Below are 114,178 nucleotides of genomic sequence, written 5' to 3' on the forward strand. Positions count from 1 at the left end.
GCTTGTTACCAACTCCCCGACATCGGGCTCCACAACGGTTACTCCAGCCCTCTGCAACAACTCATCAACCTTACGGTAAATAACGAACAACTCTTCATACTTAACGGTACCCAAGCCATTGAGAATCGGTGCCACCCGAGCCCCTTTGATATCAATACCCTCAGGAACTTCTGCCAGCAGCCGAGTGACGAGCACCTCTGCCAACCCGTCTGCCGTAGGTATATCAGTCTCACTAATCCCAGGCTCCCCATGAATCCCCAGCCCGATAGCCATCCTGCCTTCGGGCACATGAAAGAGCGAATCGGCTGCCCCTGGTAACGTGCATCCCTCAAACGCCACCCCAAAAGAGCGCGTGCAGCGATTTGCTTCCTTTGCTACTTGAACCACGTCTCCCAGTGATAGCCCATTTTCTGCGGCAGCGGCAGCGGCCTTGAAAACGGTTAGATCGCCGGCGATGCCACGGCGCTTATCAAATTCCTCTAATGGCGCACTGGCAACATCATCGGTAACTAATACAATTTCACAGGGAATACCTTCAGCGATTAGTCGCTCACGCGCCTCACCAAAATGCAGCACATCACCCGCATAATTACCAAAGGAAAGCAGTACCCCTGCGCCGTTATTGGCCGCCTTCGCCACGGAATAAACCTGCTGGGACGAAGGCGAGCAAAACAGGTTGCCCATGACGGCTCCATGAGCCAAGCCTTGCCCAACCAATCCCGCAAACGTTGGGTAATGGCCACTCCCTCCGCCAATTACAACCGCAACCGTACCTGGCTTGCTGCGTGTGCTGCGTATTACGCCGCCCGGCACGGCCATCAGCTTATCGCGATTAGCAGCTACCAATCCTAAACGGGCCTCTTCAGGAAAATTACTCGGGTCATTAAATAGGCGTGTCATTGTTATATCCTCCAAAGCGAGGACAAACTGCGTTATCACAGCTTGCATTGTTATTAATGTGTGGTTATTGATCAGCGTCGACGAATACCAGCGACTGATGCTTACTAAGTATTCTGTCGAGATTCATACTCTGCAATCCTTGCTATTTTCAGCTCGGAGGGCCCACCAGAAAAAGCACTGCCTAGAAAGGTTGATACAATTGACTTAGCCAACTCTGGCCCGACCACCCTGGCCCCTAGCGTGACAATCTGCGCGTTATTACTAGTGCGCGCCTTTGCTGCTGAGTAAGTATCGTGCGCCTGCGCGGCCCGTATACCAGGTACTTTATTGGCGGAGATGGCCACTCCTATACCCGTCCCACACACCAATACCGCACGATCAAAATGCCCATCCTTAATGGCCGTAGCAACCTCAAAGGCAACATCGGGATACAGCACTGGCTCGGCATTAAAAGTGCCAAAATCTTCGACCTCATAGCCTAGCTCACGGATATAGCTAATGAGAATCTCTTTCAGGTCGTAAGCGGCCTCATCACCGCCAATCGCGACTTTGAGAGAAGGCGTCGCACTAGGCATTTATGATCTCCCTTTCCAGATAATAGATACACGAGCGACTCATACGATGAATATCAAGGCACAGCTACAAGTCGCCTGCTGACGACATTCAATTTATCACCAATCGTTCATTTGTAAATGATACGCTCATAAGATCACTCCACCACTTTTTATTTAAAGGCAGGCAAATAAAACAAAAAAAGACGTAAATAGCTAAATTTTAATGGAAAAATATCCGAAAACTTTAATAAACAAACAACTCTATACTTTTGTAGCATGCCGTAAAATCTCAAAAACCGCCCACATAATTTGACCATATTGCCTAAAATAGGCAATCATTTGATCACTTAACGTTCATTTTATAGGAGGCAGGCAATGTCGCTTCTGGATGGATTACGCGAACACTCACTGGTGGTGGCCGACACGGGCGACTTGGATGCCATAAAGCGCTATCAACCACAGGACGCTACCACTAACCCCTCTTTGATTCTCAAGGCTTTCGAGCTGCCTCGTTATCAAGAGATGATCGATAGAGTGCTCGCTGAATCACGTCGTGATGAGAACGACCCGAGCCGGATCATTGACCAGCTTTCAGTGGCGATCGGCGGGCAAATTGCCGACGTGATACCTGGACGAATATCAACAGAAGTCTCCGCACACCTCTCTTTTGATACCCAAGCAAGCATCCGCAAGGCCTACGAACTGATTGAGCGCTACGAAAAGCTGGGGATTAACCGCAACCGCGTGCTGATCAAGCTTGCGTCTACTTGGGAAGGGATCCGTGCGGCTGAGCAACTAGAGCGCGAGGGGATCAACTGCAACTTGACGCTCTTGTTCAGCGATGCTCAGGCGCAGGCCTGCTTTGATGCAGGGGTGTATCTGATCTCGCCCTTCGTTGGCCGCGTTAGCGATTGGTACCAAAAGTCGACAGGTAAACAGTTCACGCCAGAAGACGATCCTGGCGTGCTATTCGTAAAAGGGATTTGCGAGAGGGCTGCCGCGGGTAGTTACGACACTGTCGTTATGGGGGCAAGTTTTCGTACCACCGATCAGGTCTTGGCCCTGGCGGGCTGCCACCGCCTGACCATCTCTCCCGCACTGCTAGAGCAGCTTGATAGCATGGAGGGTGATGTCGCCTCCAAAATCCAGCAGCAGCCAGTCACTCATGAAGCATTCCCCCCGCTTTCGGAAGCTGGTTTTCGTTGGCAGCACAACCAAGATGCCATGGCCAATGAGATGTTGGCTGACGGGACCCGACGCTTCGCCAGCGACCAACAAACATTAGAGTCGCTGATTACTCAACGCTTGACTGCTCGCGCCTAACGACACGCTACTCAATATAACAACTAAGGTATTACTAATATGAATAACCGTTTTGAGCTGGCTAACGCCATTCGCGCCCTTTCCATGGATGCTGTTCAGAAGGCCAAATCAGGCCATCCTGGCGCCCCCATGGGGATGGCGGATATTGCCGAGGTGCTATGGAATGATCACCTCAAGCACAACCCCGACGACCCCAAATGGGCCGATCGCGATCGGTTCGTGCTGTCGAATGGGCACGGCTCCATGCTGCTCTACTCGCTGCTGCACCTGACCGGCTATGAACTAAGCCTGGAACAGTTGCAAAATTTTCGCCAGTTGCACTCGCCCACCGCCGGCCACCCAGAATATGGCTATGCGCCGGGTATTGAAACCACCACGGGTCCGCTGGGCCAAGGGTTCGCTAACGCCGTGGGGTTCGCGATCGCTGAGAGAACCTTGGCGGCCCAGTTTAACCGTCCCGGCCATACCATCGTGGATCACCATACGTGGTGTTTCCTGGGGGATGGCTGTTTGATGGAGGGCATCTCCCACGAAGCGGCGTCACTCGCGGGTACCCAACAGCTGGGCAAGTTGATCGCGCTGTACGATGACAACGGCATCTCTATCGATGGCGAAGTGGAAGGCTGGTTTACTGACGACACCGCCAAGCGCTTCGAAGCCTATGGCTGGCACGTAGTGCCAAAGGTTGATGGCCATAACCCCGAAGAGATTCAGGCCGCCATTGAGCTGGCCAAGAGCCACGCTGATAAGCCCAGTTTACTTATCTGTAAGACCGTGATTGGGTTTGGCGCACCCAACAAGCAAGGCAAAGAGGAAGCGCACGGGGCGCCGCTGGGTGAGGACGAAGTGGCCGCCGCACGTAAGCAGCTTGACTGGCCCCACGCGCCGTTCCACGTACCTGAGCCGATTTATTCTGCCTGGGACGCCCGCAAGGCCGGCAATGCCCGCCAGCAGGAGTGGGAAGCCCGCTTTGCCCGCTATGCTGATGCCTTCCCTACGGAAGCGCGGGAATTCACTCGCCGTATGAAGGCGCAGTTACCTGCCGAACTACCCACCGAAGCCTTAATTGAACAGGCCCAGGAGAAAGGCGATAGCATTGCGTCGCGCAAGGCCTCGTTTGAGGTACTGAATGTGATTGGTCCGCAAATGCCTGAACTGTTGGGGGGTAGTGCCGACCTGGCCCCGTCGAACCTGACGTTCTGGAAAGGCGCCAAAGCCATTACGCCCGAAGACGCCGATGGCAACTACCTGCACTACGGCGTACGCGAGTTCGGCATGGGCGCGATCATGAACGGCATCGGCCTGCACGGTGGGTTTGTGCCTTACGGGGCCACCTTCCTGATTTTCATGGAGTACATGCGTAATGCTGTACGCATGGCATCGCTGATGGGGCAGCAGGCGATTTACGTCTTCACCCATGATTCCATCGGCCTTGGCGAGGATGGCCCGACCCACCAACCGATCGAGCAACTCACCAGCCTGCGCACCACGCCTAATCTGAATACATGGCGGCCCTGCGATGCCGTGGAAACGGCCGCGTCCTGGGATGCCGCGATCAAACGTCATTCCGGCCCCACGGCGTTGGTACTTTCGCGCCAGACGCTGCCGCACCAGCCGCGTACCAAAACGCAGTTGGCGGCGATTCAGTGCGGCGGCTACGTACTCAAGGATAGTGAGGCAACGCCCGAGCTGATCCTGATTGCCACTGGATCAGAAGTCTCGCTGGCGATGGACGCCGCGGCCGAGCTCGAACAGCAAGGCAAAGCCGTCCGCGTGGTTTCTATGCCATCGGCCTACCGCTTTAATGGGCAAGATGCGGCGTATCGCGAAAGCGTGTTGCCAAGCACTGTCACCAAGCGTATCGCCATTGAAGCAGGCCATGCCGACTACTGGTACAAATACGTGGGGCTTGAGGGCCGCGTGATCGGCATGACGACGTTTGGCGAGTCAGCCCCGGCGGGCGACCTGTTCAAGCATTTTGGGTTTACCGTCGAGAACGTTGTCAAACAGGCTAATGAGCTACTCGGATAAGCCTTAAAAGCATTACAACAGATCAACCTGGCTCCTTGCGTTGCTATAAAACAAAAGGAGCCTATTGACGGGGTCAGTAAGGCTGAGGAATTTCTCCATCATCGTCGTCGTCATCGCGCATGCGCGCCTGGCGCTCGGCCTCTTCCTCTTTAGCGTCGTCGATCACTTCCATGAGTTCATCGACGTCGGCAATGTGGGTATCAAAGTCGAAGTGGCCGGTCAGTTGGCTGTCAGGGTGTAGTTCGCCGGATTCGTACAGCGCCCACATTTCCTTGCCGTACTGGGTGTCGAGAAGCGCTGGCGCGTACTTGCCAAAATAGTCGCGCATGTTATCGACATCGCGGTAAAGCATTGCCGCGGCGCTGTTGTTGCCGGCAGCGTCAACGGCCTGGGGTAAATCGATAATCACCGGGCCGGAGGCATCGACCAGCACGTTAAATTCCGACAAGTCACCGTGAATCAAACCCGCGCACAGCATACGTACCACGTCTTGGATGACTTTCGCGTAGTAGGCTTCAGCCTGCTCCGGCGTCAAGGTGACTTCGTCCAGGCGTGGGGCTACGTTTCCATCGGCGTCGGTGATCATTTCCATCAGCAGTACGCCATCGACAAAGCCGTGAGGCTCGGGTACCCGCACCCCTGCTGAGGCCAGCCGGTAGAGCGCATCGACTTCCGCATTTAGCCACGCCTGCTCCTGCTCTTTTTGACCATAGCGGGTCTTCTTGGCCATCGCTCTGGCGCGGCGAGTATTACGCTCTTTGCGCCCTTCCTGGTATTGCACCGCTTGTTTAAAGCTGCGCTGCTTGGCTTCTTTAAAGACTTTGGCGCAGCGTTCTTCATCACCGCAGCGCACCACGTAGACCTGGGCTTCCTTACCGCTCATCAATTGCATTAGCACTTCGTCGATCATGCCATCATCGACCAAGGGCTGTAATCGTTTAGGGATTTTCATGGGTCGCTGCGTTGGCTCCTTTTTAATTCACGCTTAATAGCGAATGCGACGAACGCGAAAGGCTCGCCCTTTTAATTTATCACGCTCGAGCTTTGCCTGTGCGTGCTGAACCCTATCGCTTGCCACCGCCACGTAGGCGCTGCGGGCAAGCACTTTTATCTTGCCCACCTGATCCCCGCGCAAGCCACCTTCGCTGGTCAGTGCGCCCAGAATATCGCCCGGCCGTAACTTGTCTTTCTTGCCACCTGCCAGCTGCAGGGTGGCCATGGGCGGCTCAAACGGTGTGGTATTGGATGCCTTGGGCAGTGGCTCAGTAGCCAGCGATGCCCCCAACACGTCGGCTAAACGTTCCAGGCGATAGGCTTCCTGGGGCGTCACCAGGGTGCAGGCAATGCCGCTCGCCCCAGCTCGCCCGGTGCGGCCAACACGGTGAACGTGAACATCCAGCTCACGGGCAATTTGGTAGTTGAAGACGGCATCCAACTGGGCAATATCCAGCCCCCGGGCCGCTACGTCAGTGGCCACTAAAATAGACGCGCTTTGGTTGGCAAACAGCACCAGAATGCGGTCGCGGTCTTTCTGCTCTAAACCGCCGTGGAGCGCCACGGCGCTAAAGCCGGCGTCGACCAGTTGGTCCGCCACCGCCTGGGTTTCCCGCTTGGTATTGCAAAACACCACGCTGGTGGTTGGCCGGTTTACTAACAGCAACTGTTGAAGTGCGGCAAAACGGGCGGCTTCGTTGGCAACCGTATAAAAATGCTGGTCGATGGTGGTGGCATCGTGGGTTTCGGCCACTTTGACCGTCACCGGGTCGTGCATCACACCGCGCGTCATCGCCGCCAGGCCGCCCGACGCCTGCTCATCGGGGAAGGTTGCGCTAAAAAGCAGCGTTTGGCGGTCGGCCGGGGTGTCGGCAATAATGGCGTCAATGGTGTCCTGAAAGCCCATATCCAGCATACGGTCGGCTTCATCCAGCACCAGGGTAGCCAGAGAACCCAGCGTCAGCGAGCCTTTGCGCAGATGCTCTTCAATGCGTCCCGGCGTGCCCACTACAAGATGCGCGCCGTGATCCAATGATGAAAGCTGTGGACCCAGCGGTGCGCCACCGCATAACGTGAGGATTTTTACGTTTGGCATCCCCCGGGCCAAGCGGCGTAACTCCTCAGCCACTTGGTCGGCCAACTCCCGCGTGGGGCACAGCACCAGCCCCTGAACCGCATAGGCGTCAACGCGCAATCCGGCCAGCAACGCCAGACCAAAGGCGGCTGTTTTACCCGAACCGGTTTTGGCTTGGGCCATCACATCACGGCCTGCCAACATGGGTGGGAGGCTTTGCGCCTGAACCGGCGTCATGTGGTGATAACCAAGGGAGTCGAGATTACTGGCAAGTGCGCTCGGCAACGCCAGTGAAGCAAAAGAAGTGTCTGACACAGAAAATTCCTGAAGGGGCGAAAATACTCAGCTAAGCATGAGCGGCCTTAATAACTCGCACCATACCAGAAAGCACCCCATCACGCGCTGTTGTCAAACCGCAATAGGTGCTAGTTGCGCCTGGCTAAGTGACAGCAGATCTTGGGGCGATAGTTCAATTTCAAGACCTCGCCGACCTGCGCTGACATACAGCGTAGCAAAGCCTTCGGCAGAGGCATCCAGAAAAGTGGCTAAACGCTTTTTTTGGCCCAGCGGGCTGACTCCGCCCAGTACATATCCCGTGGCACGCTCCACCTCGTCAGGATCAGCCATGGCAGCTTTTTTAGCCCCCGCCGCCTTGGCGATCTTTTTTAAGTTTAGCTGCCCTGTAACCGGCACAATGCCTACCGCCAGTTGCTTGCCATCTAACGTCACGACTAGGGTTTTAAATACTTGCGCGGCGGCAACACCCAGCTTTTCAGCCGCCTCCAGACCGTAGGACTCGGCCGATGTATCGTGTTGATATTCATGGACCTGAAACCCAATGCCTGCATGTTTTGCACTATTAATCGCTGGTGTCATGGAGCAGTCTCTGGGTAAAGCCGATCAAGTGGAAAGCCATTGGCTGGCTGCTAAGCTTAATAGCGCGATAGACCAAAGGAAGTCAACCGACAGGAGTCATATATGCCAGCCAAGTCAAAAGCACAGCAAAAAGCCGCCGGTGCCGCACTCTCCGCCAAACGCGGTGAAACCAAGCCCAGCGAACTCGTCGGCGCCTCCAAGGATATGTACGACTCCATGGACGAGGACGAGCTGGAGGAGATGGCCGGCACAACGCGTAAGGGCAAGCCGTCAAAGAAAGACAGTTAATCACTCTTATCAAACAACAGCGCCAGCATATCGAAGCTGGCGTTGTTGGGTATTGCCTAGCGAGCGGCTACCGTTGGCAAGGCACTACCTTACACAGGGTATCTTTTGCCCAAATCGTTTGGCCATCAAAGGTACTCGCGCAGCGTTGAAATAGATTTAGTGGAAAAAATCACCAAAGCCTTCCACGCTATTAAAAAGCGCTAAATAAGGAGGTACCAGGACACGCCATCTTAACGACACAGGCAAGTGTCATTAGGGCGTAAGACGCACCTGCCAGTGTCGATGTTGCCGTCAACCACGGAGTGAATGCCACGATGGTACGACTCGATAAGAAAGCAACCAGGCTTTACGTGCTGGACACCAATGTCCTGATTCATGACCCCGCCGCGCTCTACCACTTTGATGAGCACGATGTCGTTATCCCCATGACCGTACTGGAGGAGCTGGACAAGCACAAAAACGGTATTCGCGAAATCGCCCGCACGGCCCGCCAGATCAGCCGTACACTCTCGGATTTAACCAGCCAGGTAACGTTCGACGAAATTCAGCAAGGCATCCCGATCCCGCGCATTACCGGAGAATCCGGCCGCCTACACTTTCTTTGCTATAACGACCTTCAGTCCTTTAGCTCTCTGGAAGACAGCCCTGACAACCGCATTCTGGCGGAAACCTGCCGACTTCGCGACGAACGTCCCGATGCGTCGGTCATTCTGATTACCAAAGATATCAACCTGCGCGTAAAGGCGGCGGCGCTAAAGGTTCCCGTCGAGGATTACCTGAATGACCGGGCGTTTGACGATAGCGACGCCATGATTGAAGGCGCCCAAGTCTACACCTCGGCAGGCCAACACGGCGCTTCGCTTTGGGAAGCACTGAATGTGGACGTGACCGTCGAGCGAATCGACCATCACACTTTTTATCAACTGAGTGGCGACATGCCGCGGCACTGGCATGTGGGCATGCTGGTATCGGATAGCGAAAACGGCGCCGAGTTTGAGGCCATTATCCGCGAACTCTCGCCGTCATCGGCACGCCTACAGCTGCTGACTAACTATCGCCACCATGCGGGTGTCTGGGGGGTTCATGCCCACGACAGCCGGCAAAACTTCACCCTTAACCTACTGATGGATCCAGAGATAGACCTCGTCACCATCGCGGGTAACGCGGGAACCGGCAAAACCTTTATGACGCTGGCTGCCGCTTTTCAGCAAACCCTCGACCAAAAGCAGTTCGAACGTATTGTGTTCACCCGCGCGCCTATTCCCATGGGCGAAGATATCGGCTTTCTACCCGGCACCGAGGAGGAAAAAATGTCGCCGTGGATGGGCGCTTTCCACGACAACATGGACAACCTGCTGCGCAATGAAGAAGGCGAGTCCACCTGGGATAACGGCGCCACACGGCAGCTGATTGGTTCGCGGGTACAGATCCGCGCGCCCAGCTTCATGCGCGGGCGCACCCTCAACGATACCTTCCTGATCATTGACGAGGCACAGAACTTCACCCCCAAACAGCTTAAATCCCTGGTCACCCGGGCCGGGCGTAATACCAAGATCGTCTGCCTGGGCAACGTCGGACAAATCGACACGCCCTACCTGACCGCCAACACCTGCGGCATGGCCGCTGTGGTGGAGAAGTTCCGCGACTGGCCACATGCTGGGCATATCACGCTGAAAAGCGTCGAGCGTTCGCGTCTGGCATTGGCCGCCGAAGAGCTTCTTTAACCCCCTCACTTCCAGCCTGCCTCCCGCCCAACGGCGGGGGCAGCCCTTTAGTCACGGCGAGGCTCGTCTGACGGGGGCAAGGTATCATCCTGCTCGTGCCAGGGATGCTGACGGCCCAGGGTGTCGGCGGCATAGGCTTCGCGCTGACCCAACGGGCGGTCCTCTCCCACCGTAGTGTCTTGGCGCGTCTGTCGCTCCAGTTCGCAGTTAATCTCTGCGCCCAGCAACACCACAAACGCCGACAGCAAAAACCAAAACATTAACACCACCACGGCGCCTAAGGAGCCGTACAGCTCGCTAAAGTTGGAAAAATAGCGTACGTATAGTGATAACCCACCCGAGCCCAGTAACCAAAAAAGCGTGGCTACCATCGTACCGACGCTTAGCCACTCCCATTTGGCCGAGCGCCGATAGGGAGCAAAGCGGTAAAGCAGCGCTATCACAGCACTCATCATCACCAACAGCGCAGGCCAGCGCATAAAATCGATCACCCGATCAAAGGGCGAAACGACAGCCAATGCATCCACCAGCATCGGCACTAGTGCAATAAACCCCAGGCTTAGCAGGGTCATGATGATCAGGCCAAGGGTCATCGTCGTGACGAGCACGGCTAACTGCCAAACGTTGCGCCGCTCACGCTCGCCGTAAACCACGTTGAGCCCCACAATCAGGCCACTGACGCCTTTGGAGGCAATAAACATGGCCACTAGCAAACCCACTAAGGCGCCGATTTCATTGCTGGAATCAACGCTATCCACCACGTCCTGAGCCTGCTCGTCGATGAGCTTGGCGGCTTCAGGTGGCATCAATCGGATAAGGCTATAGAGCTGCTGACTGGCTTCGTAGGGATCAAAAAATAGTCCCCAAATGGAGATCACCGCCGCAATGGTAGGAAACAACGCCAGCAAGGCATAGAAGGCAACACCTGCCGCCAATAACATAATACGGTCACGGCGGGCCGACCGCACAACGCGCCAGACAATATCGTGCCATCCCGTTTTGGGGATTTCATGGGGGAGCTCGGCTTGGCGGCCACGTGTGAGTTTACTCATCGTACTGTCCTTGCAGTCGTATCATCGAGCGCCCTCCCACATTAGTAACGCCGCAAGTAATACGGCAAGCACCATCATCAAACCACTGGCATGGTGACGCATCCAATGCTCCGCGCCCGACAGGCGCGTCAGATGATCCATGAAAGCACTCTCGGTTCTTTGCGAAGCTACCACGCTCGACGCCTTCAACTCGCCACACCAGCGGCTAAAGCGGCGTATGGGTAACAACGCCTTGCCGATGACACCGGCGTATAGCCACCACAGGTCACCCGCGGGCGGTACTTTACTTTTACGCTGTCGCAACAATATCCACCCAATGGCTGTTAACGCAACGCCCACGGGTAGCGGCCACATAATACCCAGCCACTTTTTAATGGGCGGGATGCCAACGCTATCAGCAGGAAGCGGCAGCCACAGGGGCGTGGTTAATGCGAACGCGATACCCAATAACCAAGCCCCCCACTGCCAGCGATTGCTTCCCCCTGACTCACGCTGCTGCCACTGTCGCCAAAGTGCAACGCTGACCAGCGCGGCAGTCCCAACGGCAGCCCAGCCGAGAAGCTTGATCAGCGTTCCATGATGCATCTCGTCAAGCGGGCTTTTGACTCCCCACTTGCTTATCAGCCCCGCCGCGATGGCACCTGTAAGTGATACCCCTGGCAGTGCCAGCAGCATCCAAACGAGCGGCAGCGGCCAACGTGGCAGATGTTCACTAATACTAGTGCCCATAAACAACGTGCCTTTGGCAAGCGCATGGTGGGCGGCAAACAGCACCACCCCTGGCCACAACAGTGACCAAACGTCCGGGGCAGCCAACCCCATGGCCACCAGCGCCGTTAGCATGCCCATTTGACTGATGCTGGAATAGGCCAATACCGCTTTGGGGTGGCGCTGGAATACGCCGTAGAGCGCTGCTAAATAGGCGGCTGCAAGTCCTGCGGCCAACATTATATGTCCAAATTGGGTGAGAGCTGCTGGCATCTGTTGGTCGCCTAATGGCAGTACACTTATCCACCCAAGCAAGCCCGCTTTTATCATTGCGCCGCTCAGTACTGCGCTTGCAGGGGCAGGGGCCACCGGATGCGCTAGCGGCAACCACACATGCAGGCCAATAACGCCCGCCTTTACGCCAAACCCCAGCCATAGCACCGCAGCCATCCAGGCGCCCTGTTCAGCCGCCAAAATCCCATCGCGCACGCCTTGCAGAGTGAGCGTTTCCGCTTCGCCCGCGGCCCATAGAAAACCGCCTATCACCAGCCCTTCCCCGATGATCGCTAAAATGAGGTACACCCGGGCCCCCAGACGAGCCTGCTCGGTGCCGCTGTGCACCACTAAGGCGTAAGCAGCAAATGTCATCAGCGCAAAGCCTAGATAAAAACTGGCGATATCCTGTGCCACGATCAGAATCACATTGCCGAGTAGGGTCAACGGCCACAGCAGCGATAAACGTACCAACCGGTAGCGAGCAGATTGATCACCGCTTTGAGCGCGCGCCTGCTCAGCGGCGAAATACCCTCTGGCATGCACGGCTGCCAAACTCCATAGCAGGGCAGTGAAGGCCAGCCACGGACGGGTAAGTGAGTTCAACTCCCATTGTCCCCCCAACATCCAGACATCAACACTCCATTGGGCCTCTCCAGCGAAGGCTAACAACACCGCTGGCCAGGCAGCGCTCAGCCACAGCAGCGGAAAGTAGCGCCGTGTCACAGCGGGTGTCCGGTAAACCTGCCAAACCACCGCCCCAGCCACACCCAGCGGCCAGAGCATGGTCAGCGCCAACAGCAGCGTCATCATGGCAGATACTCCCCGTTGGCGACGCGGGTCGCCCAGTCCAACGGGCTAAACGGCATGCCTGCCAACAACCCTGCCCCCAGGCTCGCCAGGGCGGTAAACACCATGGGCCAAAGCAGCCATGCATTGGTTTCAAAACGCCCTAAGTGCTGCTCATCCGGCCAGTGACCTTTGCCATGCGCCGGGCCTAAACGGAACCAAAGGCGGTGCAAAATCGGCAAAAAATACATCGCGTTGAGCGTACTGCTCGCTACCAGAACGGCGACCACCCAGTACATTTCAGCCTGGATGGCGCCGACCCCGAGATACCACTTGGTAATAAACCCCGCCACCGGTGGCAACCCGATCATGCCCAGCGCCCCAACGGTAAACGCAAGACTGGTGAGCGGCATGCGCCGCCCTGCCCCGTCCAAGTCGTCAATGCGATGGATGCCCAGTTCTTCGGCATAATTACCCGCGCAAAAGAACAGCGTCACTTTCATTAAGCCTTGGTGCAGTAAATGCGCCAACGCGCCAATCGTGCCAAAGGGGCCTAATAAACCCGCACCTAGAATCACGTAAGAGACTTGGCTGATCGTGGAAAAGGCTAGCCGCGGTTTCAACTCGTCCTGAGCAAGCGCTCTTAGCGAGCCATAAATAATCGTAATCGACGCGGCGATCACCAGGGCCGTGTTGACGCCTAGCTCAATACTGAGCTCAATGCCGAAAAGGTCGTAAATCACTCGCAATATGCCGAAAGCACCTGCTTTTACGACCGCCACCGCATGCAGCAGCGCGCTGACCGGCGCGGGGGCAACCATCGCTCTTGGCAACCAGCTGTGGAGGGGCACCATTGCGGCTTTCACCGCAAGCCCTCCCACCAGCAGGGCATAAATCAAGATGAGCAGGCCCCGGTGATCGGTCAGGTAATCGCCCAGGCCCTCCTCCGACGAGAAGGATTGTTCACCGGTAAGGGTATACAGCAGAACAGTGCCCAACAGCAGCACGGCGCCAGCGCTTAGCGTATAGCGTAAATAAACACGCCCCGCATTCAGAGCTTGCTCGGTTCCCCGATGCACCACCAGCGGGTAGGTGGAGAGCGTCAGCATTTCGTAGAAAACTAGAAAGGTAAACAGGTTGTCCGCTAGGGCGATGCCTGTCGTACTCGCCACACACAGGCTGAAAAAGCCGAAAAAACGCTTCCGGTTGGCCGAACCTTCTAGATAACCTATCGCGTAAATGGTGGTGCAAAGCCAGAGCAGCGACGACAGCCCGGCAAACATCACCCCGAGCGCATCCGCACGCAGCACGAAATCAATATTGCCGACGACTTGAAAGCTAAAGCTATCTTCGTATCCCGTCGCCACGCGCCCGACCATCAGGCTCACCAAAATAAGTTTCGTGACCGCCGCCGCTAAATTAATCGTCGTACGCAGTCGCCGCGCCTCTTCTGGCAGCGCAAAAATCGTAGCCGTTACCAGTAGCGAGGTGGCCAAAGCAGTGACCGGTAGCCATACCGCATTCATACGCCACCCCCATGCAACAGCGTTAAGGGGAAGTGCGCCAGTAAACCAAGCGCAAACGCAGTGAAAGCAAGCGTCAGCGCGATAAGATCCATCCCCGGTGCCAGTGGCTGGTAACGGTGGCGCGGTGCCGTTTCATCAAACGAGTAGCGAAACATGCGAAACACATAGGCCGCGGTCAGTAGCGAGCCGGTTAACAACGCGCCAATCGCCCACCACTGCTGGGTCCTGACCATCGCCTCAAGCAACAGCCACTTGGCGGTGAAGCCTGAGCTTGGCGGCAGCCCCATCAACGTCACGGCAGCAATACCAAACACTAACAGAGAAAGCGGCAACCGACGGCTGGTACCCGCCAAGCCTTTAAGCGTGCTCTCCCCCGTAGCCAGCATCAGGTTACCAGCGGCCATAAACATCGCTGCTTTGGCAAAGGCGTGGCCCATTAGCTGCAACCAAAAGCCCTCCCAGGCTAACGCGCGGGGTAATGGTGCGATGTCCGGCCCCAACAGCAATGGGAAAATCACCATCAGGTACCCCAACTGTGCCACGGTTGAGGACGCCACTAGGGTTTTCAACGAATCAGTGCGCCACGCCAGTACGCCTCCCCAGACAATCGCCAGCATGCCCAGCCACGCGATGACATGCGGGGCAAAGAACGTGTCTGGCAGCAGAATGCTCCACAGCTGGAGTAGAATAAACAGCGAGGCCTTGATCACCAGAGCGGCGTGCAGAGCGCTTACCGGTGTCCAAGCAGTGCTGTGCACTGGAGAGAGCCACCCATGAAGCGGGAACAGGGCGGCTTTCAAGGCTAAGCCTGCCCCCATCAGCGCGGCGGCGATCCATGCCACGGGTCCTGGCTCGATTACTTCTGCCAGCCCCTGAAGATCCAACCGCTCCCACTCCCCCAACACCAACGCCACACCCAGTAGATAAGCAAGCGACCCCACCAGCGCCAGTAGCAAGTAGCGCATGCCTGCAAGTAGCGCCGCCGCCTTTCCCGACAGCATCAGCATGCCTACTGCGGCCAACCCCATTACCTCCAACGCCACGTAGAGCGTCAGCAAGTCGGTGGCCAGCCAGATCAATGTGAGCGCGCTTAAGAGCACCCCCATCAATGGCCATAGCCAGCGCGACAGCGGCTCAGGATCGCCTAGTCGTAGCATCCCAGGGGTGTAGAGTGCCGCAGCACAACCAATCCACTGGGTAGTTAATAGCAACAAAACGCTGAGTCCGCTCAAGCGCAGTGAAAGGCTGATACCAGCCAATTCCCACTGCCATCGCAGCACCCCCGACTGCTCAAAAGCGAATAATAGCCCCAGCCCCGACGCCAAAACGGACAGACAAGCCAGTGCGACAGGCCATGCCCGTTTAGGCGGCAATAGCGCTGCCATCAACCCCAGCAGCAACGGAGAAGCAAGCGCTACGCCCAACGCCCAGTGGGTGGCAACCAGTGGCGCAAAGGTGCTTTCCAGCAGGCCAAAACGCCACATCATGTTGCCCTCTCCTTGGAATCGCCGTCGCCTCCCAAGCTATCGGCGCCCTGCAAATGCATCAGTTGTCGAATGAGTAGTGCCCCCAGCATCGAGCCCAGCCAAGCGACACATAGCCCCACGCCAATCAATACCTGGGCAGCCGCCGAGGTGCCCGCGAGACCGGCCAACAGTATAAATACCCCCGAGCCGAGGATATTAAACGCCAATAAGCGCCGCACCAGATGGCGATGTAGCGCAAATGCGCTTAACGCGCCGGCGGCCATCATAACCCCGGCCAGCAACAGTGGCTGCTCGGCAGGGGAATACGCCATATCGGGGATCACATAGCGAATCGCGCCACCGACCATCACCAACCAGCCAAGCGCTAATAACGCCCGCGCTATGGTCCGCGGCCAGGCGTCGCTGAAGGTATCGTATTTAAGCGGGGAAGAAGCACCACGAGCCACTCTGCCAAGCGCATAAAAAAAGCACAGCCCCGTCAGCAAGGCGCCCAACAACAGCTCAGCCACAGCCAACCAGGGGGCACCCAGGCGCCACCATGAAAGCGTCATCGCCAGCGCAAAACCCACAAAGCAGCAGCAGGCACGTACAAGGTGGCGATCATATAAGCAAGCCAGCGCAGCGACGGTTAAGCAGAGCGCCAGTACGCCATCAAGGGGGTCAAAGGAAGTTATCATTCGTTTTCGCTACATCCTTGCATCGGGCACGAATAGACACTCACTGTGCATCCCTTTTGAGCCGTTGTCGACGCAGCATTTAGCTAAGCCGTTGGGTAAGCCACTTACTGATATCGCTTACCTGCTGCGGGCAAAGCGAGTGAGCCATGGGATACTGACGGTAATTCACCGCATAGCCCATCCCGGTCAAGCGCTCAGCTCCACTTTTTCCCAAGCTCTCCGGCACGATGGGGTCAAAGCTGCCGTGCTGGACCTCAATGGGAATTTGCCGGTTAGCCTCTGCCAGAGCAATGCTGTCGGCGGTCGCAAAATAACTCGACATGGCCAGCAGCCCACCGAGCGGCTGCGGGAAGGAAAGCGCTGCGTGATAGGCCACTGCTCCACCCTGGGAAAAACCTGCCACGATAATACGCTGGCTATCGATACCCTGGTCAATTTGCTCCTGGATGAGCGCTTGAATACGTTTAGCGGCTACTTTCAATTGTACTTCATCGACCCGACGACCCAGGTCCATCGCCAAAATATCGTACCACGCGGGCATCACCATACCGCCGTTAATGGTCACCGCAAGTCGGGGCGCGTGGGGCATAATAAAGCGCACCTTGGCGCTGGCGGGCAAGCCCAGCGCAGGGACCAGTGGTTCAAAATCGTGGCCGTCTGCACCTAGGCCATGCAGTATGAATACACACGCATCGGCGGGCTTGCCGCTCTTCGGCTCGATGATAAGTTCGCCAGGCGCTGTCATGGTCATTCATTCCTTGCTTTAAAAACGCCACCCTAGCGCAAAGCAACGCTCGGGGCGAGTAATGTGGCTGGTTTTCATACACATACAAAAAACCCCGCACATGGCGGGGTTTTGTGCGCGCTAACATTAATCGTTAGCGGCAAACATCAATATTCTAACTTATAGAACTTTGATGTTAGAAGCCTGAAGGCCTTTTTTACCCTGAGTGACGTCGAAGGAAACCTTCTGGCCGTCTTGCAGAGTTTTAAAACCGTCAGCCTGAATTTCGGAGAAGTGAGCGAACAGATCGTCGCCGTTGTCGTCCGGAGAAATAAAGCCGAAGCCTTTAGTGTCGTTAAACCACTTAACGGTACCAGTTGCCATGATCGAAATCCTCGATTAAGCGTATTTAGAGCCGGGTAATACCCGAGTTGCAGTGGGTAGAACAAGAAACTTTCACCAGACTCAACGCTTGCGGCGCTTCGATACTGCTGACAACGTTCGACTTGCTAACCTACTGCCGAGAAGGATGCGCCTTGTTTCAGCGCACGTCAACACTATCGCGTAAAAAAATGTCAGTACGATGACCGTTCCGATAATATCCAATCCGCCGCTTTTTCGGCGATCATCAGCGTGGGTGAATTGGTGTTACCGCTAGTGATTGTCGGCATCACGCTAGCATCCGCGACGCGCAACCCACTGATACCGCGTACGCGCAATTGGCTATCGACGACGGCCATGGAGTCGTCTTCCCGGCCCATCCGCGCGGTGCCGACAGGATGAAAAATCGTCGTGCCAATATCCCCCGCCAGGCGTGCCAGTTCGTCATCGCTCTGATACTCAAGGCCGGGCTTCACCTCCTCAGGTTGATACTTGGCAAACGCCGGCTGCTCGGCGATTTTACGCGTCACCCGCAATGAATCGGCGGCCACCTTGCGATCCTCCGGCGTGCTCAAATAGTTAGGTGATATTGCCGGCGCCTGGCGCGGGTCGCGGCTTTTCAAGCGCACTGTGCCTCGGCTTGTCGGGTTTAAATTACACACGCTCGCGGTGATCGCCGGGTACGGGTGGAGCGGTTGGCCAAAGGCTTCCAAACTTAATGGCTGAACGTGATACTCAATATTGGGGTGGCTATAGTCATCCGAACTGCGCGTAAAGGCACCCAACTGCGAGGGTGCCATACTCATCGGCCCGGTGCGTTTAGTGAGATATTCCCAGCCGATGCCCGCCTTGCCCCACAGCGTACTGGCCATGGCGTTAAGGGTTTTGGCCTTCGACACTCGGTACACCGAGCGAATTTGCAGATGATCCTGTAGATTTTCGCCGACGCCCGGAAGATCGTGAACCACCTTGATATCATGCTCGCGCAGCAGGTCAGCGGGCCCCACCCCCGACAGCTGCAGCAGATGTGGCGAGCCAATCGCCCCAGCGCACAGCACGACTTCCCGGCTGGCGTTAACCTGAACGGTTTTTGCGTCACGTACCACCTCTATCCCGCTACACTGCGTTGCCCCTTCATTATGCTCAAAGCACAGTCGGTTCACCTGGGTAGAGTGCCAAAGCGTCAAATTACCCCGCTTGAGCGCGGGGCGTAAAAACGCTTTAGCCGTGTTCCATCTCCAGCCCGCGCGCTGATTGACCTCGAAATACGCCACCCCCTCATTGGACCCGCGGTTAAAATCATCGGTGCGCGGGACACCCGCCTCAACCGCCGCCTCGGCAAAATCGTCCAACACCTGCCACTTGAGACGCTGTTTTTCGACCCGCCATTCGCCACCGTGGCCGTGAAAATCACGATGCGTCGCGTCGCCATCGCCGCCGTCGTCCAGCCGGTAATGGTCTTCATGCTTGATAAAATCGGGCAGGCAGTTCTCCCAGCGCCAAGCGTCATCGCCGGTCACCTCGGCCCAGTGATCGTAATCTCGTGCCTGACCACGCATGTAAATCATGCCGTTGATACTCGAACAGCCACCCAGCGTTTTGCCACGTGGATAAATCAGCGAGCGGCCGTTGAGCCCCTTATCCGGTTCGGTGCGGAACATCCAATCGGTGCGTGGATTATTAATGCAGTACAGATAGCCCACCGGAATATGAATCCAGTGATAGTTATCGCGCCCGCCCGCCTCGATCAGCAATACCCGATGGTTCGGGTTGGCGCTCAAGCGGTTGGCCAGCAGGCACCCGGCGGTGCCTGCGCCGACCACGATGTAGTCAAACTGATGAGAGATATCGGACATGGGCTGACTCCCGGCGCAAGAGCGCTTTACTTAGCCGTGGGCATGACAAAGTCCGCCCCGCCATCGATCGAGTCGGACCAGCGCTGCATGATCGACTTCTGCTTGGTGTAGAAACGCACGCCTTCTTCACCATAGGCATGGGTATCGCCAAACAGCGAGCGCTTCCAGCCGCCGAAGCCGTGCCACGCCATGGGCACCGGGATGGGCACATTGATGCCGACCATGCCCACCTGAATGCGGCGGCCAAATTCACGTGCCACGCTGCCGCTTTCGGTAAAGCAGCTGACGCCGTTGCCGAATTCATGATCGTTGATCAGTTGAATCGCCGTGGCGGCATCGGGCACCCGTACGCAGACCAGTACCGGGCCGAAAATCTCTTCTTTATAGATGGTCATGTCAGGGGTGACGTGATCGAACAGCGTGCCGCCCATCCAGAAGCCATCAGCGCAGCCATCGCCGGTCTGGCCTGCGTCAAACTCGCGCCCGTCGACCAGCAGCTCGGCGCCTTCCGCTACGCCCTTGTCGATGTAGCCGGTAATCCGCTGGTGCGCTTCGCGGGTCACGATCGGGCCCATCTCGGCGTCCAGCTGCATGCCATTTTTCACTTTGAGCGCTTGGGCACGCTCCTTGAGAGCGGGGACGACCTTGTCGGCGACGTCACCGACCAGTACCGCCACACTGATCGCCATGCAGCGCTCCCCTGCCGAGCCGTACGCCGCGCCGATCAGCGCGTCCACGGCTTTATCCAGGTGCGCGTCGGGCATCACCACCATGTGGTTTTTCGCCCCGCCGAGCGCCTGGACGCGCTTGCCGTGGCGGGCACCACGCTCGTAAATCAGGTTGGCGATGGGCGTGGAGCCGACAAACGACAGGGCCTTGACGTCAGGGTGATCCAGCAGAAACTCGACCGCGTCCTTACCGCCCTGCACCACGTTGAACACGCCGTCGGGCAAGCCGGCCTGCTTGAGCAGATCGGCGATCAGCAGCGAGGCGCTGGGGTCCAGCGGGCTGGGCTTGAGGATAAAGGTATTCCCTGTGGCGATGGCGACCGGGAACATCCACATAGGCACCATGACCGGGAAGTTGAACGGCGTGATGCCCGCCACCACGCCCAGCGGCTGGCGCACCGTCCAGTTATCGATCCCGGTGCTGACCTGCTCGGTGTAATCGCCTTTCATCAGCTGCGGAATACCGCAGGCAAACTCGACGATATCGATGCCGCGGGCGACTTCCCCCTGGGCATCGGTAAATACCTTGCCGTGCTCTTTGGTAATCGCCTCGGCGAGGGCGTCCTTATTGGCATTCAGCAGTTCAAGGAACTTGAACATCACCCGTGCCCGGCGAATCGGCGGCGTGTCGGCCCAGGCAGGAAAAGCGGCCTGGGCAGCGGCCACGGCCGAATTGACCTCGCGCTCGCCGGCAAGCGACACGTGCCCGGTCACCCGCCCCGTGGCCGGGTTAAAAACGTCCTGGGCAGCCCCGGTACCTTCGCTTGGCTGGCCGTTGATGAAGTGGTGGATGGCGGTCGTCGTTGTCGCGGTGGTCATGGAAGCAACCTTTATAAGTATCATGAGGGTCTAACGAGGGATACGACCACATTACGCGGCTTTGCGGGACAATCAATTGAGTAATTTTTAACCACGATATAAGCTCAGCTAATAACAACACGCTCTGAGAAGACGCTTATGCAGGAATACGCCTCGTTACGCGCCTTTGTGGCCGTTGCCCGAACCGGCAGCGTGTCACGCGCCGCCGAACAACTGCACCTGACCCAGCCCGCGGTTAGCCTAAAGTTGAAGCAGCTTCAGGCCAGCTTGGGGCTGACGCTGTTCAGCCGACGCCCTCAGGGCCTTAGCCTGACCGCCGACGGCCTTGCCCTCTTGCCCGCTGCCGAAAAGGCCCTGGCCAGCGCAAGCGCCTTTGAGCAAACTGCCAGCGCGCTACACAGCACACTGCGCGGCAAACTAACCATCGGCACCATTGTCGACCCTGAGTTTATTCGGCTGGGGGCGTTTCTGAGCCGCCTGATGTTGCGCGCTCCGCAGTTGGAAACCGAACTGCACCACGGCATGAGCGGCCGGGTGCTCGCGCGCATCGAGCAGGGCGAGTTGGACGTTGGCTTTTATCTCGCCCCGCCCGGGGAAGGCACGGGCCATCCGGCGCTTGCCTGGCGTGAGCTGACCCAGTTTGATTATCACGTGATTGCCCCCGCCGGCTGGGAGGCACGGCTGGCAGATACCCGTTGGGCGTCACTGGCACGCCTGCCGTGGATTGTTACCCCGCCCGACTCGGCCCACCACCGGCTGCTGCAACACCGTTTGGCCGACTGCGGCGTCACCCCAAATCGCGTCGCCCAGGTCGACCAGGAAGCCTGCATGCTCGACCTGGTTCGTGCGGGCGTTGGGCTGAGCCTGGCCCGCGACGCCCTGGCCATGGCCGAACGCCAGGAAAGCGGCCTGGCCGTGGCGGACCAGGTTCGCCTACCCTGCGCTTTGGGCCTGATTTGGCGACACGACCGTGCCGCTGAACCACCGATTGCCGCTGCGTTAAAAACCCTGGATGACGTCTGGCCACCACGCCATAGCTAAGATTTAATCACTGGAAACCACGGCTGTAAGGAAAGTAACCCCAAAGCAACTTAACGACTAGAGTTTCATTAGCTGCTTACTTAGCTTCCTTGGAGTCTGTCTCATGTTGCAATGCTTACCTCTACGCCCGTTAACCCTATGTGTCGTGACGGCCACTATGGGCATCACCAGCACTTCGCTGCAGGCCGAGACGCCCGCTGAAGCGGTCTTTGCCGGCGGCTGCTTCTGGTGCATGGAGCCACCCTACGACCGCCAGCCCGGCGTAACAGCAACCATTTCCGGCTATACCGGTGGCGAGCTGGAAGACCCTACTTACGACGACGTCAGCAGCGGCGATACCGACCATATTGAAGTGGTCAAGGTAGAATACGACGCCGACCAGATCAGCTACGAACAACTACTCGAGATTTACTGGCGTAATATCGACCCGTTCGCGGTCGGTCGCCAGTTCTGCGACGAGGGCGACCAATACCGCGCTGCGATTTTTTATCAGAATGACGAACAGCGCGAGCTGGCTGAAGCCTCCAAAGCCGAGATGGAGGAGCGCTTCGATCAAGAGATAACCACCGAGATACTGCCCGCTGACACCTTTTGGGAAGCCGAGGAATACCATCAGAATTACTACCAGAAAAACCCCGTGCGCTATAAGTTCTATCGTTTCAGTTGCGGACGCGACGACCGCCTGGAAGCGGTATGGGGTGACGAGGCAGGTGGGCCGACTTTTGACTAGTCACAGCACGCCTCAGCCATAGCGAGCGCCTATTAGGCAGCATCGATAATTTTCTACTACAGTGACTGGGCAGCATCAGTAGACCAGTCGTCTAAAATGGCACAACGTTAGGATGCGTTGAACTTTAGTCTATTGATTTAAATAGCATTAATTTAAAAAGCGTTGATCTAAAGATAGGAGATCTTATGAGCAACAGCATCACCACCGTTAACCCTACCACCGGCGAAACGCTACAAACCTACACGCTGATGGATGCCAGCCAAGCGAAGCAGGTGGTTGAGGCAAGTCACCAAGCCTTTCTCGACTGGCGGCTCAAGCCACTTGAGCACCGCGCTAAAATGGTGAAAGCCATCGGTGAGGCGCTTAAAGCGCACAAAGACGAGCTGGCCGATTTGATGGTCAAAGAAATGGGCAAGCTACCCGAACAGGCGCACGAGGAGGTGGACCTATGCGTTGGTATCTGCGATTACACCGCAGAGCGCGGCCCCGAGGTACTCGCCGATGAAACGCGCAACCCCAGCAACGGTGAACGCGGTATTGTGACCTATTCGCCAATGGGGGTTATCTACGGCATTCAGCCCTGGAACTTCCCCGCCTATCAAGTAGTGCGCTATTCAATTGCCAATATTATGGCGGGCAACGCCGTGCTGCTAAAGCACGCTGAATGTGTCACCGGCAGCGGCCTGCTGCTGGAGAAAATCTACCGCGAGGCGGGCCTGCCGGAAAACGTCTTCCGCACCCTGGTGATTTCCCACGACGTATCCGATGAGGTGATTGCTCACCCAGCCGTGCGCGGCGTGACGCTCACCGGCAGTGACGGCGCCGGGCGTAAAGTCGCTGGCAAAGCGGCCGAACACCTGAAGAAAACGGTGCTCGAACTAGGCTCTAACGACGCCTATCTGGTATTGGACGATGCCGACCTCGACGTGGCCGTCGAGACATGTGTGCAGGGGCGCGTCTACAACGGCGGGCAAACCTGCGTGGCGGCAAAGCGCTTCGTCGTCACTGAAAAAAACTATGCGGCGTTCAAAGAACGCTATGTCGAGCGCATGAAGGCCCTCAAAGCAGGCGACCCGACCCAAGAAGGCAGCGACCTTGGCCCGATGGCACGCGTTGACCTGCGTGACGACCTTCACGAGCAAGTCGAAGAGAGCGTACGTAAAGGGGCCAAAATCCTCTGCGGTGGCGAAAAACCATCGGGCAAGGGCGCGTTCTATCCGGTCACCGTGCTGGATAACGTCACCCCCGGCCAGCCCGCCTACGACGACGAATTATTCGGCCCAGTGGCCGCATTGATTCGCGCCAAGGACGATGACGACGCCATGCGCATCGCCAACGACAGTCGTTACGGCCTGGGTGGCGGCATTATCTCCAAGGACGTGAAGCGCGCCACAGAGCTTGCCAGCAAGTACTTTGATACCGGCATGGTGTTTATCAACGGCTTTGGCGTTGCCACGCCGGAAATGCCCTTTGGCGGCGTCAAGGATTCCGGCTATGGGCGCGAACACGGCGGCTTCGGTATGCGTGAATTCGTCAACGCCAAATCGGTGGTTGTCGTACAAGAGTAAAGTGCGTCAAGCGGTAAACGACGTTGTAACCACAAGCGCCGCAGGCTCAACACCTGCGGCGCTTTTTGCTGTTGCCATAACGCCTATTCAGCGATTACGCGGCTGATAGCGACGCCAAATAAATAAGCCAAAAGCGACCACAACCCAAGTAACGCCCGCAGCCAGTACGTCATCCAAGACGACTCCCAAGCCGCCATCCACCAACTCGGCCAAGTGAATCGGCGGTGGCTTAAGGCTATCGAAGAACCGATAAACGGCAAATGCTAACGCCATCACCAGCGGCTGGCGAGCCGCATGGAGGCCCAGTACGGCTAACGGAAACGCCGCATACTCGTCCGCCACGATGCTGCCGTGGTCGGTGTCGATAAAATGCAGCGACGCCAAATCACAAACCGGCACCGCCAGTACCAATAGCGCGAAGATAAACGCGGCCTGCTGACCTACCGGCCGCCCTAACAGCCACCAGGCCAAAGGAATGCCCAGCAACGAACCAAAGGTGCCTGGGGCTACCGGTAACTGCCCCAGCCCCAGCCCGGTAGCAACCCATAAATTAAGCGTATCGAGCATTAACCCGCCTGCTGCGCTTGGTGTTCAAGCTCGCGAGCCATGTCCGGCGATAACGCCAGGGCGTTTGCCAACTGGTCGAGCCAGGCACGCTCCATGGGGTTTTGCTCATCGGTGACGGCGACGCTGATTAAATACATTTCCCTTGCCGCTTGAGGCGAGTCTGCTTCACGGGCCAGGGCTTTAGCGTCTAACGGCGCTTTTAGCTGTTGCTCAATCCAGTTATGCATTTCCTGATCAGCACCAAGCGCGTCGATCTGGTCGGTGATCAACGCCTGCTCCTGCTCGTCGATATGCCCATCGGCACGAGCGGCCATGATCATCGCCTGCAATAATTCCAGGCTACGCCGCTCCTGGTACTCGCCATTGAGCACCTCAACACGCTCGCCTTCGGCGCTGGTTTGCTCGCTTGACGAATTTTTATTCGCCTGAGCGTTTTGCCAGGCTTTCCACGCTAATACCCCCACCCCGGCAATCGCGCCGTACTTAAGCGCGCTACCCCCAAGCTTTCGGCCGCGCTTGGAGCCCACCAGCATGCCCATGGCGCCGCCGCCCAGCAGGCTTTTCAAATCCACACCGCCAGAGCCACCGCTTCTGGCGTTTTGGCTACCGCCGCCGAACTGCTTGGAAAGACCATCGAGCATGCCTTTCACATCGACACCGCTGCCTTTTTGACTTCCACCTGCCTGTTGCATGAGCTGCTGCAGAATCTTGCTTGCGTTCATAGGTATGCTCCTAGGGGTATCAACGTGTGAACAACAGCTATTAAAGAGGCTATTCCAGCATTGCGCTAGACCCCGCCTTGAAGGGCGACGGTACTTCCATGACGGCTCGCGCGCACATCCACACGGACCGGCATTTGCTCTTTCAGTTCGCTAACGTGGGAAATAATCCCAATCATGCGCCCGCCCATTTGCAGCTCGCTGAGCATGGTAATCGCTTGGTCCAATGCATCCTGATCGAGACTGCCAAACCCCTCGTCGATAAATAACGTATCCAACTGAATACCGCCAGCATAAGCCTGCACCACGTCGGAAAGCCCCAACGCTAGTGCGAGCGCCGCCATAAAGGATTCACCGCCCGATAAAGTGGCCACTGACCGGTTCTTGCCGGTGTAGGTATCGGCCACATCCAGTTCCAGCCCCGAGGCGCGATTGCCTTTGGAGGGATCCTCCCGGCGGACCAACTGATAGCGCCCTCGGCTCATGCGTACCAGACGTTCGGAGGCTTGAATCAAGACATCGTCCAGCAGCACGCCGAGCACGAACCGCTGCAGACTAATGCGCTGCCCGGTACGCCCGTTGGCCACCTCACTTAACGTTCCCCATATACGATACTGCGCCTCAAGCGATGCTTGGGCGGCGTGGGCAGCATCAAGTTTTTCACGCGTGGCATTAAGCTGCGCCACCCGGGCGGCCAGCTGCTGATAGGCCTGCTCGCGGGCTTGCTCCTGGGCCTTTGCCTCGGCGACTTGCTCGGCCAGGCCGAGCAGGTCCGGCGGCGTTTGTCCCTCAAGGTGAGCTTGAACCGCCTCCAACTGACCTTCCAGCTTAGCCAGTTCACGTTGAAAATGGGTCACCGCGTTGCTCAACCGCTGGAAATCGGCCTCGCTCAGCCGTGCCCTATTAAACGCCTCCTCATCGTCAAAGACGCTATCGGCCAGGGCGCGCTGCCAGGCCTTCAGTGCCTCGTCCAGAGCGCTATCGGCGCTGGCCTGACGCTTGCGAACATCGTTCAGCGTTGTTTCGGCGCGGGCCAGCGCCGTCTGTGCATGCTGGGCGCGTTCCTGGGCGGTTTGCCAGGCGGTTTCGGCGGCCTGAATATCGGCGTTGAGTTGAATCTGGTCGGCTTTCAGTGCCTCAAGGGAGGCATGCTCGCCCAGCTCGCCACGCAGCCGCTGACAATGCGCCGTCTTGTCGGCGAGTTGCTGGCTAAGCTGGGCGTGGTGCTGCTCGGCTGTCACTATGCCCTGGCGGGCCTTATCCAATGCAGCACGGGCCTGTTTAACCTCGGCCTGGGTGACGGGCGCTTGCTCGACCACGGCAGGGGCCGGGTGGTCACGGCTGCCGCATACCGGGCAAGGCACCTGGGCTTCCAAGCGCTGGGCGAGCAAAGCCGCCTGGCCTTGGTGCCAACGCCTCTCCTGTTCGGTGGCATGCTGTTCTGCCACCTCGACGCTTGGCCGCTGTCGATTGATCTCGGCGGCGGCTCCCTCGACCTGCTCGGCAAGCCGCTCGCGCTGAGTTTCAAGCGCGGCCAGCTCTTGGCACTTCTCAACCGCGTGATTCAGCCGGAACGCCCGCTCGCGCCATGTTGGCAGTTGCTCAAATTGCGGTTTGGCGTTCTCCAGAGCCCGCTGGGCGTCGGCCTGTGCGGCTTGCTGCTGGACCATGGCGGCCTCAGCCTGGGCGAGCTCTTCCCGGGTAGCGCGGTCCGTTTGCTGGGCCGTTTGCAAGCGATGGTAGTCTGTTGCCAACGCCTGAGTTTTTCCGTGGGCGGCCAGGCGGGCCTGGGCGTCTTCGATGTCGTCCTGCTGGCTTAAAAGCGCCTTCTTGGCCGAGCTGAGCGCTGCCTGCTGTTCGAACCGCGCCTGCAACTCCTTACCCTTGCGCTCAGCGTGTTCAGCGGCCTCCCGGCGCGCTTTGGCGTCAGCGTAGTCGCGCTGGGCAGCAGCGCTTTGTGGCTCAAGGGCGCTGCGTTCTTCGTCCAACGCGGCTTCATTTTCCACCTCGCTGGCCTGCAAAATACCCTGCACCCGTTGGCGATGGTTATTAACGTCGCGCTCGATCTGATTGGCCTGGGTGCGCAGGCGCTCTTCAATGCGCTGGAATATCTGTGTCTGAAATAGCTGGGAAAAAATCACTTCGCGGTCTTTCGACCCGGCCAGCAGCAGCTCGCGGAACTTGCCCTGGGGCAACACCATTACCTGACGAAACTGGTTGGCGTCGAGGCCTATCAGGCCCTGAATCTGGGTGTTGGCATCGTTGACGCTTTTGGCCACCAGGCACTCGCCTTGCTCGCCGTCGGCGGTCAGCCGCCATAGCTGGGCTTCGGCGTTTTGCGCGGTGGTGCCTTCACCGCGTGCCTTGGGGCGCTCCTGCTGAGGCACACGGCGTACCCGGAAGGCCTCATCGCGCAGGCGAAAATCCAGCGTTACCTCGGTGAGCAACGCTGCCGCTGCCTGGTCGCAGCGCATTTGGCTTGCCTCGCGCTCAGCGCCGGTCGTCTGGCCATAAAGGGCAAAGCACAGCGCATCTAAAATCGAGCTTTTACCTGCGCCGGTGGGGCCGTTAATCAAGAACAGCGGGCTTTGCCCCAGCGCCGCGAAGTCGACGGTTTCGCGCCCGGCAAAGGGGCCAAAGGCCTGCATGGTTAAGCATAGCGGCGTCATTCTTGAGCCTCCTGGTCGCGGCTTAGCTCGCCAATCAGTTGGCTTATTGCCTCGGCTTGCTCGTCGGTCATGGGCTCGCCACTGGTCTGGGTAAAAAAGTCGCTGAACATATCCAGTGCGCTGAACTGCAGCCGCTCGCGATCCAACTGTTGGCGGCCACGCGCTTCCAGCATGCCGGGTTTCTCCAGGTGCAGCACATTGGGATAGACCTCGCGCAGCTTGCCCATGGGGTCGAGGATGGCATGCCGGTCGGTCAAGCGCACCAGCAGGTAGTCGTCTGCGTTAGGATCGCTAACACCGTCGGCGATCAACGATTCAAGCTCTCCTTCCAGAATGCGCACGTCCAGGCGCGGCTCAAGTGGGCGGTGCTCGATATGCCGCACGCCCTTCTCGTCAATATCCACCAGGGTAATGCCTTTGCGCTGGCTGGCTTCGGAAAAGCTGTACTTGAGTAACGAGCCGCTATAGCGAATATGCTCGCCGCCGCGATACTGCGGCCCGTGCAAATGCCCTAATGCCACGTAGTCGAAGTCCTGCATCGGCTCCCAGGCCACACTCTCGGCACCTCCCAGCGTCAGCGGCCGCTCGGAGTCCGAAGCGCTGCCGCCATCCACAAAGCAGTGGCTCATCAGCACCGTGGGGCGGGCTGGGTGGCGCTGAGCGTTGATTCGTTCGACCAGGTAGCGATGGGCGCTATCGAAGTCGCGCACATCCGCTGCCAATTGGCTGCGTACATACTCGGGGTCAGCATAGGGAATACCGAAAACGTCTATGTCGATGCCTTTGGCGGACAGCGTTACCGGCCGGTCACAATTGGCTAAATCCGACAGAATATGCAGCCCGGCCTGGCGCAAGTGGCGCGCACCAAAACCCAGCCGTTGGGCGCTGTCGTGGTTACCGGAAATCATCACTACCGGCAGGTTGCGCACGCTACACAGCTCTGTCAGCACCTCGTCCAGCAGTGCCACCGCCGAGGCAGGCGGCACCGAACGGTCGTAGATATCTCCGGCAATCAGTACCGCATCGACGGCCTCGCGGTCGACAATGTCGATCAGCTGATTGAGTACGTGACGCTGGTCATCCAGCAACGACAGATTGTGGAACAGTCGCCCCAGGTGCCAATCGGCGGTATGTAGTAGTCGCATGACAGACTCGACAGCAATATAGGTGGCTGCATCATATCAACCTGACACGGCGACGCTAGCAACTAGGGAGTGATCGGTAGCTGACGTTTGTGTTCAGTGCGCTGGAACGTCTTAATGATAGTGGAGCTGGCCGCGTCGCTAACGTGCTCACCCACCAAAAAGGCATCAATCTCGGCATAGCTGACACCCAGCGCTTGTTCATCGGCCAACTGTGGCTTAAGGGACTCCAGATCGGCGGTGGGTTGCTTTTCGACCAGTTCAGCAGGTGCGCCGAGTTCCACACCCAACTCGCGCACCTGCCCCTTGGTCAACCCGGTAAGCGGTGCAACGTCACAGGCGCCGTCGCCAAATTTAGTAAAAAAGCCCATCAACGCCTCGGCGGTCTGATCAGTCCCCACCACTAGGCCACCCCGTGCGCCAGCGGCGGCATATTGGGCTACCATGCGCTGGCGTGCCTTGATGTTTCCCAACACGAAATCACGTTGATGCTGATCCTCAAACGCCAGCCCACCTTCTTCCAGTGATGCCAGCATGGCGTCGCTGGCAGGCTTAACATTCACGGTGAGTACGCTGTCGGGTTGGATGAACTCAATCGCCTTCTGCGCGTCGTCTTCATCGTGCTGGATAGCGTAAGGCAAGCGCATGGCATAAAAGTGTGCATTAACCCCTTGCGAGCGCGCTTTTTCAACCGCTAGCTGCGCCAAGCGCCCGGCCACGGTGGAATCCACGCCTCCGCTAATGCCCAATACCAATGCGTGCTGGCCAGTGTCGATCATCTGGCGACACAAAAAGTCCACGCGCCGGGTACTTTCCTCGCGTGGATCGATGGTTGGCGTGACGTGCAGCACCGTCTGAATATGCACCTGAGTTGCCCGTTGGTTGGCCGGATTGGCTTCGCCTTTCACAACTTGGCCATGAAGCTCAGGGATACGTTCTAACGCGTAAAACGCAGCGGCAAGGCGAACATCATTGCGATCACCGCTAAAGCGCCGTGTTTCGGTAAACAGGTACTGCTGTTGTTCGCGGCGAAACGCCCAGGCAAAGCATACGGTGCCTGCCGGAATTCCCTCGTGGGACTCTGGCCCAGCGATGCCCGTATTGGCAACGGCTACATCGGCATCGTTATTATTCAACGCCCCCAGCGCCATTTCAGACGACGTTTGCTCACTGGTTAAGCCATGCGCTTCTATGGTCTCGGCACGCACTGCCAAATAGCGTTGTTTGGCCTCGGGAGAATAAACTGCCAGCCCACAGTCAATTGACTGGCCGCTGCCGGGCACACGGGCCAGCTCTGACACAATAAGCCCCGCTGTACACGATTCGGCTGTCGCCATTTTCAGGTTATGGGATTGCAAGTACTGACTTATCTCTTCCACACGTTCCATTGCTTATCTCCTGCGCGCCAAGCGCGTGATTCGATATTCTTCCCTGTCCCTGCACTATAGATAACTTCGCTTATTTGTCGAAAAACGCCACGCAAAATGGGACGGCTGCGACCACCTAAACCGACGATAAAAAAAGCCTCCATCAATGGATGGAGGCTTGGAAGGTTCAACAATCATTAACTCAGTTAATCACGAAACGCCTCCGGGTAGCTGGTCAGGTCGACGTCCCACAGCATAGGCAGCAGGAAGTAGACCGCGGCGACGATCAATATCAGCGCCAGGATATTCAGCCAGAAGCCGTTACGTACCATCTCGATGATCTTGATTTTGCCCGTGGCGAAGATAATCGCATTAGGTGGTGTACCCACCGGCAGCATAAAGGCGCAGTTGGCTGCCATGGCCGCAGGCACCATTAACACAAAGGGATGCACGTTTAGCGCCAGCGCCAGCGACGCCAGTACCGGAAGAATCATCGTTGCGGTGGCGGTGTTCGAGGTGATCTCGGTCAAGAACAGCACCATGGCACTGGCGAGTAAAATCACCAGCAGGAAGTTAACGCCTTCCAGCACGCTCATTTGCTCGCCGATCCATTCAGCCAGACCCGAGGAGCTAAAGCCCGCGGCAATCGCCAAGCCCCCGCCGAACAGCAGCAGGATTCCCCACGGCACATCCTTGGCCACTTCCCAGTCCAGCAGGCAGCCACCCTTATTTTTGGAGGGAATCAAAAACAGTAAAATCGCCGCCACCATTGCCACCATGGTGTCGTCAATGCCGGGGATGGTCAGCAGTTGCCCTTCCCACAAAAACGAGCGCGAAATCCACATAAAAGCAGCGAATAAAAACACCCACAACACTGCTTTTTCTTCAAAGCTGGTGGCCCCCAGGGCCTGCTTTTCTTTCTGGATAACTTCTTTACCACCGGGCAGATCGCCAAGCTTGACCGGATAAATAATCCTGGTCAGCAGTAGCCATGCAGCAAACAGCAGAATCACCACCACGGGAAAGGCAAAAAATAGCCACTCGGCGAAAGAAATTTGCACATCAAACAGCTCCGAGACGGTCGCCGCGAGAATGATGTTGGGCGGCGTGCCGATCAGCGTGCCCAAGCCGCCGATGGTACCGCCGTAGCCGATACCGAAAATCAGCGCCTTGCTGAACTTATCGATATCATCGCTGTGGTCGCCTTCCGTTTTGCTTAGCTCCTGGGTCACTTGATACACAATCGCCGTGCCTATCGGCAGCATCATCATCACCGAGGCAGTGTTGGATACCCACATCGACAAGAACCCGGTGGCCGCCATAAAGCCCAACACAATGCGATTAATACTGGTGCCCAGCACGCCAATAATCGCTAGTGCAATACGCTTGTGCAGCCCCCATTTCTCCATCGCCAGGGCGATCATAAAGCCGCCCAGGAACAAGAATATGATCGGGTTGCCGTAGGCCGCCGTGACCTTACTGCCCTCCAGCGCACCGGTAATCGGTAGTAACACGATAGGCAACAGCGAGGTCACCGGAATCGGAATGGCTTCGGTAATCCACCAAACCGCCACCCATAGCGTCGTGGCCAGCACCATGCGGCCTTCAAAACTGAGGTCGGCGGGATGGAAAAACAACAACACAAAAGCAAACAGCAGCGGCCCTAGCAGCAAGCCAACTTTCTGAGGCTTTTTATACGCAGGTGGACGCGGCTGATGGCCCGAGCCATTGTTTGAGGACGCGCCAGCGCCTGACCCACCCGAGGTGGGCAGCGCGCACATCAAGAGTGTTTTTGCCTGTTGGTGGGAGACCCAAAGCTGGTCCCACACCGTCATCATTCCATTGCTTTGCATACGACAACTTCGCTCACGGAGTAGAATGTAAGGTGTTAAAGAATGCACACACTAACCATGGAATAATGGTCAATCTAGACACGCACATTCTTGGGCCCCGTTTTCCACTGACCTACGCCTTTAGTCCAGTAATTTATGGAAATTAATACTAAAGTATAAATACTTGAGTCCAGTAATTTAAGCGGGTCACCAGCATGAACTCCACTTAACAAATAGGAATGGCGAATGCTTGACCGTTGGACCATGCCGCTAACCCATCGCCCGCTTGAGCAGCTTGCTCAGCAATTGAAAGGCCGCCTAACACCGGACCAGATTACCTTCGGCGCTTTCTTAATGGGTATCACTGCCCTGCCATTGCTGGCATGGGAGCATTACAGCCTTGCCTTAGTAGCCGTGCTGTTGAACCGCTTAGGGGATGGCCTGGATGGTGCGCTGGCCCGGGTAAATGGCCAAACGAGCGAAGCGGGCGGCTTTTTAGATATAGGACTGGATTTTGTGTTTTACGCAGCGGTCGTCCTAGGCTTTGCACTAGCCAACCCAATGGATAATGCCCTCGCCGCCGCTTTGCTGCTGTTTGCCTTTATCGGCACGGGTACGTCGTTTTTAGCCTTTGCGATCGCCGCCAAGCAGCAGGGTGTCGAGCGGCCTGATTTCCCGCAAAAGGCCTTCTACTACTTGGAAGGCCTAACCGAAGGAACCGAAACCGTCCTGGCACTGGTGATGTTTTGTCTATTCCCAGACCACTTCCCAATCCTGGCCACGGTATTTGCCATTGCCTGTCTTATTACCACGGCAACACGGCTATGGGGAGGCTACTGGACACTGCGCAAGCGTTCTGCCAACGAATATAGCGCAAGATAAAACGCGCCTAATGTGCGCTAACGAACCGACGTAAATACCCGGTGCGACCATTGTCTAAGTAAGGACATCATCGTTTTGTGGCCGGAAGCGCCCATTCTCACCGGGAAGGAATCTGTGAACCCATTTTTCCGTTTTGTGCGTCCGCACCATGCGTTTGCAGCGCCGTGGGATTCGACGCTGCCCGTCAGAGAAGAATTGTTCAGCGCAGAGCGGCTTGAACAGCACGCCGGTAGCCTGGCGCATGCCCAGGAAGTGGCGGCAAGGCCTCCTAAGGTCGTATCGTTAACGCGGCGGCTTAACGATAACGCTACCACCCTTCTGAGAGTTTACCGCGCCAGTGCCACCGCGTTGGCGGAAGGCCGCGACATTGTGCCTGCCGCTGCTTGGTTGCTCGACAATTACCACCTGATTGAAGCCCAAATCCGTGAGATTCGTAGCGACCTTCCACCCGGTTATTACCGTCAGCTACCCAAGTTAGCCAATGGGCCTTTTGCCGGCTACCCAAGGGTTTTCGGCATTGCGTGGGCGTTTGTAGCGCATACCGATAGTCATATCGATCTGGACACTCTGCAGTCTTTTTTGGTCGCTTATCAGCGCGTCCAGCCGCTGACCATTGGCGAGTTATGGGCCGTTGCTATCTCGCTACGTATTGTTTTGATCGAAAACCTGCGACGGCTTGCCGACCAAATGATCAGCGAACAAACGGCAAGGGACGAAGCTGATGATTTGGCAACGAAATGGCTAAAGCCCACCAATCAGCAAACACCCCTAGAGCAGCGCACCATTCGCATAGAGACCAGTACCTTCAATTTTCACACAGGGCCGCTGGCGGAACCCTTCACTGCCCAGCTCGCCAAACGACTACGTGGTTTAGACCCCCGCAGTAGCCCACTGGTGGGCTGGCTCGATGAGCAGCTCAGTCAACGGGGCGAAACCATTGACGAGATGGTTCAGCACGCTCAGCAGCGCCAAGGCGCCGCCAATGTGACTGTTCGCAACATCATCACCAGTATGCGGTTTGTCTCCAGCATCGACTGGGCCGTGCTGTTTGAAAGCGTCAGCTTGGTGGACAAGCAACTGCGCCAGCAAAGCAATTTTGATCAGTTGGATTTCCCCACGCGCAATCAGTATCGCAGTGCCGTAGAGCTGCTATCCCGCGGCTCGCGCCACACCGAGCTTGAGGTAGTCGAAGCGGCGCTCTCCCTATCTCGCCAGGCAGTGGCAACCACCGGCGACCCTATCGAAGCGGGCCGTATGGGTGATCCTGGCTATTTTCTGATTGGCTCAGGTCGCATAACGCTTGAACACAAGCTGGCGTTTAAAGCGTCTTCTCGTCAGTGGCTGCGACGGACACTTATTCATCATGGCATCCGCAGCTATATCATGCTGATGACCGTAGTGACGCTGAGTTTGATGACCCTGGCTGGTGGTCTATTACTCGCGTTGCCAGTTGCGATAGGCGACGTACCGTTACCCTGGCTATTGCTATTGGGCGTGGTTGGCTTTCTGCCCATTATTGAGGTGGCAACACAGATCGTAAATCGCCTGATTATTCGCTGCATCGACGCCCAGCCGCTGCCTAGCCTCGACCTTTCCAAGGGGGTTCCGCTTCACCTGCGTACGCTGATTGCGGTGCCCACGCTGCTAACCAGCGAAGATGACCTGCGCGAACAGGTTGAGCGTCTTGAAGTGCATCATTTATCGAGCGGCGATGGGGCGCTCGCCTATGCGCTGATCCTGGACGGCGTTGATGCCCCCCAAGCAGATTTACCCGGCGATGCAGCGCTCTTGTCCGCCGCTCATCTGTGGGTCGATCAGTTAAATGAGCGTTACTGTTTGGATTCAAACGCGCCCAGTAGCGATAAGCGCTTCTTTTTACTACACAGGCGACGGGTCTTTAACCGCAGCGAAAATACCTGGATGGGATGGGAGCGTAAACGCGGTAAGTTACACGAGCTTAACCGATTGCTACGCGGTGCTCGGGATACGACATTTATTAATCCGCCAAGCATGCCCAATGATGTGCGCTATGTGATTACCTTAGACGCCGACACACGGTTGCCAAGAGGCTCGGCAAGCCGCTTGATCGGCAAGATGGCACACCCATTAAACCAACCACGCCTTGATCAACAGCAACGCCGGGTGGTGGAGGGCTATGCTATTTTGCAACCTCGCGTCACGCCGTCGTTACCCACCGGGAATGAAGGCTCCATCTATCAGCGACTATTCTCGGCGCCAGGCGGCATCGACCCGTACGCGGCTGCTATTTCTGATCTCTATCAGGATTTGGTGGGAGAAGGTTCGTACGCCGGTAAAGGTATTTATGCGGTTGATGCCTTTGAAACCTCGCTGGCTGGCCGTGTGCCCGACAACAGTCTGCTTAGCCACGATTTGTATGAAGGTGTTTTTGCCCGCGCGGGGCTCGCTTCAGATATCGAAGTGATCGAAGACTTTCCTGCACGCTATGACGTGGCGGCTAAGCGTCAGCACCGCTGGACCCGCGGCGACTGGCAACTGCTCCCCTGGCTGGTCGCCCCGGCGCTGCCGCTCACCGGGCGCATGAAAATGCTGGGTAATCTACGCCGTTCGGTGTTAGCACCGTTAGTACTGGCAAGCCTTGCGGTGAGCTGGCAGTTGCCCCTTAGCATGGCAATTACCAGCACGCTGCTATTACTGGCTGTGCTGGGTGCGCCGGTGCTCGTCTCGTTAGCCGCCTCGTTTGTGCCCTTCCGGGCGCGGGCAAAGCTACGCCACCACTACCATCTCTGGTTTGACGAACTAAAGCTGGGTAGCGTGCAAATGCTACTGCAGGTGATCTTTTTGCCCGACCAGGCATGGCGCATGCTGGATGCCATCGCCCGTACCTTAGTGCGCGTGTTGGTCACTCATCGTCACCTGCTTGAGTGGACCTCCGCGGCCCAATCGATGAAAAGCCCACCGCTAACGGTGTGGGGCTTCTATCAGCGCATGGCTCCCGGCACCGCCTTGGGGCTCGCGGTTGCGGTCAGTGCAATGTGGACGGCCAGTCACGCTTGGCCAATCGTGTTGCCCATGGCACTGGTCTGGTTGGCTGCGCCGGCAGTGGCCTCATGGTTAAGCAGCAGCAAAAGCGCGGTTATCCAACCAACACTCTCGGCAGACGAAACGTTGGCGCTGCGCCTGATTGCACGGCGAACCTGGCGCTATTTTGAAACCTTTGTGACCACCGCGGATAACCAGCTACCGCCGGATAACTTTCAAGAAGATCCCCAACCCGCACTGGCACAGCGCACCTCGCCTACCAACATGGGGCTGTATCTACTCGCCACCCTTGCCGCCCGTGATTTTGGCTGGCTAGGCACCCAGCAGGCTCTGGAACGCCTGGAGAGAACGCTTGAGGTAATGCTAGGACTACCGCGCTATCGGGGCCACTTCTATAACTGGTACGCCACCCACGATCTGCACCCGCTGGCCCCTCGCTATGTTTCAACCGTCGATAGCGGCAACCTTGCGGGCCACCTTATCGCTATCGCCAATGCCTGTGAGACCTGGCAAGCCGAAAACTATGTTTCAGATCCGCGCATGGGTATTAGTGACACGCTGAACCTTGCTCGTCAGGCACTCAGTAACGCCTCAAAACTGCCGAAAACAGTCGCAGCTCAGCTGAACGAGCAGTTTGCCGCCATGGACACTCAGTTGAAAGGCGAGGCGATGTCATCGGCGTGCCTGGCGAATCTAGCGGCGTTGACCGATAACGCTTTACATCTGGCGCGCACTGCCCACGACGAACACGCCGACCCGCACAATGAAGATATGCTGTTTTGGGTGTCATCACTGCACGCGTCTGTCGCTCAGCACCGCCATGACCGGGATACCTACCTGGAAGCAGGAGCGCTCAACTTGCGCTTACAACAGCTTGCGGACACCGCGAGACGTTTGGCATTGGGCATGAACTTTGCTTTTCTACTTAACAGCGAACGTCAATTGCTGTCGATTGGCTACTCGCTGGACGACAATTGTCTGGATACCAGTTGCTACGATTTACTGGCCTCCGAGGCACGGCTTGCCAGTCTGTTTGCGATTGCCAAAGGCGATATTCCCACCCGCCATTGGTTTAGGCTAGGCCGTGCGGCAACACCAATCACCTTTGGCTCAGCCCTGATTTCCTGGTCGGGTTCGATGTTTGAGTATCTGATGCCATCCCTAGTGATGCGCGCTCCGGGCGGTAGCCTGCTTGAACAAACCAATCGACTGGTAGTGAAACGCCAAGAAAGTTACGCCGCCCAACTCGCCGTGCCCTGGGGTATTTCTGAATCCGCCTACAACGCCCGTGACCTGGAATTCACCTACCAATACTCTAATTTTGGCGTGCCTGGTTTAGGGCTCAAACGCGGGCTGTCTGCCGATCTGGTCATCGCCCCCTACGCCACCGGCCTAGCCGCCATGGTTGATCCCAACGGTGCCTGTCGAAATTTCAGCCGTCTGAACGAGATGGGTGCGCTAGGTCGTTATGGCTTCTATGAAGCGCTCGACTTCACCCGTTCGCGGCTGCCCGCTGGAGAAGAGGCGGTGATTGTGCGCAGTTTTATGGCCCACCACCAGGGCATGACCATCGTGGCTATCGCCAACACCCTGCACCATGGCCAGATGCGCGCGCGCTTTCACCGTGAACCAATGATTCAAGCCTGCGAACTGCTTCTGCAAGAGCGAGTTCCCAAGGATGTTGCGATCCTCCACCCCCGCGCTGAAGAGGTTAAATCAAACGCCAGCCAGAGTATTAATGAGGCACAAACCATCCGCCGCGTTTCCACACAGGCCAGCGGCCCACCCGTTACCCATTTACTCTCTAACGGTTGCTACTCGGTGATGCTAACGGCCACGGGTGGCGGCTATAGTCGATGGCGCAACATTGCGATTAGCCGCTGGCAACCGGATGCCACCCGCGATCATTTGGGCAGTTTTATTTTCCTGCGCGACGCCGCACATCCCGGTGTTTGGACCGCGACGGGACAAGCGGCCAGGCGCGCCAGCGGAGCTAACGATGACCATCATCATGCGATATTTGCCGAGGATTACGCTCGCTACACGCATCGCCACGACGATATCACTAGCCATATGGACGTGCTGGTTTCCGGCGAGGACGATAGTGAGGTTCGCCACCTGTCGCTGACGAACAGCGGCCGACATGCCCGCAATATCGATATCACTTCCTACTCGGAATTAGTCTTGACCACCCCGGATGCCGACAACGCGCACCCCGCCTTTGCCAAAATGTTTGTGGTAACCGAGTACCTGGAAGCGTTTAACGCGCTGATTGCCACTAGGCGACGGCGCTCGCCTGACGAAGAACAAGTCTGGGCCGCCCACTTTGCCGTGGTGGAAGGCGACACCGTGGGCGAGCTTGAGTTCGAGACCGACCGCGCCAGGTTTTTGGGCCGAGGGCGAAGTCAACTGCATGCCCTAGCGCTGGCAGAGGGCCAGCACTTATCGAGCACAGTGGGTAGCGTACTGGATCCTGTTTTTGCGCTGCGCTACTGCCTGCGCGTGTCTCCCGGCAAAACCGCCCATATCGCTTACTGGACCGTGGTTGCCGACTCACGGCAGACGCTGATGGATCTGATCGACAAACACCATGACCGGAGCGCTTTTGAACGGGCCAAAACGCTTGCCTGGACCCAGGCACAGGTACAGCTTCGCCATTTAGGCATTCAGCCTGAAGAAGCCGCCGATTTTCAGCGCTTGGCCGCCCCGGTTTTGTATCCTGACCCTCGCTTTAGAGCGCCTGCCGATGCAATTGAGCGCGGAGCCGGGCCGCAGTCACAGCTCTGGCAACACGGAATTTCCGGCGACCTACCGATTATTTTGATGCGCATCGATAGCATCGACGACATTGCCCAGATACATCAATTGCTTCGCGCCCATGAATACTGGGGCATGAAGCGACTAGGCGTCGATGTGGTGATTATCAATGAGCGGGCTTCCTCCTATGTTCAAGATCTGCAGCAAGCTATTGAAACCGCCGTACTCAGCGGCCAAACCCACCCTCGATTTAGAAAGGATCACGTCCAGGGTTCAGTGATTGCGCTGCGTGCCGACCTGATGAGTCTAGAAGCACGCATGCAGCTACAGTCGATTGCCCGGGTAGCATTAATGGCCCACCGCGGCAGCATAGCGAATCAGCTAGCCATGACGCTGCCCGCCAACTCTCCCCCATCAACGCCGCCGATATTCGCCAAACGCGTGCTTCCCAAGCCCATACCCGCAAGGGCTAACGCGATAGCGCCTGATACACTCCCAACGCTTGAGTTTTTTAATGGACTAGGCGGCTTTGCACTCAGCGGCCGCGAGTATGTCACGCTACTGGAGGCGGGAAGTTCAACCCCCGCCCCCTGGATTAACGTGATCGCCAATACAGGTTTCGGGTTTCAGGTATCAGCGGAGGGCGCAGGCTATGTATGGGCGGATAACAGTCGCGAGAATCAGCTCACGCCATGGTCGAACGATCCAGTGGCAGACCCCAGCGGCGATGTTATTTATGTGCGCGATGAAGAATCACTGGCCCTTTACACGGCGACCGCCCGACCCATTCGTGATCAAGGCCGCTACCTGGCCCGCCATGGCTTCGGCTATAGCCAGTTTGAGCACCATACCGACGGCATCACGTTGGAACTGCTGCATTTTGTGCCATTAGAAGCGCCACTTAGAATTTCCCGACTACGGCTCAGCAATCATTCAGGACGGCTACGCAAGCTATCTGTTACCGCCTACGCTGAATGGGTATTAGGCACTTCCCGCAGTATCTCGGCGCCTTATCTTATCTCGCACCCAGACACCGATAGCGGCGCTCTGCTGGTAGAGAATCCCTGGAATATTGCCTTCCCAGGCCGAGTCGCGTTTCTTGATATAGGCGACGCACCCGACTCATGGACAACTGACCGTTGCGAATTCATAGGCCACGGCGGCAGTTTGTCCTCCCCTGCGGCGCTGCGCAGTCATGCCCCGCTTTCCGGCACCCACGGGGCGGGGCTGGATCCTTGTGCCGCACTCAGCCGCGGCGTGTCGTTAGCGGTGGGCGAAAGCGTTGATATCGTGGTATTGATGGGCCAAGGAAGCTCAACCGCCGAGGTGCAAGCGCTAATCGCCCACTATCGTCAGATAGATATTGACGCCGAGCTCGCCAATATCAATGCACACTGGCAAACCCAGCTTAACGCGATTCAAGTAAACACGCCGGATCGTGCCATGGATATCATGCTTAACGGATGGCTGCTTTATCAAACCATTGCCTGCCGGATCACCGCACGCTCTGGGTTCTATCAAGCAAGCGGTGCGTATGGTTTCCGAGACCAGTTGCAAGACGGTATGGCGTTATCGTTTACCCGCCCCGAGACGACCCGCGAGCATTTACTGCGTGCTGCCTCGCGCCAGTTTGTCCAGGGCGACGTTCAGCACTGGTGGCTGCCCCACTCCGGCCAGGGGGTGCGTACGCGTATTTCCGATGACCGCGTATGGCTGGCTTATGCCTGCGCTCAATACATCGCGACGTCCCATGACACTGCCGTACTGGATGAGCCGGTGAGCTTTCTAGAGGGTGCCGAACTAGCGGCCGGTGAGCACGATAGCTTTTACCAACCGATGATGGCTGAAGAAACCGCCTCACTTTATGAGCACTGCGCCCGCGGCTTGGATCAGAGCTTAGAACTTACCGGCGAGCATGGCTTGCCGCTGATCGGTGGCGGCGACTGGAACGATGGCATGAACCGCGTAGGCGAAGCAGGCAAAGGCGAAAGCGTCTGGTTAGGCTGGCTGCTAGTGCATACCCTTGAGCGGTTTTTGCCGTTTGCCGAACAGCGCGAACAGCATGAGCCCTCAGCGAGCCAGGACACTTCACGCGCTGAGCGTTGGCGTGCCCACGCCATTGCGTTACGCCTGGCGCTGGAAAGCAATGCCTGGGACGGCCAGTGGTATCGCCGGGCAACCTACGATGACGGCAGCTGGCTAGGTAGCAAAGACAGCGACGCCTGCCAGATTGATTCAATCGCCCAGACCTGGGCGGTACTCTCGGGCGCGGCAGAGCCTCACCGAGCAGCACTGGCCATGCGTTCGCTTGAGCGCGAGTTGATTCGCTATGACCAGCAACTCGCGTTACTGTTTTGGCCGCCCTTCGATCAACCCCGGCGCGATCCTGGATATATTGGTGGTTACCCACCCGGCATGCGCGAAAACGGAGGGCAATATAGTCACGCCTCTATGTGGGCGATTCTCGCCTTTGCCAAGCTAGGCGAAGGCGACAAAGCGCACGCGCTCTTTTCGCTGCTCAACCCCATTAACCATGCCCGCACCGCAGAAGAGGCTGTCCGCTATCACGTGGAACCTTATGTGGTGGCCGCGGACGTCTACTCAGTGGCACCCCACGCAGGGCGAGGTGGCTGGACATGGTACACGGGCTCTGCGGGCTGGATGTACCGCGCGGGCATTGAAGGCATATTGGGGATCCGCCGGGAAGGCGCCTGGCTGGTAATTGATCCCTGCCTCCCCAATGACTGGCCAGGCGTTAGCGCGACGCTCACTATCGCCGCCACCCACTACGCGGTGAAGCTCATCATGACCGATGACGCCTTCAGTGCAAGATTGGATGGCCGCCCAATGACGGACCAAAAAAGCAAAGTACGCATTCCTCTGGATGGCAACCACCACCAGCTTGAAATGTTTATTCAGCGACGTTAGGGAGGCCAAGCACTACTTATTCTTATCACGATCAAACCGTGTCATACCTGTTGCCCCTTCCCGCTTTTGCTGGCGGGGGCCTGACGGTTATTCCAATATCATGCGTTTGCCGAACTCAACGCTTTCTTTAGCCGCTCGCGTTCATTCTCTTCGTAGAAACTCGGGTCATCAAATAAATCTGGCTGCGTATCATCAAAGATCATTTCCAACGCCCCTGCACCACTTTGTACCATCGGCTCAAAGTGAGCGGTATGGGTAATCAGGGCTGTGACATGGCGACGACGGTAGATGGCGTACGCACCCAGCAGGGCAAACACACAGGCAATATAGATAGGCAGACCGTGACCGCCCACTGCCGTCATCAATGACCCTGCGGCAATCGGTGCCACCGCGCAGCCTGCGCCATGCATCACCAGCATGTCCGCCGAGCCGGAGACAATTTCATCCGGGTGCAACTGGTCGATAAGCTGGGCAACTGCCAGCGGGTAGAGCGAAAACGCCAAACCACCCCAGATAAAATACAGCCCCACGAGCACGTTATGGCTAGGCGCAAACGGCATGGCGGCGGCGATGAGCGCCGCCAGGAGCACCACCCAAGTCATTACTCTGGGGCGGTCATGTTTGTCAGAAAAGCGGCCGATGGGAATTTGTAACAGCGCGCCACCTACAATCGCCATGCTCATCACCAGCCCCACGCCGCCAATATCAAACCCCAGTTGCGTCACGTACACCGGCGTCATCGACCAAAACGCCCCCATCGCCAGGCCCGATAAAGCGGCGCAGGCTACCGCGAGCGGTGCAAAGCCAAGCAACGTACGGAGGCTACTTTTGGGGCGCTCAGGAATTGTCGGCTGAACACGGCGGGTCAGAGTGATAGGTAGCAGTGCCCAACTAATCAGAATGGCAATCACCACAAACAGTAAAAAGCCTTGTGGGGAGGAGAGCCTTAGCAGCTGCTGGGCAATCGCCAGGGCGCCCAGGTTGACGACCATATACACGGCAAAAATGCGTCCTCGCTCGTGGCTTGCCGCCTGGCTATTCAGCCAACTTTCAATCACGGTAATTAAGGTAATAAACGAAAGGCCGTATGCCACCCGCAACGGTAGCCATACCCATGGGTTGATAAACACCAGGTGCAGCAACGCCACCGAGGCACAAATGGAAGCACAAAAGCCAAAGGTACGGATATGCCCCATCCGCCGAATTAAGCGCCCGCTCACCCAGGTGCCGCAGATAAAGCCGACAAAATAGCCGGACATGATCATCCCCAGCACCGCGCTGGAGAAACCTTCCCCCGTGCCACGTAGGGTTAACAGCGTATTCAACAAGCCATTGCCCAGCAGCAACAGCGCCACGCTCCATAAAATCGACTTAACGGGCTTGAGCATTGCCAATGAATGCATGGCGCTTCCTCTTAGCAAATGACCAATTACCTAAAGTAAATGCATAAAAGGTGCCATCGCGCTAAGCGTAAGCAGGGTGCAAGGTGGTCATAGCCATGCGTAAACGTAACTCACAGGCACAAAAAACCCCCTCTCGGGGGCCTTGATGCATCTCGCCAACTTCCTGTCATTTCTATCCGTCCTGGATACCGCTCCATGGTGAAGTGCTATGTGACGTCCTGTCGTTCGACATCCTGTCTCACTGGCTTATCCATAAGCCTGCCTTCCTGGCGAGTTCGACTTTCCCTGTCATGCACAATGTAAAGGCTAGATGCTAAACCCCCATCATGCAAACATTTGCACAAATTTATTTCCCTTGACGCTAGCCATAGACGATAACGTTGCCTCCTATATGCCATGAAGTCCATGCTATATTTAACTAAATGTTATATAAGCATTTATCATTAATTATCAGTCGTTTTACTATGCGTTAACAATAGTTCAAAAAGACTTCATGTTTGCATATCCCAGGTTATAGCATCAGAAGGGTCGCTATATTAGGATTTATCGCGTACAACATAGGTACAATATTAAAGCATCGGCATGGCCTGATGTTAATTACCCGCATTCACAAGGAGATGTGCTATGCAACGCGAACAGCGTATTGAGATTTCTCAAGCTGGGCTTCAACTCGCCATTCAAGAAATCAAGGACGACTTGTATGACACCCCGGCCTGTGACTATACCGTGGCCAAACTGCTTAGCCATTGTGGCCGCTTTGAAGATGCCGAACACGTAATCGACACGATGCTGCTGCGTTGGGGTTCCTCCCCGGATGTGGTTGCGCTCGTTGAACAAGGTTACGCCGACATCGACGCCTTGAGCGTACCAGCCTCGATCTCTCCTCAGACGCCTGCCACCAGCGCTGCACTTGCCTAGCGCAGCAACCGCTCGATAACGACAGCGTCATGGCCGGGGTAAAGTGAGTCGCAAGGTGTTTGACAGCCGCCTGTTCTTTATATAGAACGTTCTATATAAAGAACATCTTGTAAGCCAGCAGGCGGCGCTACCATGGACTCACTTTCACTCAGCACCCTTGGCCTTCACATACAAGCACTTCGCCTTGAGCGTGGCTGGTCACTCTCACAGCTAGCCAACGCCGCAGGCATCGCCAAGTCCAACCTATCGCGTCTTGAACAGGGCAACGGCAACCCCACACTGGACACCATCTGGCGGCTAGCCGTGCAGCTTAACGTTCCTTTTGGCACCCTCGTCTCCCCTCTCAGCGTGCCGTTAGACGAAGACGGCGTCCAGGTGCGCTTGATTGATCAAGGAATAGACACCCCCCAGGTCGACGCCTATTGGATGCGTTGCGCACCTCATACGCTTCGCTACGCCGAAGCTCACACGCCAGGCTCGTGTGAATCGCTCACTTTGGTGAGCGGTTGGCTGGAAGCAGGCCCAATAGGCAATACGCAAATCCTAACCGCGGGTGAGTCTATTACTTTCGCGGCCGACCAACCCCATCTTTACCGTACCCAAGATGCCCCCGCGACACTGCTGCTAACCGTGGTTTATTCCGCTGTAGGAGCCACACCATGACTCACTCTGCGACCCACCGTACGCGCGCATGGCTTACCGGTGTGCGCGAAGCCATCCCACTGCTGGGTGGCTATATTCCGGTTTCACTCTCGTTTGGCGTGGTCGCCACGCAAGCAGGTTTTAGCATGTGGGAAGCCGCCGCCATCTCGATGCTAATCTACGCCGGTGCGTCGCAGTTTCTATTTGTTGGAATGGTGGCAGCGGGGTCCCCGCTATGGCTGGTGGTGGCGATGACGCTGCTGATTAACGTGCGCCATGTCGTATACGGCCCCAACTTGGCTGCATTGTTGCCGCCCAGTCGTCACTGGCCCTGGCTAATGCACGGCCTGACCGACCAAGTGTTTGCCCTGGCGCTTACACGGCTACCCCAGTTGCCTGCAGTTGAACGGTTTGGCTGGTTTGTAGGCGCATCGTTGTTGGCCTGGGGCGTATGGATAGTGGGCACGATGGTAGGCGCCACGGCAGGCGAAACCTTAACCGCCCGCTGGCCGCTGCTGGGTGAAGTAATGCCCTTCGCGCTGCCTGCGCTATTTTTAACGATGGTCGCCCCGCGCTTTACCGATAAGCGCTGGGCATTGGCGCTGGGCTGTACGATTGTAGCTGCCCTGTTATTTACGCTGTATGGGTGGAGCAATGTAGCGATTCCATTGGCTGCCGCCTGCGGCGCTATCTGTTTTTATATGGTGAAGTTCCAAGCAAGGAGACGTCGCCCATGAACAGCGCATTATGGTTAGCCGTGGTGGCGTGTGCCCTGGGTACTCTGTTGATGCGCGTGGTGCCGTTCTTGTGGATGCAGCGCCGGCTAAACAGTAAAACCGGCCTCAACAATATGCCCCAGTGGCTGGGCATTCTCGGCCCACTGATGATCGCGGCGGTACTCGGCGTTTCGATTATGCCGGTTAATCCAAGTGCTATTGCATGGTTTGCAACCGCCATTGGGCTATCCGTCACGCTGTTGGTATGGTGGCGGCTACGCTCGCTAGGCTGGCCGGTAGCCGCTGGGGTCGCGGTCTATGGCAGCGTACAGATAGCGGCGGCCATGGCGGGATAAAGCCAAGCCGCCGCTTGGTGAAGCTACTATGTTTTTTACTCGGAAAGCATCGCTAAACGCAAATTAGCTCTTGCCTACCTGGTTTGCAGTGGATCCTCCCGTTTGTAATCCTGAAACAGACCGTACTGCCATTGCCGTACCGCCAGCACCGAGGTGGTGCCAAACCGCTGGTGAATAGGCAGCCCGCTCTCTCGCTCGCATAGCGCATGAAACTCTTTCGCTAGGCGCTGCATGATCTGCTGCCATTCTGCATTACCCGCAGGGGATAAAAGACCGTTAAGCACAATGAGCTTTTCACTGTCATTATCAAAACGGGAGCGGAAAAACTCATTGGCGATATGCTGCTGAAAGAAACGTTGGATAGGGCCGTCCGCTCGCCAGCGGAAATTGGCGGCTACCCGACGTCGGATCCGGTTACCTGGAAGCAGCTCAATGAGCTTGAGTCGCTCAAGCTTGAGTAACTGCCGCGTACACTCTGCTTCAGTTAACAGGTACTGATGATAAATTTCATCGAAGCTGTAGCCATTAATAACGCAGACAGCTACCAGAAACAGCTCACGATCCTCGACGATAGTTTGTTCCTGAGCCTGGGTCAGCTCCTGCAAACGCTGCTCATCAGCCTGCATGGTCTGCACCAGCTCGGCGAAGTCGATATTAAGCTGGTCGCAGATACACTCCAGTCGCGATAGCGTAAAGTGCTTTTCAGCGAACAGGCGTTTCACCGAGGCCTCGCTCAGCGCCAACCACTGAGCGACATCGGCATAGGTTTTACCCTGGGCGCGAAGCTGACGCTTTAGTGTCTCAATCAGCGAATCGGCTTGGGACATAGAAATCTCTTAAACGGTATGAAAAGGCGCTACGCACAAAAGTAGCAGATAATGATACCAACAAGCTCCCATAACACAACTTCGCGCAAATGAGTTGCAGCCAGCAAGCCTTTTATAGAAAGTGCGCCTACTTACAGGGATTTATAAGGCTACACAACCATGCAACGACTGCTACACATAAAGGGCGCTTTGCCCTACCTGATCGCCATCTTTCTCAATGCGTTTGTGGATCTAGGCCACAAAATCGTGATTCAGAACACGATCTTCAAAAGTTACGATGGCGAAACACAGGTAGTACTCACCGCCCTGGTCAACGGGCTTATTCTGCTGCCGTTTATCTTGCTGTTTAGCCCCGCGGGCCATGTGGCGGATAGCTATCCTAAAGTGCGCGTGCTGCGCCTCTCTGCATGGGTCGCCATGGCAGTCTCATTGGGCATTACCGCCGCCTATTATCAGGGCTGGTTCTGGCTGGCGTTTGCCATGACCCTGATGCTGGCCATTCAATCGGCCTTCTACTCGCCGGCCAAATACGGCTTGGTCAAAGGGCTGTTCGGCAAGCCGCGCTTGGCGGAGGCCAACGGGCTGATTCAGGCCGTGACCATTGGCGCCATACTAGCGGGTACGGTGGCGTTTACCGCGCTGTTTGAAACCTGGACGACCCCCGCCGAACAAACGCCAACGCAACTGCTTCGCCAAGTTGCCCCGCTAGGCTGGCTACTGGTACTCAATAGCGCCCTCCAGGTGGTGTCGCTCTACCGCCTGCCTGTGGATACCACCACTCGGCCAGAGTCACCGCTGACCTGGCAGCGCTACATTAAGGGCCACGCCCTAAAAGACAATCTACGCATCGTCGCGCGCCAGCCTGTCCTTAGGCTGTCGATTATCGGCCTGGCCACGTTTTGGTCGGTAGGCCAAGTATTGCTGGCCGCCTTTCCGGCGTATGCCAAAGCGGCGCTAAGCATCGATAACACCCTGGTACTTCAGGGCATTCTCGCCGCCAGCGGTATCGGCATTGCGCTGGGCTCCATGTTGGCAAGCAAGCTCTCACACAACCGTATCGAAACCGGTTTAATCCCCGTAGGGGCTGTTGGAGTGGCTGTTGGTTTATGGTGCCTGCCGCTGTTAACCACTCCAGGGAGCCAAGCGCTTAACTTTATATTTATCGGCATGATGGGCGGGCTATTTATTGTGCCGCTTAACGCACTGATCCAGTTTCACGCCGCCGACAACGAGCTAGGCACCGTACTGGCCGCCAATAACTGGATTCAGAACATTGCCATGCTGGGCTTTTTACTGCTCACAGTGTTGTTCGCCCTGGCCGGAGTGGATAGTCATTATCTGTTATTGCTGATTGCGACCGTGGCGATGGTAGGCGGTGGATACACCATCGTTAAACTGCCCCAGAGTCTGGTGCGCTTTCTGCTGAGTTTTTTGCTGACCCGCCGCTATCGCGTGGCTGTACAAGGCCTTGAGAACCTGCCTTCCCAGGGCGGCGTTCTGTTATTGGGCAACCACATCAGTTGGGTGGATTGGGCCATGGTCCAGATCGCGAGCCCTCGCCCGGTGCGCTTTGTAATGCTGAAAACCGTTTACCAACGTTGGTACTTACGCTGGTTCTTCAAGGCCCTGGGATGTATCCCCATTGAGCGCGGCAAAGGTGCCGAACAGGCACTGGCCGATGTCGCCGAACAGCTCAACGACGGTGAAGTGGTGTGCCTGTTTCCCGAAGGGGCAATTAGCCGCACCGGCCAACTGGGGGAATTCCGCCGCGGCTACGAGCGCGCCTGTGAAAGGGCGAATCCAGACGTCAAAATTGTGCCTTTCTATCTGCGCGGCCTGTGGGGCAGCCAGTTCTCCCGCTCGTCCAGCAAGTTAAAGGAGCTGCGCAACGCGCCTCTGCACCGCTCGGTGGTAGTCGCCTTTGGCAAACCGCTTCCCAAGGATACGCCCGCCGATGTGCTAAAACGGCGCATCTTTGAGCAGGCGACCCGCTCCTGGCAGCAGGCCATGGGGGAGCTTTCCAGCCTACCCAACGCCTGGATTCAAAGCGTTAAACGCCGCCCAAGCGAGCTTGCCCTGGCCGACACGCTGGGCCGCCCACTCAACGCAAGTCAAGCGCTTACCGCCAGCCTGCTGATGGCAAAACGGATTCGCAAACTCAACCCAGGACAGAACGTTGGCCTGCTGCTGCCCACCAGCAGTGCCGGGGTCATTGCCAATATGGCCACGCTGCTGGCCGGTAAAACACTGGTGAACCTGAATTATACCGCCGACCAAGGAGCACTTTCCTCGGCCCTTGCCCAGGCGGAGATCACCACCGTGTTCACCTCACAGCGCTTTGTGAAGAAGCTTGAGCAGCGCGGGCTCAACGTTAGCCAATTGCTTAGCGAGCAGCAGGTGGTCCTTTTAGAAGACCTGCAAACCTCGATTGGCCGTGCCGAGCGTTTGAGCACCTGGCTTGCGGTGAGAATACTGCCGACTTGGCTACTACAGCGCTGCTTCTGCCACGGCCACGATGCCGATGCCACCGCCGCTATCCTGTTCTCCAGCGGCAGTGAAGGCGAACCCAAGGGCGTGATGCTCAGCCACCGCAACCTGATGGCCAATATCAAACAGACCTCGGATGTGCTCAACACCCAGAGCAACGATGTGGTAATGGGCTCACTGCCGCTGTTCCATGCCTTTGGCCTCACAGTGACCCAGTTGCTACCACTGATTGAAGGGCTGCCGCTGGTATGCCACCCCGACCCCACCGATGCTCCTGGCATTGCGGGCGCGATTGCCAAGCACAAAGCCACGATTATGTTCGGCACCTCCAGCTTTTTAAGGTTGTTTGTACGCAGCACAAAGGTGCATCCGCTGATGCTGGAGAGCTTGAGGATCGTGGTCGCCGGGGCAGAGAAGCTCGACGAAAATGTACGAAACGACTTTGCGCTGAAATTCCACAAGCCTATTTACGAAGGCTACGGCGCCACTGAAATCGCCCCCGTTGCGTCAGTGAATCTTCCCGATGCCATGGGCATTCACTACCAGCAGGTTCAGCGGGGAAGTAAAGCTGGCACCGTCGGTATGCCGCTGCCTGGCACCAGCTTCAAAATCGTCGACCCAGACAGCTTCGAGGAGCTACCTACCGGCGAGGCCGGCATGATATTGATCAGCGGCCCGCAGATCATGCAGGGCTACCTCCATGACGCCCAACGTACCGCTCAAGCACTAAGGGAGCTTGATGGCCAATACTGGTACGTAACCGGCGATAAAGGCTTTATCGATGAAGACGGCTTCCTGACTCTGATAGACCGCTATGCCCGCTTCGCCAAGATTGGCGGTGAAATGATCAGCCTCAGCGCCGTTGAAGCGGCGGTTAAAGCGGCTCTGGAGGAGCCAGACAACGCGCTAATGGCGGTGAATATTCCCGATAACCGCAAAGGCGAGCGCATTGCGCTGCTATCAGAAACCGCGTTAGACGCCAACACCGTTAAGGCCGCCATGCTCGCCAACGGCACACCCGCCATGATGATCCCCAGCCGCTGGTTGACGGTGGAAACCATTCCCCACCTTGGCTCTGGAAAAGCGGATTTTGCCGGGGCGAAACGTTTGGCTCAAGCGCAGTTAGGAAAAACGTAAAACTGCAGAAATGCGACAGCTTTAGTCAGCCAGTCCCTCATGGCTGCCAAGAGAGTCTTTCTGGATGGGTTTTGCGACGACCCCGATATTTAATGGCATTATGAGTTGCTCGTTACGCAGGAAAGGGCAACACACCGTTATGCAGAAACTCATCCAGGTTGTAAGTCGTCACTCCTGGTGCATTTTTGGGCTTGAATGACACTTGATGAGCACTTGTGACGCAAAGCCATGGGCGCATATCGGTTGGCTCGTGCTGAGAGAGCGCTTCAGGCGTGAACAAACCCACGCAAGACCCGCCCTGAATATCTCTAGCGGAGGTGTACTCAAATGCTTCCACCTCCGAACCGCGCATTGCACTACCCAACTGCTGACATGAGGCGTAATTCACCGGATGCCTCAACACATCGAGGTACTCTACAAAGGGGCCTGTGTTTAACTTCACTCCCCGGTTAGCGGCATAGTCCGCCGAAAAAAGCGTGTGCTCTGAGCGAAGCGATTCAGTTACAGGCTCCCCATCCATGGAGTACCAGAAAACCAGTCGGTAGTAGGCAGATTCAGCAAGGGTGGTGGCGATACGTTTACCGCCATAGAAAATGCTTGGCTCAAACACTCGGCCAAAACGTGACCCCCATTTGAGAGGCGGATACCGAAAAGGTGTTTTTAGCAGATAGTGCAGGTCTTGCTCCTGCTCGGGGTAAGGCGGTTTAGCGCCTTCAAGCAGGGCTTCAAGTACCTCTTGCTCTTCTAACGTGTCGACATATCTGAGCGTGGCGACCTGCTCCTGACTTTCTACCAGCCGGTACAGCGTGCCCGAGATGGGTTCGATGTTTCGCGTGCCGCCGCAGGCCTCCCACACACTCACACCTTACCCCGCATGCCATCCACGAATCTCAGCACCGCAAACAATCCCTCCAGACGCGTTACCTGTTCAGCCGGTATCCCACCCGTGACGCGGTTGGGCGTGCGCATGAAATGCTGGATCCAGACCTGATCGCCGCCAGTAAGCGTGAACAACGCCCGGGCGAGCCGAATGAGCAGCAAGGCTAACTCGCCCTGTTTAGAGTTCGGGTCAAGGGTGAGGCTTTTCTTGAGTTGCGTAATGGTCGTGCGGTGTACGCCCAACACTGCGGCCAGATCAGACTGCGACAAACCCAGCTGTTCGGCAGCGCGCAAGACCGCTTTTGCTAATACCCCTTCAGGGGTCGGCGATGGTTGAGCAAGGGCTGGCATGACACACCTCAGCAAGATGGATTTTCATCAATCATAGCAAAAAAGTTGCTTATCAACATTCCAGGCATCGCTGCTCTTTTCATTCAGGCGACAGGCCCAAGGATTTCATTCGATGACACAGGAGGTTCTCGGATTAGCTTAAACGTCCACAGAAATATGAAATGGTTCTTCGTCACTTCATGTGAATTTGGCCTGATTGAACAGGCTACCAATCAGGTAAATCATGGCGATGAAGTTGGCCTCGTTCCGGTAGCCACGTGCCTGTGACCGAGCCGCCTGAAACAGGCCGTTCATCCCTTCCAGTCCTGGTTCGTCAGTCCCGAGTGCAGCGTCTGACTACCGCGTCGGCGTGTAGCTCAAGCATCGCTAGGGCCTTGCCCATCGGCTTCAGTAGTGGCTTTTCAGAAACCGCCGCCTGCATGACCTTGAGGTAATTCGTGATGCGTCATCAAGACGCTCAGGGTATCGAGGCTTTCTGGATCTAGCGTAGCTTCTGCTTGATCACCTACGCATAAGCGTCACGAAAAGACACCTATGTAACCACCCTATTAATTATCATTTACCAAACCTACTCTTTAAAAGTTTTTCTATAAAACCAATACCTTCATAAACCACCAACAAAGCAAAAAATTTAACAAGAACAGAAGAAAAACCAACCTCTTCACCATCAGAATAGTCAAAAATGCTTATTAGTAATGTAATCACAACTGACGTTTTTATGCCTTGCTTACTGACTTTTAACATGCATCCCCCATGACATAGAATCACCCCAACCATAAACATAGAAAGAGTCTCTTACACTTTAATTAACCCTCTTTCAAAGAAGGCAAACAACTCGAATAATTTAATATTCACCACCCAAACACCGCGTGATTAAAAAATCACCGACTAAAAAAATAGAAGCGAATAACAAAGACCCCACAAACCGATAACTGAATCCAGCCAGCCCAAGAGAGCAATTGTCAAAAACGTATAGCAGAATCGAAATAAAACAAAACCTTATAGAGAACAAAAGCATAAAAAACCGACCTATAAAATTCTTCAGATCAAAAGCAGACACATTCGACTTTCTTAAATCACCCATACATTTATATACTTATCTTCCACACCCTTACATGTTAGCAATGCACCGCCAATTCTAGCTGGATAACTTTGCGAATATACCACAACCACAGTTTCGCCAATTATTACTGAGGTTTAACATCTCCAAGAATTTCATAACTGAAGCGCAAAGCTAGCATAAAAGCCACACATCGCATATTTAGTAACTAAAGCGATGGCCAAAATCTAGCATGCATAGACATAGTAGATATGTAAGAAATTTCTGAGAATATCACACGATTTATCTTACAACTTTAGTATAACAGCGAACCCAGCAATCAAGTGCAATACCTATGCATGAGAACCATACATCTAGGATTCCACGCGTATGTCTCAGACGAAGATTGAGACCGACAAGTCTGACTCATCGAAGTCATAAAGCTCGTGCTCGCCTTGGTATTTGCGCTGCAGAAACGCCTTGAAGAGCCATTGAATGTTGCAGGAATCCGAACGCCACGACTTAAGTGAGAGCCAAACGCGCTTGAGTCTATAGTTTTTTCCCACGCCCGCTGTCCGGTCTAGGGCGCGATACAGTTAGCGGCGACTGTCACAGGGTAAGCCGCTTAGATGGCGAGATAGTTTTTACCTAAAAAGATGAAATGAGGGGCTAAAGGTGCTTTTCAAAAAATTCCACCAGCAACTGGTAGTGGGCGTTCTGCCCCGAGCTGCTAGGCATATGATCCTCACCTTCATAATAGTGCACATCAGGGTTACGACCATGCTTGCGCAACCTTTCTTCAAGACGCTTGGTCATGTTGACCGACCACATTCGATCTTTGGTGCCATGAGAAAGCAATAGCGGGCCAGGATAGCGTTCGATTTCGATAGGTGTGGTCGGCAGTAAACCTTCGTAGCTATCGCGCCACGTCCAAGCACGCTTACTGACATCCCAGGCTTGCCAGCCAGGATCACCCACATCGCGAAAGCCACGTGCATCAAAGGCACCGCAAACAACATCGGGTGGGCTATGGGCGGCGATCGCGTCAGGCATGCCTTCCAGCTTGTCTTTAGCCATGAGAGAGGCGAGTAATAACGCATGTTCGGCGCCACGTGAAATACCATAAAGCCCTACTAACTCATCAACGACCTGAAATTCTCGTAGGGCTTTAAACGCCTCCACGCTGCGATCCAGCGGGTAATCAACAATATGCCCCGCATTCCAGGCATTACCGCCGCTTGAGTAGCCATAGGGAAAGGCCAAGAAACCATGGGCGGCGAGTAGCATTGCATCCCGGTGGCTCCACCCTGCCCATGCGCCTTCAGAACCATGCAGCAACATGACAGCTGGAAAAGGGCCCTCGCCTGGAGGGCCATAAGTAACGCCCCAACCGGGAAGAACGCGCTGCATGATATTTAATGGCATTTAGACAACCACTCCTTCGCCATAAGTTTCTCCACCTTCCCCATGTTATTCATTCTTTTTGGATTCATACGGTGCCATGCATCAGCGTTGTATAAAGTTTAACTGGCTTAACAGTTGAAAATATTGCTTCCATAGCATGGAAATCTTATTAATAATTAGACATTACTGAAACCAAGGATATACTATGCATCAGCCGATTGCTGTTTTCGACGCTGGCATTGGTAGCTATGCCATTGTGGCCGAGATACACAAGCGTCTTCCTAAACAGGATATTGTGTATTTCGCTGACCGGGCGAGCTTTCCTTATGGCAGCAAAGGGCAAGAAGAGCTACTCGCTGTCATGCAACGCACGCTGCGCTTTCTCGAAGGCTACGCCCCCTCGGCCATCGTCATCGCCTCGAACGCACCTTCTATCATGGTGCTGGATGACATTCGCCAGAACACCTTGGTGCCATTGTCCGGCGTCTACCCGCCCATCGAAGAAGCACTCGCCATGTCAGCGAGCGGCAAGATTGGCATCATGGGGGTGCATTCACTCATCGAAAGCTCGCCGCTGAAGCAGTTCATCGCTCGCTATGCACCCAACCCGGATAATGTCAGCCTGATCAATGCTTCTTCCATAGTGGAACTTGTCGAGAATGGCGCCTTTCTATTCGACCCGAACGCCACGCAGAAAGCGGTCACGGCTTTTAGCGATGACGTCTTCCAGCAGCATCCTGATATCGACACGCTGACACTTTCGAGCACGCATTTACCATGGCTGCGTCCCTTCTTCGAAACAGCACGACCCGGTTGCCGCTTCCTCGACCCCGCTGAATCGATTGTCACGGGGCTAGGCGAAGGAACACCGGGTACAGGTCAGATCCAAGGGCTGGTAACAGAAAGTGAGACCTATAATATTGAGACATTCCGACGTATGTTGCAGCAGTTCGGCGTGGACATCCCGTTAGAGATAGCCTCAGTGCCATAAGGCGCCTAGTGCTGCGTAGCAGCATTCTATTCCGACGGCTCCCCCTCAGCGTTATCCGCACCCTCCGAGCGCTGGCTCTGCCTTTTGCCGCGGGCGACATCCTGATGGCTGATAACCATTACCTCTCGTGGCCACCACTCTGGATGCTGGTCACGGATAAACGCCATAAGCTTTTCTCTTACGTTCATTTCCGCTGTCCACCCAGCCATAGGATCAGAGGTCATTAAATAGCAGGTCACGATTTGCGCCGTTGCCGTTTGCGCCGTCACATAACAAAGCAGTTTATGGTGCTCAATAACGTTGTCTTCCTGTTTGGCAAACTCCAAAAACTTGTCTCTTAGTAACCCAACATCGGCGCTCAGGTGCAGCGTCAGCTCCAAGTACCGATACATCTTGATGCTCTTGACCGAAAGATTCTGGAAAGGCTTAGACGTAAAGTAGGTAACGGGCACGATCAAACGCCGCTCGTCCCAGGTTCTCAAACGGATATAGGTATAAAAGATGCCTTCTACGTAACACCACTGATTTTCAAAAATGACCAAATCGCCAATACGGATGGGCTTGGCAAACGACAACTGAAAGGAAGACAGGATGTTGCCCAACACCGCCTGGCCAGCGACACCTACCAGTACCGCCAACACGCTGGCCGAGGCTAGGATGGATAAGCCCAGGGTTTCGAAAAGTTGGACCTGCCCCAGGATGTAAACCGACACACCGGTAACCGCCACCAGGATAATGATGCGGCGCAGTGCATAGAGCGAGGTCAGCAGCTTACGCTCGTCCTTGGGCTTGGTGTCGTCGATTTCACCCACCAGCCTACGCGTCATACGCAGCATCAGGGTATCCACGAAGCGAAGCGCTATGGTGCCAGCCCCCCAGGCGAGAATACCGATAAGCAGAACACGGAAAGTCGTCGTCGCGACCGCCGAAAACGACACTACATAATTCAGCACCATTTGGGTAAACAGCGACATCACGATCAACGCCGCTGGCATGCCGATCTGCCCAGCAAAAAGACGAAAGGCACCGGTGGGCAGCCATTTCGACATCAAATCAAACAAGCGGTGGACCCCCCAACCCACCAAGCCAACGAACAGCAAAAAGATAGGAATGGCGACCCACTCCCAAATCCTCAACATGCCAAACGACGACTGAAGGCGTTCTGGAATATATTGCTCCAGCATCGAGGGCCCGTATTGTTCATACAGCGTTGGAATATACGACACGCTAATGGGCATGATCAGCCACACGGGGTCGTCGTCACCCACGCGGTAGCGGCCCAGACGAATATCATAGGTTTCGCCCCTGACCTGAAGCGATGCCAGCTCTATATTACGGCGTGTTTCGCCGACGCGGGGGTTTTGCCCGGACGGGTCTTCAATCACGGCGTCTTCCCGCCCCGACAGATTATCGACGCTGATACGCTCGCCCCGCTGGATAATTTCCGCCAGTTGCCGAGCCAGATCGTGGCCCTTCTCGCGCTGCTCATCGTCGCTAAATTCCAACAAGTTGAGCATGTGCGCAGCCTTCTCGTATTCCTCCTTTTCGGTGAGGTCGAGAAAGCTTCTAACCGACTCCCTAGGGGTGACCCGGTTGGCATCTTCAGGTGCCTCGCCAAGGCCGGTATTAATCGAATCAACGGTGAACCATCGGCTATCCTCGCTCTCTCCACCTTGAGTTTGCGCCGCGCACAGGCTGGAAAATGTTAGCGCCACTACCAACATTAGCCACGCGGGCCACGAGTTATTTGCTTTCATACACGCCTTATTGGTTGAGCCAGGACAAAGTATCTACCACCAACTGCCAGTCATCAAAGACAGGCTTTCCATGTCGGTGGTGGAACAAAGTACAGCCTACCTTGCTTTATGAAGCAAGCCGTTGTGTACCGGCATCTCAAAACTGCCACATCCTTCGCCCCCACCTGGCCTGGCCGTTCTCATGCGCGGTTTCGCCTGAGGCGGCAAGCCTGCTAGGGGGTGAGGTCCTCGAGACCTTCATCGTGCAGAGACACTAGCAAGGGTTCGCCTTGCTGGTTAACCCGGAATCGACCGAAACGGGCAGGCTCGTAGCGTTCGTCGTGGCCTTCCTGGAAAAAGAACGCATTGGTAGCAAAGCGTACTTGGCCATTGCGTAAGCGGTAGTGCAGCCGCCGTTCGTCGTCACTCAGTGAGGTATCATCATCCAGGCGCTGAAAGTGGCCAATACGCCGCTTATCCAGGCGCACAATGACGTGACCATCCCTTGCCTCTGGGGTGTTCCCTTTATGGCGCCGATTAAGCGCGCGCTGAATATCGTTACTCAGTGCAAAGTTTAGCGCCATATAGTCGCCCTGCATCAGCGAGCGCGGGTCCACCGGGGCTAGCGCCAGATAAACAACTTCGCCTTCAGCCAGGTGACGCTCCTTCTGCCAGATCGCCCCGTTCACCACCGCCAAAATCAGCAGCGTGGCCGCCACAATGGCAACGCGGCTCCACTTTGCGCTACGCATCATGGTCAACGCTCCCGTTGCCTGATTTATCAATCGGTGAACTCAGCCATTGGCGCAACGCCCACCGCAGCCCCAGTAACAGCACCCCGACCACCAGCAGCGTTAGCGCCTTAATCAGCAGCGTGGCATCAAGCCAGTAATAATAACTGCCGATACCCAGCAGTAGCGACAGCACACCAAGCCCAACCAGCACACGGTGGCCAATGGCAAAGCCCAATAGCACCACCACAACGCCCTGGCCCACACTCGGCACATGGTAGGACACGATGAGCAACGCGCCCGCGCCAGCATAGGCCGCCCAGCGCGCCCTGAATGACAAAGATTGAAACCGCGTACGGAAAAGTAACAGCAGCGCCAGCGCGACCAGTGCAGCATTTAGCCAGGGCATCAGCCACACCAGGGCGCTCACCGGGTTGTCATCAACAAACGATAACGCTTGACCGCTATGGGCGAAGCCCTGATTGACCAGGAGGCTCAGCAACAGGCCATACCCCCACGCCTGCACGTGTTTAATACGCGTTGGCCAACGGAATTCATTGACCCAAAGTACGGTCAGTGCCAGCAACACCACACCGCTGGCCACCGATGCCATGCCGATTGATTCCAACGCCATATACAGCGCCACGCCGGCGGTAAAGGCAGAAAAGCTACGATGCACCTGACTCGGCATCACCAACGCCAGCAAGCACTGCAGGCCAACGAGCGCGTACCACACGTAAGCACTCTCTAGCCAAACGTCGACCAATGCCCAGGCCACCAACAGCTGTCCTGCAAGACTGATGGCCAGCGCCAAGTGTTCGGCAACATCGCTGCGGCTCACGCGGAATAGCGCAAAAGCGCCTGCCAACATAATGAACCCTAAACTCAACGACCCAAGCGCACTTTCCATTACAGATACCGCGCCAATGGCGAGAAAGCCGAGCAAGAACAACGCCGCCAGCCAGCCAGAAAACGCCTGCAGCGCTCGTACAAACCAGGGCGTTTCCGGTGTTAGGTGTGGACGCTCGTTGACCTCAATACCTGCTTGATACAACCGGGCGCTTAAAGAAGATGTCTTACGCATCACTGGAGTTCCTCCGCATGTAGCCGTTTCAACCACACCACAGCCCCAGCGCCCATCGCGAATACCACGAGGGCGAGCATCAGCATACTGCCCGCCTGCCACTCGCCTTGCCATATTAAGAACCTGGCCAGCAGTAGCGTCACGACACTAATGACCGACACGCAGCCCACTGCCACCACCAACAAATCAGGCCGCCAGCAACGATAAACGCCATATAGCGCAGCCAACCACAGCGGGTACGCTACAAGGGCTGGTGCCAAATACGTCATGGCATCGACGATCCAGATCATTATTAACAGCGTGATCGGCAAACCGCTCCCCAACGCCAAGATGCGAAGCGGCCAACGGTTGGAACACCAACCCCAGCGCTTTATTCCCCACTCCCACACGGCAAGAGCGGTGGTATTGAGCGCAAAGAGCCACCAGAAAACGGCATCGCTACTGATAAACCACACATCCAACACACCGCCCCAGGTACGAAAATAAAGCCACACCGCCAGATTAAGTAGCCCCAGCCATAGTATCCAAAGCAGAGCAAAACGAAGGATAAGCACCCAGGGCAATATCAAAACGGCCCAGATAAAAAACAACTGCCAAGGGTCGGCGCCGGTTTGATACACCTGGCCGAACAGCGCCAACAGCACCCCCACCAGCAACGACGCAGCCGTCAACGCAGCACGCGCCACCCACCGGCTGGCTTTGCCCCATACGGCAATCGCCACCGCCAGTGCTAGTGCCCCCTGCACCAACCCAAAGCGCGGCCAGCGGCCCATATCGGCCCAGTTGTACGCCACGAAAAACAGCACCGCGAAGGCAAGCACCAAGCTGCCTAGCCATAGCAAAAGCCGATCCACAAACACGCCCCATGCACGGGGCGAAGGGTGCAGCCCGGCAACCTTCACGGCACGCGCCATCTGCGCAGGCGGTATTGCGCCTTGGTCAATTAACGACACCAGTTCGCGGCGTTTTGAAGCCATGGTTTTCCTTATAAACAGGCCAGAGCAATAAGGCCTTGAAGACTGTCTACAGCAGGATGAGTAAACCAGCCACCTAGATATATTCGCTCGACTAGAAAAAAGGTCATTCGTGACTTGTTTTTAAAGACATAGCATACAAGTTGTGTAGAACCTTTTATTCCTTCCGACGTCGGACTCATATGTCTTAAAAATGATGTAGATGTTATAGCGACTCCACCCTACGCTGTCGACGGCTTAACCCCATAGGAGCCAACAAATGCTGATAAAGATTGCCAAACCAAGTGATTTGCACGAATCCGACGTCACCCCGGAATCTATCTACCTCTCCCGGCGGCGTTTTATGGGCGGCATGGCAGGCATTGGGGCAGGGCTTGCACTTTCCGGCCATACTCAGGCAGCCGCAGACGACTATTCGGACGTCCCCGAAGGCGACGCGCCCGATTGGCTGAAAGATAAAATCAGCGACGCCAAGTGGGACGCCATTACTCCAAGCGACCCCGAGCAGGACAAGATCGCCCCCTTCGATGACGCTAGTGGCTATAACAACTTTTACGAATTCGGTACCGACAAAGGCGACCCCGCCCGCCATGCAGGCAGTCTGGAAACCCAGCCCTGGAGCGTGGTGGTCGACGGTGAGGTAAACAACGGCGGGCGTTTTGCACTTGAAGACCTGGTCAAACCCGCTCAATTTGAAGAACGCATTTACCGGCTGCGCTGCGTCGAGGCGTGGTCGATGGTGATTCCCTGGCTGGGCATTCCACTGGCCGAGATCATCAAGCGCGCCGACCCGACAAGCAAAGCCAAGTACGTACGCTTTGAAACCTTAAGAGACCCGGATCAGATGCGCGGTCAGCGCTCGTCGTTCTCCGTCATCGACTGGCCTTACGTGGAAGGTCTGCGCCTGGATGAAGCCATGCACCCGCTGACTATCATGGCCATGGGCATGTACGGCCGCGAATTGCCCAATCAGAACGGCGCGCCCCTGCGGCTGGTAGTGCCCTGGAAATACGGCTTCAAAAGCATCAAGTCGATTGTGCGCATCTCGCTGGTCGAAGAGCAGCCGGTCAACTCCTGGCAGGAAATCGCCTCCGACGAATACGGCTTTTTTGCCAACGTGAACCCGGAGGTGGACCATCCCCGCTGGAGCCAGGCGACCGAGCGCCGCCTGCCTAATACCCTGTTCAATTCCAATACCATCGATACCCGCATGTTCAACGGCTACGAGGATGAAGTCGCCGAGCTATATGCAGGAATGGATCTAAGGAAGCACTACTGATGGCGACACAGCACAAATGGCTCGCTTGGCGCGTGGCGGTCTTTCTGGCGGCGCTTTCGCCGCTGGTCTTCTGGGGCTGGCAGGTGGCCAACAACGCCGCTGGCCCAGAACCAGGGCGCTATCTGTTGCTAAACATTGGTATTGGCGGGCTGTGGATGCTGCTGCTCACCCTCAGCCTGACGCCGTTGACCAAGCTCACCCGCTGGAAAGGCTTCGCGCTGATCCGGCGCCAGTTGGGTCTCTGGACGCTCGCCTACGCCACCCTGCACCTGCTCAGCTACGCGCTGTTTATCCTGGGGCTTAACTGGGCACTGCTGGGCAGCGAAATCGTCAAACGGCCCTACATTATCGTCGGCATGATTGCGCTGATCGGCCTGGCCGTACTGGGCGCGACGTCCAACAAGTGGTCTATGCGCCGCTTGGGCAAGCGCTGGAAATCGCTACACAAATTTTCCTACGTCATCTTGGGGTTGGTGCTACTGCACTTCTTCTGGGTCGTACGTGCCGATATGAGCGAATGGGCTATGTATGCGGTTATTGGGGCGCTCCTCATGGCTACCCGTCTTCCACCCGTCTCGCGCACGTTGCCTAAACTGCGTTATCGATTAAGTCGTTAAATAAAGTAAAACGGTGTGCGCCAGGCAGTTCGGTACTGATATCGACTAGCACGGTTGCTGAGTTCCTTTACTTATAGGCAGCAGTCTCTCGGTTTACTTTATCATCGACGCCATGATCCTTCCTGCAGATCGCGGAAGTCGAGGCGGCCGAAGCGCTGACGGACCAGGCCAGGGCTACGCCACGGGGTCGCCTAAGAATCAATGCGCCCGTCACCTTTGGCAGTCAAAGCCTGGTTCCACTGGTTATCCGCTACCTTCGTCAGTACCCCGAGGTGGAGGTCGACCTCACCTTGTCAGATCGCTTGGTCGATCCTATCGAGGAGGGTTAGGAAGCCGTCATTCGCCTCGGGCCAATCAGCGAAAGTACGACACTGGTGGCACGCCCACTTGCCCCCTATCGGCTTATCGCCTGTGCCTCGCCAGCCTATTTAGCTGAGCATGGTGAGCCTGAGACACCAGCGGATCTGCTGGCGCATGAGTGCCTGGGCTTTGCCTATTGGTTCGGCACTTTGGGCAGAACGTGGCGCTTCAGTCGCGACAGCTGCCTATATGACGCCCCCGTGCGCGGGCGGCTGCAAATCAACGACTGGAAAGGGCTGCTTCGCGCAGCACTGGAGAGGTTCGGCATTACATTGGGCTATGAAGCCGCACTGACTGAGGCGTTATCCGCCGGGCGGCTGGTGCGCATCTTGCCAGAATTTGAGGGGCCTTCGAGACCCATGCACCTACTCTACGCCGCTGATCAACGCATGACGCCGAAGCTACGTCATTTCATAGACGATATTGTGGCCACGTTTGCTTAAATAAAAATAAATATCCCGTAAAAAATTAAAAAAACCAATCAACTACGACCAAAAAATTAAAAACAGCATGGAGAAAAAGCAACCAAAAAAACAAAATATAAAAAACCAAAACAGAGAAGACAAACATGCATTATCTAACACAAAGCATAGCCATTGGGTTTATGATAGCAGCACCTGTTGGTCCAATAGGATTACTCTGCATGCAGAGAACGTTAGCAGACGGCTGGAAACTTGGGTTTATAACAGGGCTAGGCGCGGCTTCAGCCGACTTGCTATATGGCATCCTGGGTGCTCTCGGTTTTGCCGCCATCATTTCGCTTTTATCAACATCGCTACTATGGTTATCTATTGCGGGTGGGGTAATACTGATTTATCTGGGAGTTTCTGCAGCCAAAAATAAAACAAATCATTCTGCAAAAAATAAAAATCCGCATTCACCATTAAAAGCCTACTTAACTACATTTTTTCTTACATTATCGAACCCAATGACAATCTTTGCATTTATTGCCATATTTTCAGCTATTGTCCCAAATGGCAACAGCCCCACAGACATTGGACTAGTGAAGTTGAGTATCATTTGCTTAGGGGTTTTTCTTGGCTCAATGGCTTGGTGGGTCTTTTTGACTTCTGCTGTGTATTTCTTGGCAGCCAAAATAAATGAGTCTAAAATCAAAACTGTTAGTTGCCTGGCAGGCGTCTCAATAGCATTATTTGGCTGCCATACAGTTGTCACTACTATTATAAAAGTGCTATGAAGGATGCCTATTACTCAAAAACCTATTCAACACATCATGACGGCTATCCATTGAAATAGGCTCCGAGAGAACAATCCTTGTTTTAGTTTCACCAAAAGTATTTACCTTTGCAACAAACTCTTCGACATCCCGATTAGTGGGAACATATATTCGAATCAAATAGGAGTCTTCGCCGGTTACATGCAGACATTCCGCTACTTCGGGCAGAGAATCGAGCTTGGCTAGAAGTTTCTCTTTTTGTGGTTTAAACGCCGTAATACCAATTACAGCGGAGACAGCCAGCCCAATTTTTTCCAGATCCACTACCGCTGTGTAACCTTTTATAACGCCACTTTCCTCCAACTTTCTCATTCGCTCTGTCACCGCCGGTATTGAAAGGCCTACTTGCTGGGACAGCTTTGTAACTGAGATACGGCCATCCTGGCGCAATGCACGAATAATTTTCAGATTCATTCTATCCATTCAAACCTCTCAAAAAAATTTAACTTAAAGAATTAACCCACCACCCACTCATTAAAAGCATTCTTCTCGGTGTCGCTCCCCTGATGGGCATAATAAACCAACCGTAGGTGACGCTCCTCATCAACGGTGAGCGTGGTGTGTTCAAACGCGATAGCGCCAATCCCATCCAGATTAAGATGGCGCACGCCCTGGCAAGGGGCGTTGACCTCCTGATTTTTCCACCATGCCTTAAACTCGGGCGCCACTTTGGTTAACTCTTCAACCAACCCATCGATAGAGGGATCTTCGGTCGCGCGGGCAAAGTCGCGTCGGAAGCTGGATAGCATTTGGCAAACCTGCTCCTCCCAGGGTGATAACCGCTGGCGCATGGCAGGATCGGTAAATAACAACCAGAGCATATTGCGGCGCTCGGGTGCATGGGCAGAGAAGTTGAACAGCTTATCGGCCGCAGCGTTCCAGGCCAGCACATCCCAGCGTAAATTAAGGATATAGGCAGGCCGTGTGGGCAGGTCGTCCATCAAGGTTTGCACCAGCGACGGCACGCTGCACCAGGTTTTGCCTAGCTCAGAGGGTAGCCGCTGATGGGCAAGTAAGAACAGATGGCGGCGCTCGGCCGCATCCAGCTTGAGCACTTTGGATAAGTTATCCAGAAACGTCGCCGATACGCTAATATCGCGGCCCTGCTCCAACCAGGTATACCAAGTCAGCCCCACGCCCGCTAAAGCGGCGACCTCTTCGCGTCTTAATCCTGGCGTTCGCCTTCGACGGCCACGTGGCAGCCCCATCTCTTCCGGGGCAATTTTCTCGCGATGCTTGCGTAGAAACGCAGCCAAGTCTTCCCGCGTTCGAGTTAGCGTCCGGGCAGCAGTCATTTTATTACCTTTAATCACTTATCACTTTTAGTAATAGCATAAACAGTTAAATTGTACCCCTTTAAAAGCCCCTCCAGAATAGCCTCTCGCTGGCAGAACTACCGGCGATTTAAATCCTTTCTAATGCTTATTTCTGGAGCACGTAATGGCTGATCAGTCTCGTTTATCGGTTTATTTAATCGCCCTGGGGGCATTTGCACTGGGGATGGCTTCTTATGTCACTGCGGGGCTTATTCCTCTTATTGGCGATGCTTTTAGTGTCACGGCTGCTACGGCGGCTCAATTAGTCACGGCATTCACCTTAGCCTATGGCTTAGGCTCGCCCGTCGTCGTAGCACTACTGCCCGGCCAGCATCAACGCTTGGGCTTACTAGTGGCGTTGGCCGTTTTTATTGTGGCCAATATCGCTAGCGCACTGGCCACTAGCTTTATCGCCCTCGCTATATGGCGAGCGGTCGCAGGCGTGGGCGCTGGGGTTTATCTTGCCATGGGCATTGCCGCCGCAGCCGCCATCACGCCAGAGGCCCAGCGCGGTAAAGCGATTGCGATCATCATGGGCGGCATGGCGAGCGGCACGGTACTGGGGGTGCCTATCAGCCTGTTGCTGGCAGAGCGTTTAGGCTGGGCGTCAGCCATGTGGCTTATCGCAGGTCTTGGCTGCATCGCCTACGCCGGACTTCACACCAAACTGCCTGCACTGCCAGCCACACCGGTGCTTTCACTTGTTCGCAAACTGGCTATTTTGAAAAACCCTCATGCCATGGCCATTCTGACAGTTTCCTTATTGGCGGCCATTGCCAGCCTGGGCATGTACACCTTTATCGCCCCCTTTATGGCGGGCAGCGAGTCAGGCGCTGTTCAGTCGATTACCGGTTATTTATGGGTATGGGGGATTGGTGGCGTGCTGGGTAGCTTTTTGGTTGGCCCATTGGTCGACAAATTTATCGGGCCCGTTATTACCTTGGCGATTATGCTGCTGCTTTCTATAGCCCTCATCTCGCTGCCCTTTGCTGTGTCGATTCATCCACTGCTAACGTTACTGCCGATTGCGCTTTGGGGCGCCGTGGGCTGGGCGCTGCAAGTGCCACAAAACAACGAGCTCGTTCGTACGAGACAAGCCCATGGCGACGGCAACTTGGCGGTCGCGCTCAATGAATCGGCGCTCTATTTAGGTAGTGCGCTAGGTGCGGGGGGCGGAGGGATTATGCTTGCTCTCCAACTGCCCGTTTCGGCATTAGCGGTGGTTGCCGGAGCTATCGCCACTGTAGGTGCGGCAGTTCAGCTCATCATCATGCGCACTATGCACTAATCCCGTTCGCACAGGCCAAGGGGCTCTCTTCAAGGGATCGTCTTTACGCCATTAAGATCAATGAAGACCACTCCCGGCGAGCTTGAAACCAAGCATACGTAATCAAGCGACTTCACTGCGGCAACATATCAACCGCTGCCCCTGGAAGACGTAAATTTCAGCGTTTATAGCCAATCCGATCATCGACAGGCATATTCTGAGCCATCAACTCGACGACCCAGTCAATGAACACACGCAGCTTGGCGCTGACGTGGCGATTGGGTGGAAAAGCGACGTACATCGGCATGGGTTCCAACTGCCAATCATCAAATAGTCGTACCAGCTCGCCGCTGGCTACGTGCTCCCTGGCCATGTAATCCGGCAGCCAAATGACGCCGAGCCCCGTCAGGGCCGCTGCAAGCCCCGCATTCCCGTCATCGACCGAGATCATACTGCGCCCCTGCACGGTGACACGCTCTTCGTTGCGGTGCAGGGCGTAAGGAAAGGCCAAGCCCGCGCGCGCCCATCTGAAACCGACAATGGCGTGCGGTGGGAGTGACAGCGCCTGCGGATGCGAAGGAACGCCGGCCTTTTCCAGATAGCTGGGCGCGGCGAAAACCCCAAGCGTCAGATCGCCCACGCGACGCGCCACCAAGGATAAATCGGTAAGCTCTCCACCGCGGATCACACAGTCCACGCCTTCATTGATGAGATCCACCCTGCGATCACTCACGCCCAAGTCGAGTTGAATATCGGGATACTGAGCGTGGAACGCGGGCAGGGCCGGAATCAGGATCATGCGTGCAAACGGGCTGGGGACGTCCACCCGGAGCCGCCCGCGGGGCAATATTGAGGCGTTGGACAGGCTGGTTTCGGCATCATCCATATCGGCCAGAAGCTTGATGACGCGCTCGTAGTAGGCCGCACCGTCCGCCGTGACGTTCACCTTGCGCGTGGTGCGGTTGAGCAGTTTGACACGTAGCCGGGCCTCTAGCTGTTGCACGAGTTGCGTCACGCTTGTCTTGCTCATGTGAAGTGTTTCGGCGGCCTTGGTAAAGCTGCCCGTCTCCACGACCCGGGCAAAGGCCTGCATTGCGTTAAAACGATCCATGGTTGCGCCAAACACCTCGTGATTGTTTGCAAACTACAAACAATGTTGAACAGAATCCGCCGTTTATCCACCACCAATGCAGGCTTACAGTGAATCCATCGTAAACAAAGGTCGGCTTCGACCTACTGATGGAGATTCATATGGCTAAGCGTGACGTCGTTTTCCCCTCGGGCCGCCAGGCGCTCTATGACCAGAACACCTATTCCGCTGCCATCCGCTCGGGTGACTTTTTGTTTGTGTCGGGCCAGGTCGGCAGCCGTGAGGACGGCTCACCCGAGCCGGACTTCGCCGCTCAAGTGCAGCTTGCCTTCGACAATCTAGAGCGTGTCCTGGCAGCAGCGGGGGCAAGCTTCGATGATATCGTCGATGTGACGAGTTTTCATACCGACCCGGAAGCCCAATTCCCTATCTGGCTGGAAGCCAAGGCGCGCGCGTTTCCAGAAAAACCCTACCCGAACTGGACAGCGGTCGGCGTTACCTGGCTGGCGGGGTTTGACTTTGAAATCAAGGTGATCGCTAAACTTCCCAAGTAATCACGCCACACCTCTCAAGCGCCAATACGTTGCGACGTTGCGGCGCTTCTGTTGGCAACCTTGACAGTTTTCTGCAAGCGCAGCGCGTCGCGTTTCGGCGGCGCCTTGAAAAGGCGACCGTATTCGCGGGTGAACTGGGAGACGCTCTCGTACCCCACCTCGAAGGCAGCATTGCTTGCGGTAACCCCTTCATCCAGCATTAGTCGGCGCGCTTCGATCAAACGCAGCCGCTGCTGGTATTGGCCCGGTGTTAGGGACGTCATGTACTTGAAGTGCTTATGAAACGAGCTAAGGCTCATGCCTGCTTCTGCGGCCAACTTCTCCACCGGCACGCGTGACGTGTAGTTAGCCCTGAGCATCTCGATAGCAGCCGCAAGGCGGCTTGCGTAGCTATCCGGATCAGCGATCTCGCGCAAGGCAGTGCCATGAGGTCCCGAGAGCAGCCAATAATGCAGCTCCTGCATGATACCGGGGCGTAGAAGCGGTTCGGACTCGGGACGATCCAGCAGTTTCATTAGCCGCGATGCGCAGTCAATCACCTCGGCGTCGGTGTCTACGGCGAACAGCGTCTGCATTTTCGATGCGCGCTGGGCGGGGGCACTGCCCATGTGCGCGGTAAGCTCGCGCAAGATTCGTCTATCCAGGTCAATCGCAACGGCCAGATAGGGCTCACTCTGGCTGGCTTGGACAATCCGCCCGACGACCGGCATATCCGCGCTCACAATCGCCGACTCCCCTCCAGCGACCACGCGGGTCTGGTGCCCGACCGTCATCCGCTTTGCCCCCTGTAACACCAGGCAAACCATCGGCTTGTAGACCGATTGCAAATCACCGGCGGGGGTTTCGACGCACATCATGCTAAGCCCCGGCACTGGGGATAACACCAAGCCATCGTGAGTGGCGTGGTGCTTGGCATAGGTTTGAACCGCCTGTTTGAGTGAGTTCATAGGCATTCCTCAAGCATCTCATCTCAACGTTAGCATGGCTGAGAGAGGGTTTCTCGACGCCTGCAGGATCAGGCAAGTTTTGCGCAAGGCTTGGCAAGACCCGCCCTCACCGGATAGTTAACACTAGGATGACTCAGCCATGGTCGCAGACGCCTCAATGGCACTGAGTCCTACCGAATTATTCCGTTAGATGGAGGGTTTAAAAGTGAACACATCAGGCAATACCATGCTCATCACCGGCGGTGGTTCCGGCATTGGTCGTGAACTTGCACAACGCTTCAACGCACTGGGTAACACGGTGATCGTCGCAGGCCGGCACATGGAAACGCTGGAGGAAACCATTGCCAGTAAGCAAAATATGCACGCGATGGTCGTCGATGTCGAGGACCCAAAAGCCATTACTGCCTTTGCCGAGCGCGTCGTCGCCGAACACCCCGACCTCAACGTGCTGATCAACAACGCAGGCATCATGCGCCGCGAGGACTTGACCAGCACCCGTGACCTAGCTGATGCCGAACAAACAGTCGTCACCAATCTGCTCGGCCCGATCCGGCTGACCAACGCCCTGACCAACCACCTGGTCAATCAACCAGACGCCGCCATCGTGAACGTTTCGTCTGGCTTGGCGTTTGTGCCGTTAAGCGGCACGCCTACCTACAACGCCACCAAGGCAGCCATTCACTCCTATACGATTTCGCTCCGCCAGCAGCTCAAGGGCAAGGTCGAGCTTATCGAACTGGCGCCTCCCGCGGTGCAGACGGAGCTGACACCTGGCCAGTCGACTCGCGAAGGTTATATGCCGCTCAACGACTATATCGACGAGGTCATGACGTTGTTCCAAGAAAAGCCCACGCCCAAGGAAATTCTGGTGGAAAACGTCAACTTCCTTCGCTGGGCGGAGCGTGACGGCCACTTTGATGAAGCGGTCGAGATGCTCAGCAAGATGTGAACGGCACGGCTTCATACCGACTGACGGGCTCCGCCGGATCAAAACTGCCAATTGGCTGGAACCCAGGCATAGCCGGTGTCGGTCTTGAGCATTCGGCCAAGCCCCGGGAAGGGAAAGTGGAAGCCGAGTACGGGTAGCCGGTCTGCCGCGGCCATATCGAAGATCCGGCGGCGGGAGGCCAACGCCTCTTCCTTGTCACGGTCCGGCCCGGGCACCCATGAGTGATCAATATTGACGATGGGATGATAGGCCAGGTCGGCGGTCAGCAATAGCTGATCATTTCCAGAGTGGACAAGGAAGTTCGCCATGCCGGGGGTGTGGCCCAATGCCGGAAGCGTGGTCAAGCCGGGAACGATTTCTGTGCCGGCTTCGTACAATTCGATATCGTTAGCGACCGGCTCAAGGCTCTGGCGGATCGCGGCGGCGAAATTGCGACGAAAATCCTCGGGTACCGGCATGTAGGAAAGGTCTGGATCGTTAGCGATGAAAAAGTCCCAATCGGCACGAGGCGCAAACACGGTTGCCCGCGGAAATGCCTTGCCCCCATCGGCCGTTCGCAGGTTGCCGACATGATCCGGGTGCGTGTGCGAGATAACCACAGTGTCGATATCCTCGGGCCGTAAACCAATAGCGGCCAGATTATCGAAAATGCGCCCGCCCAGCGGCCCCATGGTCTGCCCGGCGCCGGCTTCGAGAAGAATTCGCCGGCCATTCGTTTCAATAAGAAGTGTGTTGAGATACAGCGTCATGTGGTCGGTCGGCAGGAAGGCTTGCCTCAGCACCTCCTCCAGTTCTGCCTCAGGCGCATCGCTGGCGTAAACCTGCGGTGGGCCGCCTATCAGCCCGTCGCTCAACACCGTGGCAGAGATGTCGCCAACGCGAAAACGATAATAGCCGACATTGCCATCCGCATTGATACTCTGGGCCGTGGAAGCCGACTGTGCAAAGGCGATGCTGCCGGTCGGCAAGATCATGCCCGCCGTTACCGACGCCGCTGTCAATATCACCTGCCGACGATTCACTGTGATTCCGCTCATGTTGTTCACCCCGTTCGAGTCTCTGGTTGCAGGAGTCGTACTTGGTTTCAGCGCCATGCAAGACCAGGGATAGCTAAAACCGAGTCCTTGCGACGCGCTTTTAAAGGATGACCCAGAACGGGCTTGCAGATAAGCTAACCAAAACGGATCAGCTTATTAAGCAGGGCTTTGCAATGCGCCAACTACGCCTTGATAGCTTAGAGATATTTGAAGATGTGGTGCGCTGCGGTGGCTTTAGAGCCGCCGCACTTGGCAGGGGTGTGTCATCGTCCGCTATTAGCCAGTCGATCAGCGCACTTGAGGAAGCGCTGAACATCCGGCTTTTAAACCGAACGACACGCAGCGTCGCGCCCACTGAAGCAGGCGAGCAGCTGCTTGAAAGGCTCAGGCCCGCTCTTCACGATATCAGGACAGCGATCGACGACCTCAATCAACTGCGAGAACGCCCATCTGGCAGCGTGCGGATCAATGCCCCAGGGCCGGCGGCCGACCACGTGCTGTGCCCGCTGGCCTTTGAATTCATGAAAATGTATCCCGATATCAACGTTGAGATCGTAAGCGACGCGGCGATCGTCGATATTGTGGAACAGGGCTTCGATGCGGGTGTTCGCTTTGGTAAGCAGCTCGCTCAGGACATGATCGCCCTGCCCTTGGGCCCCTCCTTGCGCTATGCGATCGTGGCTTCGCCCGATTATCTTCGCGAGCATGGCCGCCCCGACGCACCGCGCGATCTCTTGCAGCATGACTGTATTCGCCGCCGTTTCCCAGGCGGCACCATGGTGACGTGGACCTTCGAGAAGGACGGTGACGAAGTCGAGATCACGCCGCAAGGCCGGTTGACGCTGAGTTCAGCACACCAAGAACGCCAGGCAGCGATGGCGGGCTCGGGCATCGCGCATCTGTTTGAGGATTATGTCCGCGCCGATCTCGAACAGGGCAACGTGATTGAATTGCTCAGTGACTGGAAGAAGACGCTGCCGAGTTGGTATCTGTATTATCCGAACAGGCGGCATACCAGCGCGGCCATGCGGGCCTTTCTCGACTATATCCGCCATAACCGCGGCCCTTAAACGTCGATCGTTTTAATAACCTTGGCGGGATTACCGCCTACTACAACATTATCAGGCACATCCTTAATAACGACGGCCCCCGACGCTATAACCACGTTATTGCCTACGCTAACGCCTGGGTTAATGATGGCACCGCCGCCAATCCAGACGTTATTTCCAAACCTAATCGGCTTTGCGTACTCTTTACCCGTATTACGCTCATGCGGATCAAGGGGATGGGTGGCCGTATAAATCTGCACATTGGGCCCCAGCATACAGTTATCGCCAAAGCGGATTTCACAAACATCCAGCAGCGTGCAGTCGAAGTTGGCAAAGAAGTTTTCACCGACATGAATATTATATCCATAGTCCAGGCGAATATTTGGCTCTACATAAAGACACTTCCCCGTAGAGCCAAATAAATCTTTTAACGCTTTCAAGCGCTGAGCGTCGGTTTCCAGCACTTGATTGTATTGCCTCACTTTGCGTCTTGTTTCTTCATGCTCTTTTCGCAATACCGGATCAGCAGGATTGTAGAGCTCTCCTGCCAGCATCTTGTCTTTTTCTGATCGCATTAGTTGCCTTCCTTGACAGAACCCCAGGTTATTCAAGCCCAGCCGTTTTTGTCTCGCTCCGGTTCGGCGTCAAGCGTCGCAGCCCGCTCACAATATCATCGACGCTACTGTAGACAACCGGAATCACCAGCAGGCTTAAAAGCGTCGAGGTGATCAACCCGCCAATGACCACAAAGGCCATGGGGGCCCGGAAGCTGGGATCGCCCGCCCACCCCAAGGCGATCGGCATCATGCCCGCCCCCATGGCGATCGTCGTCATCACGATGGGCCGGACACGCTTCTTGCAGGCATCAAGAGTAGCGTCCAAGCGTTCTAACCCATGCGCCCGACGGGCGATGATGATGTAGTCCACCAGCAGGATCGAGTTCTTGGTGGCAATCCCCATCAGCATAATCAATCCGATCATGGCAGGCAGCGACACGGGCGTCTGCGTGAGGAACAACGCCAGGAAAGCCCCGGGGATGGAGAGTACCAGTGCCACCAGAATGGTGATCGGCTGCATGAAATCCTTGAGCAGCAGCACCAGCACCATATAGATACACAACACGCCGGTCAGCATGGCAATCCCGAAGCTTGAGGCAAGCTCCTCCATTTCCTCTGCATCGCCTTCTGCTGCCTGAAACACGCCGCGCGGCAACTGACGTAAACTGGGCAGTGCCTGCACGGCCTGTTCGATTTCTCCCAAAGGCTGCCCTTGCAGGCTTACCTCGAAATTGACGTTGCGCAGACGATTATGCCGGGTGATTTCCGAAGGGCCACTGCTCCACTCAAAAGAGGCCACGCTCTCGAGTGGCACCATCCCATTAGCACCCGGGACAGGCAGTCGTTTAAGGGTCGCCATATCCTCCCGAGCCGCATCCGCCAGTCGGATCATCACTGGCACTTGGCGTGAGCTTAGGTTCAGCTTAGGCAGATCCTCGTCGTCATCTCCCACGGTCGCGATGCGCAGCGTATCGGCAATAGCTTGTGCAGAGACCCCAAGGTCGGCGGCGCGAGCAAAATCAGGGCGTACAATAAGTTCAGGCCTAACAAGGCTGGCCGTCGAACTCACCGCGCCGATGCCGGGAATGGAACGCATCTCCCGCTCGACTTGGCGGGCATGCTGTTCAAGTACCCGGCTATCCTCACCGGCGAGGACTAACTCATAGCCATCCCCCTCGTCGCCTACGCGAGTTCGCACGCCGGGAAGCGTGGCGAGTGCAGCGCGCAACTGCTGCTCTATGTCTTGCTGCGTAACGCCCGAGCGGGTTGCGCGATCCGCCAAACCAACGGTCAGCTCAACCGAGGTCACACCGCTGTCACTGCTGCCGGAGTCCTCACCGACGGCCGCGAAGACGCTGACGACATGGCGTTGCGTCACCAGTCGTGAGCGTGCCTGCTCGGCAAGCGCCTCCGCTTCAGACAAGGTACTGCCGGGCGGCAAGGTGAGCGTTGCCTGCGTTTGGGAATTATCATCCGGGGGTATGAAGGTACCCGGCAGGGTCGAGGCCAGCCAGATACCTCCTGCAAAGCAGGCCGTCGCCGCGATAATCGTTGTCTTACGGTGGTGCAGGCACCCGTTAGCAACAATCAAGTAGTAGCTAATCCACGCTGGATCGCGCGGGGGATGCTGGGGTTTACGTAGAAGATACGCAGCCAGCATGGGCGTCAGCAGGCGCGCCACCAACAGCGAAAACAGCACCGCTACCGAGGCCGTCCAACCGAACTGAACGAAGAATTTCCCGACGGTGCCGCTCATGAAGGCCGTGGGCAGAAAAACGGCAATCAACGTGAAGGTCGTGGCAACCACGGCCAAGCCGATTTCTGCCGCCGCATCCATGGCGGCCCGGCGCGGGGGCTTGCCCATTAGCAGATGCCGCTCGATATTCTCAATCTCGACGATGGCATCGTCCACCAGCACCCCGATCACCAGCGAGAGCGCCAGCAACGTCACCACATTGAGTGAGAAGCCCATCAGCTGCATGAAAGCGAAGGTGGGGATGATCGACAGCGGAAGCGTAACCGCCGCAATCAGTGTGGCACGCCAATTGCGCAGGAAGCAGAACACCACCACCACCGCCAGCGCCATGCCCTCGAATAACATCTGCATGGAGCCCTGGTAGTTCTCCACCACCTCCCCAACGAAATTGAAGGCTTCTTCGATCTCTATATGGGGATATTGCGCCTGCAATTCCGCGAGCGCAGACTGCACGCCCTCGGCCACATCCACCTCGCCGTATCCCTCGGCACGGGTCATCTCGAAGCCGACCACGGGCGCCCCATCCATCAATGCAATCGAACGCCGCTCGGCCACGGTATCGGTAACCGTCGCCACTTCATCAAGTCGAATGCGCCGACCGTCACTGAGCGCCAGCTCCATCGTCGCAAGCTCGGCGGCGGATTCAGCATTGGCGATGATGCGCACGGCCTGTTCGGCGCCGCCGACATCCACACGGCCACCGGGCGCCTCCAACTGCGCTTGGCGCAGCTGGCGGGAGATATCCAGCGCTGTCGTGTTTAACGCCAGCAGGCGATCCGGATCCAATGCCACGCGGACTTCGCGATCGACCCCACCGATGCGCCGAACCGAACCAACACCGGGCACCGCCAAGACGGCCTTGGTCATTTTGTCATCGACGAACCAGGAGATGGCCTCATCGTCTAGATCGGAGGAAGTCACCGTGTAGCGTACAATCGGCTCACTGGAAAACTCACCCTTCTGAATCACTGGATCACGCAGGTCGGCGGGTAGATCCGAGCGGATGCGAGCAACAGCGTCGCGCACATCATCAATAGCCTCTTGCACGGACTTTTCCAGCCGGAATTCGATAGCGATATCGGCATTACCATCCGTCAGCGTTGTAGAGATATTTTTGACGCCGGAGACGGTAGCGATGGAGTCCTCGATCTTGCGAGCAACCTCGTTCTCCATTAAGGCGGGGGCCGCACCGGGCAACGAGGCGGAGACCTCCACGAGGGGCAGCTGTACATCCGGCAAGTCCTGAATAAACAAGCCTCGGAAGGAGATGAGCCCCCAGAAGGTCAATAGAATAAAGAGCAGGATCACCGGAATAGGATTGCGAATCGCCCAGGATGAGGCATTAAGCGTCATACCCCCTCCTCCTCAACGTCGGTATCGTTCGTTTGGGGTGAATGAGCCGGCTCTCCTTCAATCACCCGAACCTGGTCACCATTGCCCAGAAAAGCACCGCCCGAGGCGACCACCTTGGCATCGGGCTCAAGACCGTCGCGAATTTCGATGCGATCATCCGTTTGCTGGCCAAGGGCAACTTTCTGCTCCGTTATCTGGCCTTCATCGCTGACGCGATGGACATAGCCAAAGCCATCGCGTCGTTGCACCGCAGCTCGGGGTAGCGTCATTACTTGGCGGCTGCCCAGTTCAAACTCTCCCCGCGCAAACATTCCCGCCCGAGCGACGTCGCTTGCTGGAAGATCGACGTAGACCAGGCCATTTCGGGTAGCGGCATCGACTAGCGGCGCAATTGTGCGCAAACGCCCGTCGAGTTCGTAGCCACCTGATAGGGTGACTCTGGCAGTCTGACCGGGCCGCAGCTTGTTCAGATCAGAAGCGGCGACTTCGGCCCGCCATTCCAGCCGACCGTTGCGCGTCAATCGGAACAATTCCTGATCGGCGCCGGTAACAGCGCCTACAGTGGCCGTGCGGGAGGTAATCAAACCGTCGTCTGGGACGACCACCTCCGTCTGAGCCAAGCGTATCGCTTGAGCTTCATTCTCTGCTTGTGCAACCTCTAGCCGCGCTCGTGCGGTCAGTTCGGCGGTTTCGTATTGCTGGATCTGCTGTTCTGAAAGCGACCCGGTGGTTTTCAAACCCCGGCCACGCTGGGCGTTTGCCGTGGCTTCCGCAAGCGTTGCTTCGGCTTCCGCCACGGCGGCGCGGCTTCTTGCAAGCTCTGCGCGCACCGTCCTGTCGTTATAAACGGCCAGCACCTGCCCTTCTGTGACCTCATCACCCACGTCTACCTTGACGTCGACCAGCCGCAGGCCGCTTATTTCGCTGCCGACACTGATCTCCTGCCACGCGGCAATATCACCATTGGCTTCAATCGTCGTCGGAAGCGTCTGAGATTTTAAGGTCGTCACATTGACCGATAGTGAGGGCTGCGCCGTGGGTTCGTCAGTTGTATCGCTTTCTGACGAGACAGCCTGTATACACGCCAGCGCGGCAACGCTGGCGGTCACGACAAGCATAATGCCGAGATACATTTTTCTGGTCGGAGGTGACATAATTCAGGCCTGTTCCAAATGGTTCAGTTCGTTGATGAAAAACGACATCAAGCATTTCTGTTGAACCACTATCGGCCTGTCTTCCTTTCTCATTTCTTACTGAGGTAACTTTTTAAAAAAATTGGGATCAGTAAGAAACCCGTAAGATAGCGCTCCTGATGATGGCACTTCCATAACGCTCTCACTTACACACAATGCTAGGAGTGCAACCATGAATTCTCATCAGTCGCTATTGCTGAACGGCCGCCTCACCACTATAAGATTGGCGACAACCGCATTTATCGGTGGTCTTGTTATTGCCTCTCCGTTGGCGTTCGCTGACGAAGAGAATTCAGACGGAACCACCTGGGGATTGGGCGTAGGCGCAATAAGCGAGCAGGAACCCTATGCCGGTATCGATCGGGATAACAGCGCCCTTCCCCTACTCCAGGTCGAGAACCGGTACTTTAGTCTCTTCGGCCCGGAAATCGAATTCAAACTGCCGAGTCTCATAATCAGCGACTCGCAACAGCTCAATTTCGGTATCGTCGCCGAGTACGATGAAAGCGGCTACGAAGAAGGCGACGCCCCGATTCTCAACGGCATGAGTGAACGCGAGGGCGGCTTCTGGGCGGGGGCAAAGGTGGAGTGGAAAAGCGATATCGTTGATGTCGGCGCTGAATGGCTCTCCGACGTCTCCGGCAACAGCGACGGGCAGCGCTTCGATCTTGGCCTGGAGAGAACGTGGGAATTCGGCGAACATGTAATGCTAACCCCACATTTGGGGGCGTCCTGGCAGGACGACAAGAACGTCGATTACTATTTCGGCGTTCGCGATAATGAGGTTCGCTTCGATCGCCCTGCCTATTCAGGGGAATCGGCTATCAATATCGAGGCGGGGGTGCGCGGCGTGTACCAGTTTGACGAGCATCACTCTGTGCTAATAGGTGTTGAGGTCACAAGTCTGGCGGACGAAATCAAAGATAGTCCGCTGGTGGATCGTTCGACCCAAAATGCCGTATTAGCTGGCTATCTTTATACATTCTGATGAGCCGCATACTGCTGATCGAGGACCACGACCGGCTGGCTCATTTAATGTGCAATGGGTTGGTAGCCGCTGGTATCGCCGTTGATATGGTCGACCGCATCGATTCGGCTTGGGTAGCTATCCAGCAGATGCCCTATCAGGCGCTGGTGCTTGATCGTGGCTTGCCAGATGGGGACGGACTGCTATTGCTGAAGAAGCTGCGCAACGCGGGGCTCAGCGTTCCCTGCCTGGTGTTGACGGCCCGCGATGCGCTGCATGACCGGCTAGAAGGTCTTGAATCCGGTGCCGATGACTACCTGCCCAAGCCATTTGCCATGGACGAGATGGTGGCACGGGTTAAGGCCTTGCTACGCCGCCCGGTGGAGTTCCACCCCATCGATACCAGTCATGGCGACCTGAGACTGCATACGGAAAGCGGCGTTCTGTTCAGCGGTAACGAGAGTATTACCCTTGCCTCGGCGGAGCTGCACATTATGCAGTTGTTGTTATACAAGCACGATGAGGTGGTCCGGCGCAGTGCGCTGGAAGCGGCGGCCTGGGGGTTAAGCGAGGCAGTGACGCCGAATGCCCTGGATGTGGCGCTGCACCGCTTACGCCGCAAGCTGCTTGCCATCGGTTCGCGCCAGCGAATCGCCAACGTCAGAGGGATGGGGTATGCGCTTCGTCAAGCGGATGACGCTAAATAGCCTGAGGCTGAAAGTGCTGCTGGCCTATTTGGCGGGTATGGTGCTGAGTATCACACTGCTGGTAATTGCCGCAGCTGTGATGCTTCAGAGTGATCTACTGCCTCGTATGGATCTGGCCGACGCGGCCGAGGGGATGGCGAACAATATCGAGTTCGACAGTCGTGGCCGGCCCGTCGGTTTCGACGCCAGCATGAACGACCGCGCTTGGCTATACGAAGGCCCACAACGCGAGACGGCGTACCGAATTCTGGATGATGCCGGGAACGTAGCGGTGGCCTCGAGTGCCGGAGAAGCTTTCTGGCCAGCCGACGGCGAGGTTCTACGTTTGGCGCGTGGCACCTTTTCCTTTGAGTATGATGACAGAACTTTCTACGGTGCCACGGAGCCCTTTGAGCATGGTGGAAGAACGTGGTATCTGCAGTTCGTCGCCAGTTCAAGATTCGTTGATGTTCTCTATCTCGTAGCCTTTCCACTGGTGGTAGCGGGCGTACTGGTGTTTGGCTTTGTCATGTTCGTTGCCTTCGGTCTATGCGCCTACATTACCTTGCGCTTAACCCTCAAGCCGCTGCGCGATGTTTCCAAATCGGCGGCGGCTATCTCGCCGCACTCTATCGATGCCCGGCTCGATACGGAAGCGGTACCTGTGGAAATTGCGCCCCTGGTGGATAGTTTCAATCACGCCCTGGCGCGCCTTGAGCGGGGTTATCGTCTCCAGCAGGAGTTTCTCGCCCATGCAGCGCACGAGTTAAAAACACCACTGGCCTTGATTCGTGCACAGATTGAATTGATCGCGGATGGTAAGAATGATCGCGAGGCGCTATTGAGCGATGTCGAGTACATGACGCGGCAGGTGCAACAACTGCTACTGCTGGCCGAAGCGAGCGAGGCGCACAACTACCAGTTTAGCGTTGTTCGGATGCAGGACATCGCCCACGAAACTTCCACCTACTTGCAACGTATGGCGGAGTCCACCGACGTGCATTTAACCGTTCTCGCCGCTAATGATGGGGTGACATGGAAGGCTGATCGTGGGGCATGCTTCACCTTGCTCAAAAACTTGCTGGAGAACGCTATCCAGCATGCTCCCAAGCAGAGCCTCGTCAGCATTGAGATCCAGGAAAACAGTATAACCGTGCGAGACCGGGGGCCTGGCGTCGCGCCAGAACAGCTGCCTCTGCTGTTCTCTCGTTTCTGGCGAGGTGCGCATCGACGCGACCACGGCGCCGGTTTGGGGCTGGCGATCTGCCAGGAGATTGCCATGGCGCACGGTTGGGAGCTCTCGGCCCACAACGCCCACCCTGGGTTGATTATGGCGCTAAACAGAGAATACGGGACCAGTGAAAGCGGTAAGCAGGGCATCGCACGCAATTGATCAAGGGATCGTCATAACCAAACGTTTACCAACGAGGTGGTCATGCAAATTTTAAGACGTAAGCCCCTAAACCCGTCTAATCTGCCCGATACCCTGGCCGAAGGCCATAGCCAAGCCGTGTTGGTACAGGGAGGCAACTGGGTGCTGATGTCCAGCCAAGTGGGGGTGGATTCGTCGGGCGAGCTGGCGGGTCCCGAGCTTGCCGAGCAGACCGATGCGGCGCTGGACAATGTTGAACAGTTGCTAACAGGCCTCGGTGGCGATCTTTCGCGAGTGGTAATGTTGAGAATTTACCTGGCCGAATCCGCGCGTTACGACCAGCACGTGGTGATGGAAGCGTTGAAGCACCGCTTCCCCGTCGCGCCGCCGGCGGCTACTTGGCTGATTGTGTACGGCCTTGCCGAGCCGGAATGGCTGGTTGCCTTCGAGGCCGAGGCGGTACTGCCAGCATTCACCGAGAATGGCTAAGCGCTTATCACGTCACGACCATGCGCAAACGCACACTAGCCCCGCAGCTCTCGCAATAGATCAATAAAAGCCCGCAGGCTCGGTGGAACATGCCGGTTATTCGGGTAGTAAAGACACAGCCCTGGAATGGGCGGGCACCACGCTTCCAGCACGGTCATCAGCCTCCCATCGCGCAAATAGGCATGTGCATAGGACTCTGGCACGTAGGCAATCCCCAACCCATCCGCCGCAGCCTCCACCATCAGTTGGCTACTGTCCAAGGTCAACGCGCCAGGCACGTCTACCGCCACGTCCTGGCCGTTTTGCTGAAACTCCCAGCGGTAGAGTTTACCGCTCGGCAGCCGTTGCCTTATGCACTGGTGAGTGGCCAGGTCGTCCGGGCTCTTTGGTGCCGCCCGGCCACGTAGATAGTCAGGGGAGGCAACGGCAAGAAAACGCAGCTCATTACCCACAGGGATGGCGATCATATCCTGAGGAACCGCCTCTCTCAGCCTGACACCCGCATCAAACCCCTGCTCGACAATATCCACCAGCCGCCCCTCGGCCACGAGATCAAGCTCGACGCCCTCATGAAGGGCGAGAAAACGCGGCACCACGGTTTGCAGTAACAGCCGAATGGCCCCTTCGCTGCCGTTGATACGCAGCCGACCCGTAATTTTCCCCTCGGCGCTGGACGCATCCTCCAGAATCGACTCCAAGTCGCTCAATAGCGGGCTCAGCCGCTGGAGCAGGCGCTCGCCGCTCTCGGTCAGCGAGACGCTGCGTGTGGTTCGGTGCAGTAGCCGGGTGCCCAACCGTTGTTCAAGCGTGCGCAGGGTATGGCTGAGTGAAGAGCGGCTGACGCCCATCAGGTCGGCTGCGCGGCGAAAGCTGCGGTGTTCCGCCACGGCCTGAAACGCCTTGAGGTCGGTTAGCGTTGACTTGCCCATTGGTGAATTACTTTCACCTCTTCGTGCCAATTGATGAGTATTCTCTTACCAGTATTACTGCCCTAGCCTTTGTCTTGCAACACTTGATGAATGACTTAGGAGTTAATCTCATGGCTAAAACCTGGCTTATCACAGGCACTTCCACCGGCCTTGGCCGCCTGCTCACTGAACGGCTGCTAGAACGCGGCGACCACGTTATAGCAACGCTACGCCGTAAGGGGGCGCTGGACGACTTGCTCGCCTTGCACGGTGATCGTTTGCAGATACTAACCTTCGACGTGACGGATACACAGACGATGAGAGATGCCGTTTCGCAAGCGTTCACGACGTTCGGTCGAATCGATGTGGTCGTCAGCAATGCGGGGTATGGACTCTTTGGCGCTGCCGAGGAAGCCAGCGATGAACAGATTGAGCGGCAAATCGCGACTAACCTCACAGGCTCCATACAGTTCATTCGCGCTGTACTGCCCCATTTACGCGAACAAGGGGGTGGCCGCATCGTTCAGGTATCGTCAGAGGGCGGCCAGATCGCCTATCCAAGCTTCAGCCTATATCACGCCACGAAGTGGGGCATCGAGGGGTTCGTCGAATCCGTGGCGAAGGAGGTCGCGCCTTTTGGTATTGATTTCGTTATCGCCGAGCCGGGTCCCACTGCCACCCACTTTGCTGAAGGGCTGGATCGCACACTCACGACGCCAATCTATGAAGATACCCCCGCAGGCGAGCTGCGTAGGGCACTGGCGTCAGGTGACTTAGCCATTAAGGGCGATGCAGGCAACACCGTTGATGCCATGATTAATATAACCGACATGCCGAACCCACCGCTGCGAATTACGTTAGGCAGCACGGCCTATGACTCCATTCGCCATGCGCTAAAAGCGCGGCTTGAGTCGCTTGAAACGTACAAGGAGGTAGCGCTATCTGCCGACAGGAAGGAGGTTTAAGGCCACCTGTCGCAACAGCTGGTTTATCGCCTCGCAGAGAATGATCATTGATGATGTAAAATGATCGTTTTACACTACTAAGCATGGATACCAAGACAAAGCTTATTTCAGCAGCAGAGCAGCTTTTCGACCGGCACGGCTTTACCGCCACTGGGATGGACAAGCTCACTAAGGCAGCCAGCATGTCGAGCCGAACGCTCTACAAACATGCGGGCAGTAAAACATCGCTAATCACGAACGTGCTCAACGAGCGCCACCGGCGCTTCCACCAGCTCATGGACGTGGATAGCGTCGACGCGTTGTTTGACGCGCTGGAGGAATGGATACGGATCGAGAGTGCGAGAGGATGCCTTTTCCTACGCGCTTACGGTGAAACCGGGGGTGACACGCCGGAAATCACCGAGGCCGTTTTGGTTCACAAAGCGAAGCTCTATGAAAAAATCCAGCACATTGTCGCGCTGGAGACCGGTGGCAAGGAGACGCCGGAACTCGCTGAACAGCTTCTTATCCTCTACGAAGGCGCCACCGCAGCCGCGATTTACCGTGGCCCGCAGGCGATAACCTCGGCTCGCAAAGCCGCATTATCACTTATCAAGCAGGCACGCTCATGAATCCGAGCTTATATCTTGGTGCGGCGGGGTTTGGCCTGATTGCGGTATGCTACGGCTTTGCCCGCTTTGCCTTTGGGCTCTTCCTACCCCAGATCGATACCGACCTTGCGCTATCGCCTACGTTAAGTGGCTTCATATCGGGTGGGTCTTTTCTGGGCTACTGCATTGCCATCATTCTATCGGCCTACCTGACCGAACGCATCGGTGCCCGCGCCGTCGCTGTTGGGGCGGCCCTGGTCGCAGCAGGGGGCATGGCAGGCATCGCCATGGCGCCCTCGCCACTGCTGCTCGCCAGCGCGGTGATGCTGGCAGGCTCAAGCACCGGGCTTGCCTCACCGCCCATGGCGGCAGCGGTGGCTACCGCTGTCCGGCCTGATCAACAAAGTACCACCAATACCATCATTAATGCGGGCACCAGTGCTGGCGTGGTGCTTTCCGGGCCCGTCGCGTTACTCATGGGAGGCCAATGGCGATTAGCCTTCGCGTGTTTTGCAGCGGCCGCTTTTGTGATGGCGGTGGCCACCGCGCTAAGCGTACCCAGCGGCACCAAAGCGACTCAGACCGCAGGCGGTTTGCCTCCCTTTGACCGCGCAATTGTCCGCTTGATTACAGCCTCTTTTCTGATGGGGGCGTCCAGCACCGCTATTTGGTCGTTCGGCGGCAAACTTGCCGCGCTGCAGTTAGGCTGGGGCAACACCGGCGCTGGGCTGCTCTGGATCGCCATCGGGGCAGCGGGTATTGCGGGAGCAGGCGCAGGAACATTGGTAGCGCGGTTCGGGATCGACCGCGTGCATTGGCTGTTCCTTGCCGCATTGGCGATAGGCATTGTGCTGGTCGGCAACAGCGCCACGACTCCCCTATTAACGCTCGGCGGCGGCATGCTTTTTGGCGCGGCGTATATCATGCTGACAGGCGTTTATCTGGTATGGGGCGTTACGGCACTACCCGACCGTCCTGCCACAGGCTTGATGGTCGGATTTTTGACCATCGCCATCGGCCAGACCGCTGGTGCCCCCATTTTCGGCTTTTTACTGGGGTGGCTGACACCCGACGTCGCCGTGTTGGTGTTTGCGTGCCTTGCCTTTACCGCCGGATTGGCGAGGGCTGGTACCGCTACGCTCAAGCCTGCGTAGAAAAATAAAGCCGATTTTTAGCCAACTGAGAAACGGCAACACCACCTTATCGAATTTCAGGCAACTATCGACTACGGTTATCTCACATCACTTGCCAAAGGAGCTGCACATGATCGAGACCAGGGAAGAACTCGACGCCATCAAAGCGTCATGCCAGTCGATGGTCACGAAGAGCTCAGGCCTTTCAGCCGGGGCGGCGATCATTCCCATTCCAGGCGTGGACCTCGGTTCGGACGTGGCTATATTGACCCGGTTAATTCCCAACATTAATCAAAAATTCGGCTTAACCCCTGAGCAAATCGAAAGCCTGGATACCGAATCCAAGCTCTTTGTCATGACCGCCATTTCCAATACCGGCAGCAAACTGGCGGGCAAATACATCACCAAGAAGCTGATCGTGGCGCTGCTACAGAAGATGGGCGTCAAGGTAGCCGCTAAAGGCGTGACAAAGTTCGTTCCTTTTATCGGTAGCGCTGTGGCAGGCAGTATTAGCTTCACTGCCATGAAGATGATGGGCAACCGTCATATCGAAGATTGTTATCAAATTGCCCTGGCGGCTCTGGAAAATGAGCGGCTAGAGCAAGACATTGTGCTTGAGCCAGAGCCACTCGTTGCTGATAATTTACCCACGAAAGCCAAGTAGCGGCCTGTATTGGCCCCTTCTATTGACCACCGTTGCCAAGGTGCCGGCTACCGCGTCTTTATCGTTGATGGCCTAACAGACGCCTAAAAAGCAACCCCCGCCTAAAAAGCGGGGGTTTTCAATTTTGCCAGGAGCCTTGATAGTGCCTTACCAGCGATAGCTGACTTTGGCCACGACTTCACGGCCCTGATTGTAAAAGTCAGCCGTACCGGAGCCCACCACGTGCTGCTCGTCAAGCAGGTTGCTGACGTTGACGGTAAGATCGGTGTCTTGATTAAGCTGATAGCTGAAAGACGCATCAAACAGCGTTGCCGCATCGCTCTTGGACGTATTGGCGGCATCAAAGTAGTAGGCATCCGTATAGCGGGCACCCAGGCCAACACTCATATCCTGATTTGGCAGCGCGTAATGCGTCCAGATTGAGGCCGTATGTTTCGGTGCCTCAGTGAACTCATTGCCCTCGAGCGAAGTGCCATCCTGGAGCGTACCGCGCTTCACTTCAGACTCCATATAGGAATAGCCACCCGTCAGGCTCAGGTTATCGGTTAGCTCGGCCTTGGCTTCCAAATCCAGGCCGTGAACCTGAGATTCGCCAATGTTTTCGCGCTCGATAGTGCCGTTATCCTGCACAACCGCGATGGTGACATCGTCCTTGTTCAGCTCATAGACCGACGCTGAGAACAACGCATTCATGCCAAACGGCGCATATTTCACGCCAACCTCATACTGCTCGCCGCGTTCGGGCGTTACACCCACCTCGGGTGGCGCGACCGATTCCACCATGCTGACATAGGTAGAAACTTCATCGGTGACACGGTAGGTCAATGCCCCCCGAACGGAGGTTTCCGAGAAGTCGTCGGAAGAAGTCGTGTCACTGAGCAAATCGGTGCTGGAAAGATCGAGAGCGTCGTTGCGTAGCCCACCCGTGACGATAAAGCGGTCGAAGAACGACAGGTTCTGTTGGACGAACACTGAACGGGTCTCGTAGTCCTGCTCCTCGCTGTTGTAAACCGTCAGGCTACTTGGAGCACCGCTGTAAACCGGGTTCGAGATATCGATCGAGCTCCCCGGTGCGTAAACGGACGTCCCTTCACTTGATGCATCACGATACTCGACACCCGCCAGCGTACTACTGTCGACCTCACCGAACCGGGCATCGTATTGCAAGATGGCATTGCCGATCAGTTCCTGGGCTTCGCTGTCTGAACCGAGATAGCCGCGGTTTACTACTGTGCCGACACGGTCAACACTGTCCGTCAAATAAACATAACCATAGTCGTCGGTTAGATCGCTATAGCGCAGGTTGCCACGCAGGGTTAACCCATTATCGAAATCATGGGTGAGCTGGCCGGTCATGCTGGTTCGCTCAACATCGTGAAAGTTGTAGTCCGGCTCACCGAAGAATTCGCTGCGACTGTATTCCCGGTCGAATGGATAACCGCCACTGTTGGGGGTACTGTCACGGCTCAGATGATCCAGCATCACTGTCGCTGTGGTGTAGTCCGTCGGTTCCCAGGTCAAGCCGCCCATCAGGAACTCGTTATCATCTTCGGAATGATCGTATTCGCGATCACTATCCTGGATTTTGCCGGTGAAGCGATAGGCAAGCGTCTCGCTATCATTCAACGTGTCGCCTACATCTAGCCCAGCCTCTTTACGATCAAATGAGCCATAGGATAGATAGCCTTCTCCAAAACGCTCAAACTTTGGCCGTTTGCTCACGAAGTTTACCGAGCCGCCCGGATCGGCGGGGCCAAACAAGGTAGAGTTGGCGCCACGCAGCACTTCAACACGCTCATAGGCGTAGGGTTCCTCGCGAACACCGCGCATGGAGCCCAGCGTCAGCCCGTCGCGGTAAGTAGTCGCCTGGAAGCCGCGGATCTTGAAATAATCGTTACGGTCATCAGTTGCGTAGTACTCGGTGATAACCCCTGGCGTATATTGAAGAACGTCCTCGGTGGTATTAGCGTCCCGCTGCTCAATCTCCTTTTCCGTAATGACCGACACAGAAGCGGGAGTATCGAGAATACTGGTCGCGACTTTGCCGCCCACCCACAGCTCTTGGGCCATTATCGAGTTTGCATCATCATCCGCGTAGGCCTGGGCGTTAACGATAATGGGGGAGAGACGATAATCCTCGTTACTGTCACTGCCGTCGGCTGTCTCTTGGGCACTCCCAATCATGGGAAGAGTGAACAGCGTCGTGCCGCACAAAATGGCGGCAGTGGTCTGCTGCCACCGTAAGCGATTCGCATGGCATCGGACGCGGCTACTGCTATCAGTCATGTTAAAGATCCCTTGAAATGAATAAAACTGCCCTGCTCGCCTTGTGGTTTTGGTTTGAAAGACGCGGGGAGCATCAGAGCGACTACCACGTATCAATAGCGGTAATGCTAATCATAATCATTAGTTTTATCGGATTTCTATATTAGTGCAACGCCGGCCTATGCGCTAGCCTTTGCTAAATAACGACGTTCAACGCAGCATCAGGAGGCCTTGATGACTAACCCAGAACCCGAAACATTCCATTGCGACAGCGATGAAACGACCGGCTACCCCAACTCCCCACTGCCGGTACTGATCTACCGAGACGTTATCGACACACCTGATCCAGAGGCACGCGCCGCCACGTTCGAAGCCATGTTCAAGCGCCACGGCTGGCCGCCGTCCTGGCGCTACCATCTGTATGACTTTGACCACTTCCACTCCACCGCCCATGAGGTATTGGGCATTTTTCGGGGGCAGGCCCGTGCTCGGCTGGGCGGCCCCAACGGCCGCGAACTGATGCTTTGTGAAGGGGATGTACTGGTGCTGCCCGCAGGCGTTGGGCATGCCAGCCTGGAGGCGGACGATGACTTCTGTATGGTAGGCGCCTACCCACCAGGCCAAAAGCCGGAAATAGAGCGCGGCGACCCGGAACAGCTTGAAGCCGCGCTGAAACGGGTGGCAAACGTGGCGATGCCAGAAAGCGACCCGGTAGGAGGCTCACTCACATCGCTTTGGAGGCAAGACGCTTAAAACGGGCAGACCCCTCCCCATAGACGGTATGATGCCCAGAGACCCACATTTCAAACCGACCAGGAGCCTCATATGACCGCTTATGTGGTAATGATCAAAGAGCACACCCACGACAGTGACGAAATGGAGCGCTACAGCGAAAAGGCCAAAGCCGCCCGCGAAGGCCACGACCCGGAACCGCTCGCGTTCTACGGCGATTTTAAAGTGCTCGAAGGTAGCGCCATGGAAGGGGCCGTCATTCTACGCTTTCCCGATATGGCCGCCGCCCGCGCCTGGTATGAAAGCCCCGCCTACCAGGAAGCCCGCCAGCACCGTTTTCAGGGGGCAGACTATCGGGTGTTTATCGTGGATGGCATCAAGGGCGTCTAGAAGCCCCCATCGCCCATTAAAGGAGGACCGCATCATGATCGAGTCACGTGAAGACCTCGACGCCATCAAGCAGGCGTGCCATTCGTTGGTCACAAGGAGTTCAGGCCTCTCTGCCGGGGCGGCGATCATTCCCATCCCCGGGGTGGATCTTGGCTCAGACGTGGCCATCTTGATGCGGTTGATTCCCCGAATTAATGAAAAATTTGGCTTATCGCCTGAACAAATCGAAAGCCTGGATACCGAATCCAAGCTCTTTGTGATGACCGCCATCTCCAACACCGGCAGCAAGCTTGCCGGGAAATACATTACTAAAAAGCTTATCGTGACGGTGCTCAACAAGATGGGCATCAAGGTCGCCGCAAAGGGCGTGACTAAGTTCGTCCCGCTGATCGGCAGCGCCGTGGCAGGCAGCATTAGCTTCACCGCCACGAAGGTGATGGGCAACTATCGTAGATGGCATCTTCGAGGGCCTCGTCGGCAAGGGCATACCACTGTTGCAGGAAGTAAATCCGCAGCATGCACTCCAGGCCGGTTGGCGGCCGGCCCCGCTTGCCTGCCGAATTCGGAAAGTAGGACGGCGACAGTGCGTCGATCAGGTGTTGCCATGGCACCAGAGCATTCATCTGGGCCAGGAACCGCTCTCGGCGGGTAACCTTCGCCGAGGCTAAAACCGCATGGATGTGCCAGTGCCCGACCAACATCACCCATGAGCACCTATCTTGTCTGGGTGGCTACCAAGTATCAGAAACACTGCCACAGAAAGCAGGGCGATGAGCATTGCAGCGGCCGTCAACAGAATCGAATGCGTGGTAGAGAATGCCGCCTTCGCGGCCGTGATGAGCGCGTCAGCCCGGGCTGCGTCGAGCCGTTGCGCCACGACGATGCTGTCGCTGATCGAGCGCGTAGCCTGTGCACCGAGGGCAGACTCCAAGTGTGGAGGCAGCACAATGGTTCTGGTGTACACGCTGGTCATGAAAACCCCGAACAAGGTAATGCCAAGCCCACTGCCCAATTCATAGCCGGTGGCTTCCAAAGCCCCCGCCGACCCGCCCTTACTGGCATCCACGGCTCCCATGATCGCGATCGAGGATGCCGTCAGACCGATGCTGAGGGTCAGCCCCAGCACGGCCAGCGCTGACGGTACTGGCCAGCCAGGCGCATGGAGGTCGGCATGCGCCAGATAGGCCAGAGAGGCTGCCGCGAGCGCCATCGACATGCTGGCGACCAGCCGTAAGCCAAACCGGTTGGACAGATCGCCCGCAACGGGACCACCGACCGCAGCGGCCGCCATGATCGGTACCATGAAAACGCCCGCCTGCAACGGCGTCTTGTCCAGTACATACTGCAGCTCTTGCGCCAGCGTCAGCTCGACACCTGCCAAGGCGCCGGACGCTACTAGCGCCATCACCATGCCGGCGACGATGGCCGGATGACGAAATAGCGACAAATCCAGCATCGGCATCGCCGAACGCAACTGGATACGTGTAAACCAGGCCAGCATCGCCAAACCCAAGGAGAGCACCAACCCTACGCGCCACAGCGGCTGCCCCGCCCCCACCCCAGACTTGATGCCATAGACCACCGCGATGATACCAACAAGCAGGATCAGGGCCTGACCTAACGCCCATTTTCCTGGTGTCGTATCCTCGAGGCGTGGCAGCAGTGCATAGGCGACCGGTGCCACCACTAGCATGATGGGCACATTGATGAGGAACACCGAGCCCCACCAGTAATGTTCCAGCAAGACGCCGCCAATCAATGGGCCGACTGCCGCACCTGCGGCACCGACCGTTCCCCATAGGCCAAGCGCCATCGCGCGTTCGCGCTCGTCCTCGAAGGTCTTGCGGATGACGCCCAGAACACAGGGCATGATCATCGATCCTCCCATGGCAAGCAGCACTCGAGCACCGATCAACATGCTGGGTGTCGTCGAGAATGCCGCCAGTAGCGACGCCACCCCGAACACAACGAGACCGGTCAGCAGCACACGGCGCGTGCCGACGCGATCGGCCAACGTGCCCATCGGCACCAGCAGGCCCGCCATCAGCAACGGGTAGATGTCGATGATCCACAGCACCTCGGTGCCCGTGGCACCGAGCGCCGGCGTCAGCGAGGGCATGGCGATGTGCAGGATCGTCATGTCGATGACAACGGGCAAAAAAGCCAGCATTACGGCAAACAGGACCAGCCAACGTCTTGGGATAGCAAAAAGCATTAGACGGATGGTTCCTTGATGATGGTGGGGGCCACTATCGACGTCTCCCATCTGATGCGCCTGACGTCGCACTCTGTTCATCGCTCAGGCCGCCGCCAAGCGCCTTGTATAACGCCACCGCATTGCTGAATTCGTTGCGGCGCAAATCCAGCAGTGTCTGCCGTGACGCGTATAGCTGGCGTTGGGCATCCAGCCATTCGAGCCGACTTTCGACACCTGACCGGTAACGCAGATTGGATAGCTCAGCTCGCCGTTCGGCGCTTCCGACAACTCGCGCTTGTGCATCGATTTGACGGGCAAAGGTCTCTCGTCCCGCCAGCCCGTCGGCGACTTCCCGGAATGCGATCTGGATGGCACGTTCATACTCGACAACCGCACTCGACTTGCGCACTTCGGAGACTCGCAGCTCGGCACGCAACCGCCCATTCTGGAACAAGGGTTGAGTGATCTGCGGCGAGAAACTCCAGACACGATGCTGGCCATCGAACAGACCGCTCATGGCCGGGCTGGCATAGCCGAGCGATGCGGTCAGCGATATACGGGGGAAGAACGCCGCGCGGGCCGCGCCGATGTCGGCATTGGCTGCGACCATCAGTTGCTCCGCCTGCCGAATATCGGGTCGGCGAGTCAGCAGATCCGATGGCAGTCCTGCGGGCAGCTGCGTCATCACCGGCTGGCCTTCCAGTGGCATGGCTTCAGGCAGGTCGGCCGGCAGTTCCGCGCCGACCAGTAACCGGAGGGCGTTTCGAGCCTGCCTCACCGCGCGATTTCGGGCTTCCAGATCCGCCTCCGCCGTGGCTACCTGGCCTTCCGCCTGCACCACTTCCAGTTCACCGGTCTGCCGGGCCTGCCTGAGCAAGCGGGCCAGTTCCAGCGATTGCCGCCAATCCGCCAGCGTCCGTTCGGCAAGGTCGCGCTGTTCCAGGGCCAGTCGTTCAGTGAGATAGGCGTCAGCGACGGCCGCGACCAGCGAAATACGGGCCGCGCGACGCCCCTCCTCGCTGGCTAGATAGCGCGCCAGGGCAGCTTGCGACAGGGCCCGCACCCGGCCGAACAGGTCGACTTCGAATACGCTCAAGCCGACATTCACGCCTACCTGTTCAGTCACAATGGATGACTGAGCCGGCGTCGTTTCTCCATTGGCCGCAGTACGCTGGCGCGTGCCGCTGCCGGTAGCCTCAATGCTGGGCAAAACGGCAGCGTGCTGAATACGGTACCGGGCCTGTACGGACTCGACGTTCAGCGTCGCCAGGCGCAAATCCCGGTTATTGTGCAATGCCAGCTCGATCAGGCGCTGCAAGCGCGGATCTCGGAACATCGTGCGCCACCCGATATCGCTCGCTTGCACGGACGCGTTTTCAGATGATGCCACTGGAAAGGCGTCCGGCACGGGTGGCGCCGGTTCGATCAATTCCGGTGTCAGTGAGCATCCCGACAGAGCCAGCACGATGGGAAGAATCAAGCGCCGCATGGCATCAACGTTCCTTGTCATTATGGGGTTGCAATGATCCGGTGCGACGGGAAGAACGCCACTCATTGAAGCGTTCCTGAAGGCCCATCACGAACACGAAGAACACCGGAACAAAGAGGATCACCAGCAGCGTTCCGCTGACCATGCCGCCGAACACGCCCGTGCCTATTGCATGTTGGGTTTTGGCGCTGGCGCCAAACGCAACCATCAACGGCACCACCCCAAGACCGAAAGCGAGGGAGGTCATGAGAATCGGGCGCAGGCGCAGTCTGGCGGCCTCTACCGCCGCTTCCATCAATCCACTACCTTGCTCACGCAGCTGTTTCGCGAACTCCACGATCAGGATCGCGTTCTTGGTGGACAAGCCGATCACGGTGACCATCCCGACCTTGAAAAAGACATCGTTGGGCAGGTCGCGCAGCAACATGGCAACCACCGCCCCCAGCAGACCCAGCGGCACCACCAGGATGACCGACAGCGGAATGGACCAGCTCTCATAAAGAGCGGCCAACACCAGAAATACCGCCAGGATCGACAGCGCAACCAGCATCGGCGCCTGGGCAGCGGACTGCCGTTCCTGAAGAGACTGCCCCGTCCAGGCCACGGCGAAACCGGGCGGCAGTTGCTGGGCCAGACGCTCCATTTCAGCCATCGCTTCCCCTGTGGAGGTGCCCGCCGCCGCACTGCCGGAAATGCTGGCGGCGGGATAGCCCAGGTAGCGCACCATTTGCAGCGGCGTTTCGTCCCACACTGGCATGACCATCTCTGACAAGGGCACCATGTCTCCCCTGCTGTTTCGTACCTGCAGCTTGAGCACGTCGTCGACCTGCATGCGTGCGGCCGCATCCGCTTGCATAATCACCTGCTGCATCCGGCCCTCATTCGGAAAATCGTTGATGTAGGACGACCCCATCGCGGTCGACAGAATTTCACTGATGTTCGCGAACGAGACGCCGAGCGCTTCGGCCTTCTGGCGATCGATATCAAGACGAATGCTCGCTCCCTCGGGAAGCCCGTCGGAATAGACGTCGCTGACTGCCTTGCTGTGCGCCGCCAGTTCAAGAAGCTTCGTCTCGGCAGCCTTGAGGGCCGCCGGCCCCTGGTTGCGCCGGTCCTGCAGGAACATCGTGAAACCGGATTTGGTGCCCAGTTCATCGATGGCCGGCGGCAACATGCTCATCACCGTCCCTTCGTTCAGTTCACCCATGGCTTGTTGCGCCAGTTCCGCTTCGCCCGCCGCCGTGGCGCCGTCGCGCTGTCCCCAGTCCTTTAGGGTGGTGAACGCCAACGCCGTATTCGCGCCGGACCCCGAGAACCCGAAGCCCAGAATCGACATATTCCCGTCCACCGCAGGGCGCGACATCACGTACGACTCATACGCCTTGACCACGTCCAGGGTACGCTCGCTTGTGGCATTGGCGGGCAACTGGATGCTGGTCATGAAATAGCCTTGATCCTCTTCCGGCAGAAAAGCCGAAGGCAACTGACGGAAGGCGAACACCAGCACGCCCGCGATGACCACAAACACCAGCATGACCCGACCGCTGCGGGCGACCAGCCTCCCCACACGCGATTCGTAACGGCCGGTCATACGATCAAGCGCCTGGTTGAACCAGCCGAAGAAACCGCCTTTGTCGTGGTGCCCCGGCTCAATGGGCTTGAGAAGGCTCGCGCACAGTGCCGGCGTCAACGTCAGGGCCAGAAACGCCGAGAACAGAATCGAGACCCCCATCGCCAGCGCGAATTGCTTGTAGATCGCGCCCACCGAGCCACTCGAAAAGGCCATGGGAATGAACACCACCGTCAGTACCAGCGTGATGCCCACCACCGCGCCAGTGATTTCCTTCATCGCCTTGATGGTGGCGTCCTTTGGCGACAACCTTTCCTTGGCCATGATGCGCTCGACGTTCTCGACCACCACGATCGCGTCATCGACGATGATGCCAATCGCCAACACCATGCCGAACATCGTCAGGACGTTGATCGAGAAACCCGCCAGCAGCATTACCGTGAACGTCCCCAGCAACGCGATCGGCGCCACCAGCGCAGGGATCAGCGTGTAACGGATCTTCTGCAGGAACAGCAACATCACCAGAAAGACCAGCACCATCGCCTCGACGAGGGTATGGATGACCTTCTCGATGGAAACCTTGACGAACGGAGCCGTATTGAAGGGAATCGAATAGTTCATGCCCGCCGGCAAGCTTTGACTTAACTCGGCGAGCCGAGCCTGTACACCTTCGGCGGTACGGACCGCATTGGCGCCGGGTGCCAGCTGTACAGCCGCTGCCGTGGCCGGCTGGCCATCCTCGCGATTGGAAAAACCGTAGGATTGGGCGCCCAACTCAATGCGAGCCACATCACCCAAGACCACTTTGGAACCGTCGACATTCGCGCGAAGGACGATGGCGGCGAACGCTTCCGGCGTCTTCAATTGCCCTTGCGCGGTCAACAGCGTGGTGACTTTTTGTCCTGGCACGGCCGGAGACGTCCCCATACTGCCCGGCACGATCTGTGCGTTCTGCTCCTTGATCGCATCGGAGAGATCGTTGACCGACAAGTCATAAGCAATCAGCTTGTCCGGGTCTATCCAAATCCGCATCGCCTGCTCGGCACCGAACAGCTGCACACGACCGACTCCGTCGATGCGTCGCAACTCCTCGACGATATTGCGTGCCATATAATCGTTGAGAGCGAGCTCATCAAAACGGCCATCATCGGAATTCAGCCCCACGATCATCAGAAAACTGGATGACGCCGATTCGACGCTCAGCCCATCCTGTCGAACCGCTTGCGGTAACCGAGGCTCGATCGCCTTGAGCTTGTTCTGCACATCCACTTGCGCCAGCTCCGGGTCGGTGCCTGGCTTGAAGGTGGCGGTAACAGACGCCGAGCCGGAAGAATCCGCCGACGACTCGAAGTACAGCAGCTTCTTGACGCTGGACAGTTCACGTTCGATGAGACCGAGCACGGCATCGTTCATGGTCTTCGGCGTGGCACCAGGATAAGTCGCGGTGATGGTCACCGAAGGAGGCGCGACCGAGGGGTAGTGAGAGACCGGCAACTTCGGAATGGCCATCACGCCCAGCAAAACGATGAACAGCGCGACCACCCATGCAAAGACCGGACGCTGGATAAAAAACTGCGGCATTTCGAGTACTCCGAAAACTCAGAAAGAGGATGCCGCCGAGGCACTCGGTGACACGGACATCTTCACGTCGCGGGCGTTGACACGGATGCCGTCGGAAAGACGCGCCGTCCCCTCGACCACGACGTTTTGCCCTTCTTTCAGTCCCGACCGAACCCGATAGCTCCCATTCGTCAACTCCCCAAGTTGCACCGCCACCATTTTCACCGTATCGCCGGCATCGACCACCCAAACGTAGGGCTTCCCCCCGATCCGCACCACGGACTGTTGCGGCACCGTCAACGCATTGGCATAGCTTGCAGAGGGCACCCGGGCGCGCACGAACATACCGGGGAGAAGACGATGCTGCGGGTTGTCCACAATCACACGCAGCAAGACACCTCCCGTACTGGCATCCACGTTGATACTCGAAAAGAGAACGCGTCCGGTGACATCGTAGGGCGTGCCATTGCTACGCAAGATGTTGACCGGTAGCCCTTTTTCGAGGGAGGCGTGCGTCGCTAGCGTGTCTTGTAGCGTTTCGAGCGAGGAAGCCGGGCGCTGAATATCGACATACACCTTATCGATCTGCTGTACACGGGCCATTGGCTTACTATCGCTGCTGGCGACAAGCGCACCCTCCGTGACCAGTTCCTGGTCGATGCGCCCGGCAATGGGCGATTTCACCGTGGAGAATTCCAGGTCGAGACGGCGGCGCGACAGCGTGGCGCGCGCCTCGGCAACGTCAGCGGCTGCCGTCTGACGTTTGGATACGGCATCGTCATAGACCTGACGGCTGATCGCCTCTGCCCTGACAAGGGGCTCCAGTCGGGCAGCGTGCTTACGTGCACTCGCCAGCTCGGCCTCGGCTTTCTGCAAGGCCGCTTCCGCGGTTTCCACCTCGGCACGGAACGGCGCCGGGTTGATTTCGAACAATGGCTGACCGGCTCGTACGCCTTCCCCCTGTTCAAAAAGTCGGCGCTGAACGATCCCGCTGACCTGAGGGCGAATTTCCGCCAGGCGAAAGGGTGCCACCCGGGCCGGCAAGTCCTCGGTCAGCTCCAGGCTGACAGGCGCTATCGTGACGATGGAGACGCGGGGAGGAGGTGAATCGACTTCCTGCCCAGCAGGCCCGCAACCGACCAAAACGGCCAGCAACATGGCACAGAAGACAAAATTCCGGCATAAATGTCGGATTTTCATGGATTTATCTCCTTCAGGCACGGGCAGACTTTCTGCCTGCAAATGGCATGAAGGGAACTATATCCATGAGGAATGGCGTTTACGTCGATATTGTGTGTAGATACGATGGAGATAATAATAAATCTTTTATCGGGCTCTCCATGACCACCACGAATCAGCTATCCTCTGCCTCGTCCGACTCCCAAGCCCTGGTTCTCATCGCCGAAGACGAGCCTGAGATCGCCGATATTCTACAGGCCTACCTGAGACGTGCGGGGCTGCGGACCCTTTGCGCCGAAGATGGACGTAAGGCATTGCAGATGCACTTATCCATGAAACCGGATATCGTGCTGCTTGATGTGAAAATGCCGAAACTGGATGGCTGGCAGGTGCTGTCGGAGATTCGCCATCGTGGAGGAACCCCTGTCATCATGTTGACCGCGATGGATCAGGATATCGACAAACTGATGGGCCTGCGTTGCGGTGCCGATGACTATGTCGTCAAGCCATTCAATCCAGCCGAAGTCGTCGCCCGCACTCAGGCAGTATTAAGGCGCACCATGGGTGATGATGGTCACCAGCCTAGTATCCTGAGAGTCGCCCCCTTCGAAATCGACCTGGACCAGCATGAAGCCTGCGTACAGGTGGCGGACGAGTTGCACAGCCTCCCACTGACGCTCACCGAATTCAGATTATTGACACATCTTGCGCGTTCACCCAAGAAAGTGTGCACCCGCGCCGAGCTATTGGCTGCCTGTCTGCCCGAAGGCGATGCGCTCGAGCGCACGGTAGATAGCCATATAAGCAAGCTGCGTAAAAAACTGGAAGAACTCGGATTGAAAGGTATTCCCGTCGGCATACGCGGTGTCGGGTACCGCCTGTGGAGTGCGGAATGAAACTCATTGGATTGAGCCGCACAATCGCGTTGACAATGGCAGCGATGGCTTTTGGCATAACGCTGTTAGTCGTGGTGACCTCTTATGTTTTCTATTTCATTACCTTCCGTTTTTGGCAGGGGTCGATTAACGAACCCAACATGTTCCCGTCGGGGCTAGAGTGGGCTTGGCTCGTTAGCACTACGCTGGTTGGGCTGGCGTTCGCCGTGATAGTGGGCATGCACTTGGCACGTCGCATTCTGGTTCCCCTAAACTCCGTAACAGAAAGCATGCGCCGCGTCGCGCAAGGCAACCTGGACGTACGCGCCACGACGGGTGATCGCTCGTTAGGCGAAGCCGCCGTGTTAGCCAACGACTTCAATGCCTTGGCAGACCAATTACAGCGAATGTCCAAGGAAATGACATTCTGGAATGCGGCCATTGCTCATGAGCTGCGTACGCCCGTTACTATTTTACGCGGACGCCTACAGGGCTTGGCAGAAGGTGTATTCCCTCCCGAAAAACCCCAGTTTCTGAGCCTTCTTACCCAAATCGACGGCATGGCACAACTGATTGAAGACCTTCGCGCCGTAAGCTTGGCCGAAAGCGGCCATCTAAACCTTGAGGTCAAGAAATGTGATCTTTCGACTGACATTGAATCAGTCGTAGAATTTTGTAGACATGCCCTAAACGCATCAAATCATTATCCAATTCTTGATCTGCAATCTAGCGCTGTGTACTGCGATCCTGTCCGTATTCGTCAGGCATTGCTTGCACTGCTGGAAAACGCTCGCCAGCATGCATCACCAGGGTCGCTTATCATCCAAACGCGCCAGGATGACGGGGGGTATGTGTTGCGTGTTGTGGATTCTGGCCCGGGGATTCCTCAGGAATATGCCTCTCATATTTTCACGGCATTCCGGCACGCACGGGAGACTGGCAGTGGCATGCCAAGCGACACGCGAGGAAGTGGGCTCGGATTGGCGGTGGTGGCGGCTATTGCAAGCGCCCACCGTGGCGAGGCCAGATGTTATCCCTCTGATGAGGGGGGATCTTGTTTCGAATTGCGCTGGCCTACTCCATCACATAGGGCGTGATGACATAGCGCGTGATTGCTGAATGGTTGGCACCTATCCACCAGGCCAAAAGCCGGAAATAGAGCGCGGCGACCCCGCACAGCTTGCGGCAGCAAAAGACCGGGTGGCTGCCGTTGGCTTACCCGAGGATTATCCGGTAGGTGGGTCTCTAGCAGAGTTGTGGGGGAAAGCTATTTAGAATACAAGGCCCTGCAGACAAGTACCCACTGAACCCTCACTTATCGCCCCCTCTGCTGTCCGGTACACGGCCGTTGCCTAGGCAGAGCGATGCTTCGCAACGTGGTACTACAGCTCACGGCTCCACACCTGACCGACAAGATCCTTACCGAAGCTGTGATGGGGCGTTTCCTCAACCAGTTCGAAACCCGCCCTTTCATAGATCTTTCGCGCACCGACAAGAACACTGTTTGTCCACAAGATGATTTTTTTATAGCCAGCTTGGCGGGCGAACCTTAGGCATTCATCGACGAGACGACCGCCTATTCCAAGACCTCGGGCGCAGGGATCGACATAGAGTAATCGCAGCTTTGCGGTCGCTTCGTCTTCCCTAACGACGAACACGGAGCCAACGACACTTCCTTGCTTCTCGACGACCCAGCACCGTTCCCATTGCGGGTCATAATCACGCAGATACTTGGCGACGATGTCTGCTGTCAGTGCTTCATATTCACTGTTCCAGCCGTACTCCTGGGCATACAGAACCGCCTGCCGATGGACGATCCATCCCATATCGCCCGGCTGCGGATCGCGCAGCATATAATTCGCATCCGTATCGCCAAGCAGGCTCTCGATTTGATGCATCGCCTCGATCAACTGGTTTTGCTCAGGCTCCGAAAGCCGCTTGAGCATGGCAACAACTTCGCGCTGCGACGCATCACTCAACGGCAGGTAAGTTTCCCGCCCATGATCAGTCAATTGCAGTTGCGCCGCCCGGCGATCGGAGGGCAAGGGGATCCTGGTGATGAGCCCCTTCTTCTCGAAGCCTTTCAGCACCCGGCTCACGTAACCGGCATTGAGCCCCAGCTCCCGGCAAATATCCGAGCTGGTAAGCATCGGCCGATGCGCCAGCTCATACAGAATGCGAACCTCCGTTAGCGAGAATGAGCTTTCCAGCAGATGCTCGTGCAGCACACCGATCTGACGCGTGTAGAAACGGTTGAAGCTTCGCACCATTCCGGCTCGCTCATGCAAGCGTTGTTCTGCGGCCATGTAGAGACCTCCAATTAGTTGCCATAAGCACATAATTAATTGCTTTTGGCAACCATGTCAACAAGGTCTCATAAGAAACTACTGACAAAAGAAATGAAGTTCACTCGACTGCGAGACGACCTGCATATCAAGCGCCCCACATCTCCCAAGCAAGCAACACTCAACGTACCAAAACCATCACCACAAGCACCATGGTCAGCAATAGCAAGTACACCCCGGCATGGATGCGGTCAGGGATGCGTCCGATCCAGGTCGACGCCAGGCGGATACCGAGCCATGAGCCAACTGCGAGTACCAGCAAGGCGCGGAGATCCACATAGCCCGCATACCAATCGCCCAAAGCGGTATCACTTGCCGACAACAACACATACGTCGCGGTGCCACTTACCGCCATCGGCAACGACAACGGATTGGCCATAGCGGTGGCCGCTGTCATACTCGCGCCTCTCCGACACATGAGCGGTACAGTCATCACGCTGCCACCAACACCCAACAAAGCGGCCACCGCACCAATCAATGTCCCCGTCATCGCCGTTACCCCAGGCCCCATAGGACGCACATTACTCCCCGCCTGATGCAGACAACCAGGCCGCAGAACGGCATCCGCAATCGTAATACCCAAATAGCCAATGAACACCCAGCGCACCCAATCCCCACTTAACGACACCGCGGCTGCCGCGCCTAGCACAGCGCCCATGGCGATATAGCCGACCAGCGGACGCACCAGATGCCATTGCACGGTCTGTCGCCGATGGTGACGCCAAGTCGCTAATGAGGCAGCAAACACCATCAACGCCGTCGAGGTGGCCACCGCGATATGCATGGCCGCCTGACCGATACCACTATCCGGCCCATGCACAGAAATCAGTAAGGTATACAGCAAAGGAACCACCACAAACCCACCACCGAAACCAAACAGCACAGTGGTGACTCCCGCCAACCCGCCACAAAGAAGCAATATGCTATACACCGGCACTCTCCTAATTAATCCAACAGGAGGAACGATATTCCGGCAAGGGCTGGCCGACATTAGCCATTTGGACAATAATCAGTGTGTTTCGGCCAAGTTGACGATAATGCTCAATACTCCACTGTCAGACGTAGACCAGGTAGCAAGGCCCCTGGTAGCTATCGGCACTGGCTACCGCCCCGGCACACTGCTCGACTTTCATACCCATCGCCGCGCCCAGTTTCTCTATGGCATGACCGGCGTGATGGAAGTCAATACGGATGATGGCACCTGGATGGTGCCCCCGTTCAGCGGCGTCTGGCTGCCGGCGGGCAAGCGGCACCAAGTGCACATGAATGGGGTGAGTACCCGAAGCCTGTATATCGAGCCTCACGTCGCGCCACGTACTTCGCTCAACTGCGAGGTGCTAGTCGTAACACCTCTCTTACATCACTTGCTGCTGGCTTCCGCCCACATCCCCGCGCTCTATGACGAAAACGGCCGCGACGGCGCCCTGGCTCAACTACTCCTATACGAACTGGAACAGGCTCAGGCCCTGCCTCTATTTGCACCCCTGCCCCAAGACCTTCCCCTCGCCCGCCTGTGCAAAGAGTTTCTTGGCCAACCGAGCATTCACACCCTTCCGGAGGAGTGGGCGCGGCAGTTACATTGCAGTCAGCGCACCTTCAATCGCCTGTTCCGTCAGCAGACCGGGCTCTCCTTTGCCGTATGGCGCCAACAGGCCTGCCTGATGGCGGCTATTCCCAGGCTACTGTCCGGCAGTTCCGTTACCCGAACCGCGCTGGAACTGGGCTACGACAGCCCAGCCGCTTTCTCCAGCATGTTTCGCAAGGTACTTGGCCAATCCCCAACGGCCTTCGTCCGGGCGGCTAGCCGCCAAAAGGAATAACTGCCTCAACAGACCTGGGAACGCTTCCAAGGTGCCGACTACCGAGCCGTTGCCCAAACAGTTCGGTTGCCTCGCCTTTGGCGATTAAGGTTTTCTTTAACTCACCAATGGCTCTCAAGGCTTCTTCCAACTCCAGCGAGTGCATAACGGGCTGTTTGATGTTTAGCTCAGTTGCTCGGCAATCTGCGCTTGGCTTAACCAAACGGTCTCTTGCTCTAGCGCCACCTCCAGGTGTGCTTGTCCATCTTCGCTGGTGAATATCTGTATTTGCTGGTCATTCATCGACTGCCGCCTCCATTTTATTGCGGCCAACACATCGCTAACGCAATCCCTTAATTAGCCGACATCAACACGCGCCGACAGTAGGCAACATGCAGAAATGACACCAACAGCGGCATGGTGTACACGCCTGCCGCCATGACGACGACCCACTCGGCAGGCTCCCAGCCCAACAAAATCAAACCATAAAGCAGCAACGGAACACCCAAAAGCCCAGCCCCCAAACAGGCCGCGCGCCACCACCATGCACTGTAAACCGGCCGCTGCTGACGCGGCCATGTCGTGGCCAACGCCACTCGCCAAAGGCCCGCCATACCCACCAAGCCCAACAACACAAAGTGGATAACCACTATCTGCTCCCACCAGGGAAATGCGTTGGCAAGCACTACCCCCACACCAAGCAACCCGCAAAGTAGCGTAATTGGCAGTGCCAATAAGAGCATTTCAGCAGCAAGCAGCATGCGGTGGGGCAGCATCCTCGTCATGGTGTTTTCCTTAACCATAAGCTTTGAAGGTTATGAGTGGTTAGCATAACGATGCTCTCGAGGTAATCCTTATCGAGAACACACCCACGACCGTGGCAAAAGAATTAGGCATTTGGCTCACCCAAGCAGCACCGAATAACGCGTGCTGCGCCCACCGCCGGGTAGCTTCTAAAGGCAGCCCTTTTCTACCAGATCAGCCAAATCACGTGTTGCGGTGGCCTTACTTACCTTGGCTAGCGATTGGTATTTACGCGCATTGATGCCCTGTTCAAATGCCCCACTGCTGTGTCAATTATTCAGATCATATCGTGAGCCGATTATGGTTAATATTCGGCTCATGATTAGGATTAGTTTCAGTAGTATACATACGCATCGGCCCTCGTTAGCTGGCTCTCTTGCCTTTCTTGCCCGCCCCCTCTATATTCAAATTTGTTACTTTTGAATAAAGGAAGCACTCATGGCGACGACAAGCCTTAGCCTCGGAGAGCACTGGGAAGTCTTCATCAGAAACGAGGTCTCCAGCGGTCGCTACGGCTCCGCAAGTGAGGTTGTGCGTGACGCGTTGCGTGCCATGGAGGAACGCAAAAGCAAACTTGAAGCGCTACGTACTCATCTAGCCCAAGGTGCCGAGCAAGCAAGGGCTGGTGAATTCGTGGGTGATTTCTCGATGGATTCACTAATCAACGATTTGGATAGTGAAACGTAATGCCCACGTTTCATATCACACCTAGAGCGAGGGACGATTTAAAGAATATTGGCCGCTATACGGAGCGGCAATGGGGCAGGAGCCAACGTAATATCTATCTAAAAGATTTTGAAAAACGATTTCACTGGCTCGCAGAAAATCCACTATTAGGAAAATATCGCTCGGATATCAGCGAGAGTTATTACAGCTACCCCCAGGGCCAGCACGTTATCTTTTACCTGATTGGCCAAGGGGGCATTGAGATAATCGGCATTCCTCATAAAGAGATGGATATCGTCTCTTATTTTCTGCCTGATTGATCAGAGCCAATCATTTTGATACTGGGACACACTGGCGGGCAACCGAACAGAGCGCAGATGAACAGCTTTGGCGACAGTACTGATTGTGGCGGGAAGTGGTTAAACAACCACAACCGTAGGAATAGCAAACAGCCTAGCTATTAGCCTAGATATCAGACCAAACCCTAGCATCACCTCTCACCCAACACCTCACGCAGCCAACCAAGTAACGCTTCGCTGCCTGCGCGTTGAGGTGCACCCTGCCGAGTGTATAGGGCGATGGCATCATGCTGAGGCAAGCTCTCCGCCACCGGGCGGATCAGCTCACCACTTTCAATCATACGCTGCGTCGTCCGCCGCCATCCCAAGGCAATACCGTGACCAGCAACAGCCGCTTGAAGCAGCAGCGGGTAACTGTCGAAAACGGCACCCTCTGCTGATGAGGGTTCAAAGTACCCCATGGCACGAAACCAGTCATCCCACTCCAGCCAATCCGGCGGTTCAGCGTGGTGGTGCAGCAATCGATGGTTGAGTAACGCATTGAGACTCAGCGGCGGGGAGGCCCCGTTCAGGTAAGCGGGGCTGCAGACCGGAAAGATCTCGTCCTCGGCGCTAAACACCAATCGATGGCTGCCGCTGGGTCGTCCGTTGGTTTGCAGTGCAATGTCGAAGTTGCCACTAAATTCGGTAATCGGCCTTGTCGACGTCGCCAGCTGTATCTCAATTTCAGGGTAGCGACGATTAAAGTCAGCCAACTGAGGCATCAGCCAATAGAACGCTTCGCATAACTGGCAGAACAATACGACGCGCTTATCGTCGGGGTCGCCACGTAATTCCTGAGCGCCCGTGGCGATACTTTCCAGCGCCTGGGAGACCGTACGGCCAAACTCACGCCCCTCACGGGTAAGAAACACCCCGCGATTACGGCGCTCGAAAAGCGTCACACCAAGGTCTTCCTCCAGCGCACGGATCTGTCGGCTGATAGCCGCCTGGGTCAGGTGGAGCTCATCCGCCGCGCGTGAAAAACTCTCAAGCCTGGCCGCTGCCTCGAAGGGGCGCAGCGTCGCCAGTGGTGGAAGAGACTTGATGAAATTATCCATAATCTGAGCTCATGCATCGTAACGTATAAGTCGTTTGAAGCACTGCGAGAGGCAGCGGCATTCTAGAGCGGAATTCATCACTGGAATGCGCCAATGAAGGCCACCCCTGAACACGAAGATAATATCCTACAGGGCATAAGCCTTATCGTGGGGGCTGTCTTTCTGCTGGCGTTGACCGACGCCCTGGTTAAGTATCTGAGTGCCAGTATGTCGTTATGGCAACTCTATGTCATCGCCTCAACACTATCGCTACCGATACTACTTGGGTTGCTTATTGGTCATTCCGGAGCCCGTCCCAATGTAAAATCGCCACGTTGGGTGGCAATCAGAAGCTTGCTTCTATTGCTGATGTGGATAGCCTACTACACAGCTCTACCGCTGATTCCCCTCTCGGTGGCGGCGGTCGCCATTTACACCACGCCGCTGTTTATTGCCGTGCTGGCTGCTTTTGGGGCGGGCGAGTATCTCTCGCGGTTGGCATGGTTAGGCATCTTCTGCGGTTTTCTGGGTGTGGTGGTGGTATTACGCCCCGGCGACGACACCTTCACCCCTGCCACCCTTCTACCGATGCTCGCCGCCATCTTTTATGCGCTGGCTATGCTGGTGACACGCCACCACTGCCAAACAGAGCATCCTTTCATACTCACCTTGGGACTAAATCTAGCCTTTCTTACGGCAGGCAGTGTTTTCAGTGTGCTGGTCGCCATCAACAGCACCGCATCGCTCGCTGAACGCGCGCCCTTCCTGTTTACCGGTTGGCAACCGCTTGATGCCACAACGCTTGCGATCATCGGCGCATACGCCCTACTGCTGATTACTGTGAATACCGGTGTCGCCAGGGCTTATCAAATTGCCCCTTCGGCGTTGATTGGCACCTTTGATTACGCCTACCTCATCTTTGCCAGCCTTTGGGGCTACCTGCTATTCAGTGAAGTGCCCGATGCCATGACTTGGCTGGGTATGGGCATGATCTTAATGAGCGGTTTAATGGTGTTGCGCCAACGGCATACCTAAACGATGCTCAAACAGGCGAACCATCAGCGGTGAACTCTCCGGAATGTCCAGGTAGTTCATCGTTCATACTTTACAAGCACATTTTCAGGCTCTTCGACGTTGGGTGTGGAATTCCCGTATCAACTAGATGATCCACCACAGAAAGCAGATATGGAGTATTAAATTTGGTTCTGGCTAACTGAGCAGTGTCTCAAGTTCGCGTCGTTGAGCCGCATGCTTAGCAACGTTTTCGTTCTTAAGCTTTTCCAGATTGATGAGCTTCCAGCGCACGGCTGGCAGGTCCGCCGCCTGAGGGCGATCAATGGCATCAAAATCTGGGGAACACATCCTCCTTTGCAACATGCGGGAGAATGCGCACAAGTAGTTCGACCTGTGCTTGATAGGTTTCATGCGCCATCTCTGGCCTCCGCCGTTACAAACGCTTCAGGCACCATGATGCGATAGCGCGGATGTATCTTGCCCCCTTTCACCAGTGCGCGATCGCCACTGCCAAGGTTGAACTCTGCAGGATCGAGGCGCTTGCGCCAAGGATGGTCGTGACGATCCGCAAAGACAAAGAACAGCCGCTTGACCTTGATTTTCTTGCAACTGTGCAGCAACGCCGACAGTACTTTCGGCCGCAGTGTCGTCAAGCTCTCGAACACCATATCAAGGTTATGAAAACTTTCATGATTGGGTAATTCGTCCATGACTTCCATGACCGCCCGTTCAGGTGCCGACATCTTGAGCGTCCAGTCCCATGGCAACGCGTCTTCATCGTTGATGTTATTTTTAGCAAGCCCTACTAACGGGTCAGCGAACAGTGAGGTGCTGCGGGTCACGATGGGTGCGTTTAGCAGCTTGCTGAGCCAGTTGGGTGTGGCGTCGCCATATACCCAGACAGGCGCACTGCTGCCCAACCGCAGATAGTGATCGTAGCCCTGTTGGGCAAGTGCTGTTGTGCCACCGACATAGCTGTCGTAACCCATTATATGCTGCATGGATAGCAGGCAGGTTTTCCAATCAATTGGGGCCGACGTTGTTGTGTTCGGCGCGGGGCGTCGGAAGACGCCGCGGTTAACACGCTCCAGCCAGCCGTTATCAACGTATTTGCGAGCAAGGAAACGGCTGACACCGTGGCGTTCAAGCCATGCAGTATCGACCATGTACCCTGACGGTATGGCTTCAAGCATTCGCTTTAGTATTGCTTCTTTATGTGTACTCATGGTTCACAAATTAGCATTTAACTAAAGAAACCGCCACAACACCTCTTTGTTATCATCATATTTTGTGTACTTTTAGTTCACAAATAACTTATTTATTAAAGAACCGCGGCAAGGTGGGTCGCCAGCTTAACCGCCGTTAAAATCAGCGCCCGCTTGTACCCTAGATATGACCGAACTCCGGGAGCGCAGGGCAAACCCGCCTCCTGCAATAGCTCGATTTATGTCAGTTTGCGGATATCAAATACGAACGAGACGGCAGCAAGTCAAAACCGGAAGCGCCGCCTACTTTGAATATATGAATCTTCTGGAGACTGGCAATGGAACAACTAACAGGTGGCTGTCTCTGCGGTAAGATCCGAATCGTGGCCAATGGAGAGCCGCTCCGGGTAGGTATTTGCCACTGTATGGATTGTCGCAAGCATCACGGGGCGCTTTTCTATGCGGCGGCGGATTACCCCAAGCAAGCTGTCGTTATCGAAGGCGAACCACACAGTTACCGCCGGAGCTGACCGGGCCGGACGCCGATCAGTACGACATCATCGGTACCAAGACCACCTACCGGCTGGCCCAGCGGGCCTCAAGCTACGTAGTGCTCAAATACGAGCACCCGGTGTTTCGTCGTAAGGGCACGAACCAAAAACCGGTAGTCTACAACGTCTTCCAGTGGTGCCGCGATCAACTGGAACAGGGTGAACTGCTCAGCCGCGAAGCGAGCCTGCCGGTGTTAATGGAGGCTCGGTGGACACCCACCCTAAAAAATAGCTAACCGCTATTGTTCCAGTAAGCTTGATAGCGTCTTATCGTGCATGTCCTGTTTGCCTGCTGTTTGCCTGGCTTGGCCAGAGCGAACCGAGCGTCGATCGCGCCCAACCGGTCTCCGGTGCTCGCTCGACAAAACGCTGCCCTATCAACTGGTGCGCTTCCGGGCCAGGGTGCAACGCATCCGGCAGCGGCCAGCGCTGATGATCATCCGGACCATAAAGCTCGCAACCGTCAAGATAAAACAGCTGTTTGTCGGTGCTCATCCGTCGGTGGATCAACCCAGCCAACTGAGTACGGATCGATTGCAAGGTCAGCTTGCCGGTCGCGCTATCCTCATCGTTACCTGTCGCCTGAAAGCGAATCTGGCCCTGCGCCAACGCCTGGGCGTCGAATGCGCCCGGCCCCGGTGTGGTTTCGTGAATCGGGCAATACAGCGGTGATATCACCAACAGCGGCGTATACGGTTGCCGGTCACGGATCACATCGAGGAATCCCAGCACCGCCGGTCCAAAGGCACGCGCCCGCATCACATCGCTGTTCACCAAGTTGATACCCAGCTTCAAACTGATCAGGTCGGCTTCGCTCTGGGCAATTACCCGAGCGATAAAGGGATCCAGTAATGCACTGCCGCTGAAACCGAGATTGACCAAATCGAGCCCCGTCTGCATCGCCACCTGCGCCGGCCAGATGCCCGCGGCACTGGCGGCATTGGAACCCTGGCTGATAGAGCTGCCGTAATGTAACCAGATGGGTTGGTCCGATTCGGCATCGGTCAGCAATTCAGCATCGCTGCGCAGGTCGAACAGTTCAACGGTTTCGTTGTACGGCAGCCAGATGTCGACCTTTTTGTCGCCCTCGGGCAAACCATCAAAACGCAAACTGTTGATGTCGCCGCTTTGCTGGTGAGTCTTGCCGCTGCTTAGATCAAAACTGATTTCCGTGGCGCTCTTCGGTGTCGCCAGAGAATAGCATTGACCGTCGACGCACAGCTCAAACTGCCCCTCGGGTCGGCGCGGCATGCCGACATAACCAAAACGGGTGACCCGGGTATTCAGCTCTATCCACCTGGCTCGGGTGCGCAGGGTAAGACGCACACCGGCTGGCATGGACTCGGCCATGGCAAGGCCCGGGTCTGAATAATAATCACGCGCCCAGTTCGGCAAGCGATGCGGCACCAAAGCCTCACCGCGATATTCAATATCGGCGGCGCCTTTGATAAAGGCGGATTGCATGGGGGTAACCCAATCGGCAGAAGACGTTGTCATCTTGGCTCCAAAGCGAAACTGGAACATGAAATCAGACCGGCCAATGTCGTAACGCTTGGTCGAGCGCGTCCAGAGTGCGTTCCCAGGAGATCTGCGCCTCGACTGCGGTGTGTGCAAAACCACCGGCCGATTCGAGTGTGGTGTAACCCAGGAAAACACTGCCCAGAAAGCGGATGGCGTGAGTCTGTTCGTTATCGCTCAGACCATAGGCTTGTAACACGGCACCCAGCATGCGCGACAACTTAACCCCAGAACTGCTGGCGGCCACGGCATCGCTCAGTGGATAACGAGCGGCGACAAAACGTCCCGGATGCGCCTGAGCATAATCGCGATAAGCGTTGGCGAGCGCGATCAACGCATTTTTACCGGAGCGGCCGGCAATGGCTTCGCTAGCGCGGTCGGCTAGCTCATCAAGCGCCAATAGCGCCAAGCGGACTTTCAGGTCTTCAGAGTTTTTTAGGTGGGAATAAAGACTGGCGACTTTGACGTCAAACCGACGGGCGAGCGCCGACAGTGTGACCTGCTCAAAACCCAGATCATCGGCCATTTCGGCACCGGCCTGAGTCAACTTGAATGCTGTTAAACCTGCGCGACCGGCCATAACACCGTCTCCTGAATCAACCGGCGTGCAGGATATCCTATAGCCATTAGGTTTTCAATTAATACTTATAGCTTCTAGCGAAAGGCTCCGGAGACACCCATGCCTTATGAGCTTCGGAATATTCGACGTGAACATTGGTTGCCACCCTTCCCTGCCGTGGAGCGATATGACCGGGATCGGGAAGATTGTGCAGGTTCAAGGGCTGCCGCTTAGGTCAGAAGGCAAGCGGGTAATACTTTTGCAATACCAGATGCTGACAGCTCAATGGAGTGTATTAATGACTGGGATCGCCTACCTACTCTATTAAAATAAAGACTCTCTCATTCTAACTAATCCGAGCAAAGCCGCGTCTACACTTGCTCTAATTGCAGCCTACTCTGCCCGACGCTTATCCTCGAAACGCTTGCGGTATAGCGTTTATCCCAAGTGCTCATCCAAGTCCCTCGGTAACGTGATCTGATAAGTCGGGTGTAGACGACCACCGGGCACCAGAACGCGTTTACCGCTGCCGAGCACCCCATCTAACGAGATTCGATTTAGCCATGCATGCTGGTGCCGATTCGCCAAGTCGAGAAACAGTCGCTTAGCCTTGATGCTGCTGCAATGGCGCAGCAGCGCCGTCACGCGCCTTGGGCCCAGTGTTGCCAAACTCTGCATAAGCGTATCCGCAGTGAAATCAGGTACCGGCCAGTCAAACGGGGGCTTGCCGCAGAACTCAAATCGACCAGACATAGACAACTGACCAAGCCAACCAGGCGGTCGAGTAGACCCGTAAATCGTTACCGTGGCAGCTCCACCGAGCCGGAGATACCAGCCAACCGCTGGCGACATAGCGCGCCACAAGGCTTCTCGAATAGCCATGCGCCTGCAGCCAGCGGCTGGAGACTAAATCAGAGTCTCCTAGGCTGGCTAGCAAGTGGTTTAATTTTGATGATTTTGCTCACTCATAGTGAACATAATGCGGCTTTAAAAAACTCTGTCCTGTGAACGCAAGGTTTACCTAAAGGACTGTTTGATCACTATAGGTGAGCCTATTAGCTATATCCTGAACCCACGATATTACGCCTGCGTAAAAAGGGGCGTTTTCAACACTCACTCAAGAGTTGCTTACCCACGGAATTCAAAGGAATGTCTGCCATCCTCTGCACATAGACGCAAAAAGGGCAGTCACTTGGACTGCCCTTTCATTGGCTAACGGCCATTCTGATGATCAGCAGCCATGCTCGATGCGTTTGTTAAGCTGGGCTTGGTTGCTTGATTATGGCGTTAGGTATCGAACTGCGGTGAAGTGACGGGTGCCTGCGTTGACGGCTCTGCCATTGCCACCTCTGCGGAGGAAAGCTGTTTCGAAGGCTTGGTTAACAAATAAATCTGAGCGCCAATGCTGATAGGCAATAGGCTGAGCCCGATTGTTTTGGCCAGTAGAAACAGCCACTTATTATCATAAAACTCGTTTATTGCCAGCCAGAGCGTACCGCCTTCGATGACGACTATCAGGCCTATACCCCAGCATAAAATTGCCGCCGTAGCATCGGTAAAACTGTTCAATCGCTTGGCGACTAGCGTGAGGATCCAGATGCCTCCCAGGACACCCAGTAGCAGCAGACAAAAGCCACCGATCTGTAATATTGAATTGCCTGCCCCGTAGTAGTACGTACCATATAGGTTATTGAGACGCCAAACCGTGATGCCGCTAATTGCGACGCCCATCACGCCGATCACCAAGTGGGCTAACAGGTAACGGCGCAAGAAAGCCAGGCAGTCCAGTTGCTTCTCCGCAGGCATGTCCGGCCGCTGGCGCATGAGCGCATGTGACGGTTCATCATCGCGAAGAGAACGTAACGTGAACCCCATGAACAGTGCCACGATGCCTATTGTTGCCAACACCACTATCGATAGTAGCGGATACCCCAACTGCTCCTCCATACCATTCGTTGCCACCCAATGGATCATTTTGGCAATAGCCCCCAATGAGTAGGTGCCGATCCCGGCGAGACTACCCCAGCCTCGGCCGAAGGCATTGATACCCACGATGATGTGCAGAACGATCAACGCGAGATCAATGGATACGTACGGGGTGAAATAGCTAGTCCAAAAATCAACGTCAGAAAAGTAGCGTGGCGTCATGTCCCATAAGAAATATTCTTGACGCCAAAGAAGAGCATTACCTACCTGTATGCTCAATAACAGGTAGGCAGCCAGCCAGTAGCGGTGCCGGTCCAGGCGCGGCTCGTTTATAGAGCGGAACCAGTAAAGTTCTTTCAAGATGTGAAACATATCATTCCCTTGGAATTACAGTGACATTAGAGGTGGGCGTACAGTTGTTGAACAGCAAAACTGATAGTGACCAACAGTCGTTAAACCGAGTTTAAAAAATTTTCCAAACTTTAAAACCTCGACCACGCCCTCCCCAATAATACTTTGTCGCTACTATCCTTTGTAGCCTAATTATAATTATTTAAATACAATGACGCTTTATGCATTTATTAAGCGCTTCGACATTGGGTGTGGAATTCGTCTGCTCTACCCATATCACCTAGACGCTCCACCACAGACAAAGATCGCGCGGATGCTGGCGATCCACGGCTGTGTGCAACTTGCCGCCGAACAGGTCTTCGAAAGAGACGATCTGCATGTCTGCATAGCCGAACTCATCTTCAACGGCTTCGAAGACGGTAAGCGTTTCAGGATCGTGCAAGATGCCGTGTGTAACCGGCGAGGTTTCGACCTTGATCTCAGCACCGCCCATGCAAGCAAGAAGATCGGGGCTTGGTGGGCGCATTTAGTGGCAGCTTGCTGAGCCAGTTGGGTAGGCCTACTGCTACCGCTAGCCAAATCAAACAAATCAAATCAAATCAAATCAAATCAAATCATGAGCCGAGTATCGGTATGCTGAGTCATCTCACTCAGCACATGTCGGCCTACCTGATTCAACGGCTGCTTTTTAGGCCAGAAGGCAATCAGGTTCCGGTAACGTCGGGGGGATAACGGCAACGTCACCACGTTGGCCGTCGGCTTATTATTTAACGCCAATGTGGGCACCAGGCTCACGCCCACATCTCCAGCGACCATCTGCAATAACGTTCGCGTATCGCGTACCCAGAAATCCACCTGGAAGGTATCGACCTCCTCCAACGAGTGAGCAAATATCTGCTGGATCAGCGCCTCACAACCGCCTGACGACATAACAAGCGGGTGCTCCGACAGTTCCGCCACCGTCACGCTGGCTTGTTTGCTGAGTGGATGGCTTGCGGGCAGCACGGCAACAATCTCGTCCTTCTTTAATAGCTGCCAATCAAAGTGCTCACGCCAATAGGTTGGGTTCAACTGGGTGACATCGGTTGTGACGCCCATATTGATCACGCCGCTTTCCACCCACTCCTTTATCTCTTCTTCCATGCCCTCCAGTACAAGACTGATGGCGTCCGGGTAGCGGCTTGCAAAGTTCGCAAGCTGGAGCGACAACCAGCCAGATAAGGCGCTGGGAATAACGCCTATTTTCAGTGATTCATCCGCCTCATTATGAAACTGCCCCACCTGCTGGCTTAATACCTGAAGCTCACCCACAACCTTCCTGGCGCTAGTAAGCACTAACTCTCCTAACGCGGTGGGCACCAGCCCTTCTGGGCTTTTTATGATCAGCGGGCCGCCCGCCAGCTTCTCCAGCGCCTGCATGGAGTGACTCACACCCGACTGGCTAACGCCAAGGCGCTCCGCCGCACGGGTATAAGACTGTTCTTCCGCCACGGCCATCAGCGCGCGAAGTTGGGCAATGGAGATATCCGCCCCTCTGATCATCACAACTCCTCATGGCGACCATGACCTAATCGAGTTTCCAGCGGCATGTAAGCGGCTTCTATGCTGGCCCTTCCCTTATCATCGTGACCCGGAGCCCGCATGTCTATCGCCCTTGCGTTAAGCGCCATGGTACTGCTCGGCAGTACGCACTTTATCAATGGTTTGCTCGCCCGTTTTTACCCACCGCTCAACATTGCGTTTTATACCCATCTGGGCGGCGCGCTTGTCGGTTTTGCAGGCGCACTGCTCTTTTCCAACTGGGAGCCAAACGTGTGGATATGGGGCGCGCTGGCGGGCATCGGCTCCGCCCTTGGAGGATGGCTGCTTTACCAAGGGTTATCGGGGGCGCCCTTCGCCATCGTGGTGCCTGTTAGCGCTGTCGCGATGGTGACCATCGCCCTTGGACTCTCGCTGATTTTCCTGGGCGAGCGACCCAACGCGTGGGTATGGCTAGGCGTGATGATTGCCCTACCCGCCATATGGTTAACCGCGGGCGGGGGCAAACCGAGCAAAATGCGGATGAATAGCGGCACCAAAACGGGCCTGCTATTGGGTTTAGGCGCAGGCTTAGGATTTGCCTTGCAGCTTCACTTCCTTGGCCAAGTGCCTGAGCGAAGCGCTATCTATGGCATCGCCCTCTGCATGCTCAGCGGCGGCGTATGTTGTCTGCCCTTTTATCAACACGCACACCCAGTAAGAAAGCGCTTCCCACTGCTGGCAACCACAGCGGGCGGCATCAGTGCACTGGGGCTCACGCTGTATGCGCTATCACGGGAAGGACAACTTGCCATCATCAGCATCGTGATTGTGTCGATGTACCCGCTGATACCGGTCGTGTTTGGCTCGTTGGTGCGTAGGGAAAGGGTTAGCGGCGCCGGTATGGCAGGCGTGGCGCTTTCAATTTTGGCGATGGTGTTGATTGTGGCGGGCAGTGATTAAACAACCGCAACGGGAGAAGTAGCGAATAGCCAAGCTATTAACCCAAGAAGTCTAGATATCGATTGGCTTGGCGCGAGCACGTAGCGCACGGGCCACCGCTGCAAGCGCTTATTGGACTTGTACACGCAACGACGCGCCGCCACCTACGTTGAACGAGTCTTCAATGCGTTCAACATGACGAGGCAGTGTGTTGGGGGGAAGGTCGCATCTGTGGAAACACCGAATATCGTCGGCTTCATCGCTAAGGCGAATAGCGCCGCCCGTTCGAGTGCATAGAAAAGCAAACGCCACGGTTTCCTGCTCGGGCACAGAATAAACACCGACAAGGTAGTCGACTCTCACAACAAGGCCAACTTCTTCCAGAACTTCACGCTGTGCGGCTTTCCACGGCGCTTCCAGGCGTTCAACTTTTCCGCCAGGTAAATTCCATGCATCAAAATCTGTTCGATGACAAAGCAAAACCCTTGATGCATCGTCCAGAATGACTGCGAATGCCCCGAGATTATGCATCATAAATCTCCCTAGGTTTTGTACGAAAAGTTGGCTCTTAAGCAATGTCCGTCGAACGCGCGCCTTTCCTGTTCGCCGGTTGACAACCAAAGCGATATTGATCGTGGGCGCCTACGCCCCACAGCTGATCATTGTGAATACCAGGGTGGCAAGGGCCTATCAAATTGCCCCTTCGGCGTTGATCGGCATCTTTGATTACGCCTACCTCATCTTTGCCAGCCTTTGGAGCTACCTGCTATTCAGTGAAGTGCCCGATGCCATGGCTTGGCTGGGTATGGGCATGATTTCAATAGCGGGGGTGATGGTGTTACGGCAACGGCGTATTTAAAGCTGCAAAAGAATTGCACCGTCAGTCGGCCATTGCATCCACGCAGAACTCGATAGGTGCACAGTAGACATGCTATTCAGCCCTAAAAAACTTGATCATTTTAGCGGCGATTTCATCCGGTTGTTCCTCTAGAAAGTCTATTATTAAAAAATTGACAAAAAAGTCAATTTAAATTAAATATAAGAAAACCTTGGAGATCTTTATATGCCTGATGAGCCATTAACACCAATCACCTTCATATCTACTGCTATTGGTGGCATTGCTGCCGCTTTATTTGCTTGGACTAGAATCCTTTTACACCAAATTCCTGATTGGAAATATAAAAAGCAAAAACATAATTTAGATATTTTCGAAAAAATATGTTTAGCCTACGATGAATATAAGAAAAACTCCAGCAATGGCTTAACAAAAGCAAAATTAGAGTATTTTACTAACATCTACTGCGGATATTACATTCATAGCCGTCTGA

At 56.3% G+C, this 114,178-nt stretch carries 102 protein-coding genes and 3 pseudogenes (2 of these 105 only partly in view); 45 read left to right on the plus strand and 60 right to left on the minus strand.

The features are described from left to right. Positions 1-900, minus strand: the 5' portion of a protein-coding gene (locus tag GA0071314_RS13820; protein WP_074397192.1) for a dihydroxyacetone kinase family protein. 831 nt of this gene lie to the left of the window's left edge; only the first 900 of its 1,731 coding nucleotides appear in the window; the start codon lies at positions 898-900; its stop codon lies beyond the left edge, outside the window. A 104-nt stretch (positions 901-1,004) separates the two neighbouring features. Beyond that, on the minus strand, positions 1,005-1,475 hold the full coding sequence (locus GA0071314_RS13825; protein WP_074397193.1) for an RpiB/LacA/LacB family sugar-phosphate isomerase: 471 nt from the start codon (positions 1,473-1,475) through the stop codon (positions 1,005-1,007). A 354-nt stretch (positions 1,476-1,829) separates the two neighbouring features. Between GA0071314_RS13825 and tal the strand changes: the two genes are divergently transcribed. Together tal and tkt are read left to right on the plus strand one after the other, a co-directional pair. Continuing rightward, a complete protein-coding gene (gene tal, locus GA0071314_RS13830; RefSeq protein ID WP_074397194.1) occupies positions 1,830-2,777 on the plus strand; it encodes a transaldolase in 948 nt (315 codons plus the stop codon). A 39-nt stretch (positions 2,778-2,816) separates the two neighbouring features. Further along, positions 2,817-4,808, plus strand: a complete 1,992-nt coding sequence (gene tkt, locus GA0071314_RS13835; protein ID WP_074397195.1) for a transketolase — start codon at positions 2,817-2,819, stop codon at positions 4,806-4,808. Between the two features lie 73 nt (positions 4,809-4,881). On the opposite strand, the gene GA0071314_RS13840 is transcribed toward tkt, so the two are convergent. The 3 genes from GA0071314_RS13840 to ybaK all read right to left on the minus strand — a co-directional run bounded on the left by GA0071314_RS13840 (position 4,882) and on the right by ybaK (position 7,752). Continuing rightward, entirely contained in the window at positions 4,882-5,760 is an 879-nt protein-coding gene (locus GA0071314_RS13840; protein WP_074397196.1) for a PA4780 family RIO1-like protein kinase, read from the minus strand. A gap of 33 nt (positions 5,761-5,793) precedes the next feature. Next, positions 5,794-7,191, minus strand: a complete 1,398-nt coding sequence (gene dbpA, locus GA0071314_RS13845; protein ID WP_074397197.1) for an ATP-dependent RNA helicase DbpA — start codon at positions 7,189-7,191, stop codon at positions 5,794-5,796. A 93-nt stretch (positions 7,192-7,284) separates the two neighbouring features. Further along, on the minus strand, positions 7,285-7,752 hold the full coding sequence (gene ybaK / locus GA0071314_RS13850; RefSeq protein ID WP_074397198.1) for a Cys-tRNA(Pro) deacylase: 468 nt from the start codon (positions 7,750-7,752) through the stop codon (positions 7,285-7,287). 102 nt (positions 7,753-7,854) lie between these two features. On the opposite strand from ybaK, the gene GA0071314_RS13855 reads away from it, so the two are divergent. Beyond that, on the plus strand, positions 7,855-8,040 hold the full coding sequence (locus GA0071314_RS13855) for a DUF3008 family protein (protein ID WP_074397199.1): 186 nt from the start codon (positions 7,855-7,857) through the stop codon (positions 8,038-8,040). Positions 8,041-8,354: 314 nt separating this feature from the next. Then, positions 8,355-9,764, plus strand: a complete 1,410-nt coding sequence (locus tag GA0071314_RS13860; RefSeq protein WP_074397200.1) for a PhoH family protein — start codon at positions 8,355-8,357, stop codon at positions 9,762-9,764. 47 nt (positions 9,765-9,811) lie between these two features. On the opposite strand, the gene GA0071314_RS13865 is transcribed toward GA0071314_RS13860, so the two are convergent. The 9 genes from GA0071314_RS13865 to GA0071314_RS13905 form a co-directional block, all read right to left on the minus strand. After that, entirely contained in the window at positions 9,812-10,816 is a 1,005-nt protein-coding gene (locus tag GA0071314_RS13865; RefSeq protein ID WP_074397201.1) for a YihY/virulence factor BrkB family protein, read from the minus strand. Between the two features lie 21 nt (positions 10,817-10,837). Further along, positions 10,838-12,610, minus strand: a complete 1,773-nt coding sequence (locus GA0071314_RS13870; RefSeq protein WP_074397202.1) for a complex I subunit 5 family protein — start codon at positions 12,608-12,610, stop codon at positions 10,838-10,840. After that, entirely contained in the window at positions 12,607-14,112 is a 1,506-nt protein-coding gene (locus GA0071314_RS13875) for a complex I subunit 5 family protein (RefSeq protein ID WP_074397203.1), read from the minus strand. The genes GA0071314_RS13870 and GA0071314_RS13875 overlap by 4 nt, the downstream gene beginning before the upstream one ends. Next, positions 14,109-15,599, minus strand: a complete 1,491-nt coding sequence (locus GA0071314_RS13880; protein ID WP_074397204.1) for a complex I subunit 5 family protein — start codon at positions 15,597-15,599, stop codon at positions 14,109-14,111. Before GA0071314_RS13880 ends, GA0071314_RS13875 begins: the two co-directional genes overlap by 4 nt. Then, entirely contained in the window at positions 15,596-16,276 is a 681-nt protein-coding gene (locus GA0071314_RS13885) for a hydrogenase subunit MbhD domain-containing protein (protein WP_074397205.1), read from the minus strand. The genes GA0071314_RS13880 and GA0071314_RS13885 overlap by 4 nt, the downstream gene beginning before the upstream one ends. A gap of 79 nt (positions 16,277-16,355) precedes the next feature. Continuing rightward, on the minus strand, positions 16,356-17,021 hold the full coding sequence (locus GA0071314_RS13890) for an alpha/beta hydrolase (protein WP_074397206.1): 666 nt from the start codon (positions 17,019-17,021) through the stop codon (positions 16,356-16,358). Between the two features lie 159 nt (positions 17,022-17,180). Continuing rightward, positions 17,181-17,384 (minus strand): cold-shock protein, encoded by a 204-nt coding sequence (locus GA0071314_RS13895; protein WP_009101184.1) that lies wholly within the window; start codon positions 17,382-17,384, stop codon positions 17,181-17,183. Between the two features lie 191 nt (positions 17,385-17,575). Further along, the gene (locus GA0071314_RS13900; RefSeq protein WP_074397207.1) at positions 17,576-19,237 is read right to left on the minus strand and encodes a GMC family oxidoreductase; all 1,662 of its coding nucleotides are present in this window, start codon (positions 19,235-19,237) and stop codon (positions 17,576-17,578) included. A gap of 26 nt (positions 19,238-19,263) precedes the next feature. Next, the gene (locus tag GA0071314_RS13905; protein WP_074397208.1) at positions 19,264-20,784 is read right to left on the minus strand and encodes a CoA-acylating methylmalonate-semialdehyde dehydrogenase; all 1,521 of its coding nucleotides are present in this window, start codon (positions 20,782-20,784) and stop codon (positions 19,264-19,266) included. A gap of 138 nt (positions 20,785-20,922) precedes the next feature. Here GA0071314_RS13905 and GA0071314_RS13910 point away from each other — a divergent pair, with 138 nt between their 5' ends. The 3 genes from GA0071314_RS13910 to GA0071314_RS13920 all read left to right on the plus strand — a co-directional run bounded on the left by GA0071314_RS13910 (position 20,923) and on the right by GA0071314_RS13920 (position 24,123). Then, a complete protein-coding gene (locus GA0071314_RS13910; RefSeq protein ID WP_074397209.1) occupies positions 20,923-21,825 on the plus strand; it encodes a LysR family transcriptional regulator in 903 nt (300 codons plus the stop codon). A gap of 103 nt (positions 21,826-21,928) precedes the next feature. Further along, positions 21,929-22,555, plus strand: coding sequence for a peptide-methionine (S)-S-oxide reductase MsrA (gene msrA, locus GA0071314_RS13915; RefSeq protein WP_074397210.1), 627 nt, complete (start codon positions 21,929-21,931; stop codon positions 22,553-22,555). A 185-nt stretch (positions 22,556-22,740) separates the two neighbouring features. Beyond that, on the plus strand, positions 22,741-24,123 hold the full coding sequence (locus GA0071314_RS13920) for an NAD-dependent succinate-semialdehyde dehydrogenase (protein ID WP_074397211.1): 1,383 nt from the start codon (positions 22,741-22,743) through the stop codon (positions 24,121-24,123). A gap of 87 nt (positions 24,124-24,210) precedes the next feature. On the opposite strand, the gene GA0071314_RS13925 is transcribed toward GA0071314_RS13920, so the two are convergent. The 6 genes from GA0071314_RS13925 to GA0071314_RS13955 all read right to left on the minus strand — a co-directional run bounded on the left by GA0071314_RS13925 (position 24,211) and on the right by GA0071314_RS13955 (position 32,422). Then, a complete protein-coding gene (locus GA0071314_RS13925) occupies positions 24,211-24,690 on the minus strand; it encodes a phosphatidylglycerophosphatase A family protein (RefSeq protein WP_074397212.1) in 480 nt (159 codons plus the stop codon). Continuing rightward, the gene (locus GA0071314_RS13930) at positions 24,690-25,412 is read right to left on the minus strand and encodes a tellurite resistance TerB family protein (RefSeq protein ID WP_074397213.1); all 723 of its coding nucleotides are present in this window, start codon (positions 25,410-25,412) and stop codon (positions 24,690-24,692) included. Before GA0071314_RS13930 ends, GA0071314_RS13925 begins: the two co-directional genes overlap by 1 nt. Before the next feature lie 65 nt (positions 25,413-25,477). Next, positions 25,478-28,078, minus strand: coding sequence for an AAA family ATPase (locus GA0071314_RS13935; protein WP_074397214.1), 2,601 nt, complete (start codon positions 28,076-28,078; stop codon positions 25,478-25,480). After that, positions 28,075-29,223 carry an exonuclease SbcCD subunit D gene (locus tag GA0071314_RS13940; protein ID WP_074397215.1) on the minus strand — a complete coding sequence of 383 codons (1,149 nt, stop codon included), beginning with the start codon at positions 29,221-29,223 and terminating at the stop codon, positions 28,075-28,077. The genes GA0071314_RS13935 and GA0071314_RS13940 overlap by 4 nt, the downstream gene beginning before the upstream one ends. A gap of 62 nt (positions 29,224-29,285) precedes the next feature. After that, complete coding sequence (nadE, locus tag GA0071314_RS19945; protein WP_082934262.1) at positions 29,286-30,608, minus strand: ammonia-dependent NAD(+) synthetase; 1,323 nt, start codon at positions 30,606-30,608, stop codon at positions 29,286-29,288. Between the two features lie 185 nt (positions 30,609-30,793). Then, positions 30,794-32,422: an SLC13 family permease gene (locus GA0071314_RS13955; protein ID WP_074398540.1), complete on the minus strand. Its 1,629-nt coding sequence runs from the start codon at positions 32,420-32,422 to the stop codon at positions 30,794-30,796. A gap of 243 nt (positions 32,423-32,665) precedes the next feature. Between GA0071314_RS13955 and GA0071314_RS13960 the strand changes: the two genes are divergently transcribed. Further along, positions 32,666-33,301, plus strand: coding sequence for a CDP-alcohol phosphatidyltransferase family protein (locus tag GA0071314_RS13960; RefSeq protein WP_074397216.1), 636 nt, complete (start codon positions 32,666-32,668; stop codon positions 33,299-33,301). A 114-nt stretch (positions 33,302-33,415) separates the two neighbouring features. Next, positions 33,416-42,007, plus strand: coding sequence for a GH36-type glycosyl hydrolase domain-containing protein (locus tag GA0071314_RS13965; protein ID WP_074397217.1), 8,592 nt, complete (start codon positions 33,416-33,418; stop codon positions 42,005-42,007). A gap of 98 nt (positions 42,008-42,105) precedes the next feature. On the opposite strand, the gene GA0071314_RS13970 is transcribed toward GA0071314_RS13965, so the two are convergent. Continuing rightward, positions 42,106-43,410: an MFS transporter gene (locus tag GA0071314_RS13970; RefSeq protein ID WP_074397218.1), complete on the minus strand. Its 1,305-nt coding sequence runs from the start codon at positions 43,408-43,410 to the stop codon at positions 42,106-42,108. A 624-nt stretch (positions 43,411-44,034) separates the two neighbouring features. Between GA0071314_RS13970 and GA0071314_RS13975 the strand changes: the two genes are divergently transcribed. The 4 genes from GA0071314_RS13975 to GA0071314_RS13990 all read left to right on the plus strand — a co-directional run bounded on the left by GA0071314_RS13975 (position 44,035) and on the right by GA0071314_RS13990 (position 46,042). Further along, positions 44,035-44,328: a hypothetical protein gene (locus GA0071314_RS13975; RefSeq protein ID WP_074397219.1), complete on the plus strand. Its 294-nt coding sequence runs from the start codon at positions 44,035-44,037 to the stop codon at positions 44,326-44,328. A gap of 132 nt (positions 44,329-44,460) precedes the next feature. Continuing rightward, positions 44,461-44,991 carry a helix-turn-helix domain-containing protein gene (locus GA0071314_RS13980; RefSeq protein WP_074397220.1) on the plus strand — a complete coding sequence of 177 codons (531 nt, stop codon included), beginning with the start codon at positions 44,461-44,463 and terminating at the stop codon, positions 44,989-44,991. After that, positions 44,988-45,707: an AzlC family ABC transporter permease gene (locus GA0071314_RS13985; protein ID WP_074397221.1), complete on the plus strand. Its 720-nt coding sequence runs from the start codon at positions 44,988-44,990 to the stop codon at positions 45,705-45,707. Before GA0071314_RS13980 ends, GA0071314_RS13985 begins: the two co-directional genes overlap by 4 nt. Further along, complete coding sequence (locus tag GA0071314_RS13990) at positions 45,704-46,042, plus strand: AzlD domain-containing protein (protein WP_074397222.1); 339 nt, start codon at positions 45,704-45,706, stop codon at positions 46,040-46,042. Before GA0071314_RS13985 ends, GA0071314_RS13990 begins: the two co-directional genes overlap by 4 nt. A 74-nt stretch (positions 46,043-46,116) precedes the next feature. On the opposite strand, the gene GA0071314_RS13995 is transcribed toward GA0071314_RS13990, so the two are convergent. Beyond that, a complete protein-coding gene (locus GA0071314_RS13995) occupies positions 46,117-46,869 on the minus strand; it encodes a helix-turn-helix domain-containing protein (protein WP_074397223.1) in 753 nt (250 codons plus the stop codon). 159 nt (positions 46,870-47,028) lie between these two features. Between GA0071314_RS13995 and GA0071314_RS14000 the strand changes: the two genes are divergently transcribed. Then, entirely contained in the window at positions 47,029-50,493 is a 3,465-nt protein-coding gene (locus GA0071314_RS14000) for an acyl-[ACP]--phospholipid O-acyltransferase (RefSeq protein ID WP_074397224.1), read from the plus strand. Positions 50,494-50,605: 112 nt separating this feature from the next. On the opposite strand, the gene GA0071314_RS14005 is transcribed toward GA0071314_RS14000, so the two are convergent. From GA0071314_RS14005 to GA0071314_RS14020, 4 genes are all read right to left on the minus strand, one after another. Continuing rightward, the gene (locus tag GA0071314_RS14005) at positions 50,606-51,355 is read right to left on the minus strand and encodes an RES family NAD+ phosphorylase (protein ID WP_074397225.1); all 750 of its coding nucleotides are present in this window, start codon (positions 51,353-51,355) and stop codon (positions 50,606-50,608) included. After that, the gene (locus GA0071314_RS14010) at positions 51,352-51,723 is read right to left on the minus strand and encodes an antitoxin Xre-like helix-turn-helix domain-containing protein (protein WP_074397226.1); all 372 of its coding nucleotides are present in this window, start codon (positions 51,721-51,723) and stop codon (positions 51,352-51,354) included. The genes GA0071314_RS14005 and GA0071314_RS14010 overlap by 4 nt, the downstream gene beginning before the upstream one ends. Before the next feature lie 555 nt (positions 51,724-52,278). Beyond that, positions 52,279-52,467: a hypothetical protein gene (locus GA0071314_RS14015; RefSeq protein WP_074397227.1), complete on the minus strand. Its 189-nt coding sequence runs from the start codon at positions 52,465-52,467 to the stop codon at positions 52,279-52,281. Positions 52,468-53,431: 964 nt separating this feature from the next. After that, positions 53,432-54,187 (minus strand): alpha/beta hydrolase family protein, encoded by a 756-nt coding sequence (locus tag GA0071314_RS14020; protein WP_074397228.1) that lies wholly within the window; start codon positions 54,185-54,187, stop codon positions 53,432-53,434. A gap of 184 nt (positions 54,188-54,371) precedes the next feature. On the opposite strand from GA0071314_RS14020, the gene GA0071314_RS14025 reads away from it, so the two are divergent. Beyond that, positions 54,372-55,157, plus strand: coding sequence for a glutamate racemase (locus GA0071314_RS14025; RefSeq protein ID WP_074397229.1), 786 nt, complete (start codon positions 54,372-54,374; stop codon positions 55,155-55,157). Between the two features lie 26 nt (positions 55,158-55,183). On the opposite strand, the gene GA0071314_RS14030 is transcribed toward GA0071314_RS14025, so the two are convergent. The 4 genes from GA0071314_RS14030 to GA0071314_RS14045 form a co-directional block, all read right to left on the minus strand. Continuing rightward, the gene (locus GA0071314_RS14030) at positions 55,184-56,914 is read right to left on the minus strand and encodes a mechanosensitive ion channel family protein (RefSeq protein WP_074397230.1); all 1,731 of its coding nucleotides are present in this window, start codon (positions 56,912-56,914) and stop codon (positions 55,184-55,186) included. A 212-nt stretch (positions 56,915-57,126) separates the two neighbouring features. Further along, positions 57,127-57,648: a GDYXXLXY domain-containing protein gene (locus GA0071314_RS14035; RefSeq protein WP_074397231.1), complete on the minus strand. Its 522-nt coding sequence runs from the start codon at positions 57,646-57,648 to the stop codon at positions 57,127-57,129. Next, the gene (locus tag GA0071314_RS14040; RefSeq protein WP_074397232.1) at positions 57,638-58,708 is read right to left on the minus strand and encodes a DUF4401 domain-containing protein; all 1,071 of its coding nucleotides are present in this window, start codon (positions 58,706-58,708) and stop codon (positions 57,638-57,640) included. The genes GA0071314_RS14035 and GA0071314_RS14040 overlap by 11 nt, the downstream gene beginning before the upstream one ends. Next, positions 58,708-59,685 (minus strand): DUF2157 domain-containing protein, encoded by a 978-nt coding sequence (locus tag GA0071314_RS14045; RefSeq protein WP_074397233.1) that lies wholly within the window; start codon positions 59,683-59,685, stop codon positions 58,708-58,710. Before GA0071314_RS14045 ends, GA0071314_RS14040 begins: the two co-directional genes overlap by 1 nt. Positions 59,686-59,941: 256 nt before the next feature. Between GA0071314_RS14045 and msrP the strand changes: the two genes are divergently transcribed. The 4 genes and pseudogenes from msrP (at position 59,942) to GA0071314_RS14065 (ending at position 63,136) form a co-directional block, all read left to right on the plus strand. Next, positions 59,942-60,961 carry a protein-methionine-sulfoxide reductase catalytic subunit MsrP gene (gene msrP, locus GA0071314_RS14050; RefSeq protein WP_074397234.1) on the plus strand — a complete coding sequence of 340 codons (1,020 nt, stop codon included), beginning with the start codon at positions 59,942-59,944 and terminating at the stop codon, positions 60,959-60,961. Beyond that, complete coding sequence (gene msrQ / locus GA0071314_RS14055; RefSeq protein ID WP_074397235.1) at positions 60,961-61,578, plus strand: protein-methionine-sulfoxide reductase heme-binding subunit MsrQ; 618 nt, start codon at positions 60,961-60,963, stop codon at positions 61,576-61,578. Before msrP ends, msrQ begins: the two co-directional genes overlap by 1 nt. Positions 61,579-61,733: 155 nt before the next feature. Continuing rightward, positions 61,734-62,381 (plus strand): annotated as a pseudogene (locus GA0071314_RS14060) (LysR substrate-binding domain-containing protein). A 161-nt stretch (positions 62,382-62,542) separates the two neighbouring features. After that, on the plus strand, positions 62,543-63,136 hold the full coding sequence (locus GA0071314_RS14065; RefSeq protein ID WP_269449438.1) for a LysE family translocator: 594 nt from the start codon (positions 62,543-62,545) through the stop codon (positions 63,134-63,136). Here GA0071314_RS14065 and GA0071314_RS14070 read toward each other — a convergent pair. Both GA0071314_RS14070 and GA0071314_RS14075 read right to left on the minus strand, forming a co-directional pair. Then, positions 63,131-63,598 carry an Lrp/AsnC family transcriptional regulator gene (locus GA0071314_RS14070; RefSeq protein WP_074397237.1) on the minus strand — a complete coding sequence of 156 codons (468 nt, stop codon included), beginning with the start codon at positions 63,596-63,598 and terminating at the stop codon, positions 63,131-63,133. The genes GA0071314_RS14065 and GA0071314_RS14070 overlap by 6 nt on opposite strands. Before the next feature lie 32 nt (positions 63,599-63,630). Further along, entirely contained in the window at positions 63,631-64,470 is an 840-nt protein-coding gene (locus GA0071314_RS14075) for a helix-turn-helix transcriptional regulator (RefSeq protein WP_074397238.1), read from the minus strand. A gap of 145 nt (positions 64,471-64,615) precedes the next feature. On the opposite strand from GA0071314_RS14075, the gene GA0071314_RS14080 reads away from it, so the two are divergent. Next, positions 64,616-65,779: an MFS transporter gene (locus GA0071314_RS14080; RefSeq protein ID WP_074397239.1), complete on the plus strand. Its 1,164-nt coding sequence runs from the start codon at positions 64,616-64,618 to the stop codon at positions 65,777-65,779. Between the two features lie 157 nt (positions 65,780-65,936). Here GA0071314_RS14080 and GA0071314_RS14085 read toward each other — a convergent pair whose 3' ends face one another. After that, positions 65,937-66,869, minus strand: coding sequence for a LysR family transcriptional regulator (locus GA0071314_RS14085; RefSeq protein WP_074397240.1), 933 nt, complete (start codon positions 66,867-66,869; stop codon positions 65,937-65,939). Positions 66,870-67,009: 140 nt separating this feature from the next. Here GA0071314_RS14085 and GA0071314_RS14090 point away from each other — a divergent pair, with 140 nt between their 5' ends. Continuing rightward, positions 67,010-67,402 (plus strand): RidA family protein, encoded by a 393-nt coding sequence (locus GA0071314_RS14090; protein WP_074397241.1) that lies wholly within the window; start codon positions 67,010-67,012, stop codon positions 67,400-67,402. A gap of 14 nt (positions 67,403-67,416) precedes the next feature. On the opposite strand, the gene GA0071314_RS14095 is transcribed toward GA0071314_RS14090, so the two are convergent. Then, the gene (locus GA0071314_RS14095) at positions 67,417-68,349 is read right to left on the minus strand and encodes an AraC family transcriptional regulator (protein WP_074397242.1); all 933 of its coding nucleotides are present in this window, start codon (positions 68,347-68,349) and stop codon (positions 67,417-67,419) included. A gap of 205 nt (positions 68,350-68,554) precedes the next feature. On the opposite strand from GA0071314_RS14095, the gene GA0071314_RS14100 reads away from it, so the two are divergent. Beyond that, complete coding sequence (locus tag GA0071314_RS14100) at positions 68,555-69,298, plus strand: SDR family oxidoreductase (protein ID WP_074397243.1); 744 nt, start codon at positions 68,555-68,557, stop codon at positions 69,296-69,298. 38 nt (positions 69,299-69,336) lie between these two features. Here GA0071314_RS14100 and GA0071314_RS14105 read toward each other — a convergent pair whose 3' ends face one another. Further along, positions 69,337-70,335, minus strand: a complete 999-nt coding sequence (locus GA0071314_RS14105; protein ID WP_082934263.1) for an MBL fold metallo-hydrolase — start codon at positions 70,333-70,335, stop codon at positions 69,337-69,339. A gap of 107 nt (positions 70,336-70,442) precedes the next feature. Between GA0071314_RS14105 and GA0071314_RS14110 the strand changes: the two genes are divergently transcribed. Further along, entirely contained in the window at positions 70,443-71,405 is a 963-nt protein-coding gene (locus tag GA0071314_RS14110) for a LysR family transcriptional regulator (protein WP_074397244.1), read from the plus strand. Here GA0071314_RS14110 and GA0071314_RS14115 read toward each other — a convergent pair. The 3 genes from GA0071314_RS14115 to GA0071314_RS14125 are packed head-to-tail and all read right to left on the minus strand — an operon-like array spanning position 71,402 to position 76,204. Then, the gene (locus GA0071314_RS14115) at positions 71,402-71,959 is read right to left on the minus strand and encodes a sugar O-acetyltransferase (RefSeq protein WP_074397245.1); all 558 of its coding nucleotides are present in this window, start codon (positions 71,957-71,959) and stop codon (positions 71,402-71,404) included. The genes GA0071314_RS14110 and GA0071314_RS14115 overlap by 4 nt on opposite strands. A gap of 28 nt (positions 71,960-71,987) precedes the next feature. Further along, positions 71,988-75,050 carry an efflux RND transporter permease subunit gene (locus tag GA0071314_RS14120; RefSeq protein ID WP_074397246.1) on the minus strand — a complete coding sequence of 1,021 codons (3,063 nt, stop codon included), beginning with the start codon at positions 75,048-75,050 and terminating at the stop codon, positions 71,988-71,990. After that, a complete protein-coding gene (locus tag GA0071314_RS14125) occupies positions 75,047-76,204 on the minus strand; it encodes an efflux RND transporter periplasmic adaptor subunit (protein ID WP_231896459.1) in 1,158 nt (385 codons plus the stop codon). The genes GA0071314_RS14120 and GA0071314_RS14125 overlap by 4 nt, the downstream gene beginning before the upstream one ends. Before the next feature lie 211 nt (positions 76,205-76,415). Here GA0071314_RS14125 and GA0071314_RS14130 point away from each other — a divergent pair, with 211 nt between their 5' ends. From GA0071314_RS14130 to GA0071314_RS14145, 4 genes are read left to right on the plus strand one after another with little or no spacing between them, the layout of a single operon-like run. After that, a complete protein-coding gene (locus GA0071314_RS14130; RefSeq protein ID WP_074397248.1) occupies positions 76,416-77,231 on the plus strand; it encodes a MipA/OmpV family protein in 816 nt (271 codons plus the stop codon). Then, a complete protein-coding gene (locus tag GA0071314_RS14135; protein ID WP_074397249.1) occupies positions 77,231-77,917 on the plus strand; it encodes a response regulator transcription factor in 687 nt (228 codons plus the stop codon). The genes GA0071314_RS14130 and GA0071314_RS14135 overlap by 1 nt, the downstream gene beginning before the upstream one ends. Continuing rightward, on the plus strand, positions 77,886-79,289 hold the full coding sequence (locus GA0071314_RS14140; RefSeq protein ID WP_074397250.1) for an ATP-binding protein: 1,404 nt from the start codon (positions 77,886-77,888) through the stop codon (positions 79,287-79,289). Before GA0071314_RS14135 ends, GA0071314_RS14140 begins: the two co-directional genes overlap by 32 nt. 42 nt (positions 79,290-79,331) lie before the next feature. Further along, a complete protein-coding gene (locus GA0071314_RS14145; protein WP_074397251.1) occupies positions 79,332-79,757 on the plus strand; it encodes a Rid family hydrolase in 426 nt (141 codons plus the stop codon). A gap of 35 nt (positions 79,758-79,792) precedes the next feature. Here GA0071314_RS14145 and GA0071314_RS14150 read toward each other — a convergent pair whose 3' ends face one another. After that, positions 79,793-80,686 carry a LysR family transcriptional regulator gene (locus tag GA0071314_RS14150; RefSeq protein WP_074397252.1) on the minus strand — a complete coding sequence of 298 codons (894 nt, stop codon included), beginning with the start codon at positions 80,684-80,686 and terminating at the stop codon, positions 79,793-79,795. A 110-nt stretch (positions 80,687-80,796) separates the two neighbouring features. On the opposite strand from GA0071314_RS14150, the gene GA0071314_RS14155 reads away from it, so the two are divergent. The 4 genes from GA0071314_RS14155 (at position 80,797) to GA0071314_RS14170 (ending at position 84,017) form a co-directional block, all read left to right on the plus strand. After that, a complete protein-coding gene (locus GA0071314_RS14155) occupies positions 80,797-81,630 on the plus strand; it encodes an SDR family oxidoreductase (RefSeq protein ID WP_074397253.1) in 834 nt (277 codons plus the stop codon). 83 nt (positions 81,631-81,713) lie between these two features. Further along, complete coding sequence (locus tag GA0071314_RS14160; protein ID WP_074397254.1) at positions 81,714-82,241, plus strand: TetR/AcrR family transcriptional regulator; 528 nt, start codon at positions 81,714-81,716, stop codon at positions 82,239-82,241. Next, the gene (locus GA0071314_RS14165) at positions 82,238-83,374 is read left to right on the plus strand and encodes an MFS transporter (RefSeq protein ID WP_074397255.1); all 1,137 of its coding nucleotides are present in this window, start codon (positions 82,238-82,240) and stop codon (positions 83,372-83,374) included. Before GA0071314_RS14160 ends, GA0071314_RS14165 begins: the two co-directional genes overlap by 4 nt. Positions 83,375-83,483: 109 nt before the next feature. Further along, entirely contained in the window at positions 83,484-84,017 is a 534-nt protein-coding gene (locus GA0071314_RS14170) for a hypothetical protein (RefSeq protein ID WP_074397256.1), read from the plus strand. 147 nt (positions 84,018-84,164) lie between these two features. Here GA0071314_RS14170 and GA0071314_RS14175 read toward each other — a convergent pair whose 3' ends face one another. Then, positions 84,165-86,303, minus strand: a complete 2,139-nt coding sequence (locus GA0071314_RS14175; protein WP_074397257.1) for a TonB-dependent siderophore receptor — start codon at positions 86,301-86,303, stop codon at positions 84,165-84,167. A gap of 213 nt (positions 86,304-86,516) precedes the next feature. Between GA0071314_RS14175 and GA0071314_RS14180 the strand changes: the two genes are divergently transcribed. Next, positions 86,517-87,035, plus strand: a complete 519-nt coding sequence (locus tag GA0071314_RS14180; protein ID WP_074397258.1) for a cupin domain-containing protein — start codon at positions 86,517-86,519, stop codon at positions 87,033-87,035. Between the two features lie 72 nt (positions 87,036-87,107). Next, on the plus strand, positions 87,108-87,404 hold the full coding sequence (locus GA0071314_RS14185) for a DUF1330 domain-containing protein (RefSeq protein WP_074397259.1): 297 nt from the start codon (positions 87,108-87,110) through the stop codon (positions 87,402-87,404). Positions 87,405-87,847: 443 nt separating this feature from the next. Here the strand turns inward: GA0071314_RS14185 and GA0071314_RS19350 are convergent. From GA0071314_RS19350 to GA0071314_RS14215, 5 genes and pseudogenes are all read right to left on the minus strand, one after another. Further along, positions 87,848-88,105: pseudogene (locus tag GA0071314_RS19350) on the minus strand (transposase); the annotation flags it as partial. After that, a complete protein-coding gene (locus GA0071314_RS14200; RefSeq protein ID WP_074397260.1) occupies positions 88,105-89,619 on the minus strand; it encodes an MFS transporter in 1,515 nt (504 codons plus the stop codon). The pseudogene GA0071314_RS19350 and the gene GA0071314_RS14200, both read right to left, overlap by 1 nt. A 34-nt stretch (positions 89,620-89,653) precedes the next feature. Beyond that, positions 89,654-91,090, minus strand: a complete 1,437-nt coding sequence (locus GA0071314_RS14205; protein WP_074397261.1) for an efflux transporter outer membrane subunit — start codon at positions 91,088-91,090, stop codon at positions 89,654-89,656. Positions 91,091-91,094: 4 nt separating this feature from the next. Next, entirely contained in the window at positions 91,095-94,241 is a 3,147-nt protein-coding gene (locus GA0071314_RS14210; RefSeq protein WP_074397262.1) for a multidrug efflux RND transporter permease subunit, read from the minus strand. Positions 94,242-94,259: 18 nt separating this feature from the next. Beyond that, positions 94,260-95,420 (minus strand): efflux RND transporter periplasmic adaptor subunit, encoded by a 1,161-nt coding sequence (locus GA0071314_RS14215; protein ID WP_074397263.1) that lies wholly within the window; start codon positions 95,418-95,420, stop codon positions 94,260-94,262. Positions 95,421-95,560: 140 nt separating this feature from the next. Here GA0071314_RS14215 and GA0071314_RS14220 point away from each other — a divergent pair, with 140 nt between their 5' ends. From GA0071314_RS14220 to GA0071314_RS19535, 3 genes are read left to right on the plus strand one after another with little or no spacing between them, the layout of a single operon-like run. Further along, positions 95,561-96,295, plus strand: coding sequence for a response regulator (locus tag GA0071314_RS14220; protein WP_074397264.1), 735 nt, complete (start codon positions 95,561-95,563; stop codon positions 96,293-96,295). Further along, the gene (locus GA0071314_RS14225; RefSeq protein WP_074397265.1) at positions 96,292-97,371 is read left to right on the plus strand and encodes an ATP-binding protein; all 1,080 of its coding nucleotides are present in this window, start codon (positions 96,292-96,294) and stop codon (positions 97,369-97,371) included. The genes GA0071314_RS14220 and GA0071314_RS14225 overlap by 4 nt, the downstream gene beginning before the upstream one ends. Positions 97,372-97,393: 22 nt before the next feature. Next, complete coding sequence (locus tag GA0071314_RS19535) at positions 97,394-97,549, plus strand: hypothetical protein (RefSeq protein ID WP_231896460.1); 156 nt, start codon at positions 97,394-97,396, stop codon at positions 97,547-97,549. Positions 97,550-97,656: 107 nt separating this feature from the next. On the opposite strand, the gene GA0071314_RS14230 is transcribed toward GA0071314_RS19535, so the two are convergent. Then, positions 97,657-98,580 carry a bifunctional helix-turn-helix transcriptional regulator/GNAT family N-acetyltransferase gene (locus GA0071314_RS14230; RefSeq protein WP_074397266.1) on the minus strand — a complete coding sequence of 308 codons (924 nt, stop codon included), beginning with the start codon at positions 98,578-98,580 and terminating at the stop codon, positions 97,657-97,659. A 160-nt stretch (positions 98,581-98,740) separates the two neighbouring features. Beyond that, positions 98,741-99,550, minus strand: coding sequence for a sulfite exporter TauE/SafE family protein (locus GA0071314_RS14235; RefSeq protein ID WP_074397267.1), 810 nt, complete (start codon positions 99,548-99,550; stop codon positions 98,741-98,743). A gap of 106 nt (positions 99,551-99,656) precedes the next feature. Between GA0071314_RS14235 and GA0071314_RS14240 the strand changes: the two genes are divergently transcribed. Beyond that, the gene (locus tag GA0071314_RS14240) at positions 99,657-100,439 is read left to right on the plus strand and encodes an AraC family transcriptional regulator (protein WP_074398542.1); all 783 of its coding nucleotides are present in this window, start codon (positions 99,657-99,659) and stop codon (positions 100,437-100,439) included. Positions 100,440-100,771: 332 nt separating this feature from the next. Here the strand turns inward: GA0071314_RS14240 and GA0071314_RS14250 are convergent, their stop codons facing one another. Together GA0071314_RS14250 and GA0071314_RS19800 are read right to left on the minus strand one after the other, a co-directional pair. Further along, on the minus strand, positions 100,772-101,203 hold the full coding sequence (locus GA0071314_RS14250; RefSeq protein ID WP_074397268.1) for a hypothetical protein: 432 nt from the start codon (positions 101,201-101,203) through the stop codon (positions 100,772-100,774). Between the two features lie 168 nt (positions 101,204-101,371). Further along, positions 101,372-101,476 (minus strand): annotated as a pseudogene (locus tag GA0071314_RS19800) (Fic family protein); the annotation flags it as partial. Positions 101,477-101,660: 184 nt separating this feature from the next. Here GA0071314_RS19800 and GA0071314_RS14255 point away from each other — a divergent pair. Both GA0071314_RS14255 and GA0071314_RS14260 read left to right on the plus strand, forming a co-directional pair. Continuing rightward, entirely contained in the window at positions 101,661-101,909 is a 249-nt protein-coding gene (locus GA0071314_RS14255; protein WP_074397269.1) for a type II toxin-antitoxin system ParD family antitoxin, read from the plus strand. Beyond that, a complete protein-coding gene (locus tag GA0071314_RS14260) occupies positions 101,909-102,208 on the plus strand; it encodes a type II toxin-antitoxin system RelE/ParE family toxin (protein WP_074397270.1) in 300 nt (99 codons plus the stop codon). The genes GA0071314_RS14255 and GA0071314_RS14260 overlap by 1 nt, the downstream gene beginning before the upstream one ends. A 170-nt stretch (positions 102,209-102,378) precedes the next feature. On the opposite strand, the gene GA0071314_RS14265 is transcribed toward GA0071314_RS14260, so the two are convergent. Next, complete coding sequence (locus GA0071314_RS14265) at positions 102,379-103,287, minus strand: LysR substrate-binding domain-containing protein (protein ID WP_074397271.1); 909 nt, start codon at positions 103,285-103,287, stop codon at positions 102,379-102,381. Positions 103,288-103,380: 93 nt separating this feature from the next. On the opposite strand from GA0071314_RS14265, the gene GA0071314_RS14270 reads away from it, so the two are divergent. Then, on the plus strand, positions 103,381-104,301 hold the full coding sequence (locus GA0071314_RS14270) for a DMT family transporter (protein ID WP_074397272.1): 921 nt from the start codon (positions 103,381-103,383) through the stop codon (positions 104,299-104,301). A gap of 174 nt (positions 104,302-104,475) precedes the next feature. On the opposite strand, the gene GA0071314_RS19540 is transcribed toward GA0071314_RS14270, so the two are convergent. Then, the gene (locus GA0071314_RS19540; protein WP_231896461.1) at positions 104,476-104,628 is read right to left on the minus strand and encodes a hypothetical protein; all 153 of its coding nucleotides are present in this window, start codon (positions 104,626-104,628) and stop codon (positions 104,476-104,478) included. 59 nt (positions 104,629-104,687) lie between these two features. Beyond that, entirely contained in the window at positions 104,688-105,506 is an 819-nt protein-coding gene (locus tag GA0071314_RS14275; RefSeq protein WP_074397273.1) for a type IV toxin-antitoxin system AbiEi family antitoxin domain-containing protein, read from the minus strand. Positions 105,507-105,823: 317 nt separating this feature from the next. Between GA0071314_RS14275 and GA0071314_RS19990 the strand changes: the two genes are divergently transcribed. Beyond that, complete coding sequence (locus tag GA0071314_RS19990) at positions 105,824-106,015, plus strand: GFA family protein (RefSeq protein WP_441316763.1); 192 nt, start codon at positions 105,824-105,826, stop codon at positions 106,013-106,015. Positions 106,016-106,116: 101 nt separating this feature from the next. Continuing rightward, positions 106,117-106,272, plus strand: coding sequence for a hypothetical protein (locus tag GA0071314_RS19810; protein WP_231896462.1), 156 nt, complete (start codon positions 106,117-106,119; stop codon positions 106,270-106,272). A 31-nt stretch (positions 106,273-106,303) separates the two neighbouring features. Here GA0071314_RS19810 and GA0071314_RS14290 read toward each other — a convergent pair whose 3' ends face one another. The 7 genes from GA0071314_RS14290 to GA0071314_RS14315 all read right to left on the minus strand — a co-directional run bounded on the left by GA0071314_RS14290 (position 106,304) and on the right by GA0071314_RS14315 (position 111,932). Further along, positions 106,304-107,533: an SGNH/GDSL hydrolase family protein gene (locus GA0071314_RS14290; RefSeq protein ID WP_074397274.1), complete on the minus strand. Its 1,230-nt coding sequence runs from the start codon at positions 107,531-107,533 to the stop codon at positions 106,304-106,306. A gap of 31 nt (positions 107,534-107,564) precedes the next feature. Continuing rightward, positions 107,565-108,134, minus strand: coding sequence for a TetR/AcrR family transcriptional regulator (locus GA0071314_RS14295; RefSeq protein WP_074397275.1), 570 nt, complete (start codon positions 108,132-108,134; stop codon positions 107,565-107,567). A gap of 417 nt (positions 108,135-108,551) precedes the next feature. Further along, on the minus strand, positions 108,552-108,866 hold the full coding sequence (locus GA0071314_RS19680) for a type IV toxin-antitoxin system AbiEi family antitoxin domain-containing protein (protein ID WP_197668816.1): 315 nt from the start codon (positions 108,864-108,866) through the stop codon (positions 108,552-108,554). After that, complete coding sequence (locus GA0071314_RS19995; RefSeq protein WP_197668817.1) at positions 108,850-109,050, minus strand: AbiEi antitoxin N-terminal domain-containing protein; 201 nt, start codon at positions 109,048-109,050, stop codon at positions 108,850-108,852. The genes GA0071314_RS19680 and GA0071314_RS19995 overlap by 17 nt, the downstream gene beginning before the upstream one ends. Positions 109,051-109,400: 350 nt before the next feature. Then, on the minus strand, positions 109,401-110,411 hold the full coding sequence (locus GA0071314_RS14305; protein WP_074397276.1) for a hypothetical protein: 1,011 nt from the start codon (positions 110,409-110,411) through the stop codon (positions 109,401-109,403). 259 nt (positions 110,412-110,670) lie between these two features. Further along, the gene (locus GA0071314_RS14310; RefSeq protein WP_082934266.1) at positions 110,671-110,916 is read right to left on the minus strand and encodes a nucleotidyl transferase AbiEii/AbiGii toxin family protein; all 246 of its coding nucleotides are present in this window, start codon (positions 110,914-110,916) and stop codon (positions 110,671-110,673) included. An 83-nt stretch (positions 110,917-110,999) separates the two neighbouring features. Further along, positions 111,000-111,932: a LysR family transcriptional regulator gene (locus GA0071314_RS14315; RefSeq protein WP_231896463.1), complete on the minus strand. Its 933-nt coding sequence runs from the start codon at positions 111,930-111,932 to the stop codon at positions 111,000-111,002. 99 nt (positions 111,933-112,031) lie between these two features. Here GA0071314_RS14315 and GA0071314_RS14320 point away from each other — a divergent pair, with 99 nt between their 5' ends. Continuing rightward, positions 112,032-112,871, plus strand: a complete 840-nt coding sequence (locus GA0071314_RS14320) for a DMT family transporter (RefSeq protein ID WP_074397278.1) — start codon at positions 112,032-112,034, stop codon at positions 112,869-112,871. A 108-nt stretch (positions 112,872-112,979) separates the two neighbouring features. On the opposite strand, the gene GA0071314_RS14325 is transcribed toward GA0071314_RS14320, so the two are convergent. Continuing rightward, on the minus strand, positions 112,980-113,384 hold the full coding sequence (locus GA0071314_RS14325) for an NUDIX hydrolase (RefSeq protein WP_074397279.1): 405 nt from the start codon (positions 113,382-113,384) through the stop codon (positions 112,980-112,982). Between the two features lie 100 nt (positions 113,385-113,484). Here GA0071314_RS14325 and GA0071314_RS14330 point away from each other — a divergent pair, with 100 nt between their 5' ends. Beyond that, on the plus strand, positions 113,485-113,709 hold the full coding sequence (locus GA0071314_RS14330; protein WP_074397280.1) for a hypothetical protein: 225 nt from the start codon (positions 113,485-113,487) through the stop codon (positions 113,707-113,709). A gap of 204 nt (positions 113,710-113,913) precedes the next feature. Continuing rightward, positions 113,914-114,178: the 5' portion of a hypothetical protein gene (locus GA0071314_RS19545; RefSeq protein ID WP_156524122.1), read on the plus strand. Its footprint extends 380 nt past the window's final position; only the first 265 of its 645 coding nucleotides appear in the window; the start codon lies at positions 113,914-113,916; its stop codon lies beyond the right edge, outside the window.

It is taken from the genome of Halomonas sp. HL-93 (assembly GCF_900086985.1).
In the GTDB taxonomy this organism is placed as follows: Bacteria; Pseudomonadota; Gammaproteobacteria; order Pseudomonadales; family Halomonadaceae; genus Vreelandella.

What these genes read in the sequence shown, in the direction of transcription:
- GA0071314_RS13825 (WP_074397193.1), bottom strand. Translation starts at nt 1,475, where the DNA reads ATGCCTAGTGCGACGCCTTCTCTCAAAGTCGCGATTGGCGGTGATGAG.
- tal (WP_074397194.1), top strand. Translation starts at nt 1,830, where the DNA reads ATGTCGCTTCTGGATGGATTACGCGAACACTCACTGGTGGTGGCCGAC.
- tkt (WP_074397195.1), top strand. Translation starts at nt 2,817, where the DNA reads ATGAATAACCGTTTTGAGCTGGCTAACGCCATTCGCGCCCTTTCCATG.
- GA0071314_RS13840 (WP_074397196.1), bottom strand. Translation starts at nt 5,760, where the DNA reads ATGAAAATCCCTAAACGATTACAGCCCTTGGTCGATGATGGCATGATC.
- ybaK (WP_074397198.1), bottom strand. Translation starts at nt 7,752, where the DNA reads ATGACACCAGCGATTAATAGTGCAAAACATGCAGGCATTGGGTTTCAG.
- GA0071314_RS13855 (WP_074397199.1), top strand. Translation starts at nt 7,855, where the DNA reads ATGCCAGCCAAGTCAAAAGCACAGCAAAAAGCCGCCGGTGCCGCACTC.
- GA0071314_RS13860 (WP_074397200.1), top strand. Translation starts at nt 8,355, where the DNA reads ATGGTACGACTCGATAAGAAAGCAACCAGGCTTTACGTGCTGGACACC.
- GA0071314_RS13865 (WP_074397201.1), bottom strand. Translation starts at nt 10,816, where the DNA reads ATGAGTAAACTCACACGTGGCCGCCAAGCCGAGCTCCCCCATGAAATC.
- GA0071314_RS13870 (WP_074397202.1), bottom strand. Translation starts at nt 12,610, where the DNA reads ATGATGACGCTGCTGTTGGCGCTGACCATGCTCTGGCCGCTGGGTGTG.
- GA0071314_RS13875 (WP_074397203.1), bottom strand. Translation starts at nt 14,112, where the DNA reads ATGAATGCGGTATGGCTACCGGTCACTGCTTTGGCCACCTCGCTACTG.
- GA0071314_RS13880 (WP_074397204.1), bottom strand. Translation starts at nt 15,599, where the DNA reads ATGATGTGGCGTTTTGGCCTGCTGGAAAGCACCTTTGCGCCACTGGTT.
- GA0071314_RS13885 (WP_074397205.1), bottom strand. Translation starts at nt 16,276, where the DNA reads ATGATAACTTCCTTTGACCCCCTTGATGGCGTACTGGCGCTCTGCTTA.
- GA0071314_RS13890 (WP_074397206.1), bottom strand. Translation starts at nt 17,021, where the DNA reads ATGACAGCGCCTGGCGAACTTATCATCGAGCCGAAGAGCGGCAAGCCC.
- GA0071314_RS13895 (WP_009101184.1), bottom strand. Translation starts at nt 17,384, where the DNA reads ATGGCAACTGGTACCGTTAAGTGGTTTAACGACACTAAAGGCTTCGGC.
- GA0071314_RS13900 (WP_074397207.1), bottom strand. Translation starts at nt 19,237, where the DNA reads ATGTCCGATATCTCTCATCAGTTTGACTACATCGTGGTCGGCGCAGGC.
- GA0071314_RS13905 (WP_074397208.1), bottom strand. Translation starts at nt 20,784, where the DNA reads ATGACCACCGCGACAACGACGACCGCCATCCACCACTTCATCAACGGC.
- GA0071314_RS13910 (WP_074397209.1), top strand. Translation starts at nt 20,923, where the DNA reads ATGCAGGAATACGCCTCGTTACGCGCCTTTGTGGCCGTTGCCCGAACC.
- msrA (WP_074397210.1), top strand. Translation starts at nt 21,929, where the DNA reads ATGTTGCAATGCTTACCTCTACGCCCGTTAACCCTATGTGTCGTGACG.
- GA0071314_RS13920 (WP_074397211.1), top strand. Translation starts at nt 22,741, where the DNA reads ATGAGCAACAGCATCACCACCGTTAACCCTACCACCGGCGAAACGCTA.
- GA0071314_RS13925 (WP_074397212.1), bottom strand. Translation starts at nt 24,690, where the DNA reads ATGCTCGATACGCTTAATTTATGGGTTGCTACCGGGCTGGGGCTGGGG.
- GA0071314_RS13930 (WP_074397213.1), bottom strand. Translation starts at nt 25,412, where the DNA reads ATGAACGCAAGCAAGATTCTGCAGCAGCTCATGCAACAGGCAGGTGGA.
- GA0071314_RS13935 (WP_074397214.1), bottom strand. Translation starts at nt 28,078, where the DNA reads ATGACGCCGCTATGCTTAACCATGCAGGCCTTTGGCCCCTTTGCCGGG.
- GA0071314_RS13940 (WP_074397215.1), bottom strand. Translation starts at nt 29,223, where the DNA reads ATGCGACTACTACATACCGCCGATTGGCACCTGGGGCGACTGTTCCAC.
- nadE (WP_082934262.1), bottom strand. Translation starts at nt 30,608, where the DNA reads ATGGAACGTGTGGAAGAGATAAGTCAGTACTTGCAATCCCATAACCTG.
- GA0071314_RS13955 (WP_074398540.1), bottom strand. Translation starts at nt 32,422, where the DNA reads ATGACGGTGTGGGACCAGCTTTGGGTCTCCCACCAACAGGCAAAAACA.
- GA0071314_RS13960 (WP_074397216.1), top strand. Translation starts at nt 32,666, where the DNA reads ATGCTTGACCGTTGGACCATGCCGCTAACCCATCGCCCGCTTGAGCAG.
- GA0071314_RS13970 (WP_074397218.1), bottom strand. Translation starts at nt 43,410, where the DNA reads ATGCATTCATTGGCAATGCTCAAGCCCGTTAAGTCGATTTTATGGAGC.
- GA0071314_RS13975 (WP_074397219.1), top strand. Translation starts at nt 44,035, where the DNA reads ATGCAACGCGAACAGCGTATTGAGATTTCTCAAGCTGGGCTTCAACTC.
- GA0071314_RS13980 (WP_074397220.1), top strand. Translation starts at nt 44,461, where the DNA reads ATGGACTCACTTTCACTCAGCACCCTTGGCCTTCACATACAAGCACTT.
- GA0071314_RS13985 (WP_074397221.1), top strand. Translation starts at nt 44,988, where the DNA reads ATGACTCACTCTGCGACCCACCGTACGCGCGCATGGCTTACCGGTGTG.
- GA0071314_RS13990 (WP_074397222.1), top strand. Translation starts at nt 45,704, where the DNA reads ATGAACAGCGCATTATGGTTAGCCGTGGTGGCGTGTGCCCTGGGTACT.
- GA0071314_RS13995 (WP_074397223.1), bottom strand. Translation starts at nt 46,869, where the DNA reads ATGTCCCAAGCCGATTCGCTGATTGAGACACTAAAGCGTCAGCTTCGC.
- GA0071314_RS14000 (WP_074397224.1), top strand. Translation starts at nt 47,029, where the DNA reads ATGCAACGACTGCTACACATAAAGGGCGCTTTGCCCTACCTGATCGCC.
- GA0071314_RS14010 (WP_074397226.1), bottom strand. Translation starts at nt 51,723, where the DNA reads ATGCCAGCCCTTGCTCAACCATCGCCGACCCCTGAAGGGGTATTAGCA.
- GA0071314_RS14015 (WP_074397227.1), bottom strand. Translation starts at nt 52,467, where the DNA reads ATGTTAAAAGTCAGTAAGCAAGGCATAAAAACGTCAGTTGTGATTACA.
- GA0071314_RS14020 (WP_074397228.1), bottom strand. Translation starts at nt 54,187, where the DNA reads ATGCCATTAAATATCATGCAGCGCGTTCTTCCCGGTTGGGGCGTTACT.
- GA0071314_RS14025 (WP_074397229.1), top strand. Translation starts at nt 54,372, where the DNA reads ATGCATCAGCCGATTGCTGTTTTCGACGCTGGCATTGGTAGCTATGCC.
- GA0071314_RS14030 (WP_074397230.1), bottom strand. Translation starts at nt 56,914, where the DNA reads ATGAAAGCAAATAACTCGTGGCCCGCGTGGCTAATGTTGGTAGTGGCG.
- GA0071314_RS14035 (WP_074397231.1), bottom strand. Translation starts at nt 57,648, where the DNA reads ATGATGCGTAGCGCAAAGTGGAGCCGCGTTGCCATTGTGGCGGCCACG.
- GA0071314_RS14040 (WP_074397232.1), bottom strand. Translation starts at nt 58,708, where the DNA reads ATGCGTAAGACATCTTCTTTAAGCGCCCGGTTGTATCAAGCAGGTATT.
- GA0071314_RS14045 (WP_074397233.1), bottom strand. Translation starts at nt 59,685, where the DNA reads ATGGCTTCAAAACGCCGCGAACTGGTGTCGTTAATTGACCAAGGCGCA.
- msrP (WP_074397234.1), top strand. Translation starts at nt 59,942, where the DNA reads ATGCTGATAAAGATTGCCAAACCAAGTGATTTGCACGAATCCGACGTC.
- msrQ (WP_074397235.1), top strand. Translation starts at nt 60,961, where the DNA reads ATGGCGACACAGCACAAATGGCTCGCTTGGCGCGTGGCGGTCTTTCTG.
- GA0071314_RS14065 (WP_269449438.1), top strand. Translation starts at nt 62,543, where the DNA reads ATGATAGCAGCACCTGTTGGTCCAATAGGATTACTCTGCATGCAGAGA.
- GA0071314_RS14070 (WP_074397237.1), bottom strand. Translation starts at nt 63,598, where the DNA reads ATGGATAGAATGAATCTGAAAATTATTCGTGCATTGCGCCAGGATGGC.
- GA0071314_RS14075 (WP_074397238.1), bottom strand. Translation starts at nt 64,470, where the DNA reads ATGACTGCTGCCCGGACGCTAACTCGAACGCGGGAAGACTTGGCTGCG.
- GA0071314_RS14080 (WP_074397239.1), top strand. Translation starts at nt 64,616, where the DNA reads ATGGCTGATCAGTCTCGTTTATCGGTTTATTTAATCGCCCTGGGGGCA.
- GA0071314_RS14085 (WP_074397240.1), bottom strand. Translation starts at nt 66,869, where the DNA reads ATGGATCGTTTTAACGCAATGCAGGCCTTTGCCCGGGTCGTGGAGACG.
- GA0071314_RS14090 (WP_074397241.1), top strand. Translation starts at nt 67,010, where the DNA reads ATGGCTAAGCGTGACGTCGTTTTCCCCTCGGGCCGCCAGGCGCTCTAT.
- GA0071314_RS14095 (WP_074397242.1), bottom strand. Translation starts at nt 68,349, where the DNA reads ATGAACTCACTCAAACAGGCGGTTCAAACCTATGCCAAGCACCACGCC.
- GA0071314_RS14105 (WP_082934263.1), bottom strand. Translation starts at nt 70,335, where the DNA reads ATGAGCGGAATCACAGTGAATCGTCGGCAGGTGATATTGACAGCGGCG.
- GA0071314_RS14110 (WP_074397244.1), top strand. Translation starts at nt 70,443, where the DNA reads ATGACCCAGAACGGGCTTGCAGATAAGCTAACCAAAACGGATCAGCTT.
- GA0071314_RS14115 (WP_074397245.1), bottom strand. Translation starts at nt 71,959, where the DNA reads ATGCGATCAGAAAAAGACAAGATGCTGGCAGGAGAGCTCTACAATCCT.
- GA0071314_RS14120 (WP_074397246.1), bottom strand. Translation starts at nt 75,050, where the DNA reads ATGACGCTTAATGCCTCATCCTGGGCGATTCGCAATCCTATTCCGGTG.
- GA0071314_RS14125 (WP_231896459.1), bottom strand. Translation starts at nt 76,204, where the DNA reads ATGTCACCTCCGACCAGAAAAATGTATCTCGGCATTATGCTTGTCGTG.
- GA0071314_RS14130 (WP_074397248.1), top strand. Translation starts at nt 76,416, where the DNA reads ATGAATTCTCATCAGTCGCTATTGCTGAACGGCCGCCTCACCACTATA.
- GA0071314_RS14135 (WP_074397249.1), top strand. Translation starts at nt 77,231, where the DNA reads ATGAGCCGCATACTGCTGATCGAGGACCACGACCGGCTGGCTCATTTA.
- GA0071314_RS14140 (WP_074397250.1), top strand. Translation starts at nt 77,886, where the DNA reads ATGCGCTTCGTCAAGCGGATGACGCTAAATAGCCTGAGGCTGAAAGTG.
- GA0071314_RS14145 (WP_074397251.1), top strand. Translation starts at nt 79,332, where the DNA reads ATGCAAATTTTAAGACGTAAGCCCCTAAACCCGTCTAATCTGCCCGAT.
- GA0071314_RS14150 (WP_074397252.1), bottom strand. Translation starts at nt 80,686, where the DNA reads ATGGGCAAGTCAACGCTAACCGACCTCAAGGCGTTTCAGGCCGTGGCG.
- GA0071314_RS14155 (WP_074397253.1), top strand. Translation starts at nt 80,797, where the DNA reads ATGGCTAAAACCTGGCTTATCACAGGCACTTCCACCGGCCTTGGCCGC.
- GA0071314_RS14160 (WP_074397254.1), top strand. Translation starts at nt 81,714, where the DNA reads ATGGATACCAAGACAAAGCTTATTTCAGCAGCAGAGCAGCTTTTCGAC.
- GA0071314_RS14165 (WP_074397255.1), top strand. Translation starts at nt 82,238, where the DNA reads ATGAATCCGAGCTTATATCTTGGTGCGGCGGGGTTTGGCCTGATTGCG.
- GA0071314_RS14170 (WP_074397256.1), top strand. Translation starts at nt 83,484, where the DNA reads ATGATCGAGACCAGGGAAGAACTCGACGCCATCAAAGCGTCATGCCAG.
- GA0071314_RS14175 (WP_074397257.1), bottom strand. Translation starts at nt 86,303, where the DNA reads ATGACTGATAGCAGTAGCCGCGTCCGATGCCATGCGAATCGCTTACGG.
- GA0071314_RS14180 (WP_074397258.1), top strand. Translation starts at nt 86,517, where the DNA reads ATGACTAACCCAGAACCCGAAACATTCCATTGCGACAGCGATGAAACG.
- GA0071314_RS14185 (WP_074397259.1), top strand. Translation starts at nt 87,108, where the DNA reads ATGACCGCTTATGTGGTAATGATCAAAGAGCACACCCACGACAGTGAC.
- GA0071314_RS14200 (WP_074397260.1), bottom strand. Translation starts at nt 89,619, where the DNA reads ATGCTTTTTGCTATCCCAAGACGTTGGCTGGTCCTGTTTGCCGTAATG.
- GA0071314_RS14205 (WP_074397261.1), bottom strand. Translation starts at nt 91,090, where the DNA reads ATGCGGCGCTTGATTCTTCCCATCGTGCTGGCTCTGTCGGGATGCTCA.
- GA0071314_RS14210 (WP_074397262.1), bottom strand. Translation starts at nt 94,241, where the DNA reads ATGCCGCAGTTTTTTATCCAGCGTCCGGTCTTTGCATGGGTGGTCGCG.
- GA0071314_RS14215 (WP_074397263.1), bottom strand. Translation starts at nt 95,420, where the DNA reads ATGAAAATCCGACATTTATGCCGGAATTTTGTCTTCTGTGCCATGTTG.
- GA0071314_RS14220 (WP_074397264.1), top strand. Translation starts at nt 95,561, where the DNA reads ATGACCACCACGAATCAGCTATCCTCTGCCTCGTCCGACTCCCAAGCC.
- GA0071314_RS14225 (WP_074397265.1), top strand. Translation starts at nt 96,292, where the DNA reads ATGAAACTCATTGGATTGAGCCGCACAATCGCGTTGACAATGGCAGCG.
- GA0071314_RS19535 (WP_231896460.1), top strand. Translation starts at nt 97,394, where the DNA reads ATGGTTGGCACCTATCCACCAGGCCAAAAGCCGGAAATAGAGCGCGGC.
- GA0071314_RS14230 (WP_074397266.1), bottom strand. Translation starts at nt 98,580, where the DNA reads ATGGCCGCAGAACAACGCTTGCATGAGCGAGCCGGAATGGTGCGAAGC.
- GA0071314_RS14240 (WP_074398542.1), top strand. Translation starts at nt 99,657, where the DNA reads ATGCTCAATACTCCACTGTCAGACGTAGACCAGGTAGCAAGGCCCCTG.
- GA0071314_RS14250 (WP_074397268.1), bottom strand. Translation starts at nt 101,203, where the DNA reads ATGACGAGGATGCTGCCCCACCGCATGCTGCTTGCTGCTGAAATGCTC.
- GA0071314_RS14255 (WP_074397269.1), top strand. Translation starts at nt 101,661, where the DNA reads ATGGCGACGACAAGCCTTAGCCTCGGAGAGCACTGGGAAGTCTTCATC.
- GA0071314_RS14260 (WP_074397270.1), top strand. Translation starts at nt 101,909, where the DNA reads ATGCCCACGTTTCATATCACACCTAGAGCGAGGGACGATTTAAAGAAT.
- GA0071314_RS14265 (WP_074397271.1), bottom strand. Translation starts at nt 103,287, where the DNA reads ATGGATAATTTCATCAAGTCTCTTCCACCACTGGCGACGCTGCGCCCC.
- GA0071314_RS14270 (WP_074397272.1), top strand. Translation starts at nt 103,381, where the DNA reads ATGAAGGCCACCCCTGAACACGAAGATAATATCCTACAGGGCATAAGC.
- GA0071314_RS19540 (WP_231896461.1), bottom strand. Translation starts at nt 104,628, where the DNA reads ATGTGTTCCCCAGATTTTGATGCCATTGATCGCCCTCAGGCGGCGGAC.
- GA0071314_RS14275 (WP_074397273.1), bottom strand. Translation starts at nt 105,506, where the DNA reads ATGAGTACACATAAAGAAGCAATACTAAAGCGAATGCTTGAAGCCATA.
- GA0071314_RS19990 (WP_441316763.1), top strand. Translation starts at nt 105,824, where the DNA reads ATGGAACAACTAACAGGTGGCTGTCTCTGCGGTAAGATCCGAATCGTG.
- GA0071314_RS14290 (WP_074397274.1), bottom strand. Translation starts at nt 107,533, where the DNA reads ATGACAACGTCTTCTGCCGATTGGGTTACCCCCATGCAATCCGCCTTT.
- GA0071314_RS14295 (WP_074397275.1), bottom strand. Translation starts at nt 108,134, where the DNA reads ATGGCCGGTCGCGCAGGTTTAACAGCATTCAAGTTGACTCAGGCCGGT.
- GA0071314_RS19680 (WP_197668816.1), bottom strand. Translation starts at nt 108,866, where the DNA reads ATGTCTGGTCGATTTGAGTTCTGCGGCAAGCCCCCGTTTGACTGGCCG.
- GA0071314_RS14305 (WP_074397276.1), bottom strand. Translation starts at nt 110,411, where the DNA reads ATGTTTCACATCTTGAAAGAACTTTACTGGTTCCGCTCTATAAACGAG.
- GA0071314_RS14310 (WP_082934266.1), bottom strand. Translation starts at nt 110,916, where the DNA reads ATGCGCCCACCAAGCCCCGATCTTCTTGCTTGCATGGGCGGTGCTGAG.
- GA0071314_RS14315 (WP_231896463.1), bottom strand. Translation starts at nt 111,932, where the DNA reads ATGATCAGAGGGGCGGATATCTCCATTGCCCAACTTCGCGCGCTGATG.
- GA0071314_RS14320 (WP_074397278.1), top strand. Translation starts at nt 112,032, where the DNA reads ATGTCTATCGCCCTTGCGTTAAGCGCCATGGTACTGCTCGGCAGTACG.
- GA0071314_RS14325 (WP_074397279.1), bottom strand. Translation starts at nt 113,384, where the DNA reads ATGATGCATAATCTCGGGGCATTCGCAGTCATTCTGGACGATGCATCA.